This window comes from Paraburkholderia sp. BL25I1N1 (assembly GCF_003002025.1).
GTDB lineage: Bacteria > Pseudomonadota > Gammaproteobacteria > Burkholderiales > Burkholderiaceae > Paraburkholderia.
On sequence record NZ_PVZB01000004.1, the window covers coordinates 1 to 113,191 of the forward strand.

A 113,191-nucleotide genomic window follows, 5' to 3' on the forward strand; every position below is an offset into this window, starting at 1 on the left:
GCGCCTTTTTCTTTCCAGTCCGGGATCAGTTCGGTGATCGCGCGCGGATCCATCACCGCGCCCGACAGGATATGCGCCCCGATCTCCGAGCCTTTTTCCAGTACGCACACGCCAAGCTCGACGCCTTTTTCCGCTGCCAGCTGCTTCAGGCGGATCGCCGCGGACAGGCCGGCCGGGCCTCCACCGACGATCACGACGTCGTATTCCATCGACTCGCGTGGACCGTATTGCTCAATGAGACTTGCGGGGGTCATTGATGCTCCTCTTACCGTTAGAATGCTTTTTTCGGGTTCGTATTGTGGGCGATGCACACCCGCACTGCAACCAGATGAGCAGAGATTAGCACGATCGTTCTATTTCTATGATACGGTATGACCCGTAGTGACGGTCTTACCGCACCCGTCAACCGCAGCCGTAACAACAACCGAACAAGGAACGACAATGGGCCGTTCGATCAATCTGGAAGGCAAGGTCGCGCTGATTACCGGCGCTTCGAGCGGGTTGGGAAAGCGCTTTGCTCAAGTGTTGTCGCAGGCGGGCGCCAAGGTCGTGCTGGCGAGCCGGCGGACCGAGCGTCTGAAGGAGTTGCGCGCCGAGATCGAGGCCTCCGGCGGCGCGGCGCACGTCGTTTCGCTCGACGTGACCGACTACCAGAGCATCAAGTCGGCGGTCGCCCATGCGGAGACCGAGGCAGGCACGATCGACATTCTGGTGAACAATTCGGGCGTGTCGACCACGCAGAAGCTCTCGGAAGTCACCCCCGCCGACTTCGAATATGTGTTCGATACCAACACGCGCGGCGCGTTCTTCGTCGCTCAGGAGGTCGCCAAGCGCATGATCATGCGCGGCAACGGCGCGCAGAAACCGTCGTACCGCATCATCAATATCGCGTCGATGGCGGGTTTGCGCGTGCTGCCGCAGATCGGCCTGTATTCGATCAGCAAGGCGGCTGTCGTGCATATGACGAAAGCCATGGCGCTGGAGTGGGGCAAGCACGGCATCAACGTGAACGCGATCTGCCCGGGCTACATCGACACGGAGATCAATCACCATCACTGGTCGACGGAGCAAGGGCAGAAGCTCGTGTCGATGCTGCCGCGTCACCGCGTCGGCAAACCGGAAGATCTGGACGGGCTCCTGCTGCTGCTGGCGGCGGACGAATCGCAGTTCATCAACGGCTCGGTGATTGCCGCCGACGACGGCTTCGGGCTCTCCTGAACGCAAGACGGCGCGGCCGACGCTCGTGCTTGCAGGTCGCGAGGGCCCGGATTTGCGTCCGTTCGAAGAAACTGTTTTACACCCTCGGGCCTTTGTCGCTTTGAGGGCGCGCGCTATGTTGTTGTCTGTCTCTGCGCCGGTCCGCACGCCGGCTTCAACCTGATTTCAACCCGTTAAAGAAGTACGATGAGCGATTTTCACGCAGTTTTCGAGATGTCGATGCCGATCCGCTGGGGCGACATGGACGCCTTCGGCCATGTGAACAACACGGTCTATTTCCGCTACATGGAGCAGGTGCGGATTTCCTGGTTCGAACAGCTGGGCCTGGCCGGTAACAACGCCGACGGCCAGGGTCCGGTGATCGTCAATGCGTCGATGGAGTTTCTCAAGCAACTGCATTATCCCGGCGACGTGATCGGCCGGATGACGGTGGCCACGCCCGGCCGCAGCAGCTTCGACACGGGTTTCGAGCTCGTGCGCGCGGACGATCCGAATACCGTCTATGCGCGTGGCGCCGCGCGCTGCGTCTGGATCGACTACGCGGCGGGCAAGTCGGTGCCGGTGCCGGACCTGCTGCGCGAAACCATCGAGCGGGCGGCGCTGGTCAAGGCGGCGTAATCGCCGGCCCTCAGCCGACTTTCGTGGCGAACTGGCGGCGTTCGCTAACGTCGCCGTGCATTGCCGCTTGCCTTTGAGGTGGCCTGCCAAAGGCGCGACTCAGCGTCCCGACTCACGCGCCGCTGCTTCAATGTCCGAGCAGGCGCTGCAACAGTTCCGTCGCGTTACCCGTATCGTATTTGCGCATTAGCCGCGCCCGGTAGACATCGACGGTGCGCGGGCTGATATCCAGCACCCGGCCGATCTGCTTGCTGGTCTTTCCCGTCACCAGTTGCGCGGCGATTTCGCGTTCGCGCGGTGTCAGTTCGACCGCCACGCGCCGCGTCGCGCTCAGGTCCTCGAAGGTCCAGACGCCCGCCGCATGCGGGTCGGCGCGTTCCTGCGCGCGGCCCGTCACGTGGCACCAGAACAATTCCCCGTTGGCCCGCTTCATGATGCGGTCGTCCGCGTAGCTGCCGTGCGCCGTCATGATGGGCGGAATCCGCGCGCCGATTCGCTCGAATTCGTCTGTGGACGGATACAGCACCTGAAACGACTGGCCGAGCAGCGACTCTCGCGTGCAGCCGAATATGGACGCGAGCTCGTCATTGCAGTCTTCGATAGTTCGTTCGCGCGACAGGACGAGTCCGATTGGAGCGAGCTGGAACGCGGTTTGATAATCCAGTGCGGGCATGAATTGGCGGCAAGTACTTATGTATTTTTGCGTATTGTGCCGCATGGCGCGCCCAGCGTACTCTTTCGAGCACATGACAACGCGGCGAAGCCGTCCGCGGCGGGCTTTGTACTACGCGCAGCGAAACCGGGGCGCGGCCCGCCGGGGATGACTAGAATGACGTGTCGGGCTCGAGCCCGCGCAACGTCGTATCAGCCGCAACGATCCGAATTCGGGTTTCCATAAAGGAAGGGACATACTGATGAACAAGGTCTATCCAGGCGCCGCCGAGGCGCTGAAAGACATCGTCAAGGACGGGCAGACGTTTGCCGTCGGCGGCTTCGGGCTGTGCGGCATTCCGGAGGCGCTGATCGGCGCACTGCGCGATTCGAAGGTGCAGGGCATCACCTGCATCAGCAACAATGCGGGCGTCGACGGTTTCGGCCTCGGTCTGCTGCTCGAAACGCGCCAGGTCAAGAAGATGATCTCGTCGTATGTCGGCGAGAACAAGGAGTTCGAACGCCAGTATCTGGCCGGCGAACTCGAACTCGAATTCACGCCGCAAGGCACGCTCGCCGAGAAGCTGCGCGCGGGCGGCTCGGGCATCCCGGCGTTTTTCACCAATACCGGCTACGGCACGCTGATCGCCGAAGGCAAGGAAACCCGCCAGTTCGGCGAAAACCACTACGTGCTGGAACACTCGCTGACGGCCGACGTCGCTTTGGTGAAGGCGTGGAAGGCCGACAAGTCGGGCAACCTGATCTACCGCCGCACCGCGCGCAATTTCAACCCGATGTGCGCGATGGCCGGCAAGATCACCGTCGCGGAAGTCGAAGAGATCGTCGAAGTGGGCGAACTCGATCCGGACGCGATCCATACGCCTGGCATTTTCGTGCAGCGCATTGTGCTCAATGCGAATCCGGAAAAACGCATTGAACAACGCATTGTCCGCGCGAAAGGAGACTGATCATGGCATGGACTCGTGACGAAATGGCCGCACGCGCGGCGAAAGAATTGCAGGACGGTTTCTACGTGAACCTCGGCATCGGCTTGCCGACGCTGGTCGCCAATCACGTGCCGGCGGGCGTCGAAGTGTGGCTGCAGTCGGAAAACGGCCTGCTCGGCATTGGCCCATCGCCGACCGAAGAGGAAGTGGACGCCGACCTGATCAACGCCGGCAAGCAGACGGTGACCACGCTGCCGGGTTCGTCGATTTTTTCGTCGGCGGATTCGTTCGCGATGATTCGCGGCGGCCACATCAATCTGGCGATTCTCGGCGCGATGCAGATCAGCAAGAAGGGCGATCTGGCCAACTGGATGATCCCGGGCAAGATGATCAAAGGCATGGGCGGCGCGATGGATCTGGTTGCGGGCGTCAAGCGCGTGGTCGTGCTGATGGAGCACGTCGCGAAGGGCGATCAGCACAAGATCCTCGACGAATGCACGCTGCCGCTCACGGGCGTGGGCGTGGTCGACCAGATCATCACCGACCTTGGCGTGATCGAAGTCACGGACAACGGGCTGAAGGTGACCGAACTGGCGCCGGGCGTGAGCGTCGAGGAAATCAAGGCCAAGACGGGCGCGCCGCTCGATGTGAGCGCGGTTAGCTGAATGGCATGCGGCGAGGCCGTCTGCAGCGGTTTGAGGCGGGTTGAGGCTGGTTGAGGCTTGTTGAGGCCGCTGTGCGGGCGGATACGGCTGGTGTGAGCGGCAGGCGGCCGCGAGGCGGTTCCCAGGCGGGCGAGGCGTGAGTCTCGCCCGTTTTGTTTTGTGCGCCGGACATTCGTTTCGAGCCGTCCTAGCCCATCCGGCCGACTCTTGCCGCTCGGCAAAGCGGTTTACAATCGTTTGAAGATTGAACGCCTATCTGTCCCTGCTGTGCCCAGGCCGAACTCGCAGCGCTTTTGCAAGGAACCCAGATGACCGCAACCACGTTCGCTTCCACCACCGGACGGCTTGCGCCGCGCCAACGCTATGTGCAATGCGCGAGCGCCGGTGGCTTGCACCGCATTGCTTATACCGAGTGGGGCGACCCGGCCAATCCGCGCGTGCTGTTATGCGTGCACGGCTTGACTCGTTCAGGGCGCGATTTCGACCGCCTCGCGGATGAGTTCGCGGGCACTTACCGCGTGGTGTGTCCGGATGTCGCGGGGCGGGGCTTGTCATCGTGGCTTGCCAACCCCAACTTCTATACGGTGCCGCAATACGTCGCCGACATGGTCACACTCATCGCGCGCCTGAATGTGGAGACGGTCGACTGGTTCGGCACGTCGATGGGCGGCCTGATTGGGCTTGGGCTTGCCGGGTTGCCCGAAACGCCGATCCGCAAGATGTTGCTGAACGATGTGGGTCCGCATCTGGAGCCGGCTGCGGTACAACGCATCGGAGAGTATCTCGGCAAGCCCGTGCAGTTTGAAACGCTGCAGCAAGGTATCGACTACGCGGCCTTGCTCGCGCAGACTTTTGGTCCGCTCACACCTGACGACTGGCGCGAAATCAACACCCCGCTTCTGCACGAACAGGACGGCAAGTGGCTGTTCCGTTACGACCCGCGGATCGCGCAGCCCTTTACGGCAACCACCGAGGAAGCTGCCAAGCTCGGCGAAGCCGCGCTGTGGCATTCGCTGGCCTCGTTTCAAGGGCCGGTGCTGGTGGTGCGCGGCGAGTTGTCCGACCTGCTCTCGCGTGAAACCGTTGCGAAGATGGTCGAGACCGGGCGTGCGGTGTCGAGCGCGGAAATCGCCGGTGTCGGACACGCGCCGGCGTTTTTGTCGGCCGATCAGATCGACATCGCGAGGCAGTTCTTTATCGGACCGGCCGCCGACGCGTCATAATATGCAGTTGCGCGCGGCGTCCTCGACGAGGCGCGATGCGCAACGCATCTCCGATCAATTTTCAAACCAACTCAGGATTCGCCATGGCAGTCATTCGTCACCACGTCGGCAAGCGCCTCTCGGAAATCGCCGTGCATAACGGCACCGTGTACCTCGCGGGCCAGATCGCCGAAGACGCGGATCAGGACATCACGGGTCAGACGCGCGAAGTGCTCGGCCACATCGACCGTCTGCTGGGCGAAGTGAATAGCGACAAGTCGCACTTGCTGTCGGTGCAGATCTACATCTCGGACATGGTGCACTTCGCCGGCATGAACGCGGTGTGGGACGAGTGGGTTGCACAAGGCGCCACGCCGCCGCGCGCAACCGTCGAGGCAAAGCTCGCCAATCCGAAGTGCCTGGTCGAAATCTGCGTAGTCGCTGCGCAGCGCGCGTAAGCTGGGCACGTGCAGTTGAAATTCCGTTGAATCGTCTGGCCCGGTGGGCCGTCGCACCATGAATACCGAAACCGTTACGAACGCGCCGAACCCTCTTCCTTCTTTCGATGAAGCGATGGCGTTCGTGCGCGAGCATGCGGGCGAGGTGCGGCTGTCGTCGGGCGAAATGCTGGCGGATCACGCGGCGGGCACGGCGTCGATCATGCGCAAGCTCAATGTCGATCCGCCGGCGGTGCTGGCGGCGGCGCTGTTTGCATTGACGCCGCATCTGCAGGACCCCGAGCGCCTGATCGCCGACAACTTCGGCGAAGAAGTCGCGCAACTGGTCGGCGACGTGCGCAAGTTGCTACGCCTTGGCACGGTGAGCATGCGCGCCGCGCAGAACGCCATGCCAGAAGCCGGGCGCGATGCGCAGGCCGCGCGCCGCGCGCAGGTCGAGGCGCTGCGCAAGATGCTGCTCGCGTTCGCGCAGGATATTCGGGTGGTGCTGATCCGGCTCGCATCGCGCCTGCAATCGCTGCGTTACTACGCGGCGGCGAAAATCACGCCTTCGCCAGACGTGGCGCGCGAGACGCTCGATATCTATGCGCCGCTCGCCAACCGTCTGGGCATCTGGCAATTGAAGTGGGAGCTCGAGGATCTCGCGCTGCGCTTCGAAGAGCCGGTGACTTACAAGCGCATTGCCAAACTGCTCGACGAGAAGCGCGTCGAGCGCGAGAGCTATGTCGCGCAGGCTATCGAACGTCTGCAAAAGGAATTGGCGGCGGCGCATATTCGCGCGGAAGTGAGCGGCAGGCCAAAACACATTTACAGCATCTGGCGCAAGATGCGCGGCAAGGAACTGGATTTCGCCGAGCTGTACGACGTGCGCGCATTTCGTGTGATCGTGCCGGATATCAAGGATTGCTACACGGTGCTCGGCATCGCGCACAACCTGTGGCAACCGGTGCCGAAAGAGTTCGACGACTATATCTCGCGGCCGAAGCCGAACGGCTACAAGTCGCTGCACACGGTGGTGATCGGCGACGACGGCCGCGCGTTCGAAGTGCAGATCCGTACGCACGAAATGCATCAGTTCGCCGAATACGGCGTGGCCGCGCATTGGCGTTACAAGGAAGCCGGCACGCGCGGCTACGGCGGCCAGTTCGCCGCCAACGAGAAGTACGACGAGAAGATCGCGTGGCTGCGTCAGTTGCTCGCATGGAAAGATGAAGTCTCCGAAGGCGAGCACGGTGAGAAGCGCGCGTCGCAGCCGTGGGAACAACTGCGCCAGGCCACGCTCGACGACGACCACATCTATGTGCTGACGCCGCAGGCGCGGGTGATTCCGTTGCCGCACGGCGCCACGCCTGTCGATTTCGCGTACCACTTGCATAGCGAGTTGGGGCACCGTTGCCGCGGCGCGCGCGTCGACGGCGCGATGGTGCCGTTGAACACGCCCTTGCAAAACGGTCAGACGGTGGAGATCGTCGCGGTGAAGGAGGGCGGTCCGTCGCGCGATTGGCTCAACCCGCAACTCGGCTATCTGCAAAGTCCGCGCGCGCGGCAGAAGGTGCGCGCGTGGTTCAATGCGGTCGAAGTGCAGGAACATATCGCGAGCGGCCGCGCGATGGTCGAGAAGACCTTGCAGCGCGAGGGTAAGACGTCGGTCAATCTGGATCAGCTCGCGGCCAAGCTTGGCTTCAAGACTACCGACGACTTGTTCTCCGTGGTGGGCAAGGAAGAATTCAGCTTGCGGCTCGTCGAGCAGGCGCTGCACGATGCGCCGCCGCCGGAACCGGTGGTCGAAGCGCCGGAGCAATTCGAGAAGCGCAGTAGTGGCGCGAGCGTGGCGCGCGGCGCGTCTACCGGTGTGTTGGTGGTCGGTGTCGATGCGTTGCTCACGCAACTCGCGCGCTGCTGCCGGCCCGCGCCGCCTGACGATATCTGCGGCTTCGTTACGCGCGGCAAAGGCATGTCGATTCATCGCAGCGATTGCCCGACGTTCCTGCGCATGGCCGATCGCGCGCCCGAGCGCGTGTTGCAAACGGCGTGGTCGGCGGAGGTGATGAGCGGCCGCGGGCAGTCGGTCTATCCGGTCGATCTTTCGATCGATGCAACGGATCGGCAGGGCTTGCTGCGCGATATTTCCGAAGTGTTCGCGCGCGAGAAGATGAACGTGATCGGCGTGAAAACGCAAACGCGCCGTAATGCTGCGTTCATGCAATTTACCGTCGAGGTCTCGAGCGCGGCGCAGATTCAGCGCGCGTGCACGTTGCTCGGCGAAGTCACGGGCGTGGTGCGCGCTTCACGCAAGAGTTGACGAGTATGCGGCGCATGTGTGGCCAATCGACGTATGCGCTGGTGGCATGCGTGAGGGCGCGAGTAGAAATTTAAAGTCGGTGCATAAAAGTACTTGCCAAGCAGTGTGGCGCTCCATATAATCTCGTTTCTTCAGGCTCGTAGCTCAGCTGGTTAGAGCACCACCTTGACATGGTGGGGGTCGTTGGTTCGAGTCCAATCGAGCCTACCAACGAAAGAGAAATTCCGGCTTTGCCGGGGTTTCACAAGCTGCAGTAAGCGCCTTTGGCGCAAAAGGCGAATACGGTTATGACACCGCGAACGTTGACCGAGACTACTTCGGAGCGACGCTAGTCGAGGACCACTTTCGCCACTGTAGTTAGCAGGAAATGTGAATGCGGCCCCTCGAAAGCGGGGCCGCATTTTTTTTGTTTTTTTGACCTGGTTGTATGTGCCACCGCCGGTCGGCACCTCGGAGAACGCAATGGTTTCGATACGTCTGCCTGACGGTTCTGTTCGACAGTACGAGCATCCGGTGACCGTCGCCGAAGTGGCCGCCTCGATCGGCCCCGGCCTCGCGAAAGCCGCGCTTGGCGGCAAGATCGACGGTGAACTGGTCGATACATCTGCGCTGATCGATCACGATGTGGCGTTGGCCATCGTCACCGAGAAAGACGCGGACGGTCTCGATATCATCCGTCACTCCACCGCGCACTTGCTTGCATACGCGGTGAAGGATCTGTACCCGGAAGCGCAGGTCACGATCGGCCCGGTCATCGACAACGGTTTCTACTACGACTTCGCATACAACCGTCCGTTCACGCCGGAAGATCTCGAGAAGATCGAAAAGCGCATGCAGGAACTCGCGAAGAAAGACGAACCCGTTTCGCGCCGCGTGGTGTCGCGCGACGAAGCGGTGGACTACTTCAAGAGCATCGGCGAAAAGTACAAGGCCGAGATCATCGGATCAATTCCCGCTACCGACGACATCAAGCTGTACTCGCATGGCGGCTTCACCGATCTGTGCCGCGGTCCGCACGTGCCGTCCACCGGCAAGCTGAAAGTATTCAAGCTGATGAAGGTCGCGGGTGCCTACTGGCGCGGCGATTCGAAGAACGAACAATTGCAGCGCATCTACGGTACCGCCTGGACGAAGAAGGAAGACCAGGAAGCGTATCTGCACATGCTCGAAGAGGCGGAGAAGCGCGATCATCGCAAGCTCGGCAAGCAACTCGATCTGTTCCACATGCAGGACGAGTCGCCGGGCATGGTGTTCTGGCATCCGCGCGGCTGGACGCTGTGGCAGCAGGTCGAGCAATACATGCGCCGTCGCGTGAACGACGCGGGTTACCTCGAAATCAAGACGCCGATGATCATGGACCGTTCGCTTTGGGAAGCGTCGGGCCATTGGCAGAACTATCGTGAAAACATGTTCACGACGGAATCGGAAAAGCGCGACTACGCGATCAAGCCGATGAACTGCCCCGGTCACGTGCAGGTGTTCAACCACGGTCTGCGCTCGTACCGCGATTTGCCGTTGCGTTACGCGGAATTTGGTTCGTGCCACCGCAATGAGTCGTCCGGCGCGCTGCACGGTCTGATGCGCGTGCGCGGTTTCGTGCAGGACGACGCGCACATTTTCTGTACCGAAGACCAGTTCATCAGCGAATCGATCGCGTTCAATACGCTGGCGATGAGCGTCTACAAGGATTTTGGCTTCGACAATGTCGAGATCAAGCTGTCGCTGCGCCCGGACGCGCGTGCCGGCACGGATGAGACGTGGGATCGCGCGGAGCAGGGTCTGCGCGAGGCGCTGACGGCCTGCGGCGTGACGTGGGAAGAATTGCCGGGCGAGGGCGCCTTCTACGGCCCGAAGGTCGAATACCACATCAAGGACGCGCTTGGCCGCTCGTGGCAATGCGGTACGCTGCAGCTCGATATGGTGCTGCCGGAGCGTCTGGGCGCGGAGTACGTCGCCGAAGACAACAGCCGCCGCCGCCCGATCATGCTGCACCGGGCAATCGTCGGATCAATGGAGCGGTTCCTCGGCATTCTGATCGAGCACCATGCTGGTGCAATGCCCGCATGGCTCGCGCCGATGCAGGTCGTAGTGATGAATATCGCGGAAAGTCAGGCGGAATATGCGCGTTCTTTAGCCCAATCGTTGCAAAAACAAGGGGTTAGAGTAGAGGCCGATTTGCGCAACGAGAAGATTAGCTATAAAATACGCGAGCACACGCTGGAAAAGGTGCCGTACCTGCTTGTGGTCGGCGACAAAGAGCGTGAAGCCCAAACGGTAGCCGTGCGTGCCCGTGGTGGTGTCGATCTGGGTGTGATGCCCCCCGACGCCTTCATTGAGCGTCTGCGCCAGGATGTGCAGTCGTTCAATTGAGCCACTTGGCAGCCCGGCTCGTTTTTTTAAATTTTAGAGGAAACGTAACATCGCTACTGATAAGTCTGCGCACCGCATCAACGGTGAAATTACGGCACCCGAGGTGCGTCTGGTCGGCGTCGAGAACGAACCGCTCGGCATCGTGAAACTCGCTGATGCGTTCCGCATGTCGGAACAGCAAGACGTGGATCTGGTCGAAATCGCTCCGCAAGCGGTTCCGCCGGTTTGCCGCTTGATGGACTACGGCAAGTTCAAGTACTCGGAAGCGAAGAAGCAACACGAGGCGAAGCTGAAGCAGAAGATCGTCCAGGTCAAGGAAGTCAAATTCCGCCCGGGTACTGATGACGGCGACTACAACGTCAAACTGCGCAACCTCATCCGCTTCCTCGACGACGGCGACAAGACGAAAATCACGTTGCGTTTCCGTGGCCGCGAAATGGCTCACCAGGAAATCGGTATGCGCATGCTCGAGCGCCTGCGCACGGACCTCGACGAAGTCGGTCAGGTCGAGCAGATGCCGAAAATGGAAGGGCGCCAGATGATCATGGTGCTCGCTCCGAAGAAAAAGAAGTAAGCGATCAGCGCTGCAGCGCACCGTGTGGTGCGCGCTCTGGTTGTGAGTAAAGTTTGAAACGATGCGGCGCCGGGTGTCCGGTGCCGCCTCAGCAGGTTTCGGAACGACGCGTGTACAATGCGCGTCGCTTCCCGAAAAGCGGCTGCCGGCAGTTCAGGCGGTCTGCATACCAAGTGGAGTGGGTTTCGAAGGGCGGGTAATGGCCAATGGCCGACCGCACACCCATATCCATCTAATAATGGAGTTGTCATGCCGAAGATGAAGACCAAGAAGAGTGCTGCAAAGCGCTTCGTGGTGCGTCCGGGCGGTACCGTCAAGCGCGGTCAAGCCTTCAAGCGCCACATTCTTACCAAGAAGACCACCAAGAACAAACGCCATTTGCGCGGTTCGACGGCAGTTCATGATGCAGATATGAACTCCGTGCGCGCAATGCTGCCGTTCGCTTAACCCTTAACCGAAACTCATAGGAGCAAGACATGCCTCGAGTAAAACGTGGGGTTACCGCACGGGCCCGTCACAAGAAGATCATCAAGCTGGCCAAGGGTTACCGCGGCCGTCGCAATAACGTCTATCGCATCGCCAAGCAGGCGGTCATGCGCGCAGGCCAATACGCCTACCGCGATCGCCGCAACAAGAAGCGTGTGTTCCGTGCATTGTGGATCACGCGTATCAACGCGGCGGTGCGTCAGCACGACATGACGTACAGCGTGTTCATCAACGGCCTGAAGAAGGCTTCGATCGAACTCGACCGCAAGGTGCTGGCTGACATGGCTGTGTTCGACAAGGCTGCTTTTGCTGCGATCGTTCAGCAGGTGAAAGCCGCCGTTGCAGCCTGATTGCGCTTCTGGCAATTAATACTGCGTGGTTCGTTGCAGCGAAGATCCGGTAGTCTCGGTGACGCTGCAGCAAAAACGGGGCTCCTCACCGAGCCCCGTTTTTGTTGGTAGAACCAGTTTTGCTTCGATTGAACACTGACGTTGAAATGATGGGATCAATGGATCTGGACCAGATTGTCGCCGACGCGCAAAAAGCCTTCGCAGAAGCCTCCGACGTCACCACCCTCGAGAACGAGAAAGCGCGCTTTCTCGGCAAATCGGGTGCGCTGACCGAACTGTTGAAGGGCCTTGGCAAACTCGACCCCGAAACGCGCAAGACCGAAGGCGCACGGATCAACCTCGTCAAGCAACAAGTGGAAGCCGCGTTGACAGCCCGCCGTCAGGCGCTGGCCGACGTGCTGCTGAACCAGCGCCTCGCCGCTGAAGCCATTGACGTCACGCTGCCGGGCCGCGGCACCGGCGCAGGCAGTCTGCACCCGGTGATGCGCACGTGGGAGCGCGTCGAACAGATTTTCCGTACGATCGGATTCGACGTGGCCGACGGCCCCGAAATCGAAACCGACTGGTACAACTTCACCTCGCTGAACAGCCCGGAAAATCATCCGGCGCGTTCCATGCAGGACACCTTCTACGTCGACGGCAAAGATGCCGACGGCCGCCAACTGCTGCTGCGCACGCACACCAGCCCGATGCAGGTTCGCTATGCGCGCACCAACACGCCGCCTATCAAGGTGATCGTTCCGGGCCGCACGTACCGTGTGGATAGCGACGCGACGCATTCGCCGATGTTCAACCAGGTCGAAGGCCTGTGGATCGACGAGAACATCAGCTTCGCTGATCTGAAGGGCGTCTACACCGACTTTCTCAAGAAATTCTTCGAGCGCGACGACATTCTCGTGCGCTTCCGTCCGTCGTATTTTCCGTTCACCGAACCGTCGGCCGAGATCGACATGTTGTTCGAAACGGGCAAGAACGCCGGCAAGTGGCTCGAAATTTCGGGCTCGGGCCAGGTTCATCCCACGGTGATCCGCAACATGGGCCTCGACCCGGAGCGTTACATCGGCTTTGCTTTCGGCAGCGGCCTCGAGCGGCTCACCATGTTGCGTTATGGCGTGCAAGACCTGCGTCTGTTCTTCGAAAACGACCTGCGTTTCCTGCGTCAATTCGCCTGAACCGGCGCGTACGAACGCGACAAGCATAGAGCGCGGCAAGGCACACAGTGCCTGCCGCCTGCAGCGTCCCCGGCAGTGTCCGATGAGTGGCATCGCATGAACATCGCGCCGAGTCAAAACATTGCCGGACGTGGACCTAACCTGATCAGAACGTACACAGAACCATGCAATTCCCGGAATCCTGGCTGAGAACCTTTGTCGATCCGCAACTGACGACCGACGAACTGTCGCACGCGTTGACGATGGCGGGTCTCGAAGTCGAAGACCTGCGGCCGGCCGCGCCGCCGACCTCGAAGATCGTCGTCGGCCAGGTGCTGGAAGTCGTCAAGCACCCGGACGCGGACAAGCTCAACGTGTGTCAGGTCGACGCCGGCACGGGCGCGACGCTGAACATCGTGTGCGGTGCGCCGAACGTGGCGCCCGGCATCAAGGTGCCGGTCGCGCTGGTCGGCGCGCAACTGCCGCCCGCTGAAGAAGGCGGCGCGCCGTTCGCGATCAAGCTCTCGAAGCTACGCGGCGTGGAAAGCCAGGGCATGCTGTGCTCGGCACGCGAACTGAAGCTCTCTGAAGATCATAGCGGCCTGCTGATCCTGCCGGAAGATACGCCGATCGGCCAGGACATCCGCGAAACGCTCAATCTCGACGACACCGTGTTCGAGATCAAGCTGACGCCGAACAAGGCGGATTGCCTGTCGGTGTTCGGCGTGGCGCGCGAGACCTCGGCGATCACCGGCGCGCCGCTGCGCCCGCTCGAGATCAAGCCGGTCGAAGTGAAGCTCAACGAGACGCTGCCCGTCAAAATCTCGGCGCCGGATCTGTGCGGCCGTTTCTCGGGCCGCGTGATTCGCGGCGTGAACGCGCGCGCCAAGTCGCCGCAGTGGATGGTCGAGCGTCTGGAGCGTTCGGGCCAGCGCAGCATCTCCGCGCTGGTCGATATCTCGAACTATGTGATGCTCGAACTGGGTCGTCCGTCGCACGTGTTCGATCTGGACAAGATTCACGGCGGCATGGACGTGCGCTGGGGCCGCAAGGGCGAAACGCTCAAGCTGCTGAACGGCAACACCGTCGAACTCGATGAAACGGTTGGCGTGATCGCCGACGAGCAGCACATCGAAAGTCTCGCGGGCATCATGGGCGGCGACAGCACGGCCGTCACGCTCGACACCACCAACATCTATCTCGAAGCCGCCTTCTGGTGGCCCGACAGCATTCGTGGCCGCTCGCGCAAGTACAACTTCTCGACTGATGCAGGCCATCGCTTCGAACGCGGCGTCGACTATGCGACCACCGTCGATCATATCGAACGCATCACGCAACTGATCCTCGACATTTGCGGCGGCGCAGCCGGCCCGGTCGACGATCAGATCGTCAACGTGCCGAAGCGCGAGCCCGTGAAGATGCGTGTTTCGCGTGCGAACCGCATCATCGGCATCAAGATCGACGCGGACGAAATCGCGCAGATTTTCACGCGCCTCGGTCTGTCGTTCGAGCGCAGTGAAGACACGTTCTCGGTGATCCCGCCGTCGTATCGCTTCGATATCGAAATCGAAGAAGACCTGATCGAAGAAGTCGCGCGCATCTACGGCTTCGAAAAAATTCCGGCGCGTCCGCCGGTCGCGACCAGCGAGATGCGCGCGACCAATGAGACGCAGCGTTCGATCCACGAGCTCCGTCACGCGCTCGCGGCGCGCGACTACGCGGAGACGGTGAACTTCAGTTTCGTCGACGCCGAGTGGGAACAGGACTTCGCCGGCAACGACAAGCCGGTACGTCTGCTGAATCCGATTGCGAGCCACTTGTCGGTGATGCGCACGACTCTGTTCGGCAGCCTGATTCACGTGCTGCGTACGAATCTGAACCGTCGCACGGCGGATCGTGTACGCGTGTTCGAAGCCGGTCGCGTGTTCCTGCACGATCCGTCGATCAAGGCCGGTGAGCTCACGGTCGAAGGCTTCGCGCAGCCGAAGATGATCGGCGTCCTCGCGTACGGTCCCGCGCTCGAAGAGCAGTGGGGCGCGGCGACGCGCACGGTCGACTACTTCGACGTGAAGGGCGACCTGGAAGCCGTGCTGGCGCCGGCCGTCGCGCGCTTCGTCAAAGCGGAGCATCCGGCGTTGCATCCGGGACGCAGCGCGCGTATCGAACTGAATGGCCGCGCAGTCGGCTGGATTGGCGAATTGCATCCGCGCTGGATGCAAAAATATGATTTACCGCATGCACCGATTCTGTTTGAAATCGAAGCGGAAGCATTAATGCAGCGCGTATTGCCGATTCCGTCTGAAGTGTCTAAGTTTCAGCCGGTGCGTCGTGATATTGCGGTGGTCGTCGATCAGAAAATCGAGGTCCAGGCACTGCTGGACGAGCTCCAGAAGGCCCAGTCCGAACCCGCCTGCAAGACGGTTCAGAAGGTTGTGCTTTTCGACGAATTCCGTCCAAAATCAAACACTTCCGGTGGTCTCGGCGCTCACGAGAAAAGCCTTGCGTTCCGTGTGACCTTGCAAGATACTGGCGGAACCCTTCAGGATGAAACGGTCGATCTGGCTATTCATACTCTGGTGGAACGTCTGGCTCGAGTATATGGCGCACGGTTGCGCGGATAACCCGCATTTAACAATTGCACGGCTGTATCCGCATCCATTGTTTCCCGCTTGGCGCGCCATTTGATAGATATGAATGAAATGAACTCGAGTGATTTCGAAGCCCTTCTTACGGCGCAGCGTAGCGCCATGATTCGCGAAATTCCGACATCACCCGCCGTCGTTTCCACTGAAACGCCGACGCTCACCAAGGCGGAACTTGCTGAGTTGCTGTTCGACAATGTCGGGCTCAACAAGCGGGAAGCGAAAGACATGGTCGAAGCGTTTTTCGAGGTGATCCGCGACGCGCTCGAGAGTGGCGACAGCGTGAAGCTGTCGGGGTTCGGCAACTTCCAGTTGCGCGACAAACCCCAGCGTCCCGGCAGAAACCCGAAGACCGGCGAGGCGATTCCAATCGCCGCGCGTCGCGTTGTGACGTTCCATGCAAGTCAAAAGCTGAAAGCACTGGTTGAGAACGGCGCTGACGCGAGCTTCACGCGCTAATCGACTGGCGCGTTCCTGCGCAACCCACCACGACGGCTAACTGACGATGACAGCGACGATCGAAAAAGTCGTCTTGCCTCCGATTCCGGCGAAGCGTTACTTCACGATTGGTGAGGTCAGCGAACTATGCGGCGTGAAACCGCATGTCTTGCGCTACTGGGAGCAGGAGTTCACGCAGTTGAGGCCGGTCAAGCGGCGTGGCAACCGTCGCTACTACCAGCATCACGAGGTGCTGTTGATCCGGCGGATTCGCGAGTTGTTGTACGAACAGGGCTTCACGATCAACGGCGCGCGCAACCGGCTCGATTCACATGGCGGTGGAGCGCACGGTGCGCCGGGCGGTGCGATCGAGGAAGGCGAGGGTGCTGCGGTGCCGGCGGCAACCACAGCCGCCACCACGGTAGACGTCGAGCAGTTGCGTAAGGAATTGCTGCACGTAATCGATTTGTTGGGGCGCTAGTCGCGTTTGTTAGCAGAAGGCGGTTCTAATCGAATGAAGTGTCTGTTATAATTTTTAGCTGTTCGGGGCGTAGCGCAGCCTGGTAGCGTACCTGCATGGGGTGCAGGTGGTCGGAGGTTCAAATCCTCTCGCCCCGACCAAGATTAAAAAGCCGCACGCCCAAAGGCGTCGCGGCTTTTTTGTTTTTGGCCGCCACTGCGGCAGGGCTGCGATCGTTCGTCGCACCGATCACGATCACATCATTTGAGCCGCGTACCACTCCGCCCCGAGCCTCTCGCACGCGGCAACGTGACACTGCTTCACGCGAGGCAGGCTGTACATCAGGGCCTGCACTGACGCGCGACTGACCCTCTTCTCGCGCAACCGCTCGGCGACGACTATCCGCTTGCCGGCCGCAGACCTAAACGCCGTTATGATGACGCGTGGATCATCCGGCATCTCTGCCGCGCTTTCTAACGGAAATTTTTCCGACGCACGTACGTTACGGCGGCTTTGCGTTCTGCTGCAACGCGGCCAGTGAGCCATTCGGCGGACGGGCGCTGAGAGGTCTGGGCTCGGCTCGTTCGATCTTGAGCAAGCCGGTGCGCCAGTCTACGACCAGCGGCTCGATCGCAGCCGCTCGTTTTCGAATAAGCGCTCTACAGATTTGCGCATCACCTGTATCCCACTCCTGATCCGCGCGTCTACCATGCACGTTTGCCCGCCGCGTGCGGCGCGTCTTGATCAACGGGTTTCCGCATGAGTCTGCTACTTCGTTTGTTACTTCTGATATTCACCAGCCGGCGCCGCAGCCGGCTGCATGTGCTCGATACGTGCGTCACGCCGTTTCGCGTCTGGTTGAATGACCTCGACGTGTTGCTTCACATGAACAACGGTCGTTATTTCACGATCCTCGATCTGGCGCGCGTCGATTTGATGATGCGCAGCGGCTTGTGGCGTCAATTGAAGGCACAGCGCTGGTATCCGGTTGTCACGCTGGAAACGATGCGTTTTCACCGTTCGCTCGAACTCGGCAATCGCTATGACGTCCGGACCCGCGTGATCGGCTGGGACGACAAGCATATCTTCATCGAACAAGGGTTCGTGCGTGACAACGCGCAAGTGGCGCTGGCCATCGTGCGGGCACGCTTTCTGAAGCGAGGCGGCGGTGTCGTGACTACTGCCGAGTTAATGCAACTGTCCGGCGTGACGCAGTCATCGCCGGCGTTGCCCGAATGGATCGCGCGTTGGAGCGAGGCCGAAGGAGGGATGGTGTTTCCGTCGGCTTCGTCTATTCCAGGCCAACAGGATGCGAGCATCGTCACGCGTCGGTAAGCACTCTGTCGTGCGGGTCCAGGCGCGCCCGCATCAAACGGCATCCTGAACGAACTACTGATACCACGCAGCCAATCGATCATTAGGAGCGCCAGCCGCGCTTGCACTTCCGTATGCGCCTGCGGCGAAGTGATGTTCTATTCATAGTTACGAAGCTGCGACGGCATGAGATACGCCGACCGGTCGCCATTCAGCACTGAAGCCAGAACATGCATATCGATGCTGCCTCCAGTTAGCACAGCGGCAATGCGCTTACCGGCAAAATAAGGGTGGAGGGCCGCGGCAAGCGCAACCGCGCCCGCGCCTTCGACGACAAGATGATTGTGCTTCGCCAGACAGCGGATAGCTTCGGCCGTGTCCTCGAGCGTTGACACAATGACGCCGTCCACCAACGCATTGAGGTATGGCCAATTCGCCTCGAGCACGGTCGAGACGCCGATGCCCGCGATCATGGGCGTCGAGTCGACAGATACCTCAACGATAGCGCCGGCCGCAAGAGAAGAATAGAACGGTGCCGCCGCTTCGCTTTCGCACGCATACAATTTCGCGCGCGAGTCCCAATGCGCGCACGCCAGCGCAGTACCCATGATCAACCCGCCGCCGCCGAAGGGCACGAGGATCACGTCGACATCCGGCAGGTCTTCCAGGATCTCCTGTCCGATCGACGCGTCGCCGACGATCACATCGCGACACGCACAAGGATGCAGAAATGTGCCGGTTTCGCCGGGCGGTATTTCACCGCACAGTATTGCCCACCATCTTTCGTAGGGCACTTCGATCACCTCGGCGCCCAGCGAGCGAAGCGCCTCGATTTTGCTCCTTGCTGCGGTATCGGTGACATACACCCTGACGTCCGCGCCGCGAACCCTCGTCGCTTCGGTCACGCCAAGCGCGAAGTTGCCGGTGCTCGCCGTGTAGACACCGTTCGCCAGTTGAGCGGCCGTAAGGCTCGATACCGCATTCAGCGCGCAGCGTATCTTGAACGACCCTCGTGGCTGAAGGTTCTCCGGTTTGAGAAACACGCTTCGATCCGTGGCAGCGGCGTAGGGCAACAGCGGTGTGCGGACGACGGTTCCCCGGATCGTCTCCGATGCGCGCTCGATATCGGCTCGGGAAACGTCGCCGAGATAGCCCGAGCCGACATCATTCCCGAAAGACGTGCGCGCACGATGCAGAATGCCAGGAAAGCTCATGATGTCCTCGCTTTCGTATTCGTTGAAGGGATCGACTAACCACGCCGGCGCAATTCGATGCGCAGGTTTCGCGGCACCATCGAAAACGCGAACACTTCCTCCACCTCGGCCGCGTCGTTCACCAGCAGCAGATCGAAGTTGCGGCACAGCATGGCGACAGCCGATCTCACTTCCATCAAGGCGAGGCTGCGTCCCGGACACAGACGCGGTCCCGAGCCGAACGGCATGAACCCCGCCCGATGATGGCTGGCGGCACTCTCGCCGGTGAGCCAGCGGTCGGGATCGAATACGTCGGCCTCCGAATGGCCACCTTGCTGCAAACCCGCCTCGCGCGTCAATAGCGACAGCACCGCGCCCTTCGGGATCGCAATGTCGCCCACTTGCACGTCGTAATTCGGCTCGACTGCGAGAACGGGCGTAACGGATTTGAGGCGCATGGACTCGCTGATGACCGCGTTCAGATAGAGGAGGGCATCGCCCGCGTCAAAATCTTCGAGCATGGCCGCGGATCCGATAACGGCATCGACTTCTTCCTGCATTTTTCGCTGGACGTCTGGTAAAGACGCCATGAAGTACGCCACCCAGGCGATGGTGTTCGCCGTCGTGTCCTGTCCGGCCAGCAGGATGGTGAACACATTGGCCAGCACTTCGTCGTCTGTCAGCGGCGCTTCTCCTTCCTGTTGCGCCATGAGCAACGCCTCGAGCAGATTCGTGGGCATCGCGTCCGTCTCCGAGCGCTGCGCGAGCCGCGCGCGGTTGGCGGCGATCAGGTCCTTCGTGAGCGCCTGAACCGCAATCAACGCGCGATCCAGCGTCTTGTCGGCGGGTAGCTTGACGTAGTGCCAATAGGGGAAGGGCGCATTGATCCGCCGGTTGATCATCGGGAACACGACTTCGAGGTGCCGCTGGATCACGTCGCCCTCGCTCTCGATGGTGTCCATGTCATATCCGAACGCGAGATTGGTGGTGACGTCCACCGTGTATCGCATTAGGTCCTTCTGGATATCAATGGATTGCTGATCGCGATTCGCTTTCTCCCAGCGTTGCAGCAACCGACGTGTCATCTCGCAGAGCAGCGGAAAGAAGGCACGCAGATGCAGAGGATCCAGTGCCTTGGCGACGAGTTGCCGTTGCCGTCGCCAGGCCTCGCCTTCCATGGAGAAAACGCCGTTGATACCCAGTTCGCGCGCAACGGTTTCGATCACGTTCCAGCGGCGATAGGCGCCGGGGCGATCGCGCAAGACTTGACTGATGAGAATCGGATCGGCGATCGCAACGAACGGGCGGCCGATCAATCTGAACGTGTACACAGGGCCGAATTCTCTGGACCACTGTTCGAGGACGAGGTGCAGCTTCTCGGGACGTAGTTGCAACGTATTGCCGAGAAACGGAACGCGCTTTGGGCCAGGAAGCTGGTCAAGCGATCTCACGGGAGATTCGCGGCACGGCATTGTCCCAGCCGGGTCAGCGCGTTGCGCATTCCACGCGCGCACCTCGTTGCGATCGACTTTAACTTCGCCGTCCTCGACGATTGCGTCGAAGCGCTTCAGATTCGAACTGACCGGTCCCTGGTTGCAGCCTGACGAGCAGTCGAACTGCCAACTGTGTGCCCGGCAGGTGAGCACACCGTCTTTGACTGTGCCTTCGGACAGGAGGGTGCCTTGATGCGGGCAGTGTCCCTGAAAAATCGAAATGGCGTGACTGTGGCGAAGAACGATCAGATCGATTCCGTCGACGTTCGCCGCCTTGATGCCGTCGTCTTCAAGTTCTTTCGTGCGCGCTATTACTACCGTGTCCGGGGAACCCGAACGCACTGCCTGAAGACTCGCGTTCATTTTGTCGCTCCTTCGCGCCGGACGGGCATCGTTTCATCGATCGTGTGAACACAAGAGAGGCTCCGGCGTCTTGTCGACGGCGAACGCATTTGCGTTGCAACGTGCAACCAGGTTCTTGCAAGGCGTGAGGAAGCGGGCGCGTTCATGTCACTGCGCACCGCATTTAATTGGCGTCGTGAGCGGGCATCGGGGCGGAATCCTGTGGCTGGTCTGTACGACAGACAAGTCGCGATCCATGCTGTACTCCCCGAGGTCCGAGGAGGGCGCTCACCCAACCATACTAGTCGTTTATTAAAGGGAGCCAAGCACGCTATCTAGTGTCGTGCCGCCTTTTCGGCGCCTCGGTGACCCGGCTGTCGATTGCCGGATTGCGGGCGTTTGCCAGGGTCGGGAATCTTCCTGCGTACTACGAACTCTGCGGCGCATTGCGCGGATCGCATCGGCTGTCGTCGTGGTGGCGAAAAAAACTGCGCTGCCGGTGGCACGGCGCTTGCCATGCGTCGTCTGCACCGACGCCAGCTTGCCGTGAGGCGTTGGTAACGATTCTCATTTTTTGTCCCGCCAGTTCGATGCGCTATGCTGGGGTAATGGCCAAAAATACAAGACGCGAGGCAGGTTCGGTGTTGGTGCAATGCCACTGAAGATTTTGCCCGATCCATCGTCCTTCGCCGGCGCCGGGGGCTTCGCACACGAAACACGGAGGCAATATGCAAGGCGACCCAAAGGTCCTGGAATATCTGAACTCGCAACTGAAGAACGAACTCTCCGCGATCAATCAGTATTTCCTGCATGCGCGCATGTACAAGCATTGGGGGCTCGTCAAGCTCGGCAAGCATGAATATGACGAATCCATCGGCGAGATGAAGCATGCCGATCTGCTGATCGAACGTATCTTCCTGCTGAACGGCCTGCCGAATCTGCAAGACCTCCACAAGCTGCTAATCGGCGAAGAAACCAAAGAGATCATGGAGTGCGACCTGAAGCTGGAACAGATTTCGCAGGCCACCTGCAAGGAGGCCATCGTCTATTGCGAATCGGTTCGCGACTTCATCTCGCGGGAGATCCTGACCCATATTCTCGACGACACCGAGGAACATATCGACTGGCTCGAGACGAATCTTGAGTTGATCGACAAGGTCGGCATTCAGAACTATTTGCAATCGGGCATGGACTCGCCGGAGTGAGTTCGCTTTGGCAAATGTCCGACAGACAACGAACTGAACGCCGGCGGACCGGCCTGAGCGTCAACCGCATCATCGTGAGGCGACTGGCGGGAAATGGCCGCTCAGCGAGCGCTTTATTCGCGGCCTAGCGCCACGAATCGTTCGAGATGATGGTCCTCATCGCCGAGTTGATGATCGATCATCACGAGGCGCTTCGCGTAGTGGGCGAGCGGCAGTTCCCACGTCATGCCGATACCGCCATGCAACTGAATGCATTCTTCCGCGACTAGCGCGCCGATTCGCCCAATGCTGTACTTGGCCGCCGACACCGCGCGCTCCCGCACCTTGCGCTCGGCGCCGAGCGCCGCCGCGGCGTTGATCACGGCCGAGCGGCCCTGCTCGATCTCCAGCAGCAGATCGGCCATGCGATGCTGCAACGCCTGAAAGCTGCCGATCGGCACGCCGAACTGTTTGCGCGTGCGCAGATATTCGAGCGTATAGTCCTTGGCGACATCCATCGCGCCGACGGCTTCGGAACACAACGCGAGCACGCCGCAGCCAATCGCGTATTCGAGTGTCGCGAAGCCCGCGTCCATCGTGCCGAGCAATGCGCCCTCGTTCAGCGTGACGTTGTCGAAGGTCACTTCGGCAGCGCGGCCGCCGTCAATCTTGCGATAGCCGCGCACGCCGACACCGGGCGTATTGCGCGGCACGAGAAAGAGCGTCACGCCTGCTTCGCTATCGTCATCACCGCTGGTGCGTGCCGAGACCAGAAAAAGCGAAGCGTGCTCGCCGTGCTGAACCACGGCCTTGGCTCCGTTCAGTCGCCACGTGGAGCCGCTTCGCTCCGCGCGCGTCGTCACGCGGGATAGTTCATAGTGGCTGTCCGGTTCGCCGTGCGCGAGCGCGACGATCCGCGAGCCGTCGATCAATTCCGCGAGCGCGGCCTTCTGCGCTTTGTTGCCGCTGCGTGCAATGGCGCGGCCGACGATCAGCGTATCGAGAAACGGCTCGACCACGAGACCGCGGCCCAAGCTCTCGAACACTACGGCGATATCGAAACCGCCGCCGCCGAAACCGCCGTCCGCTTCATCGAACAGTGCGCCGATAATGCCGAGCTCGGCAAAGCGGCTCCACAAGTCGCTGCTATAGCCTTGGTCAGACTGAGCGATCCGGTCGCGCGTCGCGAAACCGTACTGCTCGCTGACAAAACGGTTCAGCGTATCCGCCAGCATGCGGCGGTCTTCGGTGTGCTGGAAATTCATGACGTGCGCCCCTTACAGTCCCAAGATCATTTTGGAAATGATGTTCTTCTGGATTTCGTTCGAGCCGCCGAAGATCGACAGCTTGCGATTGTTGAAATACAGCGACGCGGCGCTCGCGGCTTCGTCCGGGCCGACGGGCGTACCGTCGAAGCCGTCATGCAAGGCTTCCTCGATGAACGGCTGCGCGTAAGCGCCCATCGCGCGCCGCGTAAGCGATGAGATTTCCTGACGGATCTCCGTGCCGCGAATCTTCAGCATCGAACTTTCGGCGCCGGGCACGCCGCCGCCCGCCACTGCCGCGATCACGCGCAGATTGGTGGTCTTCATGTTCTCCAGATCGATCTCGACGCGCGCCATGCGCGCCGCGAACGCGGGGTCTTCCGCGAGCGGCCGGCCGTTGCGCCGCTGTTTCGCGGCGATTATGCGCAGGCGATTGAACGCGGCCACCGAGAAGCCGACGCCCGCAATATTGGTGCGCTCATACGTGAGCAGATACTTGGCGTAGGTCCAACCCTTGTTCTCTTCGCCGACGAGGTTCTCGACCGGCACGCGCACGTCGGTGAAAAACACTTCGTTGACTTCGTGCTCGCCGTCGAGCGTGATGATCGGGCGCACTTCGACGCCCGGCGTCTTCATGTCGATCAGCAGGAAGCTGATGCCTTCCTGTTTGCGCACATCGGTCGCGCTGCGCACGAGGCAAAAGATCATGTTCGCGTAGTGGCCGAGCGTGGTCCATGTCTTCTGTCCATTGACGATGTAGTGCTGGCCCTGCGCGTCGATGCCGCGCACAGCGGTGGTTTTGACCGACGCGAGATCGGAGCCGGCGCCCGGTTCCGAATAGCCTTGGCACCACCAGTCCGAGCCGTCGAGAATACGCGGCAGCCAATGGCGCTTTTGCGCTTCGCTGCCGTATTTGATCAGCACCGGGCCGAGCATGTTGACGCCGAACGGCACCACGCGCGGCGCGCCGGCCAGCGCGCATTCGTTTTCGAAGATGAATTTCCGCACCGAGTTCCAACCCGGGCCACCGTACTCTTTAGGCCAGTGATTGGCGAGCCAGCCTTGCGCGTTGAGAATGGCGTGCCACTCGGCCATGTCGTCGCGCGTGAGACGGCGGCCGCCGTGGACCTTGTCGGCGAGACGTTGCGGGAGCTTGTCGCGCAGAAAGGCCTGTACGTCGGCGCGGAAGGCTTCTTCCTCGGGAGTGAAGTTCAGATCCATGGCGGGTGTTCCGAATCGGGTGAGCGACCGGCGCGCACGGGCGCGTCCGGTCAGCCTGATGCAAGTCGATGATGATGCGCCGTTTCAGACGCTCTGGTTCAGGCTCGCGAAATCTGCGCCGCGTTCCACTAGTTCGACCAGCAGCGGCGAGGGCTTCCAGAAGAGCGGGTCTTGCTTGGCGAACTCGCGAATGTCGGCGAGGATCTTCGGCAGGCCGACCATGTCCGCATATTTCATCGGACCGCCGCGATAGCGCGGGAAGCCATAGCCGTACAGGAACGTCACGTCGACGTCCAACGGCCGCAACGCGATACGCTCGTGCACGACGTTGGCGCCTTCGTTGATCATCGCGGCCATGTAGCGGCGGATGATTTCATCGTCGGTGAAGGTGAGCGGCGTGATGCCGGCGCGCACGCGTTCGGCTTCGATGATCGCTTCGACTTCCGGGTCGGGCGCGCCGCTGCGCGATCCTTCGGGGTACAGATAGAAGCCGCGTCCGGTCTTCTGACCGAACCAGCCGCGCTCGCACAGGCGGTCGGCGATCTGCACATAACGCGCTGCGGGATCGCGCGTGGCCGCGCGCCGTTTGCGTGCCGCCCAGCCGATGTCGCCGCCCGCCAGATCGACCACCTGGAACGGTCCCATCGGAAAGCCGAGCGCGCGTACGGCTGCGTCGATCTGATAGGGCGAGGCGCCGTCTTCCATCATGGCGTCCGCGGCGCTGCGATACACAGCGAGCACGCGGTTGCCGATAAAGCCGTCGCACACGCCCGCGCGCACCGGCGTCTTGCGCAACTTTTTCGCCAGCTCGAACGCGGTGGCGACCACGTCGGCGCTGACCTGCTTCGGCACCACCACTTCCAGCAGCTTCATGATGTTGGCAGGCGAGAAGAAGTGCAGGCCGATCACGTCGGCGGGACGCGAAATGCTCGACGCGAGCGCGTCGATGTCGAGATACGAGGTGTTGGTCGCGAGCACCGCACCCGCTTTGCAGACGCGATCGAGTTCGGCGAACACCGCCTGTTTGACGGCGAGGTCTTCGAATACGGCTTCGATCACGAGGTCGGCGTCGGCGAGCGCATCGTATGACGTGCTGCCGCTCCAGCGCGCCATGAGCGCCGCTTTCTTTTCCACGCTCAGGCGGCCTTTGGCGATCAGGCCGTCGTAGACTTTTTCGATGTGCGCGCGGCCGCGTGCGAGCGACGCGTCGTCGCGTTCGATCATCGTCACCGGCAAGCCCGCGTCGAGCACCGCGACGGCGATGCCCGCGCCCATCGTGCCGCCGCCCACCACGCCGATCTTGTTCAGCGCGCGTGGTTTGGCGTCGCGCGTTTCCGGCGCCTTGAGCACTTCGCGCTCGGCAAAGAACGCGTGAATCAGGCCGGCGCGCTGCGGGCTGTCGATACATTCGAGGAACAGCTTGCGTTCGAGCCGCAGACCGTCGTCGAAAGGCTGTTCGATGGCGGCCTCGACGGCGTCGACGATTTTCAGCGGCGAGAACAGGCCACGCGATTTCTTCGCGGTTTCCGCCCGCGCCGTGGCCACGGCGGCGAGACTCGCGGCGCGGTCGCTGAGTGCCGACGCGTCGCGCGTGCGGCGCACCGGCGCGTGGGCGGCCAGCAACTCGTGCGCGTAGGCGAGCCCTTCGGCGAGGATGTCGTCGCTGCTGCCGAAGCGGTCGATCAGACCGAACGCGAGCGCTTCCTTCGCGCCGGCGTGGCGGCCGCTCAGGATCAGATCGAGCGCGGCCTGCGCGCCGATCAAACGCGGCGTGCGCTGCGTGCCGCCCGCGCCCGGCAACAGGCCGAGTTGCACTTCAGGCAAGCCGAGCTTCGCGCCGTCGACGGCAATCCGGTAATGCGCCGCGAGCGCCACTTCCAGACCGCCGCCGAGCGCCGCGCCATGAATCGCAGCGATTACCGGCTTCGTGCACGCCTCGATGCGGTTGCACACGTCCGGCAGCGAGGGTGGCACCGGCGGCTTGCCGAACTCGCGAATGTCCGCGCCGGCGATGAAATTGCGCCCCGCGCCGACGATCAGCACGGCTTCCACGGCCTTGTCGGCACCCGCGGCTTCGACGGCGGCGAGCAGGCCGCGCCGCACGTCGGCGGATAACGCGTTGACGGGCGCGTGGTCGATCGTCACGAGCAGCACCTTGCCGCGCAATTCGCGCGTGACAACATCGGCCGAAGGGTTGGGGGTCATGGCGTCTCCTGATTGTGATGGGCCGCATGGCAGAGCATGCCGGGTCTGGCGAACTGTCCCGATTGTGAGTCGGTCAAGGTTTATTGACAATTACATGGACGGTTGACAGACTGTCAAAGTTTCTTTGACAAAGGCGCCGCCATGGACGTCAATTCGCTGACCCTGCTGGTGGACATTCTGGACGCGGGCAATCTCAGTGAAGCCGCGCGCCGGCTGAAAATGAGCCGCGCGAACGTGAGCTACCACCTGAATCAGCTGGAGCGTTCCATCGGGCTGCAACTGGTGAGGCGCACCACGCGCCGCGTGGAGCCGACCGAGATCGGTCTGCAACTCTACGAACATGGCCGCACGATTCAGAACGCGCTGCTCGCCGCGCGCGAATCCGTCAGCACGCTCGGGCAGAGCCTGCAAGGGCGCGTGCGGCTGAGCGTGCCGAGCGGTTACGGGCAACTCGTCATGTCGGACTGGCTGATCGCGTTCAAACGGCTTTATCCAGGCATCGTGCTGGATGTGATGTTCGAGAACCGCGTTGAAGACCTGATGCGCGATGAAGTCGATATCGCCGTGCGCGTGATGTCCGAGCCGCCGCAAAACCTCGTCGCGCGCGACATGGGGCCGGTGCGGTATGTGGCATGCGCGTCGCCGGACTTTGCGGACAGGCACGGCATGCCGCAGCGGCTCGACGATCTGCGCACGGCGCCGCTGATTACCGCTGCAGTGGTCGGCCGGCAGTTGCGGGTAGCCGCCTATTTGCGCGATGAACGGCATGAAGTGCTGCTGGAGCCGAGCATCATCTCCGAGAATTTTCTGTTCTTGCGCCAGGCGGTGCTCGCCGGACTCGGCGTGGGCCTGGTGCCGGATTATGTGGTGCAGGACGATCTGCACCGCGGCGACGTGCTCACCGCGCTCGATGAATGGCGCTTAAGCATCTTCGGTACGCACATGTACATGCTGTATATGCCGAACCGGCATCACACGCGCGCGGCATCGACGTTCATCGATTTCATTTTGCAGCAGGCGCATGGCACGGGCAGAGGCTTGCCCGCGTAAACGACGAGGTTCATCTTGCATCTCGCGCAGGTATGCTACGCAAAAAGAGCGGAGACAAGAGATGAAATGGATCATCGGACTTCTAGCCGTGCTGGCACTCGCCGTAGTCGTTCTGTTGATCTCCCGCTTGCCGGGCGAGGACGCGATTCGTCTCGCCGGTTACGTGGCGACTGCCGCCTTTGCCGCGCTCATCAGCTTAGTGCTGCGCTGGCGCGCTAGCCGGGCCCAACAGCGCAATAAGCGGGCAGGGTGAGTACACGTCTCGCTATGCGGCCGGTACGCTCTCGCGCAACTCGTCGCCGAGAAAATCAATAAACGTCCTCAGCTTGGCCGACAAACGGTGCCGCTCCAGATAGATGGCGTGAATGTCCGCGTTCGGCAGCGCCCAGTCGGAGAGAAGCGGCACCAGTTCGCCGCGCCTTAAATGCCCCGCGATTTCCCACGCCGAGCGCACGGCCACGCCGCGGCCGTCGAGCGCCCACTTCAGCACGGCGCTGCCGTCGTTGCTGCTCAACGGACCGTCCACCTTCACCGTCTCCGATTTCTTGCCGCGCGAAAAATGCCACGTGCCGTACGCCGATTCGTTTTCGCGTAAAACGAGGCAGGCATGGCGCGTGAGATCGTGCGGCATTTGCGGTGCGCCGTGCCGCTTCACATAAGCCGGCGACGCGCATACGACGCGGCGGTTCTTCAGCAGCAAGCGCGCGTTGATGCGCGCATCCGGCACTTCGCCGAAACGAATCCCGAGATCGAAGCCTTCTTCCTGCAAGCTGACCGGCCGGTCCGTCAGATGCAACTGAATCTTCATCGACGGGAACCGCTCGCTGAAACGCGAAATCGCCGGGGCGATGTGCGCGCGGCCGAAACCGAACGACGCATTCACGCGCAACAGACCGGTCGGCTCGGCGCGACTCTGCGTGACCAGCTGTTCGAGTTCGGCGAGGTCGTCGAGGATGCGCGAGCCATTCGCCAGATAAATCTCGCCCTCCGCTGTCAGGCTCACTCGCCGCGTGGTGCGGTTCACGAGGCGCACGCCGAGACGCTGTTCGAGTTGCGCGAGCCGCTTGCTGATGGACGGCGGCGTGACGCCGAGTTCGCGCGCGGCCGCGGCGAGATTGCGATGGCGCGCCACCAGCGCGAACAGATTCAGGTCGGAAAAGCCGTCCATCGATTCGTTCCTAAAAGTTAATTCCGGATTGCGCTGAGAGAAACCATATCGCTACAGGCATCAATTAGACTTCATTCAAACATGGGAGGCAATGATGTTTGCAGGTTTCACAGACGCGTCGGCCGAGGTCGACGGCATTCGCATCAACGCGATTCGCGGCGGCAACGGGCCGGCTTTGTTGCTGCTGCATGGGCATCCCCAGACTCACGCGATCTGGCACAAGGTGGCACCGACGTTGGCGCGGCACTTCACGCTGATCGCCGCGGATTTGCGCGGCTACGGCGACAGCGGCAAACCGCAGGGCGCACACGACCACGCCAACTATTCGAAACGGCGCATGGCCGCCGATCAGGTCGCGCTGATGCGTGCGCAAGGTTTCGACCGCTTCGCCGTGATCGGCCACGATCGCGGCGGACGGGTGGCCGCCCGCATGGCGCTCGATCATCCGCAAACCGTGACCCGGCTCGTGACGCTAGACGTCGCGCCGACCCTTGCGATGTACGAACAGACCTCGTTCGATTTCGCGCGCGCTTACTGGCACTGGTTCTTTCTCGTGCGTCCCGCGCCGTTTCCCGAGACGTTGATTCGCGCGGATCCCGACCTCTATCTGAAGCAGACCATCGGCGCGCGCAGCGCCGGCCTCGCGCCGTTCACCGACGCGGCCTACGCCGAATATCTGCGCTGCCTGAGCGACCCCGGCACCGCGCACGGCATCTGCGAGGACTACCGTGCGAGCATCACGATCGACCTCGAACACGACCGCGCGTCGCTCGCTGAAGGGCGGAAGATCGAATGCGATTTCCTGGCGCTGTGGGGCGCGCAAGGCGTCATCGAACAATGCTTCGAGCCCCTCGCCGAATGGCGGAAGTGGTCGGCCAATGTGAGCGGCGAAGCGCTGCCGTGCGGCCACTACATTCCCGAGGAAGCGCCCGGGTTATTGCTCGAACGCGTCCTTCCGTTTCTGCAGATCTAGTCGCGCGGGCCTTCATCATGTCAACACGAACCCTTTACCAGAAGCTGGTCGATTCGCATGTCGTGGCGCGTGTCGATGAACAGAACGTGCTGCTGTACGTCGATCTGCATCTGATGAACGAATACACCAGCCCGCAAGCGTTCAGCGCGCTGGCCGCGAAAACGCGGCGCGTGCGCAGGCCGAAGCAGCAGCTCGCGGTGGTCAGTCACATCATTCCGACGCACGCGGAATCGCCGCGTGTGATTCGCGATGCCGCGTCGTTGCTGCTCGCGAACAACCTGGCGCGCAATTGCGCGGAGGCCGGCATCGCGTTGCATGCGGCGAACGATCCGCTGCAAGGCATCGAACATATCGTCGCGCCCGAGCGTGGGCTGGTTCGGCCGGGCATGGTCGTATTGTGCGGCGACAGCCACACCACCACGTATGGTGCGCTCGGCGCGTTGGGTTTCGGCATCGGCACGTCCGAGGTCGAGCATGTGCTCGCCACGCAGACGCTGGTCTATCGCGTCGCGCAGACCATGCGCATCACGATCGAGGGCGCGATGCCGTATGGCACGTCGTCGAAGGATCTGATTCTGTGGATCATCAGCCGCATCGGCGCGCAGGGCGCGCGCGGCTATGCGGTGGAATTCGCTGGATCGACCATCGCGTCGCTGTCGGCGGAAGCACGCATGACCTTGTGCAACATGACCGTAGAAGCGGGTGCGCGCGCCGCGCTGATCGCACCCGATGCCACCACGTTCGACTACATTCGCGCACACGCAACGTCGCTCGATGAGACCGCGTGGCACGCCGCGATGAGCGACTGGCGCGAACTGAAATCGGACCCGGGCGCGCGCTTCGATAGCGAGCATCGTTTCAATGCGCGCGATATCGCGCCGTTTGTCACGTGGGGCACGAGTCCCGACCAGGCCATCGCCGTCGACGAACTGATTCCCGCCGCGGCCACGCAAAAGACACCGGAAGCCGCCGCCGCGTTGCGCCGCGCGCTCGACTATATCGGCCTCGAAGCGGATCAGCCGATTGCGGGCACACCGATCGATCGCGTGTTCATCGGCTCCTGCACCAATGGACGCATTGAAGACCTGCGCATCGTCGCGTCGATCGTCGCGGGGCGCCACGTAGCGCAGGGCGTGCGCGCGATGGTCGTGCCCGGCTCGGGCAGCGTGCGACGCCAGGCGGAAGCGGAAGGCATCGCGGCGACATTGCGCGAGGCCGGCTTCGAATGGCGCGAGCCGGGCTGCTCGATGTGTCTCGCGATGAACGACGATTTTCTGACGCTCGACGAACGGTGTGCCTCGACCACCAACCGCAACTTCGAAGGACGCCAGGGCCGTGGCGGCCGTACTCACCTGATGAGCCCCGCGATGGCCGCGGCGGCCGCATTGACCGGACGCATCACCGACGTCCGCACGCTGGAGACGCAGTCATGAGACTTACCGAAATCCACGGCACCGCGGCGCCTTTGCCAATCGAAAACCTCGATACCGATCAGATCATGCCGAAGCAGTTTCTGCGCATTATCGACAAGGCGGGGCTCAAGGATGGCTTGCTTTACGACCTGCGTTTCGATGCGCAAGGCGAGCCGCGTAGCGACTGCGTGCTGAATCAGCCTGAGTATCGCGACGCGCGCATTCTGATCGGCGGCTCGAACTTCGGCTGCGGGTCGAGCCGCGAGCACGCGGTGTGGGGACTTCAGCAAGCCGGTTTCGAGGCGGTCATCGCGTCGAGCTTCGCGGAGATTTTCTATTCGAACGCGATGAACAACCGTCTGCTGCTCGTGCAACTTGAACGCGACGAAATCGACGTCCTGTTGCGTGACGCGGCAACGCAACCCGCGGCGCCGCTGCATATCGACATCCAACGGCAAACGGTGACGTCAGCCACGGGACGCGTGTTTGCGTTTCCACTAGGCGCTCGTCATAAACAGATGGTGGTCGAAGGCATGGACACCATCGATCTGACGCTCGCTTCATTGCACGACATCGAAGCATTCGAGCGAGACCATTTCGCGCGGCATAGCTGGGCCGCCGTGTTGTAACACCTTGGCGACATCCAGGTCGCCACTCAACGCTAACCGCGCGTGACCCATTCCCCGACAGAAGGGAAGGGACACGCTTTGCCTGTCAAAACGGAGGAGACATGAAACGCAAACCGCTCTACAAAGTGCTGTATGTGCAGGTGATCGTGGCGATCATCATCGGCGTGGCGTTGGGGCATTTTCTGCCCACGGACGCCGTGGCGATGAAACCGCTCGGCGATGCCTTCATCAAACTCGTGCGCATGATCATCAGCCCGGTGATTTTCTGCACGGTCGTGACCGGTATTGCCAGCATGCACGACATGCGCAAAGTCGGGCGCGTCGGCGGCAAGGCCTTGCTGTATTTCGAGGTGGTGTCGACGCTCGCACTGGCGATCGGCCTGCTCGCCGCGCATGTGCTGAAACCGGGCATCGGCTTCAACGTCGATCCCGCCACGCTCGATGCCGGCGCGATCGCGAGTTATGCCGCGCAAGCCGCACACGGCGAAGGGCTCGCTGGCTTCTTCATGCACATCATTCCCGATACGTTCGCCGGCGCTTTCACGCAGGGCGATATTCTGCCGGTGCTGCTGATCGCAATGTTGTTCGGCACCGCGCTCGCGGTGCTGGGCGAACCCGCCAAACCGCTGATCGGTCTGATCGACCTGCTGTCTAAAACGTTCTTCCGCATCGTGCGGATGATCACCAGCCTCGCGCCGATCGGCGCGTTCGGTGCGATCGCGTTCACGATCGGCAAATACGGCATCGTCTCCTTGCTGCCGATGGTGAAACTGATCGGCACGTTCTATCTGACCGCGTTTCTGTTCGTCTCGTGCGGCCTTGGTCTGATTGCGCGAGCATGCGGATTCAGTTTGTGGCGCTTCGTCGTCTATATCAAGGATGAGTTGCTGATCGTGCTCGGCACTTCCACGTCGGAAGCCGCGCTGCCGCAACTGATGGAGAAGCTGGAGCGGCTCGGCTGCTCGCGCGGCATTGTCGGTCTCGTGGTGCCGACTGGCTACTCGTTCAATCTCGACGGCACCAATATCTACATGACGCTCGCGGTGCTGTTTCTCGCGCAGGCCACCAACACGCATTTGACGATCGCTCAGGAAATCACGCTGCTGGCGGTGACGATGCTGACGTCCAAGGGTTCGACGGGCGTCACGGGGGCAGGGTTCATCACGCTGGCTGCGAGTCTTTCCGTGGTGCCGACTGTGCCGGTGACGGCGATGGTGCTGATTCTCGGCATCGACAGGTTTATGTCCGAGTGCCGGGCGCTGACCAATACGATGGGCAACGGCGTGGCGTCGATTGTGATTGCGGCGTGGGAGAAGGAACTGGATCGGGACAAGCTGAGGGCGGCGTTGGCGCGGCCACGTTCGCGGCCGGTTGACGATCTGGCCGGCGCGCTCGATGAACGCACGACGGTGGGTGCCGCGCGGGAAGTCGAGTGGACTGGAGTTGAGCATGGCTCAAAAATTAATGAAATACCAAGCACGAAATAAGGGAAATAAAATTGAGGGTGACAACAACGCGCGAACAAAACTTGAGCTAAACTCAGAAAACATCGAAAGCGCAGTTCGTGAAGGAGACACCCGAATGCCCGCAGCTTCGTCGAGTACCTCGCCGCCATCCCGCGGCTATCGTTCAGTTTTCCGCGAAGGTCTTTTCTCCGGCAAGGTGGTGATCGTCACCGGCGCGGGCAGCGGACTTGGCCGATGCACCGCTCACGAACTGGCGTCCTTGGGGGCGACCCTGGCGCTGGTCGGCCGAAGCGAAGACAAGTTGAAAGCGGTGCAGGCCGAACTGGCCACGGATCATCCGTCCTCCGGCAACGGCCACAAGATTTACTCCTGCGACATCCGCAACGAGCAGCAGGTTCGTGAGACGATCACTTCGATCATCACGGATCTGGGCCACGTGGACGGCCTCTTCAACTGTGCAGGCGGCCAATTCCCCGCGAGGCTCGAAAAGATCTCCCTGAACGGTTGGGACGCGGTCGTGCGCAACAATCTGCACGGCACGTTTCTGATGTCCCGCGAGTGCTATACCCAATGGATGCAGCATCACGGCGGCGCGATCGTGAACATGCTGGCGGACATCTGGGGCGGCATGCCTGGCATGGGGCACTCGGGCGCGGCGCGTGCGGGCGTATGGAACTTCACCGAAACGGCCGCCTGCGAATGGGGCCACGCCGGCGTTAGAGTCAATGCGGTCGCGCCCGGCTGGATTGCGTCGGCGGGCATGGACAGCTACAACGAAGAGTACCAGGCGCTGCTGCGCACGCTGAAGCACAAGGTGCCGTTGCAGCGTTTCGGCACGGAATCGGAACTCGCCAGCGCGGCGGTCTTTCTGTTGTCGGAGGCGTCGGCGTTTATCAACGGTACGGTGATCCGTGTCGACGGCGGCGTGCCGAACGCGCGCCATTCATGGCCGCTCACTGAAGCGCAGCGTACGATCGAATATAACGGCTTCCCGCGCTATCAACCGCCGACGGGCTTGCAGGAGCAGACAGGATGAATCTCGACGGCCAGACCTACGAGTCGCTCGCGGCAAACTTCGCCTGGGACATCCCGGCGCGCTACAACATCGGTGTCGATGTATGCGACAAATGGGCCGACGGTTCGGGCCGCCTCGCGCTGATCTACGAGGACGCCGAGGGCAACGCCACCCGCTATACGTTCGACCAGTTGAAGGCGCTGTCCGATCGCTTTGCCAATGCGCTGCTCGCGGCGGGCGCGCAACGCGGCGACCGCATCGGCATCTTCCTGTCGCAATCGATCGAAACGGCGCTCGCGCATCTCGCCGCCTACAAGGCCGGCATGGTGGCCGTGCCGCTCTTCGCGCTGTTCGGCGTCGACGCGATCGAACACCGGCTCGGCGACAGTGGTGCGGTGGCATTGATCACCGATCACGCCGGCGTGCGGAAGGTCGACGAAATCCGCGCGGCATTGCCGGCATTGCGCCATGTCTTCAGCGTGGATATCGATCAGGACAACGGCGATCCGCAAGCGCCCGTGCATTCATTCTGGCAGGCGCTGAACAGCGCGTCCGCCAGCTTCACGCCCGCCGACACCGGCGCCGACGATCCCGCGGTGATCATCTATACCTCGGGCACGACCGGCAAGCCGAAGGGCGCGCTGCATGGGCATCGCGTGTTGCTGGGTCATCTGCCGGGTGTCGAGATGTCGCAGCAGGGCTTTCCGGCGCACGCCACGCTCATGTGGACGCCCGCGGACTGGGCGTGGATCGGCGGCCTGTTCGACGTGCTGCTGCCGTCGTGGCATCACGGCGTCGCGGTGCTGGCGCGCCGCTTTGCGAAATTCGACGGCGAGGCCGCGTTCGATCTGATGGCGCGTCACGCGGTCTCGCATACGTTCTTGCCGCCGACCGCTCTGAAGATGATGCGCGGCGTCGAGCATCCCGAACGCTGGAGCCTCGCATTGCGCTCGGTGGCAAGCGGCGGCGAATCGCTCGGCGAGGAATTGATCGGCTGGGGCCGCAAGGCGCTGCGCGTGACGATCAACGAGTTCTACGGGCAGACGGAATGCAACGTGGTGGTGTCCTCGTGCGCGGCGCTGTTCGAGCCGCGCTTCGGCGCGATCGGCCGCGCGGTGCCCGGGCATCATGTCGCGATCGTCGACATGGACGGCAACGAACTGCCTCAAGGCGCAATCGGCGCAATCGGCGATATCGCGGTGGCCGCGCCCGATCCGGTCATGTTCCTCGGCTACTGGGGCAACGAGGCGGCCACGCGCGAAAAATTCCGCGGCAAGTTTCTGCTGACTGGCGACCTCGGCACGCGCGACGCGGACGGTTTCATTCGCTTCGTCGGCCGTGGCGACGATGTGATCACGAGCGCCGGTTATCGAATCGGACCGGCTTCGATCGAAGATTCTTTGCTGCGTCATCCGGCAGTTTCGATGGCGGCCGTGATCGGCGCGCCGGATCCCGAGCGCACCGAGATCGTGATGGCGTTCGTGGTGCTCAAGGCCGGTTTTGTCGGCGACGAGGCGCTCGTGCGCGAGATCCAGCATCACGTCAAAACGCGCCTTGCCGCGCACGAATATCCGCGCGAGATCCGCTTTGTCGACAGCCTGCCGTTGACGCCGACCGGCAAGGTGATCCGCAAAGCCTTGCGCGAGGGACTCGCACAAGAAGGTAACGATTCCGCCGCAAAACCATGAGCACGGATCCGCGCTCACCTTCCACGCGCAGCGGCAGGGCGCTCCGGACGCCGGGCACTCAACCGGGCCCGGCCTCGCTCGACGATACCGACCGCAAGCTGCTCGCACTGCTCGCCGAAGACGCCACGCGCACTTACGCGGAACTCGGCAAGCTGCTGTTCCTGTCGGCGCCCGCGGTCCACGAACGCACCCGGCGTTTGAAGAAGGAAGGCGTAATCAAGGCCACGGTCGCCGCGCTCGACGGCGCGAGGCTGAATCGCCCGTTGCTTGCGTTCGTGCATGTCGATACGACGAGCTGGGCGGTGACGCGGCAACTGCTGGCGCTGCAGGAACTGCCCGATGTCGAGGAGATTCATACCGTGACGGGCGAGAGCGCAATGTTGCTCAAGGTCCGCACGCGCGATACGCAATCACTCGAACAACTGCTCGCGCGTATTCACGCGATCGAAGGCTTTACCGGCACGCGCAGCTATATCGCGCTGACCACCTATCTGGAGCGCGGCCCGAGTCCTGAACTCTGAGCGCGCTAGCAGCGCGGCGTGTCACGCATGCAGTGAGAGACCTTTCACGGCTTTATCGACCGCCTTCTTCGGCCCGCGCACGGCAATGCCGACGAGGTCGGGCGCGTCGGCGGGTTCGGCGCGGAATACTTCGCGGTTCGCCTGATCGTGGCCCGTTGCGAACATCGCGCGCACATACACGGCGCGCGTCAATTCGCGTTCAATGCCCTGGCGAAACGCGCGCAGCAAACCCGCGTTGTCCGCCTGATACACCATCATCGGCTGGCCGAGCAGCGGCGCGTGCCGGCGGCCCGCCGCGTCCTCGTACGGCTCGCCCATCGCTTCCGGTGCGGCGCCGGCGATCCCCGTCGCGAGAAACGCGGTCACATTGAGTTTTTGCCAGACAGCGAGATCGTCCAGCACGATGATCGCGACTTTCGTATCGAATTCCATAACGCACTACGCTCCACGGCATTTAGAAAGACATCAGAACCCGATCTTATGGAAACTCGACGCACGTGTGTATGACCGTGAGGCAAAAACGAATGCGCTTCACCGGATGTGCGTGGGCGCTACGTCGACGTCGGGTTTTGCCTAATGTCATTCGGCACATGCTCGCATGAGCAGGCCGGCGTGCTGCAATGCAACCTGAGTGCGCGCCACGTCCATCAATGTTCGCGCCGTCGACGCGCGAGCGAAGTCCCTGCAAGCGACGCTGCTGCAACATAGGGCAAGTCCCTGGCGCGATTTAGCCGTGCATTACCACTCGCGTGTGCGTCCTCCTAAACTTCATCCAAACAGGAGGGGACACCGATGGCCAAACTCATCCACACGATGATCCGTGTGCAGGATCTGCCGCGCTCGCTCGCGTTCTATCAAAAGGCTTTCAATTTCGACGTATCGCACCGGCTCGATTTTCCGGACTTCACGCTCGCTTATTTGCGCAACGCCGAAGCCGACGCCGAAATAGAACTGACCTGGAACAAAGGCCGCGAGGAACCGTATTCGCACGGCGACGGCTACGGCCATGTCGCTTTCGTGGTCGACGATGCGAAACACGAACGGCAGCGTCTACTCGATCTCGGCATGATGCCCAACGATCTGCGCGAGTTTCACAACGACGACGGCGAGTTGCTGGCGCGTTATTTTTTCATTCAGGACCCTGACGGCTACAAGATCGAAGTGTTGGAACGCCACGGCCACTATCAATAGCCAAAGTAATCCGGCGGCCGCCGCGCGTAGTTGCAATACCCCACAAGCAACCATCTTGGATGGGACCGGAATAAGGCGCTGAAGCGCCAACTCTGGTCGACAGGAGACAACCATGAAGACAACGGTCATACCGATCGTCGCGTCCGATCACGCGCGGCATGTGCATCCTCACGAACACACGCACGAATACACGCACGAACACACGCATGAGCACAAGCATGAGCACGGCGGCGAGCATCGCGCGGCGAAGGCTGCCGCGGCGGCGTTGCGGCTCCCGCTCACGCGTCGCGAGCTTTTGAGAGGCACGGGTGTGCTGATGGGCACGCTGGCGTTCTCGTCGGTACTGTCGACGCTCGCGCCGAGCCGCGCGTGGGCCCTCGAACTGCAAGGTCTCGACACGCACCAGGGTGAAGTGATTCTGGCCTTCACGCGGCAGATCTATCCACATCCCACGCTCGACAACGCGGTCTACGCGCTGGTGGTGAAGGACCTCGACGCGAAAGCGAAAGCCGATCCGGCGGTGCGTCAGCAACTTGCGGACGGCGTCAGACAACTCGACGCGCAAGCGGGTTCCGACTGGCTCAAGCGTGCGCCCGCGGAGCAGGCGAAGGACGTCGCCGCGCTCGCGGGCACGCCGTTCTTCAACACGATACGCAGCACCGCGGTGGTTTCGCTGTACGCCAACACCATGGCGTATGCGCACTTCGGCTACGGCGCTTCCGCAGGCGACGGCGGCTACCTGACGAAAGGGTTCAACAGCCTTTCGTGGCTGCCTAATCCGCCGGCAGCCGCCAGCGGACCGATCCCTACGGATAGCTAATCGCGACGACGGCGTTGCATGGGATCAGAGTAAGCGCTAAAGCGCCAACTCTGATCGACAGCTTTGCATGGGACGGGAGTAAGCGCTAAAGCGCTAACTCCCGTCGACAGGAGGTAAGACATGGATCAAGACAACAACAAGGTGCGTTTTTCGCACAACGACGACAAGGTCGTCGTGATCATCGGCTCGGGTGCGGGCGGCGGCACGCTCGCCAACGAACTCGCGCAGAAGGGTATCAACGTAGTCGTGCTGGAAGCGGGCAAGCTGCATACGCAGGCCGATTTCACGACGGACGAATGGGGCGCGTTCCAGATGCTGTCATGGCTCGACAAACGCACCACGTCGGGCAGCTGGCGCATCGCCAAAGACTTTCCGAACCTGCCCGCGTGGATCTGCAAGACGGTCGGCGGCACGACCACGCACTGGGCCGGCGCGAGTCTGCGCATCCAGCCGTACGAGTTCAAGGCGAAGACGACCTACGGCGATATCAAGGACGCCAATCTGCTCGATTGGCCGCTCACGCGTGAAGAGCTCGATCCGTATTACGACCGCGCGTCGCAGAAAATGGGCGTGACGCGCACCAACGGTCTGCCGGGCCTGCCGGGCAACAACAACTTCAAGGTGATGTCGGCCGGCGCGATGAAAGTCGGCTACAAGGAATGCAATACCGGCCACATGGCGATCAATAGCGTGGTGCGCGACGACCGCGCGCATTGCTTCCAGCGCGGCTTCTGTTTTCAGGGTTGCCGCACGGGCGCCAAGTGGTCGACGCTCTACACCGAATTGCCGCGCGCTCAGGCAACCGGCCATATGGAGTTGCGCACGCAGGCCCACGTGGTGCGCATTGAAACCGATGCGCGCGGCAAAGCGAAGGAGGTGGTCTATTACGACGGCAACGGCAAATTGCAGCGGCAGAAGGCGCGCGTCGTCGCGGTGGCCGGCAACTCGATCGAGACGCCGCGGCTGTTGCTGAACTCGCATTCGAGCAGATTCCCGCAGGGACTCGCGAACGGCTCGGGCCAGGTGGGCCGCAACTATATGCGTCACACCACGGGCTCCGTGTATGCGGTGTTCAACGACAAGGTGGAGATGTTCAAGGGCACCACGATGGCCGGCATCATCGAGGACGAAGCGGTGTTCAATCCGCAACGCGGCTTCGCGGGCGGCTATCACATGGAGACCGTGTCGCTCGGCCTGCCGTTTTACGCGGCTTTTCTCGATCCGGGCGCATGGGGGCCGACCTTCAGCCAGGCGATGGATCAATACGCGTACACGGCGGGCATGTGGATCGTCGGTGAGGATATGCCGCGCGAGAGCAATCGTGTGACCTTGAATACGGACGTGAAGGATCAATACGGCCAGCCGGTCGCCAACGTGCATTTCGACGATCACCCGAACGACGAAGCGATGCGTGAGCACGCGTTCAGGCAGGGCACGGCGGTGTACGAAGCGGCGGGCGCGAAGACGGTGTATCGCGTGCCGCCGTATCCGTCCACGCACAACCTCGGCACCGCCCGCATGAGTGGGCGAGCCGAAGACGGCGTGTGCAACCGCTTCGGCCAGACGCATGAAGTGTCGAACCTGTTCATTTCGGATGGCAGCCAGTTCACCACCGGCGCGGCGGAAAATCCGACCTTGACGATCGTCACACTGGCGATCCGTCAGGCGGATCACATCGCCGGGCAGATGAATAAACGCGCGGTGTAACGCGGCTGGACAGGGCAGGCGCGGCGTTCGGGTTCGATGCGATTGTCGGGCGGCGAATGCCGGCGTATGTTGACGAAGGCGGGCGGCGTGCCGTGGCTGCATGAAAAGCGCCACGGCGCGCGTGCTTGTAATCAAGGAGCAAACGTTATGTGTGGGATATACATCAACGCCGATCCGATCCTGTACGAGTCGCGCACGCGCTCGTTGCGCATTCACGGCGTGATCACCACGGTTCGGCTGGAGAATCTGTTCTGGGACGTGCTGCACGAAATCGCGGCGCGCGAGAGCATGACGACCAGCCAGTTCGCCGTGAAGCTCTACGACGAACTGATCGCGCTGCGCGGCGAGATGCCGACCAACTTCGCCTCGTTTTTGCGGGTGTGCTGTTTGCGCTATCTGTCGATGCGCACGGAAAAGGGCGACAGTGCGCCCGATGCGGTGGCCGAACTGGCGGCAGCGGTGAACGAAGCGAAGCCGCGAATTCTGAAGACGGTTTGATGCGGGAGGGCCGACACGCAGCCGCTGCCGCGGTTGCGCGTGGCCACGAGGGAGACATGCCGCGACGCAACAGGCGCGCGCTGGTCCGCGTGCTAGGATAGCCGGCTCATCACGCATAAAGCTGGAGACCTGGATGAGTCCGGAGAGTGCCGCCCGTTTCGATGAAGAGTTCGCGCCTCGCATTGCCGAGGCGATTGCCGCCTGTTTCGCGACAACCGTGCAGACCAAAGTGCTGCCGTACGGCGGCCATGGGCATCCCACTCGCGTGCGGATTCACGCAGCGCCCATCGAAGACGTGGGGCACTACGCCTATCCGCTGAATCTGTATCTGACCTGGGACAGCGACGAAATCGAGAGACTGATGGGCGCGGACGGGCCCTCGCGTTTCGCCGGCTATCTGGCCGCGCTGCCGCGCAAACTCGCAGCCTGGAATCATGCGCGCGAACTGGATTTTCTCTCGCATACGCAGGCCGATCCTCTGGTGTTGATCGGCGGACTCGATTTCGAATCGTAAGCGGCGCATTGCGCGCCGCTTCGCGCTTGCATAACAGCCGGCGCCATGAGGCGCCAAGCCTTAAGCTGTGGCTCCCAGCCGGAAGAAACTCACGCTTTGCACGAGCCCCGATGCCTTGCTTTGCACCGCATCGGCTGCGGCGGCCGCCTGCTCGACGAGCGCCGCGTTGCTTTGCGTCACCTGATCCATCTGCGTGACGGCATCGTTCACTTCCGCGATACCCGCTGCCTGATCGACGCTTGCCGTCGCGATCGATTCGACGATGCGCGTCACGCTGCCCGCGCTCGCCACCACGCCGTCCATCGTATTGCTCGCGTGATTGATCAGCTGCGTGCCGGCGTCGATCGTGGCGACCGACTCGCGAATCAGCGTCTTGATCTCCTGCGCGGCATCGGCGGAACGTTGCGCGAGACTGCGCACTTCGCTCGCGACCACCGCGAAGCCGCGCCCTTGCGTGCCGGCGCGGGCCGCTTCCACCGCGGCGTTGAGCGCGAGGATATTGGTCTGCGCCGCGATGGCTTCCACCACCGCGATGATATCGACGATGCGCCTGGACGCCGCTTCGATCTGGCCCATCGTGCGCACCGCGTCGCTCATCACGGCGCCGCCATCGCGCGCAGCCTGCGCCGCGGTTTGCGCGAGCGTGGTGGCCTCGCGCGCATTGGCGGCGTTGCGCTGAACCGAGTCGGTGAAATGCTGCATCGACGCGGCGGTTTCCTCAAGCGAGGCCGCTTGCTGTTCAGTGCGTGCGGACAGGTCGAGGTTGCCTGCGGCGATCTCCTGCGTGGCCGACGAAATCGTCGTCGCGCCTTCACGAATCTCGCTGACGATCTGCCGCAAGCGCCGGTTCATGTCGTTGAGCGCGATGAGCAGCAGGCCGGTCTCGTCGCGGCTCACCACGGCCACGTCCGCGCGCAGATCGCCTGCCGCCACCGCTTGCGCGACGCCCACGGCCTGCCTGACCGGCAGTGTGATGCTGCGGCTGAGAAACCACACCGCAATTGCGCCGATGCCGAGCGAGCCGATCACGACCGACAGCAACAGCACCGTGGCGATCGTATAGGCGCGTTCCGCCGCTTCGCTCGTGCGCACGCTGGAATCCTGCGCCTGTTGCATGACGGAAGCGACGATGTCGTCGATCGCGGCGGTCGGCGCGCGGTCGATGCCCTTCACGAGCGCGTCGACCACGTGCGCGGTGTTCGGATCGGCGGCGTCGTAGCGCTTGAGCGCAGCGAGGTAAGTGTCCTGCAACGAAGCGTGCGTGGCGAGGGCCTTGTCGACGCCGTCCACGTTCGCGCCCAATGCGCTCAACTGATCCTTCAGACGCAGCAGGGCGGCGTGCGTCGTGCCGCTTTCCTTGCTGAAGGCATCACGGTATTTGGCGAACGCGGCCGGATCGGCGCCGCGCAACAACAGGTCCTTCCATTCCTGCACCTGCTTCTTGAACTCGACCTGTGCGACGCGCGCCGTGTCGGCGGCTCGCGCATAGTGAGCGAGCGATTGCGCCGACTCGATTTGCAGCGCGTGCGTTTTCGCCAGCGCATGCCAGCCTTCCAGGCCCACGATCATCGTCGCGGCCAGCAACACCGCGCCGAGCAAGGCCAATTTAACGGCGATCTTCAGATTTCTATAGAACGTCACTGCAATGTCCCAGGTAAGGCGTTTAATCGAGTTTGAATTGCGTCACCGCGCCTGCCAGGCTGACGGCCTGGTTTTGCAGTGCCGCGGCGGCCGCGGTGGATTGCTCGACCAGCGCGGCGTTCTGTTGAACCATCTCGTCGAGTTGGCTGACCGCGCGGTTCACTTCCTGAATGCCCCGCGTCTGCTCGCTGGCGGCCTGGGTGATTTCGGAAATGATGGTCGTCACGTTGGCGACGTTGCTGACGATCTCCGTCATCGTCTCGCCGGCCTGGCGCACCTGTCCCGAACCCGACGTCACGCTCGCCACTGTCGATTCGATCAGCGCCTTGATTTCCTTCGCGGCCTGCGCGCTGCGCTGCGCGAGGCTGCGCACTTCGCCGGCCACCACCGCGAAACCGCGGCCCTGTTCGCCCGCGCGCGCGGCTTCCACCGCGGCGTTCAACGCGAGGATGTTGGTCTGAAACGCGATGCCGTCGATCACGCCGATGATGTCGGAGATCTTCACCGACGCATGCTGGATCTCGCCCATCGTCGCAATCACTTCGGAGATCACGACGCCGCCGCGCGAAGCGACCTGCGAGGCGGACACGGCGGTATCGTCGGCCTGCTTCGCCGCGCTTGCCGACTGCGTGACGGTCGAGGTGATTTCTTCCATCGACGCGGCGGTTTGCTGCAAGCTCGCCGCGGCGGACTCCGTGCGGCCCGACAGATCGACGTTGCCCGCGGCGATTTCATTCGCGGCCACGCGCACCGATTCGCTGGCGTCGCGAATCTGGCGCATCACGTGGCTGAGTTTGTCGATGAAGGTGTTGAACGAACGCGCGATCTGCGCGACTTCGTCGTTGCCGACGGCGGGCAGGCGTTGCGTGAGGTCGCCTTCACCGGAGCCGATGGCATCCATCGCGTCGCGCACTTTCGACAGACGCTGGAACGACACGGCGGTGACCGCCGCCACGACCGCGGCGGCGATGCCCGCGATCACGATCAACGCGATCACCGAAGCGGTCAGCAGCGAACGCATGCCGGCGGTCGCTTCGGCTTTGTCGAGCGCGACGACCGCGTACCAGTCCGTGCCGGGAATCGCCTGGGCGCGCAGCAGCTTCGTGCTGCCGTTCACGTCCATTTCAAGCGGACGCCCCGCGCTGAAGAGAGCAGCGAGCTTGTCGCCGGTCAACCCCGGCGCCACATCGGAGACCGGCTTCAAGGTCAGTTTCGCATCGGGATACGCGACGATATGGCCGCTCGCATCGATCAACATGCCGAAGCTCGCCGGCGTCGGATGAATCGCTTTGACGTTGGCGATCACGCTGTCCATCGTGACGTCGCCGGACACCACGCCTTTCACCGCGCCGTCGCGCACCACCGGCGCGGCGAACGCCACCACCAGCTTGCCCGTGCCCACGTCCACGTAAGGCGGCGTGACCACCGGCTTGCCCGCTTCCGCGGCCTGCCTGTACCAGGGACGGCCGGTCGGATCGTAGTCGGGCGGAATGCCGGTCGGATCGGAGAACTTCGCCGTCTTGTCCGCATAGCCGACGTACACGTTGGTGAACTTGCCGGCCGCGGCGATCTGCTTCAGCGCGGCGGACGGATCCGCTTGCAGCACCGCGTCCTGCAGCGAGTTGATCATCTGGCTGTTGGTGGCGACCCAGTCGCCGATGCCGTCCGCGTGACCGCTTTCGACCGCGGTCAGACTGCTGTCGATGGCATCGGCGTTATACGAGTTGGCGACGACATAGTTGAGAACCGCGTTGGCGGCGAGCGCGACCACAACGATAGCGACGCACAGGGCGACGATGCGCGCGCGAATGGAGGTGAACATGTCGGGAGTCTTTCGGAGTGAGCGGTGAACCGGAGTCGGAGTCGGTGAGGCGGGGGCCTCACACGGTGTATACGGCTCCAATTAGTGGGACTTGAGCGGGGAATGCTTTCAATTGCTCACCAATGGCGGGTGAGCGGTGCGGGGCGGCGTGTCGAGTTCGCGCGAAATTTTTCTTGCGCGTTGGCTTTTTCAATGCGCACGGAAACAGCGCGTCGTTGCGCGCTTATCGATCGCTAGCGACGCGCTGTATTCGTATGATGATAACGCCGGCTAGAGGCGTCCAAGGATCGCTTCACATCACCGGAGAGTGCAGATGATGCGGATGATCGAGTGTCTCCGCAACGATGCGCAGCGCCTCTTCGCATTCCTCGCGCGTTTTCGATCCGCCGAGGCAGACGCGCATGGCGTTGGGCGGATTGCCATCGGTCGAAAACGCGGCGCCCGCCACGGCGGCGATGCCCTGATTGCGCAACTGCAACGCGAGTTCGGACGCGCTCCAGCCGCTTTCCACCGGCACCGGCAACCACAAATGAAAGCCATCCTGATGCGCTTCGAAAGGCCATGCTTCGAGCATGCGCGAAGCAATGGCCTGGCGGGCGCGCGACTCGTTGCGGATCGCGTTGAGCATGTCAGCCGCGGTGCCGTCCACGATCCACTGCGTCGCGAGCATGACCGTGAACGGGCTCGCCATCACGGTGGTGGCGCGCAATGCGCCGGCTAGCCGCTGCGTTTGCCGCGGCGTCGGCGCATGCAGATGCGCGACGCGCAAACCCGCGCCGAAGCTCTTCGACAAACCGGTGACGTAATAGGTCAGTTCGGGCGCGAAACTCGCGAGCGCGTCGGGCGCGTTCTGCGGCAGCATCGCGTAGGCGTCGTCTTCGATGATCGGCACGCTGTAGCGCAGCGCCACGTCGGCGAGCGCTTCGCGCCGTTTGTGCGTGAGCGTGAGCGTGCTCGGATTCTGCAGCGTCGGATTGCAATAGAACGCGCTCGGCTTGTCGGTCTTGCAGAGCGCCTCGAAGGCGTGCGCGAGCGGTCCTTCGTCATCGCGCGGCAACGCCTGTAGACGCACGCCGAGTTGCGCGGCGATCGCCTTGATGCCGGGGTAGGCGAGTGCATCGAGGCAAATGGTGCCGCCCGGGCGCGCCAACTGCGAGACGAGCGCCACCAGCGCGCTATGGATGCCCGGGCACACCAGCACGTTTTGCGCGTCGCAATGCGGCACGCGGCGTCTCAACCATTCGGCGCCCGCGTCCTTGTCGGCCGCCGAGCCGCCGAAGTCCTGATAGCGCAGCAATTGATAGGGATCGCTATCGGCCATCTGCCGGGCGGCGGATTCGCGCAGGCGTATCGCAAAGTCGGGTGGCTCGGGGGGCGTGTTCATCGACATCTCGATGCTGCTGCCGCCCGCGAGCGGCAATGTAGCTGTACGACCGCGCACGAACGTGCCGCTGCCCGCGCGCGAATCGAGCAGGCCACGTTTGCGCGCTTCGGCGTAAGCGCGCGCCACCGTCGTGTAGTTCAGCGCGAGTTCCAGAGCGAGATCGCGCAGCCCCGGCAAGCGGTCGCGTGGACGCAGCCGCCCAGTGGCGAGATCTTCTTCGATCAGATCGGGAATCGCCAGATAGGCGGGTTTGCGAATGTCGGCGAGACGTTTGATCCAGTGATGTGTCGGGCTGCTCATTGGTTTCGGATCTCTATTCACGTTGAGAGAACTTGATCGCATCCGCATGCGATCAATGATCGGATTGATCGACTGTGGTGAATGACTGCACCACGCCGACACGTCGGTATGCGCGAATCGCACATGGCTGGTGCGGTAATGCGTTACCGACAGCGTTTGCACGACATGCGTCGGCTATATGCAACCTTCGCGCCAAAATTTTTTCGAGTCGCACTTCGAATCGAGACGGAATTGATTGCTGATTGATCGCATTCGCGTGCCCGATCAATGGCACGGCCGTTGCATTGGAAGAAGCGCGCACAGCTTGAACGCGCGTCCTCTTTTACTTAGCAAACCTGATCGGAGAGTGTCATGCCAGCCGTCAACAAACCGCTGCATCAGAAAGGCGATTACCTTGTCGACTACGAGGAGAAAGTCTTCGAAGACGTGAAAGCCGAGCCGGGCGAGAAGGCGCTCGTCACGTTTCATACGGTCGCGTTCGAAGGTTCGATCGGTTTCGTCAATATGCTGCAGGCCACGCGCCTGCAACGTAAGGGCTTCGAAACATCGGTGTTGCTGTATGGGCCGGGCGTGACGCTCGGCTTGCAACGCGGCTTTCCAACGCTCGGCGACGAAGCGTTTCCCGGCCATCTGAACTTCAACAAACAACTGACGAAGTTCATGGAAGAGGGCGGCAAGGTCTACGCATGCCGCTTCGCGCTGCAAGCACTGTATGGCCATGGCGAAGCTTCGCTGATCGAAGGCATCCGGCCGATCAGCCCGCTCGACGTGCTCGACATCCAGTTGCTTCACCGCAAGGACAATGCGTTGGTCATCCACACATGGACGGTCTGACGGCAGTTTGACGAGAGGCAAGTGACCACCATGTCCGACAAACGTATCGTGCGCGCCGCAGCGGTTCAGATCGCACCCGACTTCGAGCGCAGCGGCGGCACGCTCGAGAAGGTTTGCGAGGCCATCGGGAAAGCCGCGCGCGAGGGCGTGCAGCTGATCGTGTTCCCCGAAACTTTCGTGCCGTATTACCCGTACTTTTCTTTCGTGCGGCCGCCGGTCGTGTCCGGCGCCGATCACATGAAACTCTACGAAGAGGCCGTGATCGTGCCGGGCCCGGTGACGCAAGCGGTGGCCGAGCAGGCGCGTTTGCACCGGATGGTGGTGGTGCTCGGCGTCAACGAACGCGATCACGGCAGCCTCTACAACACGCAGTTGATCTTCGACGTGGATGGCCGGATCGTCCTCAAGCGCCGCAAGATCACCCCGACGTTTCATGAACGGATGATCTGGGGGCAGGGCGACGCCGCGGGTTTGACGGTGGCGAATACGGCGGTGGGGCGTGTCGGCGCGCTGGCCTGTTGGGAGCATTACAACCCGCTCGCGCGTTATGCGTTGATGACGCAGCACGAAGAGATTCATTGCAGCCAGTTTCCCGGTTCGCTCGTGGGGCCGATTTTCGCCGAGCAGATTGAGGTGACGATCCGGCATCACGCGCTGGAGTCGGGCTGTTTCGTCGTCAATGCAACGGGATGGCTTACCGAAGCGCAGATCGCTTCCGTGACGCCGGACACGAATTTGCAGAAGGCGCTGCGCGGCGGCTGCAATACCGCGATCGTTTCGCCGGAAGGACAGCATCTCGCCGAACCGCTGCGCGAGGGCGAAGGCATGGTGATCGCCGATCTCGACATGGCCTTGATCACCAAGCGCAAACGCATGATGGATTCGGTCGGCCATTACGCGCGCCCCGAACTGCTGAGCCTCGCGATCAACCGGCGGCCCGCGGAAACCGTCGCGCCGATGCCGGCGTGGCCGGCCACATCGAGCGTGGATTTCAATTCAACCGAAGGAGGATGCGATGAACGCCAGCGAGTCGCTGTCGGCGCAGAGCCGGCAATTGATGACTGAATTGCAGTCGACCGGTTTGCGGCTCGTGTCGCCGGATGCGGGCGCAGCGAGCCGGCGCGGCGGCGCGGGTCCGTCGGATCACAAGGCGGTGACGGTGGATGGCGTGACGATCATGGTGCCCGTGCACACGAGCACCGCGTGGCATTCGCCCTTCGTCGCGCAGACGCCGGATGCGAGCGGTTCGAGCGCGCTATTGCGCGGCACGATCCCAATCGCCAACATCAGCTTTCCGAAAGCGCCGCGTTTTTACGGCATGCAGACACTCGACGGCGTGCCGTACTCGCATATCGCCGCGTTGCATAGCGCCGACGTGCTCGCGACCACCGTCTTGCAAACCTGCATTCGCTACGAGAGCCGGCGCAAGAGTTGCAAGTTCTGCGCGATCGGGCAGTCGCTCGCGGCGGGCCGCACGATTGCGCGCAAGACACCGGAGCAACTCGCGGAAGTGGCGCGCGCGGCGGTGTTGCTCGACGGCGTGAAGCATATGGTGCTGACCACCGGCACACCGCCCACGCCGGATCGCGGCGCGCAGGTTCTGTGCGAGAGCGCGTTCGCGATCAAGGCCGCAGTCGATCTGCCGATCCAGGCGCAATGCGAGCCACCCGACGACGACCGCTGGTTCGCGCGCATGAAAGCGAGCGGCATCGACACGCTCGGCATGCATCTCGAAGTGGTGACGCCCGCTTTGCGCGAACGCATCATGCCGGGCAAGGCGAGCGTGCCGCTGTCGCGCTACATGGAAGCGTTCAAGTCCGCCGTGGCCGTATTCGGGCGCGGCCAGGTCAGTACCTACATTCTCGCGGGGCTCGGCGACAGCGCGGCGGCGATTCTGGCGATGTCGCGCGAATTGATCGAGCTGGGCGTCTATCCGTTCGTGGTGCCGTTCGTGCCGATTAGCGGCACGCCGCTCGAAGATCATCCGGCGCCCACGCCTGAATTCATGAAGTCGGTGTTGCAACCGCTCGGCGGCATGCTCAATGCCGCGGCCATGCGTTCGAGCGATATCAAGGCGGGCTGTGGGAAATGCGGCGCGTGTTCGTCGTTGTCGTCGTACGAGGAGTGATCATGTTCGGTGAAGCGATTGCAGGCGAGACGCTGGACGGTGACATCGATTCCGCACCGTATGCGCCGAGTGAATTCCGCATTAAGTGGACCACGTTGAATTGGGAAGCTGAAGAGGCATTCAAATTGCGGCGCGCGGTGTTCTGCATCGAGCAAGGCATTTTCATCGCGGATGATCGCGACGACATTGATCGGCACGCGCAGCAACTGGTGGCCGTCAGTTGTCTCGGCGGCATGCCGGAGCAGGTGGTCGGCACCGTGCGGATTCACCGCGATCACGACAACGTTTGGTTCGGCTCGCGCCTCGCCGTGCACGCGGCGTTTCGTCGGCATGGAAAGATCGGCGCGACGTTGATTCGTCTCGCGGTGAGCAGCGTGCATGCGTTGGGTTGTGAGACCTTCCTCGCGCATGTGCAGAGCCAGAATGTGCCGCTCTTTCGCGCGATGCATTGGGACGTCCTAGCCGAGGAAACGCTGCTCGGCAGGCCGCATCATCTGATGCAGGCGCAATTGGACCGCTATCCGCCGTGCGTCACGCCCTTTGGCGGTTTCGTCACGCGTACGCAAGCGCAAGTGTATTCGCGCCGTGTCGAGCCCGCGCGGAGTGCGGCATGAGCGTCGCCGATCTCGTCGCCAGCTTGCGCGAAAGTCGTGGGTTCCGCCACAAGACCGATATCGTCGACGTGGTCGGCGCGCTGGCGAAGCGTTTGCCTCACGGCACGCGCGATCTTGCGCAAGCCGTGGCGCTCGGCGACGACTGCGCCGCGCTCGCCGATGGCGACGGCTATCTGCTTTTTGCGATCGAAGGCATGGTCAGCGATTTTGTCAGCGCCATGCCGTGGTTTGCCGGCTACAGCAGCGTGATGGTCAACGTCAGCGATATCTATGCGATGGGCGGCCGGCCGCTGGCGGTGGTGGACGCGCTGTGGAGTCCGGGCATCGGCGCGGCCGACGAGGTGCTGGCGGGCATGGCGGCGGCGTCGGTCGCGTACGGCGTGCCGATTGTCGGCGGCCACACGAATACGCGCAGCGACGCGGCGCAACTGGCGGTATCGATTATCGGCCGCGCCAAGGCGTTGCTATCGAGCTTCAACGCGAAACCAGGCGACAGCCTGATGATGGCGGTCGATCTGCGTGGCCGTTTTGAAGAGCCGTATCCGTTCTGGAATGCGTCGGTGGATGCGCCGGCCGAGCGTCTGCGCGGCGATCTCGAACTGCTGCCGCAATTGACGGAAAGCGGCCTGTGCGACGCCGCGAAAGATATCAGCATGGCGGGCACGCTCGGCACGGCGTTGATGTTGCTCGAATGCTCGCGAGTAGGAGCGCGGATCGACCTCGCTCGCATTCCCAAACCCGAAGGCGTGGCGCTGGCACGCTGGGTGACGGCGTTTCCGAGTTTCGGCTATCTGCTATCCGTGCGACCCGCGCATGTCGATGCCGTGCAGGCGCTATTCGATGCACGTGCTCTCTCGTGTGCAGTGATCGGATCCGTCGGTGCGGCGAGTCAGGTTGTCGTGCATCACAGAGATGACGCTGCAACGCTATGGGATTTTCAGCGCGAGCCTTTCATTGTCGGGAAGGATGAGGTGACATGAACGCGTTATGCACAGTCAACCCGCGTGACGGCGTTCTGCACACGCTCGAACTGACGACGCGTTTGACGACACATGGGCACGACGCGACCGTGCTCGTGCCCACTCATTGATTCGAGGATCAGCAATGCCTGTCATGCACTTTCGCATTCAATGGCCCGACGGCGACGAAGCGAACTGTTACTCGCCGTCGCACGTGATCGGCGATTTTTTCACCGCGGGCGAGGCTTACGCGCTGGAGGATTTCGTGGCGCGCTCGCGGCAGGCGCTGGGCATCGCGTCCGAGCGGGTGCGCGAGAAATATGGCTTTGCCTGCTCGGCGGCGATGGACCAGCTTGCGCAGATCGAGCGCGACGCGGCGCGCTTTCGCGATCGGCCGGACGCGACCGTCAAGGTTATCGAATTCAGCTAGGCGCTTATTCTTTCAGAGGACGCATCATGTCGAATCCAGCACATCACGCGCGTGCCGAGGGCCATTACAGCGTGCTCGTCGTCGGCGGCGGGCAGGCGGGCCTGTCGGTCAGCTATTACCTCAAAGAGGCCGGCATCGACCATCTGGTCGTGGAAAAGAACACCGTGACGCACACGTGGCGCGAGCAGCGCTGGGACGCTTTCTGTCTGGTCACGCCGAACTGGCAATGCGCGCTGCCCGGTTATCCGTATCGCGGCGACGATCCGCACGGCTTCATGAAGAAGGACGAGATCGTAGCTTACCTCGACGGTTTCATTGAACATGTCGATGCGCCGTTGATGGAGCGCACGGAGGTCAAACGCGTCAAACGGCGCGACGACGGCGTCTACGCGATCACGACGACGCGGGGCGATTTCAGCGCGGATCAGGTGGTGGTGGCCTCGGGCGGCTACCACACGCCGATCGTGCCGCGCCTGGCAGAGCGCTTGCCCGCGCGAATCGTGCAACTGCAGTCGTCGGCGTATCGCAACCCGCAGGCGTTGCCTGACGGCGCGGTGATGGTGGTCGGCACAGGGCAGTCCGGCGCGCAGATCGCGGAAGACCTGCATCTGGCCGGCCGCAAGGTGGTGCTGGCGGTCGGCGAGGCGCCGCGTTGCGCGCGCTTCTATCGTGGCCGCGACGTGGTGGATTGGCTGGCCGACATGCAGTACTACGACATGCCGGTGGAAAAACATCCGTTGCGCGAAGGCGTGCGCGACAACACCAATCATTACGTGACGGGCCGCGACGGCGGCCGCGATATCGATCTGCGCAAGTTCGCTGCCGAAGGCATGGAGTTGTACGGCCGCCTCGACGATCTGCGCGACGGCCGGTTTCATTTCTCGCCCACGCTCGCGGCCAATCTCGATGCGGCGGACGATACGTATAACCGGATCAACGTGAGCATCGACAACTTCATCGAGAAGCGCGGTATCGACGCGCCGAAGGGCGGTGTGTACGAACCTGTCTGGCGTCCGTCACAGGAACGCACCACGCTTGATCTGGAAGCAAGCGGGATTGCCGCGATCATCTGGTGCATCGGTTTTACGCCGGACTTCAGCTGGCTCGACGCGCCCGTGTTCAACGGTCGCGGTTATCCGGCGCATGCGCGCGGCATTACGCCGATCGACGGTTTGTATTTCGTCGGCTTGCCGTGGCTGCATACGTGGGGTTCGGGGCGTTTCTCCGGCGTCGCGCGCGATGCGGAGTTCATCGTGCAGGCGATTCGGGAGAAGGCAAGTGAGCGCGCGTCGTTATCGTCCGCTGTCGCCGCGTGACGTTGCTCGACGTAGTGGCCAGGCATGGTGCATGAAAAAAAGGCCGCTGCGTTTTTCATCGCAGCGGCCGCTGTATTTCACCGATACGTTCGGCTAAGGCTTAGCTACCCAGCGCCGGATCGCTCATGCTGCTCTTGCCGGTTTCCACGTGTCCGGCAAATCGCCGCGCGAACAGCGGATCCGTATTGACCGTAATCGCCAGATCGTACCAGCCGTGCGCGTTGCGCAGATCGAGGTAGATCTGGTCGGTATCGCCGCCGCGCACCGTATGCCGGATCACGTTGTTCGGGTCGTACGCGTTGACGATCTTGAACTGGGCAGGCGCGCTGCCCACGTTTTCCAGCCGCAGTTGCAGATTGCCGTTCGCGACGTCATAACCTTCCTCGACTTCAGGCCGCGCGATGTCGGAGCCGTTCCACCAGCTGCGCGCGACCGGCTTGCCCGCGAAGCGGCGCAGAAAGCCATTCGGGCCGTACACGGTGAAGTCGTAGCTGCCGTCTGCATTCAGCGGCAATACGTCCTGCAGGCGCTTGCCGGCTTCGACCGTATAGGTGCGCGGCGCGTCGAGACTATGAGCGGCGTAGACGAGAAACACTGCGCCGGTACGGCCCGTGTTGACGAAGCGCATCGTGAGCTGGTTGGCCGAACCTTCGCCATGCACTCGCACGAACAACTCGTACGGCAACGCGCGCGCGGGGCGCATGCCGGGTTCCTGCTTCGGCACGGCCTGCAACGCGGGCGGCAGCGGCACGTAATCCGGATGGCGGTTCTGATCCGGCGGCACGTAGCCGCTCGTGCCCGGCAGCGTCGGGAAAGCGTCGTTCGGATTGCTGAAGTTGAACGCCGACATCAGATCGCCGCACACCGCGCGGCGCCACGGCGTGATGTTCGACTCGCCGAGATTGTGCTCGTGGCCGAAACGCTTTTCGATGAAACGGATCACCGACGTGTGGTCGAACAGCTCCGAGCACACGTAGCCGCCTTTGGACCACGGCGACACCACCAGCATCGGCACACGCGGTCCGAGGCCGTACGGGGCGGCGGGAATCTTCGCGTCGCCCGGATAGATTTCGTTGCTGGTGTCGACGGTGGACAGACCGTTCGCGCTCGACGACGGTGCGAACGGCGGCACCATGTGATCGAAGAAGCCGTCGTTCTCGTCGTAGTTGATCAGCAGCACCGTCTTGCTCCACACCTCGGGATTCGACGTGAGAATCTGCAAGACCTGGTCGATGTACCACGCGCCATAGTTCGTCGGCCAGTTCGGATGTTCGGAGTAGGCTTCGGGCGCGACGATCCACGACACTTGCGGCAATGCGTTGCTCTGCACGTCGCGCTTGAGGATGTCGAAGTAGCCGTCGCCCTTCGCCGCGTTCGTGCCGGTGCGCGCGTTGTCGTAAAGCGGGTTGCCGGGCTGCGCGTTGCGGTACTGGTTGAAATAGAGCAGCGAGTTGTCGCCGTAGTTGCCGATGTACGGGTTCTGCGTCCAGCCCCACGAGCCGTTCGCATCGAGACCGGCGCCGATGTCCTGATAGATCTTCCACGAAATGCCCGCGTTTTGCAGCACTTCGGGGTACGTGGACCAGCCATAGCCGAGTTCGGAGTTGTCGATCACCGGACCGCCGCCGCTGCCGTCGTTGCCGACCCAGCCGCTCCACATGTAATAGCGGTTCGGGTCCGTCGGTCCCATCAGCGAGCAGTGGTACGCGTCGCAGATGGTGAAGGCGTCGGCGAGTTGATAGTGAAACGGAATGTCCTCGCGCGTGAAATAGGCCATCGTCGTGGCACTTTTGGCGGGCACCCATTGATCGTAGCGGCCGCCGTTCCATGCCGCGTGCGTGCTGGTCCAGTCGTGCGCGAGATCCTGCAGGAATTGCAGACCCAGATTCGGCGCGCTCGGGCGGAACGGCAGCACGTAACCGGCGTCCGCCGCGAGCGGCTGATACCACACGGGCTTGCCGTTGGGCAGATTGATCGCGCGCGTGTCGCCAAAACCGCGCACGCCCTTGAGCGTGCCGAAGTAGTGGTCGAACGAACGGTTTTCCTGCATCAGCACGACGATGTGCTCGACGTCGCGAATGGTGCCGGTCTTGTTGTTGGCGGGAATGGCGAGTGCATTGCGAATGCCCAGCGGCAGCATGCTCAGCGCGGTGGCGGAACCGGCAGCATGCGCGGCGGAGCGCAGAAAATCACGGCGATTTTTTGAGGTCATGGTATTGGCTTTCGATCTTCGGTGGAGGAACGATGCACGCAACGCACGAGACTCGCCCGCGCGCCGCGTGACGCGCGAAACTCAGTCGACGGTATGGATCACGGGTGTGGCGAGCGGCGTCGACGCGGCGGCGGACAATGCCGGGTCGGCGCTTGATGCGGGTAGTGCGGGGGTTTGAATCGTAACGGCAGCGGGCGCGGGTGAAGCGAAGGCCGGATTCGCCGACAGCACGGCGCCGGCGTTACTGTCGCCGGCCGGACTCCCGGTAGAAGTCACCGCGTGCGTGTCCGGGGTTTTGTCGTCGTCGTTGCCGCATGCGCCGAGCAGCATGCACAGCGACACGGCGGCCAGTGCGGCCGCCAAACGTTTGCAATGCAAGGCAATCGACGGGTTCGACACAACAGACATGGCAATGTCTCCGGCACGGGGAAGATGAGCCAGGGCGTCCATGTGCCCAGGTCAGCGATGCGCAAGAATAGTCGCTTACCTGTGTAACTTTTGTGAAGATGTGGAAATTTGGGTATTTGTTGAGAATTGCGCGACCGTCAATCCTGGATGGCCACGATGGCCTCGATCTCGACGGTAATATTGCCCGGCAGCGAGCCCGCGCCGACCGCGGAGCGCGAGATTGGCCCCGCGTGCGCAGTGCGTGAAGTTAATCTGAGGCGTTTGCCGGCAATAGCGTTATGACGCGGCACGTCGTCGGGAAGATGCGCCGCGCTCATGACCTCAATGGTCCAAATGCGTCGCGCTCGAAACGAATGCCGCAATGGCTTCGTTCAGCGGCCCCGGCGCGTCGCGATGCGGCGAGTGTCCGCAAGCGTCGAGCTTGACCAATTGCGCATGCGGCACGTGTGCGGCGATCGTCTCGATCTGCGCCATCGTGCCGTAGTTGTCGTCGTGGCCTTGCACGGCGAGCAACGGTTTGCGGATCGACGCCAATTCTTTTGCAATCGACCACTGCCTGAAAGCCGGATTCAGCCAGATGTCGTTCCAGCCATAAAACGCGGAATCGACGTCCGCGTGATAGCGGCCGAGCTTGCCGCGCAGATCCGTTGTTTCGTAGAGTTGTCTGGTCTGCGCGATACTCTCCACCGAAATATCTTCGACGAAGACATGCGGCGCAATCGCCACCGCACCGGCCAATTCTTCAGGATGGAGCGCTGCATACAGCAGCGTGATCGAGCCGCCGTCGCTATGGCCGATCACCCACATGCGCCGGCGTTCGCGCATATCGATATCGAGCGCGTCGAGCAACGCGGGCAGAATGTCGCGCGCCTGAGCCGTCATGAAATCGACGGGCCATTTCACCTCATGCGGACGCGGCGTGGAAAGTCCGTAGCCAGGCCGCGAATAAACCAGCCCACGCATGCCGAGCCGCTCGCATAACGATTGCGGCCAGTCGCGCCACATCGCGATCGAACCGAGGCCTTCATGCAGGAAGACGGCGATCGGTGCGTCGCCGGCCGCTTCATTCAGCCAACGATACTCGATGCGCAACGGCCCATGCGACGCGCAAGCGGGCAGGTCAGCGAATTCGCTGGCGCTCGTCGCTGCAACGTTGCCAATGGCGGGGTTCTGCATAGATCACCTTATGACTGCTCGCGCAGTTTGAAGCGTTGAATTTTTCCGGTGGCAGTCTTCGGCAAATCGTCGACGAACACGATATCGCGCGGATATTTATGCGGCGCGAGCCGGTCCTTGACGAAAGCCTTTAACTCATCCGCGAGTATCTCAGAGGCCGCGAATTCACGCTTCAACACCACGAATGCACGAGTCTTGACGAGGCCGCCGTGATCGACGCCGACCACCGCCGCTTCGAGCACCGCGCCGTGCTGGACCAGCACCATTTCCACTTCGACCGGGGAGACATACTGGCCGCTGACTTTGAGCATGTCGTCGCTGCGGCCCGCGTAGACATAGCAGCCGTTCGCCAGCCGGCAGTACTTGTCGCCGCTGCGGATCCATTCGCCGAGAAACGTGGCGCGGGTTTTCTCGCGGTTGTTCCAGTACATCACGGCGGCGCTTGGCCCTTTGATATACAGATCGCCGACTTCGCCATCGGCCACGGCATGACCGGCATCGTCGCGCAACTCGACTTCGTATCCCGGCACCGGGCGGCCCGTCGTCCCGTACTCGACCGCGCCCGCGCGATTGGACAGGAAGATATGCAGCATTTCAGTCGATCCGATACCGTCGAGAATCTCGCAGCCGAAATGGGCGGTGAAACGCTCGCCGATTTCACGCGGCAACGCTTCGCCCGCCGACGTGCAGATGCGCATCGCGACATCGGCGCGTGCGGGCAAGTTGGGCGAGACCAGCATGTTGGCGTAGAGCGTGGGCACGCCGTAGAACACAGTCGGGCGATGTTTGACGAGACGCGTGAAGATCGCGTCGGCGGTGGGACGCTCCGCCATCAGGATCGCCGTGGCGCCGACCGACAGCGGAAACGTCAAGCCGTTGCCGAGACCGTACGCAAAGAACAGCTTGGCCGCGGAGAACACCACGTCGCTTTCAGCGATGCCGAGGATCGGCTTGGCATAAAGCTCGGCGGTCCAGTACAGATTCGCATGCGTGTGGACGGTGCCTTTCGGTTTGCCGGTCGAGCCTGACGAATACAGCCAGAAGGCGATGTCGTCGCAGCCGGTTGCGGCGGCTTTGGCGGCGGGCGGGGCGGCGTCGATCAATTCTTCGAGCAGCGGCGCGATGAGCGGTTCTAGATGCGGCTCGCCCTCACACGGCTGGGAGACGATCAACTGACAACCATCGTGTTCGACGGACTCCAGCGCCTGCGTCACGTTCTGCACCAGCGCATCCGAGGCGATCACCGCGCGCGCGTGGCTGTGCGTGAGCATGTACACATAGTCGGCGGGCGTGAGCAGCGTGTTTGCGACGACCGGCACAACGCCCGCGTAGAGCGCGCCGAGAAAGGCAACCGGCAGGGCGATGGTATCGAGCATCACGAGCAACACGCGCTCTTCGGGATGCACGCCGAGTGTGCGCAGCGCGCTCGCAAAGCGCCGCGCGCGCTCTTCGAGTTCACCGTACGTGGCGCTGCCGGTGTCGTCGATATAGGCGGTCTTGGCGGCGCGGGCTTCGTTCAGTCGAAACAGGTAGGCCGCGAAGTTGAATAGCGCGGGCGGCGCTTCGACTGTCGCGGCGGGCTGATTCGCTGCCTTTTCCAACAAGGCTTCCATGTGTCTCCTCCATCGGGTGGGCGCGGTCCGGCTGTTCTGTGCTCATGATCCGCTCGATGCTGTCAGGCTAATGTGCTCGCCCGGTCCACGAGCGCAACGCCCGTCACCGGATCGGTGAGTGTGACGCCCGCGCCGTCGCCGGCGATCCGCTCGCCGGCGACATGGTTCTTCACGCGTCCGGTCATGGCGGTGCTCAGGCGGGAGTGAATTCGATGGCGCCTTGCGGCAGGAGATACAGCACCAGCGCCTCGCCGTTCGCCACCGTCGGACGATGCGCGGAGCCTGGCCCGTACACGCACCAGCCGGCCGGGTGGGCGTCGAAGGTGGCGCCTTCGTTGAGCGGCATGATCAGGTCGATCTCGCCGTTCGGGTGAACATGATGCGGTCCCGCAATATCCTTCATATCGACGACGTCGACGGAAAAGCCGTGGGTCTCGGGCAGCGCCTTGAAGATGCGACCGTAGCGAATGCCGCCGCCATCGCGGTTGCACAGCCAGCCTTCGGCGACGCCGCTTTTGCACGCCTCTGCAAGCTCGCGGAACGCGTCGCCGCCGGCCGGGTAGGTCTCGTTCAGCCAGTCCGCCAGCTTGCCGTCGAGCGGCCGGCCGGCGAGTTGCTCAGTGACGCCCGCGATCAGGCGCTGGAATTCATGTGGGGACATGCGAGCCTCCAGATCGGCGCCTCCGACCGGCACACGCACGTTAATGCATGCGAGTCGTCGCGCCATCTCCGTGACGCCGCCGAAAATCTCGACAGCGTTTGTTCTTGGATCAATATTTGGCGAAAATTAACCGTTCACTCGGGGTCTGTCAAGCACTATAGTACATGTATCGCAGTTATGAGGCAGCAAAACATGAACCAAAATTACTCTCCGGCACCCCTTGACGACTCAGCCGATGAGGACGCGCCCCGTGCCGAACGGCTGCCGGAGCGCGGCGCCGAGCGTGATCCGTTTCTCACGGCGATGGGCGACCGCGTACGCCTGCTGCGCGCGCGCCGCGGCATGACGCGCAAGACGCTGGCCACGGAAACCGGTCTGTCGGAGCGGCATCTGGCGAATCTGGAATCGGGCGTGGGCAATGCGTCGGTGCTGGTGCTACGGCAGATCGCGGCCACCTTGAACTGCGCGCTGGCCGAGGTGATCGGCGACGAAACCACGGCTTCCGCCGAGTGGCTGCTGATCCGCGAATTGCTCCAGGGACGCGATCAGGCGGCCTTGCAGCGCGCCCGCGTGGCGCTCGCCGAGATGTTCGCGCAGGCGCCGCGCGACCCGCATCGCAAGGACCGGATTGCGTTGATCGGCCTGCGCGGCGCCGGCAAATCGACGCTTGGGCGAATGCTCGCGCAGGAGCGCAAAGTGCCGTTTGTCGAGCTCACACGCGTGATCGAGCAACTGGCCGGCTGTCCGCCTTCGGAGATTCATTCGCTTTACGGCGCGGCCGCTTACCGGCGTTATGAACACCGCGCGCTGGAGGCCGTGATCCAGGAACACCAGCGCGCGGTGATCGCGTCGCCGGGCGGACTCGTGTCGGAGTCGGGCACCTTCAATACGCTGCTGTCGCATTGCTACACGGTGTGGCTGCAGGCCGCGCCGGAAGAGCACATGCGCCGCGTGGTCGCGCAGGGCGACCTGCGGCCGATGTCGGGCAACAAGGAGGCGATGGACGACCTGAAGCGCATTCTGGCGGGGCGCTCCGAGCTGTACGGCCGCGCCGACATGACCTTCGACACCAGCGAAAAAACCTTGGCCGACGCCTACCTGCAACTACGTGACCGTCTCGCCGCAAGACTCGCTGCGGAATCACCCGACGAAGCGCGTGCGAGCTAACTGCGCTGCCGCGTGAGGGTTTACTAGCGAACATGCATTAAAGTGCTTTACATGGGTATGATGATGCACTATTGTTCAAAAACAACAAATTTGCATCGTCCAGTCAGGAGACGCCCCATGTCCACAGCAGAAACCGCCGTCGCGCCGGTCGACTACCGCACCGATCCCTCGCAGTACAAGCACTGGAAGCTGAGCTTCAACGGTCCCGTCGCGACGCTCGGCATCGACATCGCCGAGGACGGCGGCATTCGTGACGGCTACAAGCTGAAGCTGAATTCGTACGACCTCGGCGTCGATATCGAATTGCACGACGCAATACAGCGCATCCGATTCGAGCATCCCGAAGTGAAAACGGTGGTGCTGACCAGCCTGAAAGACCGCGTGTTCTGCTCGGGCGCCAACATTTTCATGTTGGGTCTCTCGACGCATGCGTGGAAGGTCAACTTCTGCAAGTTCACCAACGAGACGCGCAACGGCCTGGAAGATTCGTCGCGCTATTCGGGTCTGAAGTTTCTGGCTGCCGTGAACGGCGCGTGCGCCGGCGGCGGCTATGAACTCGCTCTGGCCTGCGACGAAATCTATCTGGTGGACGACCGCTCGTCGTCGGTGTCACTGCCGGAAGTGCCGTTGCTCGGCGTGTTGCCGGGCACCGGCGGCCTGACGCGCGTCACCGACAAACGCAAGGTGCGGCACGACCGCGCCGACATTTTCTGCACGGTGGTCGAAGGCGTACGCGGCGAGCGAGCGAAAGCATGGCGTCTCGTGGATGAAGTCGTGAAGCCGAACCAGTTCGAGCAGGCGATCCAGGCACGCGCGCTCGAACTCGCCGGGCAAAGCGATCGTCCCGCGGACGCACAAGGCGTTGTGCTCACGCGTATCGAACGCACGGACCGCGAAGACGGCCTCACTTATAAGACGCTCGACGTCACGATCGATCGTGCAAAACGTATCGCGACGTTCACCGCCAAGGCGCCGGCGGGCGAACCGCCCGCGAATATCGATGAGATCGTCGCAGCGGGCGTGAACTGGTGGCCGTTGCAATTCGCCCGCGAACTCGACGACGCGATCCTGTGCATGCGCACCAACGAACTGGCGGTCGGCACGTGGGTCTTCAGAACCGAAGGCGATGCCCGCAATCTGCTCGCCGCGGATGCCTCGCTCATGCAGCACAAGGACCACTGGTTCGTGCGCGAGACCATCGGCCTGTTGCGCCGCACGCTTGCACGTATCGACGTTTCGTCGCGCTCGTTGTTCGCGCTGATCGAGCCGGGTTCGTGCTTTGCCGGCACGTTCGCGGAACTCGCGTTCGCCGCTGACCGCACGTATATGGCGGCGCTGCCGGGCAATGAAGAGGAAGAGCCGGCCATCACCCTTTCGGAAGTCAACTTCGGCCTCTACCCGATGGTTACGCATCAGTCGCGTCTCGGCCGGCGTTTCTACGAAGAAGCCGAGCCGCTCGACGCGGTGCGTTCCCTGATCGGTCAGCCGATCAAGCCGGTCGAAGCCGAGCGTCTCGGCCTCGTGACCGCATCGCCCGACGACATCGACTGGGCCGACGAAATCCGCATCGCGCTCGAAGAGCGCGCCGCGATGTCGCCGGATGCATTGACCGGACTCGAGGCGAATCTGCGCTTCAATGGTCCGGAAACGATGGAGACGCGCATTTTCGGGCGTCTCACCGCGTGGCAGAACTGGATTTTCAACCGGCCGAACGCAGTGGGCGAGAAGGGCGCGCTCAAGGTGTACGGCAAGGGTAGCAAGGCGCAATTCGACGTCTCGCGTGTTTGATACGCATTGGGCACGCATTTGATGCGCGCGTGATGGGCGTCTGAAGACCATCGACGCCAATTGCCCGATACCAGCCTCTCATCGTCACTGCAGTTTCCGAATCAGGAACCGACCATGTCAACGATCAACTACAGCGAAAAGATTCCGAACAACGTCAACCTCGCCGACGACCGGGCACTGCAGCGCGCGCTCGAACAATGGCAGCCGAATTTCCTGGCGTGGTGGGGTGACATGGGCCCGGAAGGCTCGCACGGCTACGACGTATATCTGCGTACCGCGGTCAGCGTCGACGCGGGCGGCTGGGCACATTTCGATCACGTGAAGATGCCGGACTACCGCTGGGGCATTTTTCTCACGCCCGGCGAGCAGGACCGCAAGATTCATTTCGGCGAACACAAGGGCGAAGCGGCCTGGCAGGACGTGCCCGGCGAACATCGCGCGAATCTGCGCCGTATCATCGTGACCCAGGGCGACACCGAACCGGCGTCGGTCGAGCAGCAGCGCCACCTTGGTTTGACGGCGCCCTCCATGTACGACTTGCGCAACCTGTTCCAGGTGAACGTGGAAGAAGGCCGCCACCTGTGGGCGATGGTGTATCTGCTGCATCGCTACTTCGGCCGGGACGGCCGTGAGGAAGCCGAAGCATTGCTCGGCCGCCGTTCTGGCGACGACGACAATCCCCGCATTCTTGGCGCATTCAATGAAAAAACGCCGGACTGGCTCGCGTTTTTCATGTTCACGTACTTTACCGATCGCGACGGCAAGTTTCAGTTGTCGGCGCTTGCCGAGTCTGGCTTCGATCCGCTCGCGCGCACCACCAGGTTCATGCTGACCGAAGAAGCGCATCACATGTTCGTGGGCGAATCGGGTGTATCTCGCGTGATCCAGCGCACTGCCCAGGTCATGAACGAACTGGGCACGGACGATGTCGCGAAGCTTCGCGCGGCCGGCGTGATCGATCTGCCGACCATTCAGCGTTATCTGAACTTCCATTACTCGGTCACGATCGACCTGTTCGGCGCCGATCATTCGTCCAACGCGGCCACGTTCTATAGCTCGGGCCTCAAAGGTCGTTACGAAGAAAACAAGCGCGACGACGATCATCAGTTGAACGGCCAGAGCTACAAATTGCTCGACGTGCAGGACGGAAAACTGGTCGAGCGCGAAGTGCCAATGCTTAACGCGATGAACGAAGTGCTGCGCGACGACTACATCAAGGACTCGGTGGCGGGCGTCGGGCGCTGGAACAAGGTGCTCGAAAAAGCCGGCATCGATTTCCGCATGACGGTGCCGCATAAAGCGTTCAATCGGCAGATCGGCACATTCGCGGGCACGCGCGTGTCGCCCGACGGCCGCGTGGTCAGCGAAACCGAATGGGCCGCCAACGAGACGAAATGGCTCGCCACGCCGGAAGACCGCGCTTACGTCGCGTCGTTGATGGGACGCGTCACGCAAGCCGGCAAGTTCGCCAATTGGATCGCGCCGCCCGCGATGGGCGTGAACCGTCAGCCGGTCGATTTCGAATACGTGCGCTTCAACTGAGCGCGCGAGCGGCGCTTGACGCGCGTGGCGCCAGTGCGCCGCATCTCAAGGTGGAGGAAGTCATGAACGGCCCAGTATCGATCGAAGTTCTCAGGCAGCATCTGATCGATCCGGAAATCTGCATTCGCTGCAATACGTGCGAAGAGACTTGCCCGGTCGATGCGATCACGCACGACGACAACAACTACGTGGTCAAGGCGGATATCTGCAACGGCTGCATGGCGTGTGTGCCGCCGTGTCCGACTGGCGCGATCGACAACTGGCGCACGGTGCTGAAGGCCGACGCATATCCGATCGAAGAACAGTTCACCTGGGACGTCCTGCCGGAACAGAACACGATGGCCGTGCCCGCCGCGGACAAGTCGCCGGGCGCGGGCGGGTCGGGTGATACGCCCGCGGAGGCAGGCGGCATTGAAGTGGATACCGTGCGCGGTTCGGTCGTGCCGCCATGGTCCGCGGCGAAACCGTACGTGAACCTCTACACGCACAAGGAGCCCACTAGCGCGACGGTGGTCGGCAACTACCGGCTCACGGACGGCTCGACCGATAGCGACATTCATCATATTGTGCTGGATTTCGGATCGATGCCGTTTCCAGTGCTGGAAGGCCAGTCAATCGGTATTCTTCCACCCGGCGCGACCGCGGACGGCCGCACGCATCACGCGCGCCAGTATTCGATTGCGAGCCCGCGCGATGGCGAGCGGCCCGGTTACAACAACGTCTCGTTGACAGTCAAACGTGTTTCGCAGCAACACGGCGACTCGTTGGACGGTGTGTGTTCGAACTACCTGTGCGATCTGAAGAAGGGGGACGTGGTCAAGGTGATCGGCCCGTTCGGCGGCACCTTCCTGATGCCGAACCATCCGAACTCGCATCTGCTGATGATCTGCACCGGCACGGGCTCAGCGCCGATGCGTGCGATGACCGAGTATCGCCGCCGGCGTCGGCTGAAGGGCGCTACGGGCAAGTTGATGCTGTTCTTCGGCGCGCGGACCAAGGAAGAGTTGCCGTACTTCGGGCCGCTCACGAATCTGCCGAAGGATTTCATCGATACGAACCTGGCGTTCTCGCGCACGCCGGGTCAACCGAAGCGCTATGTTCAGGACGCCATGCGCGAGCGCGCGGTCGATGTGGCGCAGATGCTCAAGGACGACAACACGCATATCTATGTGTGCGGGTTGAGGGGCATGGAGGATGGTGTGCTGCAGGCGCTCAAGGAGATTGGTGAGCAGCATCAGCTGGATTGGGAAGCGCTGTGGGTGAAGTTGAAGAAGGAGGGGAGGTTGCATCTGGAGACGTATTGACCGGCTGGTGGCCGGTCGAGAATCGGCATGGGCACTGTGTGCCCGTGCCATAAGTCACCAGATGGTTTTAACGTGCGGATAGGCGCGGATCTTTTCGTCTTTCGTGATCAGCGGGACGGCAAACTTGCGCGCCGTCGCGACGATCATGCGGTCGGCGGGATCTTTGTGGAACTCGCCTGGAAGGTCGACCGACTTCGTCGCGATTTCAACATCGACCGGCACAAAGCGTACGGATTCGATCTCGGAAACTTTGGCAAGCCAACTGCTGACATCCATCGACAGCGCGAGCCTTTCTCGTTCCACGAGCATGGCGATCTCCCACGCGGAGATGGCCGAAACGGCGATCTCGCCGTCGGTCAATTCGTGCGCAATAGCCGTTTTTGCTTTCCTGCTCAAAGTCGGATCGCCCGTGGCCCACCAGACCAGCGTGTGGGTGTCCAGAACGATCACTCGGCGGCCTCCCAGTCGTCTTCTCCCACCGGCTTGGTCGGATCGTCGTAATGCAAAACCGTGCCGCGCAACACCTCGAGCGGGCTGCGTTCGACGCCGCGGTAAGGGCGCACTTCTACCGCTGGTTTGCCATGGTCCGTAACAATCATGCTTTCCCCCGTAGATTCCACTTGCCTGAAGTATTCAAGCGCCTTGGCTTTGAACTCCGATTTCGATACCAGATTTCCCGGCATAATTGTACCTATAGTCAGATGTCTATAGTCATAATTATAAGATGGAAATAGAAATATTTATAGCGGTCGATATCGACACATCTATTTATTCGTTGACTCCGCCGAATCCACCTTCCCCGGCGACACCGCCCCACAAGCCCGAAGCACCAACTGCACCACCTCCTCCGTGGTCGCATCGAACGCCTTTTGCGTCAACGCGCGCTTGCCTTTTAGCGCGCGAATCTGCGCATCGAAGTCGGCATAGTGCTGTGTAGTAGCCCAGATCATATACATCAGCGTCTGCGCATTCACCGGCGCGAGCAGCCCGCGCGCGATCCAATCGTCGATCACCTTCACGCGGCTGTCGAGCCACGGCTTCACGCGCCCCGTGAGAATGTCCTCCATATGCTCCGCGCCGTGAATGATCTCGCTCGCCCACACCTTCGAACCAAGCGGGCGGCGCCGCGACAGTTCCATTTTCGCGCGCACGTACCCGCCGATCGCTTCGACCGGGTCGTCGCTGCATTCGAACGTATCCGCCGCGCGATGCCAGTCTTCGAACAGGTCTTCCAGCACGCGTCGATAGAGCGCGAGCTTTGTCGGGAAGTAGTAATGCACGTTGGCTTTTGGTAAGCCCGCGCGCTCCGCGATCATCGCGGTGCTCGTACCGTCGAGTCCGCGCTCGGCGAAAACCGCCTCGGCGCACGCCAGAAGATGCGCTTCGTTCGACTCGCGAATGTGCGCCTTGCGCCGCCGCAAAGGTGCGCGTGTTTCCTCGCTTTCCGTGATGTCTGCCGCCACGTCGTCGTCTCTCATGTTCGCCTTCGGCGGCATGGGTGCCGCGTCGCGCTTCATTCTAGTCGTTTGGCGCGCTGCCCACACGCGCATTCATCGCGCGCGCCGCAGGCATGCTGCGATGCAATGGCACGCTTCTCGCTATGTTTCTCACCGCACGAAAGGTGTTGATTTGGCGAGTTTAATCAGTTACAACCTGTCCAACTGGACAGGATTGGAAGAGCGGCCGATACCCCAGGGTTTGCCCGCTGTATGAGAAGCGAGCGACGGCATCGAATCTGCACCGCCCCCGTGCGGGCACGCCCCAAAACCCGCCGCCGATGCACCAGTTTCATGTCGGTTCACCGAAAGGAGCGAGACGAATGAACGCGGTATCCGAAGCGCTGAAGCACGCTGAACCCACCACGTCGATCAAGGTCGACGGCAAGCGGCTGTGGGACAGCCTGATGACAATGGCAAAGATCGGCGCAACGCCCAAAGGCGGCGTCTGCCGCCTGGCGCTCACCGACCTCGATAAGGAAGGACGCGATCTGATCGTCAGTTGGGCGAAGGAAGCCGGCTGCACGGTCAGTGTGGACCAGATGGGCAATGTGTTCATGCGCCGCGCCGGCCGCAATCCCGCTGCGCTGCCGGTCATGACCGGTTCGCACGCCGACTCGCAGCCGACCGGCGGCCGCTTCGACGGCATCTACGGCGTGCTGGGCGGTCTCGAAGTGATTCGGAGTCTGAACGATCACGGTATCGAGACGGAACATCCGGTGGAAGTGGTGATCTGGACCAACGAGGAAGGCTCGCGTTTCGCGCCCGCGATGGTGGCATCGGGCGTGTTCGCCGGCGTGTTCACGCTCGACTACGGTCTGTCGCGCAAGGATGTGGACGGCAAGACCATCGGCGACGAACTCAAGCGCATTGGTTATGCGGGCGATATTCCATGCGGCGGACGGCCGCTTCACGCGGCGTTCGAACTGCATATCGAACAGGGGCCTATTCTCGAAGCCGAACAGAAAACCATTGGCGTCGTGACCGACGCGCAAGGTCAACGCTGGTACGAAATCACGCTGACGGGACAGGAGGCGCACGCCGGTCCGACGCCGATGCCGCGCCGTCGCGACGCGTTGCTCGGCGCCGCGCGCGTAGTCGATCTGGTCAATCGTATCGGACTCGACAACGCGCCGTTCGGCTGTGCGACGGTCGGCATGATGCAGGTCTATCCGAACTCGCGCAACGTGATTCCGGGGCGTGTGTTCTTCACTGTCGATTTCCGTCATCCGGACGATGCCGTGCTCGCGAAAATGGACGCCGCCTTGCGCAAGGGCGTGGCTGACATCGCGAACGGTATCGGCCTCGAAACCGAACTCGAGCAGATCTTTTACTACGCGCCGGTCGCCTTCGACGAAGCTTGCGTGAAGTCCGTGCGCGCCGCTGCGGAACGCTTCGGTTATCCGCATCGCAACATGGTGTCCGGTGCGGGCCATGATGCCTGCTATCTGTCGCAGGTCGCGCCGACTTCGATGGTGTTCGTGCCGTGCGTGGACGGGATCAGTCACAACGAGATTGAGGACGCCACCTTCGAATGGATCGAGGCCGGCGCCAACGTGTTGCTGCACGCCATGCTGGAACGTGCGTGCGAGCCGGTTTCATGACGCTTTAGCGGTTGCGGTCCTCATTACCCGTTTGACCCGCTTCACCGTAGTGCCCATAAAACATGCCGTCCCGGCTCCGCAGCGTGGCCGGCAGGAGCGGCTACGTCCTCACATCGAAGAAGGAACGAGTATGGCCATCAAGCAAACCGGCGACATTGCCGCTCAGCGGCTCTCGCCCGAGCAGCTCTCATGCGAGTTTTCCGACATCGCGCCCTTGCTCGACGCAAGCGCTGCCGCCGCGGCGGCGAGCCGCTGCCACTACTGTTACGACGCGCCGTGCGTGAACGCCTGCCCGACGCAGATCGACATTCCCAGCTTCATTCGCAAGATCAGCAACGGCAATCTGAAGGGCGCGGCCGTGGATATTCTGTCGGCCAACCCGCTGGGCGGCATGTGCTCGCGCGTCTGCCCGACGGAAATTCTGTGCGAAGGCGCCTGCGTGCGTAACCATCAGGATGCGAAGCCGGTGGCGATCGGCGCGCTGCAACGCCACGCCACGGATTGGGCGATGGCGCGCGGCGAAGTGCTTTTCAAGCGCGCGGCGGAAACCGGACGGCACGTCGCGGTGGTCGGCGCGGGTCCGGCGGGACTTGCTTGTGCGCATCGGCTCGCATTGGCGGGCCATAACGTGACGATCTACGACGCGCACGCAAAAGCCGGCGGCCTGAACGAATATGGCATCGCCGCCTATAAAACCGTCGATGACTTTGCACAGCGTGAAGTGGAGTGGCTGTGCTCGGTGGGCGGCATCGAGATCAAACACGGCGTCGCGCTCGGACGCGATGTCGACCTCGACACGCTGCGCAAGCAGCACGACGCCGTGTTTCTCGCGATCGGCCTGACCGGCGTGCGCGCGCTCGCGATGGACGGCGAAGACCTCGGCGGCGTGATGGATGCGGTGGACTTCATCGAGCAGGTACGCAGCGCGAGCGATCTCGGCACGGTGCCGGTTGGGCGCCGCGTGGTCGTGATCGGCGGCGGCAATACGGCGGTGGACGCTGCCGTGCAAAGCCGCAAGCTCGGCGCGACCTCGGTGACGATGGTGTACCGGCGCGGTGTCGAAGCGATGAGCGCGACCTGGGCCGAACGCGACTTTGCGCAGACCAGCGGCGTCACGCTCATCACGCATGCCACGCCGATGCGTTTGATCGGCGACGGCGGCGTGGTGACCGGTGTCGAATTCGCGCGTACGTCGAAAGATGGTGGCGAGGAGCGCTTCGTGGTCGAAGCCGACATGGTGCTCAAGGCGATCGGTCAAGCGCTGGTGCCGGTCGGCATCGAGCGTGAGTTGCTGACGCTGGACGGCAGCCGTATCGCGGTCGATGCGAATGGCCAGACCTCGCTCGCGAACGTGTGGGCCGGCGGCGATTGCGCGGCCACCGGCGGCATCGACCTCACGGTGCAGGCGGTGCAGGACGGCAAGATCGCCGCTGCCGCGATCGATGCACAGTTCGCTCGTACAGCGGTGAAAGCCGCCTGAAGCGAATCGAGCCAAGCCAAACGAAGCGTCATACCAGACAAAAAACAGCAGTCCCCAAGGAGCCGAACATGGCCGATCTGCGCTGTACGATTGCCGGCATTACTTCGCCGAATCCTTTCTGGCTCGCCTCCGCGCCGCCGACCGACAAAGCCTATAACGTGAACCGCGCTTTCGAAGCGGGCTGGGGCGGCGTGGTGTGGAAGACGCTCGGTCTCGACCCGCATGTGGTGAACGTCAGCTCGCGCTATGGCGCGGTGCAATGGAACGGCCAGCGCATGGCGGGCCTGAACAACATCGAACTGATTACCGACCGTCCGCTCGACGTCAATCTGAAGGAAATCGCGCAAGTCAAACGCGACTGGCCGGACCGCGCGATGATCGTCTCGCTGATGGTGCCGTGCAACGAGCGCGACTGGAAGTGGATTCTGCCGCTCGTCGAAGACACGGGCGCGGACGCGGTCGAACTGAATTTCGGCTGCCCGCACGGCATGAGCGAGCGCGGCATGGGCGCGGCGGTCGGCCAGGTGCCCGAGTATGTCGAGATGGTCACGCGCTGGGTCAAGGAAGGCACCAGGCTGCCGTGCCTCGTCAAGCTCACGCCGAACATCAGCGACATTCGAACGGGTTCGCGCGCGGCCTACAAGGGCGGCGCGGATGGCGTGTCGCTGATCAACACGATCAACTCCATCGTCGCGGTCGATCTGGACGCGATGTCGCCGTTGCCGATGGTTGATGGCAAGGGCACGCACGGCGGCTACTGCGGCCCGGCCGTGAAGCCGATCGCGTTGAACATGGTCGCCGAAATCGCGCGCGATGTGGAAACGCCGAATCTGCCGATCTCCGGCATCGGCGGGATTTCGACATGGCGCGACGCCGCGGAATTCATGGTGCTCGGCGCGGGCAGCGTGCAGGTCTGCACGGCGGCCATGCACTATGGATTCCGTATCGTTTCCGACCTGACCGACGGCCTCTCCAACTGGATGGACGAAAAAGGCTACGCGACACTCGACGATATTCGCGGCCGCGCCGTCCAGAACGTCACCGACTGGAAGTACCTGAACCTCAAATACGATATCAAGGCGCGCATCGACCAGGACAAGTGCATCCAGTGCGGCTTGTGTCATATCGCCTGCGAAGACACGGCTCACCAGGCGATCATGAAAGAAAAAGATGGCGTCCGGCATTTTGAAGTGATGGACTCCGAATGTGTGGGCTGCAATCTGTGCATGCATGTGTGTCCGGTCGAACAGTGCATCTCGATGGAACGCGTGGACAACGGCGAGTATGCGAACTGGACCACGCATTCGAACAATCCGGCGCGCGTGGACGCTGGGCTGAGCGCATCGGCGGACGCGGCTGAAACCGGCGAACCGGCGCACGCGGCAAAAGCCGCCTGAAAACAGAGCGTGGTTGAAGGGAACTGAAACAAACGCAGCGCTAGTACTGAACCTGTCATTCCCCAAAAGGCTCGACGCGCCGATAGAAGCCGCGCGGGTCTCAACGATCGAATGGAGAGCTCTAGATGAAGCAGACAGCGCAACCCGCCGACCCGCAGTTCGCGGCCGGCGTGCAGGGCAGCAGTCTTTACAACGACGACCTTGCGCCGACCGGCGTCGCGCAGCGCACGTGGAAGTGGTATCACTTCGCCGCGCTGTGGGTGGGCATGGTGATGAACATCGCGTCGTACATGCTCGCCGCCGGTTTGACGGAAGAGGGCATGTCGCCGTGGCAAGCGGTGGCGACCGTGCTGCTCGGCAACCTGATCGTGCTGGTGCCGATGCTCTTGATCGGCCACGCCGGCGCGAAGCACGGCATTCCGTACGCGGTGCTGGTGCGCTCCTCGTTCGGCACGCAGGGCGCCAAGCTGCCGGCAATGCTGCGCGCCATTGTGGCATGCGGCTGGTACGGGATTCAGACGTGGCTCGGCGGCAGCGCGATTTATACGCTGCTGAACATTCTCACCGGCAACGCGCTGCACGGCGCGGCGTTACCGTTTCTCGACATCTCGCTCGCGCAACTGGCGTGCTTCCTGGTGTTCTGGGCGCTGCAGATCTACTTCATCGTGCACGGCACGGATTCGATCCGCTGGCTCGAAAGCTGGTCCGCGCCGATCAAGATCGTGATGTGCATTGCACTGGTGTGGTGGGCGACATCGAAAGCGGGCGGTCTCGGCTCGATGCTGTCGGCGCCGTCGCAATTCGTGCCGGGCGGCAAGAAAGAAGGCCTGTTCTGGGCCACGTTCTGGCCCGGCCTCACGGCCATGGTCGGCTTCTGGGCCACGCTCGCGCTCAATATCCCCGACTTCACGCGCTTTGCCAGAACGCAGCGCGATCAGATCATCGGCCAGTCGGTCGGCTTGCCGGTGCCGATGGCCTTGCTCTCGGTGATCTCGGTGGTTGTTACGTCGGCGACGGTGGTGATCTACGGCAAGGCGATCTGGGATCCGATCGATCTGACGAGCCGCATGACCGGCATCGGCGTGGGTGTCGCGCTGATCATCCTGACGCTCGACACTATGTGCTGCAATCTCGCCGCGAATCTTGTCGGCCCGGCTTATGATTTTTCGAGCCTGTGGCCCAAGGGCATTTCGTATCGCGTGGGCGGCATGATCACCGCGACCATCGCGATCGTCATGATGCCTTGGAAGATTCTCGCCACCACGCAGGGTTATATTTTTACGTGGCTGGTCGGCTACTCCGCGTTGCTCGGTCCCGTAGCGGGCATTCTGATGGTCGACTATTTCCTGATCCGCGGTACACGGCTCGACACGCGTGAACTGTTCGACGAACACGGCGAATACAGCTACACCGGCGGCTGGAATATCGGCGCGGTGGTCGCGCTCGTGATCGGCGTGCTGCCGAATCTGCCGGGCTTCTTGCATACCGCGTTTCCGGCCTCGTTCCCGAACGTGCCGGCGATCTTCAATACGCTCTATACGTACGCGTGGTTTGTCGGACTCGCGTTGGCGTCGATCGTATATAGCGCGTGGATGAAGCTGAGCAAAGGACCGAGTGCGCGCGTGGCGAGCGCATAAAGCGGACCCACGAGTACAGCGAATGACGTAGCACCGAAACCAGCAGTTCATAAGGAGGCGGCAACATGACGACCCTGATTCGCGGCGGCACGATTATCGACGCGGAGAACACGTATCGTGCGGACGTGTTGTGTGCGGACCCGCAGGACGGCGGCACGATCCTGCAGATCGGAGCGGACCTGGAGGCGCCCGCCGGCGCCGCGATCGTCGATGCGGGCGGTCAATACGTGATGCCCGGCGGTATCGATCCGCACACGCATATGGAATTGCCGTTCATGGGCACCACGGCGAGCGACGACTTCTACACGGGCACGGCGGCGGGTTTATCGGGCGGCACCACGAGCATCATCGACTTCGTGATTCCAAGCCCCAAGCAGCCGCTGATGGACGCGTTCAAGGAGTGGCGCGGCTGGGCCGAGAAGGCGTCGGCGGACTACGGCTTTCACGTCGCGGTGACATGGTGGGACGATTCGGTCTATCGCGACATGGGTACGCTGGTGCATGAACACGGCGTGTCGAGTTTCAAGCACTTCATGGCCTACAAAAACGCCATCATGGCCGACGACGAAGTGCTGGTGAACAGCTTCTCGCGCTCGCTCGAACTCGGCGCGCTGCCGACTGTGCATGCGGAAAACGGCGAGCTGGTGTTTCAATTGCAGCGTCAGTTGCTGGCGAAAGGCTTTACCGGTCCGGAGGCGCATCCGCTGTCGCGGCCGCCCGAAGTGGAGGGCGAGGCCGCCAATCGCGCGATCCGGATCGCGCAGGTGCTGGGCGTGCCGGTGTATATCGTGCACGTGTCCTCGAAAGACGCGGTCGATGCGATCGCCCGCGCCCGCAGCGAAGGTCTGCGCGTGTTCGGCGAGGTATTGCCGGGCCATCTGGTGATCGACGAAGCGGTGTATCGCGATCCCGACTGGACCCGCGCGGCGGCCCACGTGATGAGCCCGCCGTTCCGCTCGGCCGAGCATCGCGAGGCATTGTGGCGGGGTTTGCAAGCCGGCCAGCTGCACACCACGGCAACCGATCACTGCGTGTTCTGCGCGTCGCAGAAAGCCATGGGCCGCGACGACTTCACGAAGATCCCGAATGGCTGCGGCGGTGTGGAAGACCGCATGGCGGTGCTCTGGCATCACGGCGTGAACTCGGGGCGTCTCACGCCGAACGAGTTCGTGCGCATTACGTCGACCAATGCCGCGCAGATCTTCAACCTGTATCCGCGCAAAGGCGCGGTGCGGGTCGGTGCGGATGCCGACCTCGTGGTGTGGGACCCGAACGCGAGCAAAACGATTTCGGTGAAAACGCATCATCAGAAGGTCGACTTCAACGTGTTCGAAGGCATGACGGTGCAAGGCGTGGCGATGCACACGCTCACTCGCGGCGCGCTCGCCTGGACCAACGGCGAGTTGCGGGCGGAGCGCGGCGCCGGCCGCTATCTGAAACGTCCGCCGAACGGTGCCTACTTCGACGCGATCCGCGTCGCCAACAAGCGCAAGGAACCGCATCCGGTGGAGCGGTAAGCTATTCGCAATCCGCCAATGGGCGGCGCCGCATTCAAACGCGGCGCCGCTCTTTTTTATGCCGCGCATTCGCCGCGGCAGCACCGCTCTCGCGTTTTCCCCGATGGCGCGCGACATAGGTTCCGTGTTGCGATGCAACCCGCGTCTGTCCTATCTGCTGTAGAGTTGGAATCCGCGTCATACCAGAGGCCTTGGCTGTTCGCTTAGCACGCAAGCGCATATCGATCGAAAACCTGATCCTTTGTAAAAACGCAGGCCGTTTGCTACAGTCCGCCCACTCTGCAAGGCGCACGCGCCGGCGGGGACTGTCCAACACAAGACTCAGCCACCCACGTGGCACATTTGACGGAGCCGCCTGATGAAATCGATTCGTTCCATTCTGCTGATCGCGTTGTTCCAGGCCGTGGCCGTGAATTCCGCATTCGCCGCCGACGAACTCGCGCAGATCAAATCCGCCGGCGTGTTCAAGATCGGCACCGAAGGCACCTATGCGCCGTTCACGTACCACGACGAATCGGGCAAGCTGACCGGTTTCGACGTCGAGATCGGCACCGAGATCGCGAAGCGTCTCGGCGTCAAGCCGCAATTCGTCGAAGGCAAATGGGACGGTCTGATTGCCGGCCTCGATGTGAACCGTTACGACGCGGTGATCAACGAAGTGGCCGTGACCGATGCGCGCAAGGCCAAATACGATTTCTCCGATCCGTACATCACGTCGCACGCGGCGCTGATCGTGGCGTCGAACAACACCACGATCAAGAACTTCGACGACCTGAAGGGTAAGAAGTCGGCCAATACGCTGACCAGCAACTTCGGCAAGATCGCGGCCGCGCACGGCGCGGAAGTGATCCCCGTGCAGGGCTTCAATGAGTCGATCGATCTGCTGACCTCGGGCCGCGTCGATGCCACCGTCAACGACTCGCTGTCGTTCCTCGACTTCAAGAAGCACAAGCCGGATGCGAAAGTGAAGATCGCCGCGCTCGATACCTCGCCCGACAGCAGCGACAAGTCCGCAGTGCTGATTCGCAAAGGCAGCCCGGAATTGCAGGCGGCGATCAACAAGGCGCTCGCCGACATGAAGAAAGACGGCACCTACGCGAAGATCTCGCAGAAGTATTTCGGCAAAGACGTCTCCCAGTAAACGCCTTCCGCGAGTCTGAATCATGCCGGCATGGTTGCATCTGATGGCGCAGTCGCTGTGGCCCCTGCTGTATGCGGGGCTCGTGTTTACCGTGCCGCTCACGCTGATCTCGTTCGCGATCGGGCTCGCGCTGGCGTTTCTCGTCGCGCTGGTCCGCTTGTTCGGACCGAAGTGGGCGGTGGCGGTCGTGCGCTTCTATGTATGGTTGTTTCGCGGCTCGCCGTTGCTCGTGCAACTGTTCGTGATCTTCTACGGCTTGCCGAACGTAGGCATCGTGCTCGATCCGTTGACGGCGGCGATCATCGGCTTTTCGCTGAATGTCGGCGCGTACAACTCCGAAGTGATACGCGGCGTGATCGAGTCGATCCCTAAAGGGCAATGGGAAGCGGCGTATTCGATGGGGATGACGCGCGAGCAGGCCTTGCGTCGCGCGATCCTGCCGCAAGCTGCGCGCGTTGCGTTGCCGCCATTGTCCAATTCGTTTATCGCGCTGGTGAAGGACACTTCGCTCGCAGCGGTGCTGACCGTGCCCGAGGTGTTTCAGGCGGCGCAACGTATCGCATCGGTGACTTATGAGCCGTTGATTCTGTACACGGAAGCCGCGCTGGTTTATCTGGTGTTCAGTTCCGTGTTGTCGTCGGCGCAAGTCAGGCTCGAGCGCAAGTTCGGGCGCCACGCACTTTTCCAGGCAGGCAACTGATGATCCGGCTGGAAAAAATCGACAAGTATTTCGGCGGCCTGCGGGTGCTCAACTCGGTCGATCTTCAACTCGCCTCGGGTAATGTCACCGCGTTGATCGGTCCATCGGGCAGCGGCAAGAGCACGCTGTTGCGTTGCGTGAATCTGCTCGAGATTCCAGAGTCCGGGGCTCTCGAACTCGGCGACCAGCGGCTGGAATTCAGCCGCGACCAGCGGCCTTCTCGCGAAGCGGTGCTGACGATTCGCCGCCGCACCGGCATGGTGTTCCAGAACTTTCAGCTGTTTCCGCATCTGACGGTGCGGCAGAACGTGATGGAAGGCTTGGTGACCGTGCTGAAGTGGGACAAGGACAAAGCACGCGCTCGCGCGGACGAGTTGCTGGAAAAGGTCGGCATCGCGCAGAAGGCGGACGCATGGCCTTCCACGCTGTCGGGCGGTCAGCAGCAGCGGGTGGCGATTGCGCGGGCGTTGGCGCCGTCGCCGGAAGTGCTGTTATGCGACGAGCCGACCTCGGCGCTCGATCCTGGGCTCGCCGCGGAAGTGGTGGAAGTGCTCAAGCAGCTCGCCGTTGAAGGCATGACCATGCTGATGGCCACGCACGACTTGCGGCTCGCCGCGACGATCGCGCGGGACGTGGTGTTTCTGAATAACGGCGTGGTGGTGGAGGCCGGGCCGTCGCGCGAGATTTTCATGCAGCCGCGCGCGCCGGAAACGGAGCGTTTCGTCTCGACGTTGACGCATAGTTTGCCGGATGAATGGACTGAACCGGGCGGAGCCGGACGGCGGTAATGCGGCAGGGTAGGCATGCGGCAGGCCGCAAGCCGCAGCGGCATGACTGCGATGCGCCAGCACGGCGACGCACCAAGACAGCAGCCAAACAACAGGGGGCGTCGGAACGCCCCCTTCTAACAACACCGCTACGCAGTCGCAGCCACGCTCATCGAACCTTAAACGCCCACGCTTTCCGCGGCATTGTTCATCGCGGCGTCAAAGAAACTTTCCCGCGCCTGCGCATTGACGCGAGCGTAAGCGCGATTGACCCCGCTGATCACCGCGCGAATCGACGCCGTCACCAGATTGGCGTCGATGCCGACGCCGAACGCGCTGCCGGTCACATCGGCGCCGGCCATTTCGGCCACCGCTACCGCGCGGGCATCCGCGCCTTGCGTCAACGCGCGTTCTTCATAGTGCTGAATTCGCACCGGCACGCCGATCGCGTGCATCAGCGCGTCGAGCGGGCCGTTGCCTTCGCCGGTCAGCACGCGCCGCGTGCCGTGGATATCGACCGTCAGTTTGATGCGCTCGCGCCCATCGCGCTCGGCGAGGCTGTGGCCCACGTAATGAATCGGCGCGGTGTTCTGCACATATTCCTGCTGGAACAATTCCCAGATCTGCGCGGACGTGACTTCCTGGCCGCTGTCGTCGGTGAAGCGCTGCACGGCCGAGCTGAAGTCCACCTGCAGGCGGCGCGGCAACACGACGCCGTAGCCCTGTTCGAGCAGATACGCGATGCCGCCCTTGCCGGACTGACTGTTCACGCGAATTACCGAATCGTAGGTGCGGCCGAGATCGGCCGGATCGATCGGCATGTAGGGCACTTCCCAGACCGCGTCCGGCTTCTGCACCGAGAAACCCTTCTTGATCGCGTCCTGATGCGAGCCCGAGAAGGCCGTGAACACCAGATCGCCGACATACGGATGACGCGGATGGATCGGCAACTGCGTGCATTCTTCCGCGGTACGCGCGACTTCGTTGATGTTCGAGAAGTCGAGGCCCGGATCGACGCCCTGCGTGTACAGGTTCAATGCGAGCGTGACGAGGTCCACATTGCCGGTGCGCTCGCCGTTGCCGAACAAGCAGCCTTCGATACGATCCGCGCCGGCCATCACGGCGAGTTCAGCGGCGGCCACGGCGGTGCCGCGATCGTTATGGGGATGCACCGAGATGATCAGCGAATCGCGGCGCGCGAGATTGCGGTGCATCCACTCGATCTGGTCCGCGTAGATGTTCGGCGTGGACATTTCGACGGTGGCCGGCAAGTTGACGATGGCCTTGTGTTCCGGCGTCGGTTGCCAGACATCGAACACGGCGTCGCAGACTTCCTTGGCGAATTCGATTTCCGTGCCGCTGAACACTTCCGGGCTGTACTGGAACGTGAACTGCGTTTCCGGCATGGTGGCGGCGATGCGCTTCATCGTGCGCGCAGCGTTTTGCGCCAGTTCCTTCACGCCGCTCTTTTCCAGATTGAAGACGATCTTGCGGAATTCCGGCGCGGTCGCGTTGTACAGGTGGACGATGGCGCGCGGCACGCCACGCAAGGATTCGAAGGTGCGCTCGATCAGGTCGTCGCGCGCTTGCGTCAAGACTTCGATGGTGACGTCGTCGGGGATATGGCCGCCTTCGATCAGCTCACGCACGAAATTGAAGTCGGTCTGCGAAGCGGACGGAAACGCGACTTCGATTTCCTTGAAGCCGATCTGCACCAGCGTCTTGAACATGCGCATCTTGCGTTGCGCGTCCATCGGCTCGAACAGCGACTGATTGCCGTCGCGCAGGTCGGTGCTCATCCAGATCGGCGGGTGCGTGATGGTGCGCGACGGCCACTGGCGATCCGTCAAGGTGACGGGCTTGAACGAGCGGTATTTGGTAGCGGGGTTCTTCAACATTTTCATCATCCGTGGGTGAGACCAGGTAGCTGGGAGTCGACCGGACGACGAAAAGACATGACGAGGCGCCGGTCGAAAACCGGGGCTGGGTCAGTTACTGGGGAATTTTGCGGTGCTTCGGGTGTTTCAGATGGAAGCGCGCAGCAGCAGACCTAGCCCGGTAGAGGGGGCTAGTAGTAGCGATAGGATGGTCTGGGCGCGGTACATAGTGCGCAATAGGACCATATTATCGGGACGGCGTCAAGCGCCGTTCCCTTGTGGCTTGAGACTGGCGGAGGTCAATGCGCCGGTTTCACGAAGCGCAAAGTCATGCGATCCGATTCGCCGATCGCCGCATATTTCGCCCGGTCGACGTCGCCACCTTCGAAGGTCGGCGGCAGCGACCAGACGCCGTTCGGGTAGTTTTTCGTGTCGCGCGGGTTGGCGTTCACTTCGCTCTTTCCGGCCAGTTCGAAGCCGGCCGCGCGTGCGTGTTCGATCACGTAGTCTTCCGTCACATAGCCGGTGTCGATGGTCTGTTGCAGCGAGGTCCCCGGCGCCGCGCGATGTTCCTCGACACCGAGCACACCACCCGGCTTGAGCGCCGCGTAGAACGCGCGCAGGTTGGCGTCGATCTGGCCGTCCTTGATCCAGTTATGGATGTTGCGGAAGGTCAGGACCTCGTCGACGCTGGCATCGGCCGGAAAACCGCTGAACTGGCCGGCGTGCAGCGTGCCGACCACGACATGGCCGTACACGGCGGGCGTGGCCGCCAGCTTGCGCGCGAACGCGGCCCGATTGGCCTGTGTTTCCGCCGATGGCGCACTCTGCGGGCCGTCGTACTGCGCTTCGTAGAGCTTGCCGTGCTCGCGCAGATACGGCGCGAGGATATCCGTGTACCAGCCGCCGCCCGGCTCGATCTCCAGCACGCTTTGCGACGGCGCGAGTTCAAAGAATTGCAGCGTTTCCTTCGGATGGCGGTAGACGTCGCGGGCGCGGGCCTTGTCGCCGCGTTGCGGTCCGGAAATCGCGGCATCGAGCAGCGCCGGACTGGACGATGCGGAAGTTGACGCGGAATTCGAGGCCGACGGGCCGGCGCAGGCCGCCAGCAGCAGCGTTGCGGTGAGCGTCGCAAGCGTGGCGCGCAGCATGCGAGCCTGAAGATTGGGTTGTGGGTTCATGACGTCCATTATCGGGCGCGACCGCGCGGGAACAAAATCGGTAATAGGCGTAAGGATAGGCGTTCGCCGGGTTTCGCGTGGCGCTCGCCGCAACCGGAATAAAAGACCGTGCCCGCCGGTTTCCCTGTTGACCGCGGCGCGTCCTGACGGTCGCCGAATCCGAAGCGCGGCGTGGCGCGTATAACTGGTGTGGTGAGTTGGCCGTCGCGTGCGGGCCTGTTGTATGCCGGGGCGCGACTTGATCCCCTTCATTTCATTTTGCCGGAGGCAGGTATGAAACGAACATCGACGATGTCGCAGGTAGGGCGGGTTTTACTGTGCGCGGCCGCGTGCGCGATCGCCGCACAGGTGGGCGCGCAGGGTTTGAGCCCGCAGGACGACATGAACGCGCCGCAAAACAGCACGCGTTTGATGCCGAACGCGGCGCGAGGCAGCGAATATCCGACGCACGGCAACCAGCAGGCAGGGGAAATGAACCTGAATCCGACCGACCCGCGCGCGCAACTGGTCAACGGCCTGCCGAATCACACCAATTCCGGCGGTTATGGTTCGCCGCTCGCCGGCGTGCGCACCTACGTGCAACCGGCAATGCCCTCGAATTGAGCGGCCGCACGGACAACAGTCGTGTTGCATCGCGCGTTGGATAGCAGCGCATCCTCGCACGGACTGTTTTGTTCAATTGAGCTTTTTCGGGCGATGGGCCGCGTGTGGCCTGAATACGGGTACGGGTCGGAGTTCGAACACGATTGGCAGCGTACCGCTCTGCGCGATCACCGCGACGCCGATGGCCACCAGGATCAGCAGTAGCAGCGCGCTGCCATCGCACCGGATCGGCGTGCCTCGCCGGTGCCCGACGCCGCTGCCGTTGAAGCAGGCCGTAAGCTACAATTGCCGACGGCTTGAAAAACGGAACATCAATGAAGATTCGGATTCTCTCTCTCGTCTGCGTCACGACCGCCGCTGCGCTGCTGGCGGGCTGCACGGCCGTCTACAAGAACACGGACGCATGCGAACAGTTGATGCGAAGCAAGCTGGCGGAAACGTCGCCCGATACGCTCAAGATCACCCATGCCGCCACCGGTATCCACGGCTCGCGCGTGGTGGTCGAAGGATCGATCGAACGGGCGGCGGTCCCGGCGTCAGCGCCCGGGGCGGCGAGTGCGCCGCTCGCAGCTTCGGCTGTGGCTGTAGGTGCGGCAGGCGCATCGGATGCGTCGGCAACCGGAGGGTTCTGGTTCAAATCCGCCAGGACGCGGAAGACCGTCACGCCGGCGGCCGCGGAGTGCACGTTCAACGGCCCGACGCTGAGCGCATTCAACTGGCTCGCGCCGGCCAATCTGGCGACACCGGCCACCAGCGCGACCGAGTAGCACAGCGCGCGGCGCCGAAACTCAAGCCGTCGCCTCGTCTCGCTTGCGTGGCTTTGCCCGCATCCGTTCCAGCACGCATTCACCGAACGCCTGCGGACGTCCTTCAAAGCACCGTTCCACCGCCCGCATATCGATCAGGCGCTTCCGCAGGGCCGTGCGCTCATCGTGGGCGTCGATCATTCGCACGGCGGCGGCGATGTAATCCTCGACGCTCTCCGCAGTGGTCCACGACGGCATGCCCACGCGCTCGAACAGCGCGCCGTCGATGCGCTCGAACACCTCCGGCCCGCGCTTGCAGATGCCGGGCAAACCCAGCGTGAGCGCGTCGACGATACCGTTGGTATTGCCGAACGGAAACGGACTGAGAAACAGGTCCGAGCGATTGACGCGCGCCAGATAGCCCGCGTATTCATGAAAGCTGTGCACGACGGCGTGCGGCAGCGTCTGGCGAATCACGTCGCGCATGCGGTCGAGCGGCAAACCGAACGGCACGCCGCTCATGAAGTGAAATTGGACCGGCGTCGCCCCGCGTTCGCCGATTTCACGGCACGCTTCGAGAAAGCCGGGATTGAGCTTCATTGCGCTGGCCGTGATGACGATCTCCAGCGTCTCGCGTGACGGCGGAATCTCGGCGACGATCTCCGGCAGCGCCACCGACGGCCGGTACGGTTGGCCGTCTTTCGGCAGTTTCATCAGACGCTCGCTGAAACAGTCGGGGTCGCCGACGTAGTCTTCCTCCACGCTGACGTAATCGATCTTGTCGGAGTGCGTGGTGGCCGGGTGCCCAAGGCCGGCGATCTGCAGCGGCGCAATGCGCAGGTTCGACATGAACACCGTGAGCGCGAACATGCCGACGCTGGGCATATAGAGCACGTCGGGCTGTTCCGCCTCGGCAAAATCGCGAATTGTTCTCAGACATTCGCCGATATATTCCGGCTCTTCCAGTTCGATGAAACGGTCGAACACCGCGCGGCCAATCTCGTCCACGGCATAGCCGAAACCGAAAGCTACCACTTCGAAATGTTCGCGCGCGGCTTCGAGCGTAAGCGAGTGCGTGCGGTAGATCGAATGCGCGCCGCTGAACCACTCGAGCACGACCACCATGAGCGGTTTCTTGCCACGTTGCTTGCGGCTTTTCGTGCGCGCCAGTTGTGCCGCGGGAATGTCGGCCAGTCCTAATTGGTCCAGCTTGCGGCGCACCAGCGCGTTGATGTCCCGCTTGATCTCGTGCCGCCGCGGCGTGTCCGCGTAGCTGCAGAACATATAGGCGTTGTGCAGCACGGCGGTTGGCAGGTCGTCGAGGTCGTCGATCTGCTGCAGTTTGCCGGGCAGCCATTCCATTAGCGCTTCGCGTTTGATATGCGCGTTCGCCGAGCCCTTGAAGACCGGCGCCAGCAGAGCGAGTGCAAGACAGGCGGCAAGCGATTTATCATTGGCCCACAGCGCGGCGAAGTCGAGTTCCAGTTCGGACTCGGTCGAATAGAGCACGCAGAGTTTTTCGATGAAGCGGTCGCCGGGTAGAAACTGGGCGTTATCCGGACCACGCGGATTCAGGTGACGGCTTACGTGGTCCGCATTACCGAATGGCGTGCAGGCAAACACCAATCCGACCCATTCGTGCAATGTCAGAAGCAATCTGAAGCATTCGGTCGGCAACTGGAATGCCGGGTCCGCGAACAGGGTCGACGCCGCGCTCGCGAGACGTGTGCAGAAGCGCATGTGCTGCTCGGCGGGCGGCAGACCGGCCATGCCCGAGGCGCGAAAGCTGCCGTCCAGTTCGCCGCGCTTCTGCTGCAGGAGCGCCAGCGCGGCGATGAACTGGATCGCGGCTTTCAGATGCTGCCGCGTGTAGACGAGCTGCTCGAAATGATCGAGCGAAAAAGTGGGTTCTTCCATCTGCCGAGACGTCCAGAATTTGCATGACTAACTAATCGGAACCAGGTTAGCCGGAGCACGGAATTATCTCAGCCGATGGATCCCAAAACGGTTCGCCCGAAGAGTTTGCGAAATTTCAGCGTCGAAAGAAGCCATCGGTTCAGAACGCGTAGTACGGCCCCGGGCCCGCCGATGTCTCGCGCGAGGCGATGGCGGTATAGACACGTCGTCCGAAGAAGAACGGCAAGCCCCAGCCGAAGCCGCTGCTGGCCACGCCGGCCAGATTGTTGAAGGCATTGTTCGACGAGGCGAACAGCGCGCTCGAATTGGCGACAGCGAACGACACCATGTTCGACGCGCCATCTGTACCGGTGATCGCGGCGCTCGCGGCCTGTATCGAAGCCGGGCAGTACCAGAAGCCGCACTGCGGGAACTGGCTCGTGCGGAAGAACAGCCCATTCGAACCGCTGTCGACATAGCTCTGCGAATAGGTCTGCCCGCCGCTCGTGGTGACGACGTAGCCCGTCACCGGATTCGCCTTGAGGACGCTGGCGCCGTTCAGCGCGTTGTTGGCCTGGGTGCCGATGCCGAAGATCATCGAACCCGATACGCTGGCCGCGCCGGCGTCGGCGATGGCCGGCAGGTCGATGACCATGCCGTTGTTGTCGAGCGCAAAGCGGCTGACCGGATTGGTGACCTGCTGCGCGAGGGCTTGCGTGCTGGCGAGACAGGCGCCGCCGGCGTCGCAACTGTAGTACCAGCGCGGCAGCGCGGCGCTGACGCAGCCGCTGCCGCAGTCGGCCGCGAACAGGCCCACGCCGAGAATACCGTTCGAGCGCAGGCCGGCCACCGTCTGCATGGCGCGGCCGGATCCCTCGCAGTCGGCAGGCACGTCGGGGAGCGCCGGATCGGCGATGGTCTGGATCGGAATCGAGGCTGCCAACTGGCCGGCCATGCGGACGTCCGCGCTGCGCACCGCGCCCCAGGTGTAGCCGCCGCCGAACACCGCGCATTCGCCCGCAATCCCGCTGCCCGACGCGATTGCCGCGAGCGGCAGGTCGGCCGGCAATGCGGACGCCAGAATCCTGAGTCCGTGCGAACCGGTGTCGACCTGGACATTGTCGACCGTCACGCAATTGCTGGTGCCGGGCTGGCAGACGGTAACGCTCGTCGTCAGCATGTTGCGCGTCAGACCGGGCGCGGCGGAGACGGCGATCGGCTGGACGTTCGGCGTGTTCGACTGCGGCACGGAGCCGCCTGGGCTCGCGCCCGAGGCGGCGGGCGGCGCGGCGGCTACCGGCGCGCTGGCGGCGCCCGGGCTGTTGCCCGGTGCGGCCGGCCCGGTCGGGGACGTGGCGGCCGGCGTGCCGCCGCCACCGCCGCCGCCGCATCCCGCGAGGGCGGCGCAGATCAGCAGCGGGGCATAAGAGGACAGGTCGGATTTCATGGTGTGGCGCGTGTTCGTCGAGGTGGAGTGCGGATGCCGTGTGCGTGGTCGGGGGCGCATCACTGGAAATCGTCGGCTGTCACGCCGGGCGGCAGCGCCGTCGGCAGCCATGCGCGGCCTGCGTACCCGCGCATCGGGCCGCCGGATTCCACGATCACGTCCGGCCGCGCCACGCGCGAGACGTGCAGATTGCCGTCCGCTGCCGCCGCGGCGGCGCCGGCGCGATACGAGTCCGCGTACTTGCCGAGCAGCGCGCGCAAGTCCGGCATGGTCGGGCCTTGCCACGCATAGCCGATGATCTGGCCGGTGTTCGCCGCGTACTCGGTGATAGTCGTGTTGCCGGCGTCGGTAAATGTGCGCACGCGCAGCGCCCCGTTCAACATGGCGCGCGGCGCGCTGGCGCTCGCATCCGCCCTCGACGGCATGGCGCCGCCGAGTTCGGCGCACGCGCCGCGGCTCGCGAACAAGGCGGCGAAAGCGATCGCCGAGGCTGCGAAAGCCGGCGTAAAAGTAGGCAATGGCATGGCGGTCGGTCCCGTGGCTGAAGCGCTCAAAGGCTTCTGGTGATGTCCATTTCAAGATATCACTCGGGTTTTTGAACCGTTACTGGAAGCGGCATCCAGTTAATTTAGATATATCGAAATTGACCGCGACAGGACTTCGGAAAGTGCTGTCGAATCAATGATCTGACGATGACGTAGGGTGTATCTGACAGTGCGTTGGGAAATGTGGGTAATTGTTAAATTTGCCGTGCGCGAGGCCGTTTCAGGCGCGAAAACGACATCCTTGCGCCTGACGGAAAGGTCGACAGAGTTTGGACGCTTCGGAGTCCTTCTCGCGGATTGATTCCGCGTCGTTTGCGCGCGCCTCGCGCTGCTCAATTCGCGGGCAAACCCGGGTTTTTGCACATGACTCGCCGGGATCGGTAAAATGTTGGGTTGATCCACGGAAACTTGCCGTGGCGTAGCGGAAGGATTCCCCGAACATGACTGATCTTCGTCTTACCAAGCGGTTTGCAGTAATGCTGATGGCAGGCGGTCTGGTCGCCGGCTGCGGCACGTCGTCGCCGACCAAAGTCGACTACAAGAGCGACTCGAAATCGAAGCAGGTATCACTTGCCGTACCGCCGAACATGGTCGATGAGACGGCCGATCAGCGTTCGTTGCCCCCGCAGGGCGGCGAAACCTCGTTGTCCACGCTCAAGCAGGTTCAGGCGCAAGCGCCGTCGGCCAATTCCGTGGTGGTGGCGCCGGCGGTCAGCGGCATGCATATCCAGCGCGACGGCACGGAAAGCTGGCTCGTCATCGACAACAAGGCGCCTGAGCAGGCATGGCCGCAGATTCGCCGCTTTTGGCAGGAACAGGGCTTTCTGCTGGTGGTCGACCAGCGCGACAAGGGCGTGATGGAAACCGACTGGAACGAAACGCACGCGCAGATCAACGACGGCCTGATCCGCGGCACGCTGTCCAAAGCCATGGGCAACAGCTATGTGACCTCGGAGCGCAACAAGTACCGCACGCGTCTCGAAGCGGCGCCGAACGGCGGCACCTACGTGTTCGTCAGCCAGAAGGGCATGCGCGAGGCGCTGACCGGCACGAACAACGATTCGAGCACGTGGGTGGCGAAGCCGAACGATCCGGGCCTCGAACAGGAATATCTGAAGCGGCTGATGGCGGCGCTGGCGCTGGCCGATTCGCGCTCGAAACCGGCTGACGCGCAAAACGCCGACCTGTCGGCCGGCGCGCAAACGGCGCCGAACGCGGCCACGGCGGGCGCCAAGTCGGCGGCTGCGGCCACGGCGGCGCAAAACGTTTCGCTGTCCGCCCAGCAACCGTCGCCGAACGCGGACGCGAACGGCAACGAAGCGCAGCTTTCGTCGACGGAACTCACGCTCGGCGAGCCGTACGACCGCGCCTGGTTGCGCGTGGGCCTCGCGCTCGACCGCAGCAACTTCACCGTCGACGACCGCGACCTGACCCGCGGCCTGTACTTCGTGCGCTACGTCGACCCGAAGGACATGACATCGGCCGAACAGGGCTTCTGGAGCCAGGTTTTCCACGGCAAGAAGGAAAAAGTTGCCAAGCAGTATCTGGTGAACGTGCGCGCCGTGACGCCTAACCAGACGCGTGTCGCCGTGGTCGACGACAAGGGCACAGTCGACCAGAGCCCGCAGGCCCAGCAGATCATGAGTCTGATGGCCGACCAGTTGCACTGAGCAAGGCCGCCGCAGGCGGCAACGCTGTCTGAAACCCGTCCGGGAATGACTCCGGGCGGGTTTTTTTATGCCCCGAGAGTCCGGCAAAGCATGGCCGACAAGCGATCCTCGAACGCCTGCGGACGTCTTTTGCTTGGTTCGCTCAACACCGGTCCAAACCGGCCGTTCAACGGGAGATGGCCATGTTCGACGTGATTCCTTACTGGATGTGGGCGGCGAGCTTGCTCGTTCTGGCGTTGGTATGCGTCGCAGCCTTGAACCCGCGTGAATCGCGGCGGCCCACCGGCCTGCAGCTTCGGCATGGCGCGGCTCAGCGTACGAAATGGCGAACGCTCTAACTTGACCCACCGCTGCGGCCGCCTCGTGCGGCTGCACGTAACGTGACGTTACCCCGGTGACGTAACTATCCAAGCCTTCCTGAGTAACTCTCTCCGCAACCTTCCTCCGCAGAAAAACTCAAGAAAAATCAAGCGGTTGTCGTTGGTTTCGAACGATTTAACATAGCTGGCACACAAGCTGCTTTTATACACTCATGGGGCCGGATTGCATGACCCGGCGTGAGTTGGCGACGAGTCTCGATCGACGATCCGAAACCATTCCGGACCATTCCAGCATCGGCCGACGAACCGATGCTTCGCCCGATGACGGCCTGCGCGCTGCGCGGCCTCGGTGGCCCCGTCGCCTATCCTCGTAGGGCGACGGTTTCGCCCGCACTCCGACGTGGAGTGCGGGCTATTTTTTGTGCGGCCGGAATTCGGCGCGGCCAGGCGTGGCGGCGCGAAAGATGAAAGTTATGAGAGTCGGCGACGCCGTGAAAGCGTCGCGCGAAACAAAGCGGATTTCAGGTGTCGGCGCGGCGCGTGCCGATCCACGGCAGACGCTTGACCACGCCGGTGGCGAGCGCGGTGCCGACCAGAATCACGCCGCAGCCTTCAATCATGCCCGGCGAGACGCTTTCGCCGAGAAACAGCGCGCCCCACAGAATGCCGAAGATCGGGATGACGAAGGTCACCGTAATCGCGCGCGCCGGTCCGGCCACCGCGATCAGATGGAAGAACAGCATATACGCGACGCCGGTACAGGCGACGCCGAGCGCGATCACCGCGCCCCACGCGTGCAGCGAGATCGGCGCCGCCGGCCAGTAGATCAGAGCGAGCGGCAGCAGCACGATGGTGGCGCCGGTCATCGTGCCGGTGGCGACGGTCAGAGCGTCGACGCCGGTCAGATGGCGCTTGGTGTAGTTGGCGGCGATGCCGTAGAGCAACGTGGCGCCGAGCGCGGCGCCGGCCGCTAGCGCGGTGGTGAGCGGCGTGGCCGCCGTGCCGTCGGGTGCGGCAATCTGATCCCACACCAGCATCAGCACGCCGAGAAAGCCGATCACCAGCCCGAGCGTGCGCAGCGCGCTCAATCTGTCGCGCAGCCACAGAAAGCCGACCAGCGCGCCCCACAGCGGCGTGCTCGCATTGATCACAGACGTGACGCCGGCCGACAGCGTCAACTCGGCATAGGCGAACAGGCAGAAGGGCGCCGCCGAATTCAGAATGCCGACCACTAGCAGCGGGAAAGCGCGCGTGCGCAGGATCGTCGCGGACTGGCGCAGCGGACGCCGCGCGATCAGCACGATCGCGAGAAAGGCCGCGCCGATGCCGACGCGCAGTGCCATCAACGGCGCGACGCCGAAGTCGGTGACGCCAACCCGGATAAACAGGAACGAGGCGCCCCACAGGGCGGCGAGGATCAGCAACTGGAGCAGGTTTTTAGCATTCATCGAGGTGGCGCCGCGCGCGGTTGAGTCGAGACACCTGTGCATCGTAGCAGTGCAGTCGGGCGAAACGTTTCAGGCTGCAATGAAACGGCAAGTTCCGGGAGACGGAGGCGTTGGATAATCGTCGATCGTAAGCGCAGTGGCGGTCCGCGCATAACGAGCAATTCTCACGCTGATGTGAGAAATATTGCGATCAGGACGTTGGAGTGGGGCTGAAATGACAAGCTGGAAGAAAAGGCCTGCGCGCGCAACGTGAATTATTTTGCGGCAGCGCGGCAGAGCGGCGGCGGAGCGCCGGCGAAGTCGCTCCAGCCTGTTCCGGCTAAAGCGACGCACGCCCGCGTCCACGCGGCCGCTGCCCGCCACTCGGAGTGCATCGCGCGTATCGAGCCAACGGGTTGCGCAGGCGTAATAGCCCGCACAACCCGACCCGCCTCAATGCGGAATCATCCACTGCAGGACATTCTGCTGCAGCCACACCAGCACGCCGAGCAGTACCGTCAACAGAATCGAGTGTTTGAAGGTTTTGGCGAAGACCACGCCTTCCTTGCCTTTGAGTTCGGTGGTCGCCACCCCGGTCGAAATGTTCTGCGGCGAAATCATCTTGCCCATCACGCCGCCGGACGAGTTCGTAGCCGCCATCAGAATCGGGTTGAGATTCAGCTGATTGGCCGCCACCACCTGCAGGTTGCCGAACAGCGCGTTGCCCGACGTGTCGCTGCCCGACAGGAACACCGCGACCCAGCCGAGGAATGCCGACACCAGCGGAAAGAACGGTCCGACCGACGACGCGCCGAGGCCGAGCGTGTACGTCAGCCCCGAGTAGTTCATCAGATACGCGAGCCCGACGATGGTCGCCACCGTGAGGATGGCGATGCGCGTCTGCACCCACGTGTCGGCGATCGCCGCGCCGAATTCGCGCGGGCTCAGTTTGACCACGGCCGCCGTAATGAGCGCGGCGACCAGAATCGCCGTGCCGGTGGCGAGCGGCTGGAAGTCCCACACCGCGCTGTACGGCGTGTTGTACAGCGTGATGAAGACGGCCTTGTCGAGTCCCGGCCATGGCACCTTGACGTCGCCGATCAGGAAAATCTTCGCCACGGTCCAGATGATCACCACCACCGAGACGATGATCCACGGATACCAGCCCTGGCCGCCGCCGATCTTGCCCCGCACTTCGCCCACGCGGTCGATGTTGACCGCGAACTTCGGATCCGCCGCGGGCTTCCAGACGCGCAGAAAGGCGATCGTGACGATAAGCGAGACCATCGACGACAACACGTCGGTCAAGCTGTAGTTCACATAGTTCGACGCGACGAACTGCGTGAGCGCGAAGCTCGCGCCCGACACCAGCAGCACGGGCCACACCCGCAGCATGTTGCGAAAGCCGGCATAGACGCCGATCACATAGAAGGGCAGCAGGAAGGCGAAGAACGGCAACTGGCGGCCGACCATCTTGGCGAGCGTGTCGGCCGGCAAATGCGTGACCGCGCCGAGCACGGTGATCGGCACGCCGAGCGCGCCGAACGCGACTGGCGCGGTATTGAAGATCAGCGTGAAGGTGAGCGCTTCGAGCGTGGGGAAGCCGAGCAGAATCAGCAGCGAACTGGTGATGGCGACCGGCGTGCCGAAGCCCGAAATCCCTTCGAGCAGCGCGCCGAACGAAAACCCGATCACGACCAGCACCACGCGCCGGTCGTTCGGCAGGTTGTCGATCATCCACATGCGAAAGGCGGCGAAGCGGCCCGAGCGTTGCGAGATGTTGTAAAGCAGGATCGCCGCGAACACGATCCACATGACCGGCCAGCAGGCGAACACCGCGCCGGCGACGACCGAATCGACCGCGAGTCCCACGGGAAACTGCCAGACCAGGATCGCCACGATCAGGCCGACGATCAACCCCGCGAGCGACGCCTGCCAAGCCGGCCGGCGAGCCCAGCCAAGCAGGAGCAGCACGACGATAATCGGCAGCGCCGCGACGAGGAACGATGGCAATAGCGAATTGCCGACAGGAGTGAGTAGTTGGTGAAACATCACGTCTCCTTCATTGTTGTTAGGACTCGACGCGGCACCACGCACTCCGGAGCGCGTCGCTATGGCATGACGGATGGGCGTCGCCGACTCGCGGGCGCGGCCGGGATCGCTTTTTTAAACGGCTACTGCATGTGGCTTACCAAGCATAGAACCCAGTCCGGCCGCGTCAAGAAGGGAAACTACGGGCGCAGCGAATGGGCGCTGGGAGCGCGGCTTGCGCGGACTGGTCGACGCGGCGCATGGCGCGCGACGTTGTGCGGGCGCGTCGGTACGACCGATCGGGTTCAATCGTGCCGGCTGGTGTTAATGCCAATGACCGTGACCGCCCCATCCGCCACCACCGTGACCGCCCCAGTAACCACCAAAGCCGACGCCGATCGACACCGACGGCCCATACCAGCCCGGATAGCCGTAGTAAGCCGGGTAGACCGGCGGCGGATAGTAAACGGGAGCGGGGGCGACATACACAGGCGGGGCGGCGACCGCGTATGTCGGCGGCGGGGCTGGTTGGCCTGTCTGCGCTTGTTGCAACTGCTGCGGTTGTTGCTGCTGCTGATCTGCCGAATAGGCGTCTTGCCCGACCGGGACCGCCTGTTGCGTTCCCGCCGCGGGGACCGTCGCGTAATACGGCGAATAGCCCGCCGGATAGTAACCGTACGGGTAATAACAGCCAGACAGCGTCATTAAACAGACCGCGCCACCCAGCGCGATGCCTGTTTGCGAAAGGCGTGGGAAAGACGGGGAAAAGCGCAGCGGCCACCGCTGGCCGATCGCGCACGCCGTGTTGATGAGGCGGGACTTCATGACGCGCTCCTGGTTGAATCGGACGCCGCCATCAGGGGCGTGACGTCATGAGCTTACGCCGCCTGGGCACCAACAGGATTGCAAAACCGTAACGGCTTATTTCACCTCGTTGCGGCGCGTCGAACGGAACGGTTGACTGCGTATTCGCGCTGGCTGTTGAGACGCGGAGCCGCTTGCATGTCGGCGTGGGCGAAGCATTGTTCGGCCCACGCTCGCATGACATCCCGACGCATGTCGTGCGCATGATTCTCCGTTACTTACCAACCTCATGCCCGATCACGCCGCCCGCCGCCGCGCCGCCGAGCGTCGACAGCGCATTGCCCCCGATCGCTGCGCCCGCCGCGCCACCCAGACCCGCGCCAATGGCGGTGTCGCGCCCCTGACGGCTCATGCCGTCGCATGCGGAAAGGCTCACCAGGACGGCCGCGATGGCCGCAAACGTACCGATTTGACGTATCGATTTCATGATGTTGACTCCAGTGGTTACGGTCGGCAGTAGACACCGCCCATGCGTTTGATGGTATCGCCGCATCCTGTATCCGGATGTGTGCGCTTGTCAGCGAAACGACGGTTTCGTAATCAAGTGTTTCCCTCCATTTAGCATGCGGCGTGCCCGGTCGGCGCAAACGCAAAAGCCCGCCAGTGGCGGGCTTCGTTACTGCAATGCAGAGGTTTGGCGGGTCGGGTGGCGTAATAACGATGCCCGCTCCGCGAACCCAACCTTACTGCCGCTGATAAATCTCAGCGCCTTTCTTCATGAACTCGATCGACTTCACTTCCATGCCTTTCTTCAGCGCTTCGTCGTCGGTGACGCCTTGTTGGGCGGCGAACTCGCGTACGTCCTGCGTGATCTTCATCGAGCAGAAGTGCGGGCCGCACATCGAGCAAAAATGCGCGACTTTCGCCGAATCCTTCGGCAGTGTTTCGTCGTGGAATTCGCGCGCCTTGTCCGGATCGAGACCGAGGTTGAACTGGTCTTCCCAGCGGAACTCGAAGCGCGCTTTCGAGAGCGCGTTGTCACGCACCTGCGCGCCCGGATGGCCCTTCGCCAGATCGGCGGCGTGCGCGGCGAGCTTGTAGGTGATGATGCCGGTCTTGACGTCGTCCTTGTTCGGCAGCCCGAGGTGTTCCTTCGGCGTGACGTAGCAGAGCATCGCCGTGCCGAACCAGCCGATCATCGCGGCGCCGATGCCCGATGTGATGTGGTCGTAGCCCGGCGCAATGTCGGTCGTCAACGGTCCCAGCGTGTAGAACGGCGCTTCGTCGCACCATTCGAGTTGCAGGTCCATGTTTTCCTTGATGAGCTGCATCGGCACGTGGCCGGGGCCTTCGATCATGGTCTGCACGTCGTGCTTCCACGCGATCTGCGTGAGTTCGCCGAGCGTCTTCAGTTCGCCGAGCTGCGCTTCGTCGTTGGCGTCGTAGATCGAGCCGGGACGTAGACCGTCGCCGAGCGAGAAGGCCACGTCATACGCCTTCATGATTTCGCAGATGTCTTCGAAATGCTCGTACAGAAAGCTTTCCTTGTGATGCGCGAGACACCACTTCGCCATGATCGAACCGCCGCGCGAGACGATGCCGGTCATGCGCTTGGCCGTCAGCGGCACGTATTGCAGACGCACGCCCGCGTGGATCGTGAAGTAGTCGACGCCTTGCTCGGCCTGTTCGATCAGCGTGTCGCGGAAGATTTCCCACGTCAGGTCTTCGGCCTTGCCGTTGACCTTTTCGAGCGCCTGATAGATCGGCACGGTGCCGATCGGCACCGGCGAATTGCGGATGATCCACTCGCGCGTTTCGTGGATATGCTTGCCGGTGGAGAGATCCATCACCGTGTCGCCGCCCCAGCGGATCGCCCACGTCATCTTGTCGACTTCCTCGCCGATGGAGGACGTCACCGCCGAGTTGCCGATGTTCGCATTCACCTTCACGAGGAAGTTGCGGCCGATGATCATCGGCTCGCTTTCCGGGTGATTGATGTTATTCGGGATGATCGCGCGGCCGCGCGCCACTTCTTCGCGCACGAACTCGGGCGTGATCGCCGTGAGGCCGTTCGGGCCGAACGCGCTGGCGCCGAACGCCTGGCCCGGGTGCTGACGGCCCATCATCGCCGCGAGCTTTTCGCCGTTCGGCCCGCTTGTCTTGAGGCTCTCCAGATACTCGGCGCGGCGCTGGTTCTCGCGAATCGCAATGTATTCCATTTCCGGCGTGATGATGCCTTTGCGCGCGTAATGCATCTGCGAGACGTTTTTGCCGGCGATCGCGCGGCGCGGCGTGCGATGCAGGCCCTTGAAGCGCAGATCGGCGGTGGCCGTGTCGGCGGCGCGCTCGCGGCTGAAGTCGCTCGACAGACCCGTCAGCGCTTCGGTGTCGCCGCGTTCTTCGATCCAGGCCTGGCGCAGTGCGGGCAAACCTGCGCGGATGTCGATCCTGGCTTCCGGATCGGAGTAAGGGCCCGACGTGTCGTAGACATAGACCGGCGGATTCTTTTCGCCACCGAAGCTGTCGGGCGTGTCGGCCTGCGAGATTTCGCGCATCGGCACGCGGATGTCGGCACGCGAGCCGGTCACGTAGACCTTGCGGGAATTCGGCAGCGGCGCGACAGCGGCTTCGTCGACGTGAGCGTCGGCGGAAAGGAACTTCGGATTGGCGTTCATCTGTATCTCCAGTGCAAAGCTATGTGGGGCGGCTAAGCAGGAGACGAGACGGAAGTAGTCGGAATTCGCGAGAGATGAGGCAATAAAGCTTGGCTGCGAAATCCGTACGCTTCCCTGCGCTGGCATTATCCAGATCAGGTTCAAAGGGTATTTCTCACCCACGTGGCACGGACCTCCAACCTCCGTGCGACGCAGGACCCCCGCGTTAGCAGCGCACACGATACACCGGCCGCCCGCTGCTTGGCAACCCATCTTGAAAAGTCGGATGATGGAAATAACAGCGGGCCGCGACGCGCTGCTTGCGGATCGACGGGGCGGCCGAAGATGCGGCGGCAAAAGTTTTGCGCGGCGCGCGGGGCGTTGCTTACAGCGTGAAATCGTCGGCGGCTTCGGGCTGAAACAGGATCTTTTCCAGCTTCAGCACTTTCTCAGTGCCGCTCGGCGGCGTGAAGCGGATGCGCTCGCCGCGTTTGGCGCCGAGCAAGGCAATGCCGGCGGGCGAGAACACGTTCAGGCGGCCGTGCGCGAAGTCCGCATTGGGCGGATAGACCACGGTCCAGGTCATTTGCTCGCCGCTGGTTTCGTCGACCAGCGTGGCTTGTGAGTTCATCGTGACGACGTTGGCGGGTATCTCGCGCGAATCGACAATCACCGCGCGTTCCAGCACGTCGTCGAGCATGTCTTGCAAACGCGCGTCCGCACCCGGCCTGGCGGCGTGTTTCTCGAGACGGGCGACGTCGAGTTCGGTGAGGTAACAGGTTTTCGTCTTTTTCACGACGGGTACTCCAATTCGATCTGCATTTGAGGGAACAGCGTGCGGATGAGATCGGCCCGGAGCCCGACAACGCGGCTCAGGCAATGGAGCGGGCAGCGTTAGATCGGGCGCCGGGCGGCGTGGAGCGGGAGCGTTCGGGACGGCTCGCCGGCGTGGCGCGGCATGAGTTCCGCGCGCGCGCAGCCGGTTGCGCGGCGGGGGCGCAAGCGGAAGAAGGCACGGGAAGTCGGAAAGCGCATCGAGGTAGCCGGCAGGCAGAGAAAGAGAGTGAAGAGGGCGCCGCCATTCATCTGACTGAATGTGCGCGATCGAAAGGGCAATGTTAGCACGCGAGTCGTGCATCGCCGGCCGTGTTCGCGCTTCAGGAAAAAAGCTGGGAAAAATTGCAAATGCGCTGTCATAACCCGCCGTGTGGTCCGACAAACGTGCAGATCCTGATTGGAGCATGTCATGCAAACCGCCGGACTCCGCCGAGACCATCGGCGTTTCACTCGAAGCATCGCGCTCGCTGTCGCGCTGACTACGCTGCTGGCCAGCGGCTTCGCGGACGCGGCCAGCGCCGTCTGCAGCGCGCATAGCCCGGCGCATCGTGTGGCGCTGGTCGAGCTATACAGCAGCGAAGGCTGCAATAGCTGCCCGCCCGCCGACAACTGGCTGAGCCAATGGAAAAACAGCGGCGCGACGCAAAGCATCGTGCCGTTGGCGCTGCACGTGGACTATTGGAATAGTCTCGGCTGGACTGACCGCTTCTCGCAACATCGTTTCACTGAACGTCAGCAGGCACTCACCAATCTCGGCGGCGGTCACACCATCTACACGCCGGAGATTTTCGTCTCGGGACGCGAACTGCGTAGCTGGTCGCGACGCGACAGTTTCGAGAGCAGCATCGGCAAGGTCGTCGGCGAGCCGGCGCAAGCGAACGTCGCGCTCGAACTCAAGCAACAGCAGACGCCGGGTGCGTTTAACGTCACGGCGCAATTCACCAGCAAGTCGGCAGACACAGCGGGCCAACTGGACGCCTACCTCGCTGTCTACGAAAACTCGCTGAGCTCGCAAGTCGGCGCCGGCGAAAACAGCGGCGTCACCTTGCATCACGAACGCGTTGTGCGGCAATGGATCGGCCCGGTGCCGCTCGTCGCGGGCAACGCACAGATTCGCCGCGATATCCGCATCCAGGACGCCGCCGCGGATGCCAACGTCAACGCGCCCGCCGACCGCTTCGGCGTGGTCGCCTTCGTCGAAAACGAGGCGACCGGCGATGTTCTGCAAGTGGCCGAACTGGCCGCGTGCCATTGATCGCCGCGTCCGCGCCCACAGGAGAGTTTCATGGCAACCCATCATGCACTTCGCGACACTGTGCCGTCCACCGAGCCGCAAAAGAGCGGTGCGATCCATCCGCTGTGGGTGCGTCTCACGCATTGGCTCAATGCGCTCGCCGCCATCGTGATGATGTTGTCGGGCTGGCGCATCTACGACGCCTCGCCGATCTTCCCGGCGTTCCATTTTCCGCCCGCCATCACGCTCGGCGGCTGGCTCGGCGGCGCGCTGCAATGGCATTTCGCGGCGATGTGGCTGCTGGTTTTCAACGGCCTGCTGTATCTCGCCTTGAACCTCGCGAGCGGGCGCTTCGTGCGCAAGTTCCTGCCGGTGTCGCCGCGCGCCGTGCTGCACGACTTCGTCGCCGCGCTGACCGGCAAGCTCTCGCACGCCGACTTGCGCGTCTATAACGCGGTGCAGAAATTCGCCTACCTGTTCGTGGTCTGCGATCTGATCGTGCTGGTGCTCTCGGGCCTCGCGATCTGGAAGTCGGTGCAGTTTCCACTGCTGCGTGAACTGATGGGTGGCTACGACAACGCGCGCATCGTCCACTTCTGCGCGATGTCGCTGATGGCCGCGTTCATCGCCGTGCATCTGGTGATGGTGGCGCTCGTGCCGCGCTCGCTGCTCGCCATGTTGCGCGGACGCTGAGCCGTTCATCCGCTGAAGCGAACGTTACGGATACCGAATCATGAACACACCCGCTCGAAACTCCACTCGTTCTGCCGGCCAGAAGCTCGATCGCGAATCGATTCTGATCGACGCCCGCCGCGAACTCGCGATGCCGTCGCGGCGTCTATTCGGCAAACGCCTTCTAACGCTCGGCGGCCTGTCGATGCTGACCGGCTGCTCGCTCACCGACGACGACTCGGTCAACAAATTTCTCACCGCCGTCTCGCGCCTGAACGACCGGGCGCAAGCCGCGCTGTTCGATCCGAAGCAACTCGCGCCGACCTACACCGAAGCGCAGATCACGCGGCCGTTTCCGTTCAACGCGTTCTACGGCATCGACGACGTGCCCGAGGTGAACGGCGCCGATTACAAGCTGCAAATCAGCGGGCTCGTCACCGGTCAGCGCGTCTGGTCCTTGCCCGAACTGTACGCGCTGCCGCATGCCGAGCAGATCACGCGGCACATCTGCGTGGAAGGGTGGAGCGCGATCGGCCGCTGGGGCGGCACGCCGTTCAGCGACTTTCTGCGGCGCATCGGCGCGGACACGAGCGCGAAGTACGTCGGCTTCAGATGCGCGGACGACTACTACGAGAGCATCGACATGCCGACCGCGCTGCATCCGCAAACGCTGCTCACGTTCTCGTACGACGGCGAGCGCTTGCCCGCGAAATACGGCTTCCCGATGAAACTGCGCATGCCGACCAAGCTCGGCTACAAGAACCCGAAGCACATCGTCGAGATGTTCGTCACCAACACGTATCCCGGCGGCTATTGGGTCGACCAGGGCTACAACTGGTTCGGAGGCTCCTGACGCGCGCGGGTCGGCGCCGCTGAGGCGGCGGCGCGACCCCGGACGGCAGAAGCTTCGGAAATACGCCGGCTAGTGCTCTGGCCGGTCTTGATTTATCCATAACCAAGGAGTCATCCCATGAAAAAGTTCGCACTCGCAGCACTGGCCGTCGCTCTCCTCACCAGCGGCGGCGCCGCGTTCGCCCAGGCAAGCGGCGCCATGTCCAACGACGCGATGTCGAAGGACACCATGTCCAAAGATGCGATGTCCAAGGACAGCATGTCGAAGGACGGCATGAAGAAGGACACGATGAAACATGACAAGATGAAAAAGGGCGGCGCGATGAAGCACGAAGCGTCGGGCGCCATGGCCAACTGAGCCGTCCTGACTATGCGGCTCGCATAGCGCGAACGCGCCGGCGGCCCGCACGACAGAAAGCCGGGGCATGTCCCCGGCTTTCTGTTGCAAGTACGCCAACAAGTTACGATTCTTTCAAGCGACGCGGTGGGCGCTTACTGCATAATGCGATGCGCGCCAAACGTTTGGCGCGTGTTCGCCGTGGCTCGATCTCTCCCGATCGTCGCGGCGTTGTGGCCCCATTGGCCATCTATCGTCCTTCCGTTCCACCGACATGTCCGCCAGCCTCGCCCGTCAGACCGCATCGCCGATGCGGTGTCCGCCATCCCGCCTCCGGGTCTTTAGCGGGGGCGCAGCACCTCGAGCGGCATGGGCGGGTTGAACGCATGTCGCTGCAATTCCTGAATCGTTTTCCGCGTGGGTTTCCGATCCGTTTGCCGCAATCGCGCAACGGGCAGATCGCGCTCGCGCTCGCCGTCGTCTATCTCGTGTGGGGTTCGACGTATCTCGCCGTGCACGTCGCGCTGGGCTCGTTTCCGCCGCTGCTGCTGTCCGGACTGCGCAACCTGTTCGCCGGGGTAGGGCTGTTCATATTCGCCGCGCGTCGCAATCCGGTCTGGCCGGGCGCCGCCGAAATCCGCAATGCCGGGCTCGTCGGCACCATGCTGGTCGGTCTGTCGAGCGGCATGCTCGCCTATGGGATGCGCACCGTCGGCACCGGTACCGCAGCCGTCATGGTCGCGACCGTGCCGCTGTTCGCGACGGTGATCGCGGCGGTGGCGGGGCGCAAGATCGGCCGCGGCGAGTGGTTCGCGGTGGGCCTCGGTCTGGTCGGCATTGCGATTCTTAGTCACGGCGACAGCGCGCCAGGCTCGGCGGGCGGCAGCCTGGCGATTCTCTGCGGCGCGCTTTTCTGGGCGGGCGGCGCGCATCTGGCCGGGCGTTTGAAGCTGCCCTCGGACCTGTTTCTCTCGACGTCGCTGCAAATCGGCCTGGGCGGCGCGATGTCGACGCTGGTCGCGTGGGTCTCGGGCGAGCGGATGCTCGAGGTGCATGTTCTGCCGGTGCTGGCGTTTATCTACCTGATGCTGATCGGAACGATGGCCGCTTACGTCGCCTACGGTTTTCTGATCCGGCACACCAGTCCGATCATCGCCAGCAGTTGCATGTATGTGAATCCGGTGGTGGCGGTCGCGCTCGGCGCGCTGCTGCTCGGCGAGCCGGTCACTCATTCCACGGTGGTCGCGACTATCGTGATTCTGGCGAGCGTCGGGCTGTCGTTCTGGTTCGACTACCGGAAGAAGGGACTCGCCTGAGTCCAGCCTGAAGCGGGCGACGACCCGCTTGTTTCACAACGCCGCCGCCACTTCCGCGCCTTCGCGAATCGCGCGTTTCGCGTCCAGTTCGGTTGCCACCTTCGCACCGCCGATCACGTGGTAGCGCGGGCCGTTGGCGCTGTCCGCCTTTGCGTCCGCCGCCGTCTGCGGAAGCAGATCGCGCAGCGACTCCTGCCCCGCGCACACGACGATCGTGTCCACCTCCAGCCACTCCTCGACGCCCTCACGCGCGATCTTCAAACCGCGCGCGCTGATTTCCCGATACGACACACCGTCGAGCATCTTCACGCCGTTTCTCGCCAACGTCGCGCGATGCACCCAGCCGGAAGTCTTGCCGAGTCCCATGCCGAGCTTGCCGGCCTTGCGCTGCAACAGCCAGATCTGCCGCGGCGGCTCTGCCGGCGCGGGCGGTTTCAGGCCGCCGCGTTCCCGCACGGCCAGATCGACACCCCATTCGTCGAGCCACGCATCGCGCGGCACGGGCAGCGGCTCACCCGCGCGATGCAGCAGAAACTCGCTGACGTCGAAGCCGATGCCGCCCGCGCCGATCACGGCGACGCGCTGACCGACCGGCGCACCGCGCAGCACATCGACATAAGACAGCACGTTCGGCCCGTCGATGCCGGCAATCGCCGGCCGCCGCGGCACGATGCCGGTGGCGACGATCACATCGTCGTAAGCGCCGGCGGCGAGCAGCGCGGGATCGACGCGCGTGTCGAGCCGCACGTCGACGCGGTGGCGCTGCAACTGGCTCTGAAAATAGCGGATCGTCTCGCTGAACTCTTCCTTGCCTGGCACGCGCATGGCCAGATTGAACTGGCCGCCGATCGTTGCGCTGGCATCGAACAGCGTCACGCGATGCCCACGCGCGGCGGCCACGGTCGCCGCCGACAAGCCCGCCGGACCCGCGCCGACCACTGCGATCGAACGCGCGGCCCGCGCTCCGGCGACCGGCCGGTAGACCAGTTCGGTCTCGCGTCCCGCGCGCGGATTGACGAGGCAGGTGGCGCGCTGGTTCTTGAACGTGTGATCGAGACAGGCCTGATTGCAGGCGATACAGGTGTTGATTTCCTGCGCGCGTCCCTCGGCGGTCTTCACGACGAATTCGGGGTCGGCCAACAGCGGCCGCGCCATGGAAACCAGATCGCCGGCGCCTTGGGCGAGCAGGGCCTCGGCGACCTCGGGCGTATTGATGCGGTTCGACACGATCACCGGCACCTTGACGGCCGCCTTCAATCGCGCGCTGAGCGCAGCGAAAGCCGCGCGCGGCACTGAGGTCACGATGGTCGGCACGCGCGCTTCGTGCCAGCCGATGCCGGTATTGAACATCGTCACGCCGGCCGTTTCGAGCGCCTGGGCGACCTGCACGGTTTCGTCCCACGTGTTGCCGCCTTCCACCAGATCGATCAGCGAAATCCGGTACACGACGATAAAGCGTTCGCCGCACACCGCGCGCACCCGCTCGACGATCTCGCGCGCGAGCCGCATGCGGTTCTCGATGCTGCCGCCGTAGGCGTCGGTGCGGTGATTGGTGCGCGGGCACAGGAACTGGTTGAGCAGATAGCCCTCGCTGCCCATGATCTCGATGCCGTCATAGCCGGCGCGTTGGGCGAGGCGCGCGCAGCGCGCGTAGTCGCGCACGGTCTTCGCAATGTCGGCGATGCTCAGCGCGCGCGGCTTGAACTTCGAGATCGGCGATTTGATTGCCGACGCGGAGACCACGAACGGTTGATAGCCATAGCGGCCCGCATGCAGGATCTGCAGCGCGATCTTGCCGCCTTCGGCATGCACGGCCTCAGTCAACTTCCGATGGTTGCGCAGATCGAGCACGGAATTCAGCGTGCCGCCGAATGGCAGGAGCCAACCCTGGCGATTCGGCGAGATTCCGCCCGTGACGATCAGGCCGACGCCGCCCTTCGCGCGCTCGCGGAAATACGCCGCGAGCTTCGGATAATTCCAGAAGCGGTCCTCCATGCCGGTGTGCATCGAACCCATCACCACGCGGTTACGCAGGCGGGTGAAGCCGAGGTCGAGTTCGGCGAGTAAGTGTTGGTAAGACATGCGGAGGACCGTGTAAGTATTGGGCGCGCACGAACAATACACCCGCGGCGTGCCATCCCTCCGAGGAAACTTTCTAATCCTCGTAACTCGTTGCTCCGTAAGACATTCTTCAGTCGCCGGCAGACAGATCAGAGGCCGCGGCACGCGCATTGCTCGAAGCGGGCGTCCGTCGACACGAGCCGTGCGATGGCAGAAGGGATAGGAGGGGCATTCCGTTTCGCAGAGCTGCCTGACCGTTCGTATGACCAACGAACCAGCATCAGACGGCGTGTTGTGCGAAGCGGAAGTCCACAAAATCAATGGGTCGTGAGCCCGACAAATCGATACAGGTGAACATAATGAAACTAATCCGAACCATGGTGGCGATGGCTGCCGTTGCATCCGTTCTGAGCGCGTGCGGTGGCGGCTCCGACGACGTGGGCAAGGAACTCGGGCTGACCAATCCGGAGATCCATTTCATCCATGCCATTCCCAGCGGCCCGGCGGTCGACTTTCTCGTCAACGGCACCGCGCCCTCGGGACAGACCAACATCAGCTATAAGGGTGTGACGAACTTCACCAATATCAACACGGGCGCGACCACGGTCGCTTACTCCGCGACCGGCACGACGACCGCGCTCGCGAGCGGCAGCTTTCCGGATGTCGCAAAGGGCCACCAATACACCGTGCTCGCCTTGCCGGGTCTGGCCGCGCCGGCCATCGGCCTGATCGACGATCCGTTCGACAAGGGCCTGCTGTCGAATAGCGCGCGTTTGCGCGGCTTCAACGCGTCGGCGAACGCGACGAACCTCGACCTGTACCTGGTCCAGTCCACCTCGACCGACATCACCAACGTCTCGCCGACGATGGCCGGTGTCGCCTTCAAGAACGCCGTGCCGGCGAGCGGTCAGGATTCGATCTATGTGTCGGGCGGCACCTACGTGCTGATCGCGACCACGGCCGGCAGCAAGACCCCGATCTTCCAGTCGCCTGCCTTCACGCTGTCGAACAATGCCGACTGGCTGGTCACGTCGGTGCCGATCGCCGGTGCGCTGAGCCAGCTCGTGCCGGGCCAGATCCATCTGCTGGTTGCGCAGAACGGCAACACGCAGACACCGAGCGTCGAGTTGACGAACACGCTCAATGGCCAATAAGCGCTGATGAAAGCGCCGGCTGAGCGCATGCAATAAGTGGTAAGTCCTAGGGAGGACGGAGCGGCGATCCACGTGAGTGGATCGCCGTTTTGTTTGCGGCCTTGCCCCGGCGATGGCCGACACCCGCAACACCTGCGGCTTCTACAAGGCTTGGCAACACTCGCGGCCTCGACCACGGCCCGCGAAGACGAACAAAAACGACCGCACGAAAAAAACCCGCCACGGTGTCCCGCGGCGGGCTATCCCTGTCCTTCATGCCAGACGCTATCAAGCGCCCGGCGTCTGCTTCGTTATGCGCTGCTTATTTGGCCTTTTCGGCCGAGTTCGTGATGGCGTTGCCACCCTTCGAAATATCCTGCCCGGCCCCCGCCATCGTGTTGCAACCGGCGAGCGCAGCTGTCCCTGCAATGAGAAGCAAAGCGATCAGTCGATTCATGAAAGTTCTCCTTGTCGAGAATGCATTGGTTGACGTGCCCATCTTTACGGCACGCGCCAGCCGAGCTAGCTGCCGTCCGACCGGGGCTTACGCCAGTCGATCCGGTCTGATTGCATGGTAAAAAAAGGGCGGGGGCGGCGCTGTCGGCTGCGCTGCGATTTTGGTGTAGGCGTGCTCCGGTGTTTGCGTCGGCGCACTCCTACACGTCCGCCGCGGCGCGGCGCTTGCCCTTGCTAGACGGAAGTTCGCGAAGGTGTCGCCGGCGGCAGATCGACCGATGGCGTCGCGGTGCTGACGCTCGGCATCTCCACATGGATGTCGGTGCCGTTCGGCACGCCGCGGCGGATATCGAAGCGGCCGCCATGCGCGGCGACGCGCTGGCGCATGCCCAGCAGCCCGTGGGTGTGCGTGCGCTTCAGATCGGCCGGCATGATGCCGACGCCGTTATCGGCGATATGCAGCGCCACCTGGCCGTCGCCGACCTGCAAGGCGATCGATACCTTCGAAGCTCGCGCGTACTTGGCCGCGTTGGTAAGCGACTCCTGCGCGACGCGGAACAGCGCGATCTCGGTTTGCTCGTCGAGCTTGATGTCGTCGGCGGGCAGGTGCAGGTCGAGCGTCCAGTTGTTGCGCTGCGCGGCTTCGTCGGCGAGCGTGCGCAAGGCGGTGACGAGCCCGAAGTTCGCCAGCACCGTAGGCCGCATATCTTCGATGATGCGGCGTTTCAGCGCGATGCCCTGGTCGAGATTGGCGAGCGCCCGCTTGAGTTTCTCGGCGATGTCCGGCTCGCTGTCCTTCAGCTTGCGGTTGGCCCACGCCACGTCCATTTTGCTGGCCGTCAGAATCGCGCCGAGTTCGTCGTGCAATTCGCGCGCGAGCTGGGTCTTCTCGTTTTCACTGACCGCCTGCAAGTGCCAGCCGAGCGCCTCGAGTTGCCGGGTGCGTTCGTTGACGAGTTGATCGAGACTCTCCTGTTGTGTGATCAATTGACGCTGCACGCGTGCCTGGCGATCGATCTGAATGCCGAGATTGCGAAACAGCAGAATGAACAGCACGATGTTCAGCGCCGAGAGACCCGCTGCGCACAGCGTGGAAATGCGCTGATCGCCGCGGCTCGCGATAAGCGCGTGTTGGGCGCGGCGTTCCTCGTTGTCGCGCAGCAGCGAGAGCGTGCTGTCCACCAGCGACGCGTCGGCCGGGTTGGCCTCGCTCGCACCGCCGCAAGCGGACAGATCGAGCGGATGGGGCGCCGCGCGTTGCAGCGCGGACGCGCCCGCGCCGATCCGCGCTTCGATCAGCGCAAGAATCTGCGTGAAACTGGCAAGCTCGGCGCTGTCCGCTTTGCCGCCACGGTAGAAGCGGTTCAACGGCTGTTCGCTCTGGCGGATGCGCGCCGCGGTCGCGCAGAACTCGTGCGCGGCGGCGTCCTGCTTCGTCAGAAGAAAATCGCTTTGCAGGGCGCTCAGGCGCGACAACTGGCTCGCCAGCGTGCTCAATTGCACGGTGACGTCGCGCGCTTCGAGTGCGGTTTCGTATTCGGCGGCAATGCGCTGGCGCGCGGTCTCGAGTATCACGAGGCCGCCCACGGTAATGACGATCGCCACCGTCATGGCGATCGCCCAACTGCGGTTGTGCATCCAGTGGCTCAGCCGGGCTGCGGCCCCAGGCGCTGTGGAACCGGCTTTATCCGCGTCCGGCACGTTCTGCACATTTGGCACATTGGGCTCCTCTGATGGGGCATCAGTTTAACGCCCGCCGCGTTCGGCGACGGTGCCGTGATCGCGCGGCCGTTGCGGCGCTGCAAGCCGGACCGGCGAGGCGGACATGCCCGCCGTAACGCCGCCGTAATCCAATGTAAGCGGATTCTCACACGAAAACCGGCGTGCGTCGGAATGCGCCGCGCGTGGCCGATGGATAGGATGGACCTGATCGTTCAATCAATGTTTCGGGAGGAAGCCATCATGCTGAAATGGGCGTTGTTCTTCGCCGTCATCGCGGTGATCGCCGGTGTTCTGGGCTTTACCGGTGTCGCGGCAGGCGCGGCGGCAATCGCGAAGTTCCTGTTCATCGTGTTTGTGATTCTGTGCGTGGTGTTCCTCGTGCTGGGCTTCGTGGTGACGAAAAAGATCGTCGATTAGTGCTGCTCGCAGGTAAGTCGCGAGCCGTTTCTGAAGACGGGAGACCGGTCCGACGGTCAATATTGTGCGCCCATGCCGCGCAGTTACAGCAAGAAGGAGAGTCGTCATGCTTCACTATGCCATCGTCTTTTTCGTGATTGCGATCATCGCCGCCGTGTTCGGTTTTACCGGCATTGCAGCGGGTGCGGCCGAAATCGCCAAGATTCTGTTCTACATTTTCCTCGTCGTATTCGTGGTCACGCTGCTGCTCGGCGTGTTCCGAACATAGACGGGTGGCCCGTCGTGGCCATCGTTCCTTGTGACGGCGCATCAGGCGCGTTTCGTGCGTGATGCGCAGTTCCCACTCATACCGGATAAAGGAGAAATTCAATGTCGAAGTCATCTACCGCTCAGGGCGCGCCGACTCAATCCAGCGATCCGTTCGTGATGGACCTTCAAAAAATCCGCGAAGACGCACGCAAGCACATGTCGGATGGCCCGGTCACGCAATCGTATGGCGCGGACCGCGAGACGGTGCTGAAGCTGTGTAACGACGCGCTGGCCACCGAAATCGTCTGCGTGCTGCGCTACAAGCGCCATCATTTCATGGCCAAGGGCATCAATTCGGAAGCCGTCGCCGCAGAGTTCGCTGAGCACGCGGCCGAGGAACAGCAACACGCCGACAGCATCGCCGAACGGATCGTGCAACTGGGCGGCGAGCCGGATTTCGCGCCGGACGGTCTGAAGACGCGCTCGCATTCGGAATACAAGGAAGGCGAGAACCTCACGGACATGATCAAGGAGAACCTGATCGCCGAGCGCATTGCGATCGACACGTACCGCGAGATCATTCGTTATCTGGGCGATAAGGACGTGACGACGCGTCGTATGTTCGAAGAGATTCTCGCTGTCGAAGAGGAGCATGCCGACGACATGGCGGACTTGCTCGAAGGCCGCGAGTAATCGGGAGCGCGCGGCTGTGCGCGGCGGCGCGCAAAACGTGGAACGTAGACGCGAATAGCGCATTAGGGAAACGTAGCACGGCGGCGAGCGGCAGCGCTGTACATCGCGACCCGCTGCAGGCGGCGTGGCGGACAGCGCTAATGGCGCGGGTGGACCGCAAGGTTGCGCTCGCCGGCATGCGCCGCCTGGTTTTCCCAATCCGGCGGAAGCCATGCCGGAGATCATTACAATGTCTGCTTTGAAGCGATTTCATTGCACGGACACCCAAACCGATGATTCGAGTGCTGATAGCTGACGACCATGCGATCGTCCGAGGTGGCTTCAAACAGTTCGTCGCCGACGAGCCGGATATGTGCGTCGCGGCCGAAGCGGCCACCGGCGACCAGACCATCAGCCTCGTGCGCGAACAGGCCTTCGACGTGGTGCTGCTCGACATTGCGATGCCGGACAAGAATGGCATCGATACCTTACGCGTCATCAAGCAGGTGCGCCCTGAACAAGGTGTGCTGATTCTGTCGGGCTACCCGGAGAGCCAGTACGCAATCAATCTGCTGCGCGCGGGCGCGAACGGTTATCTGAACAAAGACTGCGAGCCGGAGGAAATCGTGCGGGCGATTCGCGCGGTGGCGCGCGGGCATCGTTATCTCTCCGAGGCGGTCGCCGACACGCTCGCCGACAATCTCGACAAACCAGCGGCAGGGCGGCCGCACGAAGCACTCTCCGAGCGCGAATTCCAGATTTTCTGCAAGCTCGCGGCGGGGCAGATTCCCACCGACATCGCGGAGGAATTGCATCTGTCCGTAAAGACCGTGAGCACTTACCGGGCTCGCGTGCTGGAGAAAATGCGGTTGGCGAACAATGCCGATCTGACTTATTACGCGATCAAGAACGGCTTGATCGAATAATGCGCGATCGAGATATTCCGATGAACAGCGAATCGAACCCTGTTGTCGACCCAGCCCGCCACGCGCCATTGCGTGTGCTGCTGATCGAGGATTCGCCGCTGATTCGCAGAAGCCTCGTGGAAACGATCGACGCGTCCGGATTGCTCAAGGTCGCCGCGTACGCGGATTCCGCGGATCAGGCCATTGCTCTCCTGGGCGACGAGTCCTTCGACGCGGTGATCGTCGACCTGCAGTTGAAGCAGGGCTCGGGCGTGCCCGTGCTCGCCTATTTGCAGCGTGAGGGATTGATCGACAGAGTGTTCGCCGCGGTGCTGACCAATCACGCATTGCCCGCTTACCGGGAGCGCTGCGAGCAATATGGCGTGCGGCACTTTTACGACAAGTCGTTCGAATTCGATCGCGTGATCGACGCGCTGCATGAATATGCGTATGCGCGAAGCAGCAAGTAAGCGCTCCGCGCCGCGCAGATAGCGGACTAGCTCGCCGCGCGTGCGGGAAGCGCCAGATGATTCCACGCCGCCAGCCCCGCGAACACGATGCCGGCCACGCTCACACCGATCCACCCGAACGCCGGCCAGACCACTGCGCCGACGCCGGAGCCGAGTGCTCCGCCGATGAAATACGCCACCATGTACACCGTATTCACGCGGCTGCGCGCGTCCGGCTTGAGCGCGTAGATGCGCGACTGATTGGAAATCTGCGCGGCCTGCACGCCGATATCGAGAATGATCACGCCGACTACCAATCCCGCGATGCTCTTCGCCGATACGCCGAATACGACGAACGAAATCGCCACCAGCACGATAGACAGGGTGATGATCGCGCGCGGTCCACGTCGATCGGAAAACTTGCCGGCGAGCGGCGCGGCCATCGCGCCTGCCGCGCCGACGATACCGAATAGCCCGGCCGCCTGCGGCCCGAGATGAAACGGCGCGCCGGCCAGCAGCAAGGCCAGCACCGACCAGAAGATACTGAATGCCGCGAACAGGGCCGCGCCGGTGAGCGACGCTTCACGCAATTCGCGATGCTCGACGATCAGATGCCACATCGACACCAGCAGCTTGCCGTAGGGCAGCGTCGAAGTCGGCTGGCTCTTCGGCAGACGCATCATGATGACTACCGCCAGCACCAGCAGCGCGACCACGGACGCGCCGAACACCGCGCGCCAGCCGAAATATTCGGCGATTACGCCCGACGCCGTTCGCGCCAGCAGAATCCCCAGCAGCAAACCGCTCATCACCGTGCCGACCGCGTGGCCGCGTTCGGACGGCGGCGCGATTTCCGCCGCGAACGGCACCGCTTGCTGCGCGATGGTGGCGAGCACGCCGATCGCCAGACTCGCGACGATCAGCACGGTCAGCGTCGGCGCCGCGGCGGCCACGACCAGCGCGACGCAAATGGCGGCGATCTGCAACAGGATCAGACGGCGCCGGTCGAAACGGTCGCCGAGCGGCGCGAGCAGCAGCATGCCGGCCGCGTAGCCGAGTTGCGTGACGGCCGGCACCGCGCCGACCCACGACGCGCTGTGCGGAAACGACTGGCGGAAGTCGTCGAGCAGCGGCTGGTTGTAATAGATGTTCGCAACCGAGACGCCGGCGATGGTGGCGAGCAGAAACAGCAGGCCGCGCAACGACCGGTCGGCGGAAGCGGGAGTAGACGCGTTCGAAGTGGACATGAGAGGGCACAGTCGACGGACCGGCCCATGCACGGTCCTCAAGCGTGCCGATCATACCGGAGCATGGCGGATCGTGCTGACGGCGGCGAGACAGAGCGGCCCGCTCGCGCAGCGGCCTCACAACGCCTTGCCGACAAAATGAGATGGAGTTTCGGCTTACGTTCGTAAAATCGGCGCGCCTTATCCGACCGACGCTTTACAAGAACGACTCCATGACCTCGATCACGAAACACGAACCTCGACACATCGGCGGCTCGCTGCTCGTCGCCTTGATTTGCCTGGCGGCGTGGGCGCTCTACACCGCGATCGCAATGCGCGATCCGCTCAAGCTGATGCTCGAATGGGAAGTGCTGGCCGTGTTCGCGCGGCCCGAAACACACGGCTGGTATCGCACCGTGATCGCGATGGTGGGCTGCGATGTGCTCACGGGCGCGTTCATCGTCGTGGGGACGGGCTGGCTGGGGCTGCTCGCATGGCGCAAGTCGCCGCGTTTTACCACGCACGTTCAGGCGTGGCTGCTGGCCATCGTCGTGCTGCGCACCGTCGCGTATCTACTCGGCGATAACATGACGCACGCGATCGGTATCGACATCGCCATTCCGTACGACGGCTTCATTCAGGCTGTCGTGGCGGCCGCGCTCGGGATTCCGTATTTCAGGCTGTCCCGGCGCGTTCGTGAGACTTTCGTCGACGCCTGACCCGCACGCGTCAATCGATCAGATCGCCTTCGGGCTCATAGAACGGATACGGGCCGTCGGCTTTTTCCACATACGCGTGATGCGTGATAATGCCGGTCGCCGGATCATAGTGATGCAGCGCATACGCGGGCGGTTCCATCATGAACGCGGACGGCGCATCCTCGCGCAGATCGAGCGCAACCTGATGCGCGGGCGCCGGCACCGCGGAGGCGATCGTGCCGCCGAATCGCACGAACATGGGCCGGTGCACATGCCCGCAGATCACCCGCTCCACGTTCGGATAACGCGCGATCAGCGCAGCGAGTTTGCCTGCCGCAGCGGGATCGAGCCGCAGTTCGTCCATATGCCCGATGCCGCACACAAACGGCGGATGATGCAACGCGACCACCGTCGGCTTGCCCTGGGCCGCATCGAGTTGCGTGGCGAGCCACGCGAGCCGCGCATCGCATAGATGGCCGGCGCTTTGTCCCGGCACCATCGAATCGAGTGCGATGATCCGCAATGGACCGACATCGACGGCGTACTGCACGAATTCACCACCGCTCGCCAATTCCTTGCGATCGGGAAACGCGGCGCGCAAGGCAGCACGTTCGTCGTGATTGCCGACCAGCATGAAGTAGGGAATCTCAAGCGGCGCGAGCAGCGTCTTCAGGTGTTCGTACTGTTCCGGATCACCCTGATCGACGAGGTCGCCGGTCATGATCACCGCGTCGGGACGCGGCTCGAGCGCATTGAGGGCGGCGACGCAGCGTGCGAGATAGGCGCCGGTGTCGACGCGCCGATAAGCGAGCGCGCTGGGCCGTTTGATATGCAGGTCGCTAATTTGAGCCAGCAGCATGGGGGATGTCCTTTTTATAGCGCGCTATAGAAACAGCGAAAACAGCGCGGCTTCATTACGATAGCGCAATCAGCGCGTCCTGCGTGATGGAAATGCCGACCGGGGTGCCGCGCGCCAATTCCACGCGGCCGGCTACGTCGATCAGCAACGCGTCCGGCGCGGCGCCGCCGATCGTCAGGCGCGTACGCTCGCCGAGAAACGCGGTGCTTTCAATATGTCCACGCAATTGCGCGTGAGCCGGATCGGCCAGATAAGCGTCTTCCGGGCGGAAGAAAATCTCGTGCGCCGAGTTCGCATGCACGGAGCCCGCGGGCAGCGGCACGGCGCCGCCGGTGGTACTCAGCATGCCGTCGCGCCGCTCGCCCGCAAGCCGGTTGATCGTGCCGACGAACTGCGCGACCGTCCGGTTGGCGGGACGGTAGTAGATCTCGCGCGGCGAGCCGATCTGTTCGATGCGTCCCGCGCTCATCACGACGATGCGATCGCCCAGTTCCATCGCTTCGGCCTGATCGTGCGTGACGTAGACGGTCGTGATGCCCAGCTCGCGCAACAACGTGTTCATCTCGCTGCGCAAGGTGTCGCGCAAACGGGCGTCGAGGGCGGTCAACGGTTCGTCGAGCAGCAGCACGCGCGGCTGCACGGCGAGCGCGCGCGCGAGCGCCACCCGCTGACGCTGGCCGCCGGAAAGCTGATCGATAGGCTTATCGGCGTGAGCCGTGAGACGCATCATGCCGAGCAATTCGTCGACGCGTTGCCGTGCCGTCTCAGCGGGCACGCGCTTGATCTTCAAACCGTAGCTGATGTTGCCGCGCACCGTCAGATTCGGAAACAGCGCGTAGCTCTGGAACACCATGCCGACCTGGCGCTTTTCGATCGGCAGCGCGGTGACGTCGTCGTCGCCGAACGCGATGCGGCCGCCGGCGTCCGGTGTCTCCAGACCCGCGATCATGCGCAGCGTCGTGGTTTTGCCGCAGCCGGACGGGCCGAGCAGCACGAGCGTTTCGCCGGCGTCGATATGCAGGTCGAGCGGTTCGAGCACACGTGTGCCGCGAAACGTTTTCGCGCATTGCGTCAGCGTGATGGGAACGGAAGCGAGTTTCATGGCTTGATGGACTTCGAAGGAGGTGCCGCGATGCGTTTTTTCGCCGCGCTGCGCTGGCCGGTCGCATCGACGCCGAGCCATTGCATCGCGACGAGCAGAGGCATCGTCATGATGAAAAAGAGAATCGTGTAGGCGCTGCCGATCTCGATGCGCAACGACGCGTAAGTGTCGGCGAGACCCACCGGCAGCGTCTTGGTATCGGGCGTGTGCAGCATCCAGGTGAGGTTGAATTCGCCGATCGACAGCGTCAGCACCGCCAGCGCGCCGGCCACGATGCCGGGCCGCGCGTTCGGCAGCACGATCGTCACGAAGCGTCGAAAGAAGCTCGCGCCGAGACTCGCCGCGCCTTCCTCGAGCGTGCGCAGATCGCTGCTCGCGCAGACCGCCGCGACCGCGCGCACCATGAAGGGCAGCGTGAACACCACGTGCCCGACCACGATGAACGCCACGCTCATGCGGAACATCGTGAAGCCGCCGTAGACCACCAGCAGCGCGAGCGCGGACGCGAGACCGGGCAGCGCGATCGGCAGCACCAGGAACTCTTCGATGATGCGCGAGAGCCGCGTCTTGCTGCGCGCGAGCACATAGCCCGCGGGCACGCCGGTCAGCAGCGTGATGAGCAAGGTGGCCGCCGCCACTTCGAGCGAGAGAAACACCGAGCTGTGATACTGCGTCCACACTTCGCCGAACCAGCGCAGCGTGAGTCCGCTCGACACGCCCTTGAAGTAGTTGACCGTCAGGCCCGCCAGGATCGACATGACGACCGGCACGATCAGGAACGCGCACAGCAGCAGCGTGACAAGCCATTGGCCGCTTGCCAGCCACGTTCTTGCGTCCGGCCAGCGCACGCGTGAACGCGGTTTGGCGGGTGGTTGTAGAGAGGTAGTGATTGAACTCATTGAAGTACGATTCTCCGCTTTGGAAGCGCCCGGTTCGGAAACGCCGTTCATGCGCTTGCCGCCACGGCCGAGCCGCTCACGCTGCGCGCCAGCGCCAGCACGGCCCACGTCACGATGCCGAGCACGATCGAAAGCCCCGCGGCCGTCACCATGTTCGCGTTGAGGGTGAACTCGGTGTAGATGGTCATCGGCAGCACGTCGATGTCGGTGGCGAGCGTGAACGCGGTGCCGAATGCGCCCATCGCGGTGGCGAAGCACACGGCGCCCGCCGCGATCAGGCCGGGCGAGAGCGCGGGCAACACGATGTCGCGCGTGATGCGCCACGGCGACGCACCGAGCGAACGCGCGGCTTCTTCAAGCGATGCATCGAGCTTGGTCGCCGAAGCCATGACGGTGACGATCACGCGCGGAATCGAGAAGTACAGGTAGCCGAGAAAGAGGCCGCTCATCGAATAGGCGAACACCCAGCGCTCGCCCGTGAGTTTGAGCGAGAGCGCGCCGATCAGCCCCTGGCGTCCCGCCAGCATGATGACCATGAAGCCGACCACCACGCCGGGAAACGCCAGCGGAAACGTGAGTAACGCAAGCAGCGTGCGTTTCAAAGGAAACTCGCGCCGCGCCAGCAGCAGACCCGCGATCACCGAGAGCACCAGCGTCGCCGCCGTGACCGCCGCGGACAACAGCACGGTCGCGCCGAGGCTCGACATGTAGCGCGGATTCGTCAGCATCGCGCGATAGGTGGCGAACGCGTGGCCGTCGCCGCTCAACTGCGCGAGCGCGCCCATCGGCAGCAGCCAGAAGGCGATGAACACTGCCAGCGCCGGCGCGAGCAACGCGATGCGCCAGCGCAGCGGAAACGTGATGTCGTTCAATGCATCACCTGCAGATAACGCTCGCCGAAGCTCGACTGCTTTTCGGCCATCTTGCCGAAGTCGACCGGCTTGGCGCGCGCATAGTCGCTGGCCGGCAGGAATTTCGCGGCGGTTTCGGGGCTCATCGCATTCGGGCGCACCGGACGCAGGTAGGCGTCGGCCCACAGCTTCTGGCCTTCGTCGGAGAGTACGAAGTCGAGCACCTTCTTGCCGTTTGCTTCGTGCGGCGCGCCTTTGACGAGGCTCATCACGTACGGCACCGAGATCGTGCCTTCCTTCGGAATCACGAATTCGACGTTCGCGTGATCCTTGTATTTCGCGCGATAGGCGTCGAAATCGTAGTCGAGCAGGATCGGAATTTCACCGGACATCACGCGCGCGTAGGCGGTCTGCTTCGGCACGATCGGCGCGTTGGCCTTCAGCTTGCGAAACCAGTCGAGGCCCGGTTCGAAGTTATCGAGCGTGCCGCCCAGCGCCTGATTCACCGCGACCGCGCCCGCATAGCCGACGAATGCGCTCGACGGATCGAGATAGCCGATCATGCCTTTGTACTCAGGCTTGAGCAGATCCGCCCACGAGCGCG

Annotated in this window: 108 protein-coding genes, 2 tRNA genes and 1 riboswitch (1 of these 111 cut by a window edge); of the genes, 68 read left to right on the plus strand and 42 right to left on the minus strand. The window is 62.9% G+C overall.

All coding sequences use genetic code 11. The features are described 5' to 3' along the window. The coding region (locus B0G73_RS06765) for an NAD(P)/FAD-dependent oxidoreductase (RefSeq protein WP_146144156.1) at positions 1–254 on the minus strand (254 nt) is incomplete at its 3' end. Between the two features lie 187 nt (positions 255–441). On the opposite strand from B0G73_RS06765, the gene B0G73_RS06770 reads away from it, so the two are divergent. Then, positions 442–1,218, plus strand: a complete 777-nt coding sequence (locus tag B0G73_RS06770; RefSeq protein WP_012433748.1) for an SDR family oxidoreductase — start codon at positions 442–444, stop codon at positions 1,216–1,218. 186 nt (positions 1,219–1,404) lie between these two features. Next, the gene (locus tag B0G73_RS06775; protein WP_106279193.1) at positions 1,405–1,836 is read left to right on the plus strand and encodes a thioesterase family protein; all 432 of its coding nucleotides are present in this window, start codon (positions 1,405–1,407) and stop codon (positions 1,834–1,836) included. A gap of 127 nt (positions 1,837–1,963) precedes the next feature. Here B0G73_RS06775 and B0G73_RS06780 read toward each other — a convergent pair whose 3' ends face one another. Then, positions 1,964–2,509: a LuxR C-terminal-related transcriptional regulator gene (locus tag B0G73_RS06780; protein ID WP_106279195.1), complete on the minus strand. Its 546-nt coding sequence runs from the start codon at positions 2,507–2,509 to the stop codon at positions 1,964–1,966. Between the two features lie 241 nt (positions 2,510–2,750). On the opposite strand from B0G73_RS06780, the gene B0G73_RS06785 reads away from it, so the two are divergent. The 16 genes from B0G73_RS06785 (at position 2,751) to B0G73_RS06870 (ending at position 17,867) form a co-directional block, all read left to right on the plus strand. Further along, entirely contained in the window at positions 2,751–3,455 is a 705-nt protein-coding gene (locus tag B0G73_RS06785; protein ID WP_106279196.1) for a CoA transferase subunit A, read from the plus strand. Positions 3,456–3,457: 2 nt separating this feature from the next. Continuing rightward, entirely contained in the window at positions 3,458–4,099 is a 642-nt protein-coding gene (locus tag B0G73_RS06790) for a CoA transferase subunit B (protein WP_106279198.1), read from the plus strand. A gap of 308 nt (positions 4,100–4,407) precedes the next feature. Next, on the plus strand, positions 4,408–5,322 hold the full coding sequence (locus tag B0G73_RS06795; RefSeq protein ID WP_106279200.1) for an alpha/beta fold hydrolase: 915 nt from the start codon (positions 4,408–4,410) through the stop codon (positions 5,320–5,322). Positions 5,323–5,405: 83 nt separating this feature from the next. Next, positions 5,406–5,759 (plus strand): RidA family protein, encoded by a 354-nt coding sequence (locus tag B0G73_RS06800; RefSeq protein ID WP_106279733.1) that lies wholly within the window; start codon positions 5,406–5,408, stop codon positions 5,757–5,759. A 58-nt stretch (positions 5,760–5,817) separates the two neighbouring features. Then, positions 5,818–8,061 (plus strand): bifunctional (p)ppGpp synthetase/guanosine-3',5'-bis(diphosphate) 3'-pyrophosphohydrolase, encoded by a 2,244-nt coding sequence (locus B0G73_RS06805; RefSeq protein ID WP_106279202.1) that lies wholly within the window; start codon positions 5,818–5,820, stop codon positions 8,059–8,061. A 133-nt stretch (positions 8,062–8,194) separates the two neighbouring features. Continuing rightward, positions 8,195–8,271: transfer RNA gene (locus tag B0G73_RS06810), tRNA-Val, on the plus strand. A 252-nt stretch (positions 8,272–8,523) separates the two neighbouring features. Continuing rightward, entirely contained in the window at positions 8,524–10,431 is a 1,908-nt protein-coding gene (gene thrS, locus B0G73_RS06820; RefSeq protein ID WP_106279204.1) for a threonine--tRNA ligase, read from the plus strand. Between the two features lie 49 nt (positions 10,432–10,480). Further along, positions 10,481–11,005 (plus strand): translation initiation factor IF-3, encoded by a 525-nt coding sequence (infC, locus tag B0G73_RS06825; RefSeq protein WP_074263967.1) that lies wholly within the window; start codon positions 10,481–10,483, stop codon positions 11,003–11,005. 249 nt (positions 11,006–11,254) lie between these two features. Then, positions 11,255–11,452 carry a 50S ribosomal protein L35 gene (gene rpmI, locus B0G73_RS06830; protein WP_012433738.1) on the plus strand — a complete coding sequence of 66 codons (198 nt, stop codon included), beginning with the start codon at positions 11,255–11,257 and terminating at the stop codon, positions 11,450–11,452. A 29-nt stretch (positions 11,453–11,481) separates the two neighbouring features. After that, a complete protein-coding gene (gene rplT / locus B0G73_RS06835; RefSeq protein WP_006052502.1) occupies positions 11,482–11,841 on the plus strand; it encodes a 50S ribosomal protein L20 in 360 nt (119 codons plus the stop codon). 158 nt (positions 11,842–11,999) lie between these two features. Next, positions 12,000–13,013, plus strand: a complete 1,014-nt coding sequence (pheS, locus tag B0G73_RS06840; RefSeq protein ID WP_181196504.1) for a phenylalanine--tRNA ligase subunit alpha — start codon at positions 12,000–12,002, stop codon at positions 13,011–13,013. Between the two features lie 164 nt (positions 13,014–13,177). Beyond that, the gene (gene pheT, locus B0G73_RS06845; protein WP_106279206.1) at positions 13,178–15,613 is read left to right on the plus strand and encodes a phenylalanine--tRNA ligase subunit beta; all 2,436 of its coding nucleotides are present in this window, start codon (positions 13,178–13,180) and stop codon (positions 15,611–15,613) included. Positions 15,614–15,682: 69 nt separating this feature from the next. Beyond that, the gene (locus B0G73_RS06850) at positions 15,683–16,093 is read left to right on the plus strand and encodes an integration host factor subunit alpha (RefSeq protein ID WP_106279208.1); all 411 of its coding nucleotides are present in this window, start codon (positions 15,683–15,685) and stop codon (positions 16,091–16,093) included. A 46-nt stretch (positions 16,094–16,139) separates the two neighbouring features. Next, the gene (locus B0G73_RS06855) at positions 16,140–16,553 is read left to right on the plus strand and encodes a MerR family transcriptional regulator (RefSeq protein ID WP_106279210.1); all 414 of its coding nucleotides are present in this window, start codon (positions 16,140–16,142) and stop codon (positions 16,551–16,553) included. Between the two features lie 63 nt (positions 16,554–16,616). After that, positions 16,617–16,693: transfer RNA gene (locus B0G73_RS06860), tRNA-Pro, on the plus strand. Between the two features lie 598 nt (positions 16,694–17,291). Continuing rightward, entirely contained in the window at positions 17,292–17,867 is a 576-nt protein-coding gene (locus B0G73_RS06870; RefSeq protein ID WP_106279214.1) for a thioesterase family protein, read from the plus strand. A 137-nt stretch (positions 17,868–18,004) separates the two neighbouring features. Here the strand turns inward: B0G73_RS06870 and B0G73_RS41120 are convergent, their stop codons facing one another. Continuing rightward, complete coding sequence (locus B0G73_RS41120) at positions 18,005–19,060, minus strand: threonine/serine dehydratase (protein ID WP_106279216.1); 1,056 nt, start codon at positions 19,058–19,060, stop codon at positions 18,005–18,007. Between the two features lie 35 nt (positions 19,061–19,095). Further along, complete coding sequence (locus B0G73_RS06880; protein WP_106279218.1) at positions 19,096–20,895, minus strand: cytochrome P450; 1,800 nt, start codon at positions 20,893–20,895, stop codon at positions 19,096–19,098. Between the two features lie 707 nt (positions 20,896–21,602). Here B0G73_RS06880 and bfr point away from each other — a divergent pair. Beyond that, on the plus strand, positions 21,603–22,079 hold the full coding sequence (bfr, locus tag B0G73_RS06885; protein ID WP_106279220.1) for a bacterioferritin: 477 nt from the start codon (positions 21,603–21,605) through the stop codon (positions 22,077–22,079). A 113-nt stretch (positions 22,080–22,192) separates the two neighbouring features. Here bfr and B0G73_RS06890 read toward each other — a convergent pair whose 3' ends face one another. From B0G73_RS06890 to B0G73_RS06900, 3 genes are all read right to left on the minus strand, one after another. After that, complete coding sequence (locus tag B0G73_RS06890; protein ID WP_106279222.1) at positions 22,193–23,323, minus strand: acyl-CoA dehydrogenase family protein; 1,131 nt, start codon at positions 23,321–23,323, stop codon at positions 22,193–22,195. A 12-nt stretch (positions 23,324–23,335) separates the two neighbouring features. Beyond that, complete coding sequence (locus tag B0G73_RS06895) at positions 23,336–24,544, minus strand: acyl-CoA dehydrogenase family protein (protein WP_106279224.1); 1,209 nt, start codon at positions 24,542–24,544, stop codon at positions 23,336–23,338. Between the two features lie 84 nt (positions 24,545–24,628). Continuing rightward, a complete protein-coding gene (locus B0G73_RS06900) occupies positions 24,629–26,749 on the minus strand; it encodes a 3-hydroxyacyl-CoA dehydrogenase NAD-binding domain-containing protein (protein ID WP_106279226.1) in 2,121 nt (706 codons plus the stop codon). A 141-nt stretch (positions 26,750–26,890) separates the two neighbouring features. Here B0G73_RS06900 and B0G73_RS06905 point away from each other — a divergent pair, with 141 nt between their 5' ends. Next, entirely contained in the window at positions 26,891–27,799 is a 909-nt protein-coding gene (locus B0G73_RS06905; protein ID WP_106279228.1) for a LysR family transcriptional regulator, read from the plus strand. 61 nt (positions 27,800–27,860) lie between these two features. Next, positions 27,861–28,052, plus strand: a complete 192-nt coding sequence (locus tag B0G73_RS06910; RefSeq protein ID WP_106279230.1) for a hypothetical protein — start codon at positions 27,861–27,863, stop codon at positions 28,050–28,052. A gap of 12 nt (positions 28,053–28,064) precedes the next feature. Here B0G73_RS06910 and B0G73_RS06915 read toward each other — a convergent pair whose 3' ends face one another. Next, positions 28,065–28,967, minus strand: a complete 903-nt coding sequence (locus B0G73_RS06915) for a LysR family transcriptional regulator (RefSeq protein ID WP_106279232.1) — start codon at positions 28,965–28,967, stop codon at positions 28,065–28,067. Positions 28,968–29,061: 94 nt separating this feature from the next. On the opposite strand from B0G73_RS06915, the gene B0G73_RS06920 reads away from it, so the two are divergent. The 7 genes from B0G73_RS06920 (at position 29,062) to B0G73_RS06950 (ending at position 36,671) form a co-directional block, all read left to right on the plus strand. Further along, positions 29,062–29,940: an alpha/beta fold hydrolase gene (locus tag B0G73_RS06920; RefSeq protein WP_106279737.1), complete on the plus strand. Its 879-nt coding sequence runs from the start codon at positions 29,062–29,064 to the stop codon at positions 29,938–29,940. Between the two features lie 17 nt (positions 29,941–29,957). Next, on the plus strand, positions 29,958–31,373 hold the full coding sequence (gene leuC, locus B0G73_RS06925; protein WP_106279234.1) for a 3-isopropylmalate dehydratase large subunit: 1,416 nt from the start codon (positions 29,958–29,960) through the stop codon (positions 31,371–31,373). Continuing rightward, on the plus strand, positions 31,370–31,981 hold the full coding sequence (gene leuD / locus B0G73_RS06930) for a 3-isopropylmalate dehydratase small subunit (protein WP_106279236.1): 612 nt from the start codon (positions 31,370–31,372) through the stop codon (positions 31,979–31,981). The genes leuC and leuD overlap by 4 nt, the downstream gene beginning before the upstream one ends. Positions 31,982–32,082: 101 nt before the next feature. Beyond that, positions 32,083–33,468: a dicarboxylate/amino acid:cation symporter gene (locus B0G73_RS06935; RefSeq protein WP_106279238.1), complete on the plus strand. Its 1,386-nt coding sequence runs from the start codon at positions 32,083–32,085 to the stop codon at positions 33,466–33,468. Between the two features lie 94 nt (positions 33,469–33,562). After that, on the plus strand, positions 33,563–34,483 hold the full coding sequence (locus B0G73_RS06940) for an SDR family oxidoreductase (RefSeq protein WP_106279240.1): 921 nt from the start codon (positions 33,563–33,565) through the stop codon (positions 34,481–34,483). Next, positions 34,480–36,150 (plus strand): acyl-CoA synthetase, encoded by a 1,671-nt coding sequence (locus B0G73_RS06945; RefSeq protein WP_106279242.1) that lies wholly within the window; start codon positions 34,480–34,482, stop codon positions 36,148–36,150. The genes B0G73_RS06940 and B0G73_RS06945 overlap by 4 nt, the downstream gene beginning before the upstream one ends. Then, positions 36,147–36,671 carry an Lrp/AsnC family transcriptional regulator gene (locus B0G73_RS06950; protein ID WP_106279244.1) on the plus strand — a complete coding sequence of 175 codons (525 nt, stop codon included), beginning with the start codon at positions 36,147–36,149 and terminating at the stop codon, positions 36,669–36,671. The genes B0G73_RS06945 and B0G73_RS06950 overlap by 4 nt, the downstream gene beginning before the upstream one ends. A 21-nt stretch (positions 36,672–36,692) precedes the next feature. Here the strand turns inward: B0G73_RS06950 and B0G73_RS06955 are convergent, their stop codons facing one another. Next, positions 36,693–37,103 (minus strand): DUF2000 domain-containing protein, encoded by a 411-nt coding sequence (locus B0G73_RS06955; protein ID WP_106279245.1) that lies wholly within the window; start codon positions 37,101–37,103, stop codon positions 36,693–36,695. 360 nt (positions 37,104–37,463) lie between these two features. On the opposite strand from B0G73_RS06955, the gene B0G73_RS06960 reads away from it, so the two are divergent. From B0G73_RS06960 to B0G73_RS06980, 5 genes are all read left to right on the plus strand, one after another. Then, positions 37,464–37,862, plus strand: a complete 399-nt coding sequence (locus B0G73_RS06960; RefSeq protein WP_106279247.1) for a VOC family protein — start codon at positions 37,464–37,466, stop codon at positions 37,860–37,862. Between the two features lie 112 nt (positions 37,863–37,974). Further along, on the plus strand, positions 37,975–38,682 hold the full coding sequence (locus tag B0G73_RS06965; protein WP_106279248.1) for a tat (twin-arginine translocation) pathway signal sequence: 708 nt from the start codon (positions 37,975–37,977) through the stop codon (positions 38,680–38,682). A gap of 120 nt (positions 38,683–38,802) precedes the next feature. Continuing rightward, positions 38,803–40,389, plus strand: coding sequence for a GMC family oxidoreductase (locus tag B0G73_RS06970; protein WP_106279250.1), 1,587 nt, complete (start codon positions 38,803–38,805; stop codon positions 40,387–40,389). 147 nt (positions 40,390–40,536) lie between these two features. Next, the gene (locus B0G73_RS06975; protein ID WP_106279738.1) at positions 40,537–40,887 is read left to right on the plus strand and encodes a ribbon-helix-helix domain-containing protein; all 351 of its coding nucleotides are present in this window, start codon (positions 40,537–40,539) and stop codon (positions 40,885–40,887) included. A 133-nt stretch (positions 40,888–41,020) separates the two neighbouring features. Beyond that, positions 41,021–41,401, plus strand: coding sequence for a DUF5594 family protein (locus B0G73_RS06980; RefSeq protein WP_106279251.1), 381 nt, complete (start codon positions 41,021–41,023; stop codon positions 41,399–41,401). Between the two features lie 60 nt (positions 41,402–41,461). On the opposite strand, the gene B0G73_RS06985 is transcribed toward B0G73_RS06980, so the two are convergent. The 3 genes from B0G73_RS06985 to B0G73_RS06995 form a co-directional block, all read right to left on the minus strand. Continuing rightward, positions 41,462–43,042, minus strand: a complete 1,581-nt coding sequence (locus B0G73_RS06985) for a methyl-accepting chemotaxis protein (RefSeq protein ID WP_106279253.1) — start codon at positions 43,040–43,042, stop codon at positions 41,462–41,464. Positions 43,043–43,064: 22 nt separating this feature from the next. After that, positions 43,065–44,864, minus strand: coding sequence for a methyl-accepting chemotaxis protein (locus tag B0G73_RS06990; RefSeq protein WP_106279255.1), 1,800 nt, complete (start codon positions 44,862–44,864; stop codon positions 43,065–43,067). Between the two features lie 292 nt (positions 44,865–45,156). Further along, complete coding sequence (locus B0G73_RS06995) at positions 45,157–46,548, minus strand: PLP-dependent aminotransferase family protein (protein ID WP_106279257.1); 1,392 nt, start codon at positions 46,546–46,548, stop codon at positions 45,157–45,159. Positions 46,549–46,899: 351 nt separating this feature from the next. On the opposite strand from B0G73_RS06995, the gene B0G73_RS07000 reads away from it, so the two are divergent. The 7 genes from B0G73_RS07000 to B0G73_RS07030 all read left to right on the plus strand — a co-directional run bounded on the left by B0G73_RS07000 (position 46,900) and on the right by B0G73_RS07030 (position 52,829). Beyond that, the gene (locus B0G73_RS07000; protein ID WP_012433701.1) at positions 46,900–47,382 is read left to right on the plus strand and encodes an MSMEG_0572/Sll0783 family nitrogen starvation response protein; all 483 of its coding nucleotides are present in this window, start codon (positions 46,900–46,902) and stop codon (positions 47,380–47,382) included. Positions 47,383–47,412: 30 nt separating this feature from the next. Beyond that, positions 47,413–48,447, plus strand: coding sequence for a Nit6803 family nitrilase (locus tag B0G73_RS07005; RefSeq protein WP_106279259.1), 1,035 nt, complete (start codon positions 47,413–47,415; stop codon positions 48,445–48,447). After that, the gene (locus B0G73_RS07010) at positions 48,440–49,510 is read left to right on the plus strand and encodes an MSMEG_0568 family radical SAM protein (RefSeq protein WP_106279740.1); all 1,071 of its coding nucleotides are present in this window, start codon (positions 48,440–48,442) and stop codon (positions 49,508–49,510) included. Before B0G73_RS07005 ends, B0G73_RS07010 begins: the two co-directional genes overlap by 8 nt. A 2-nt stretch (positions 49,511–49,512) precedes the next feature. Beyond that, entirely contained in the window at positions 49,513–50,124 is a 612-nt protein-coding gene (locus B0G73_RS07015) for an MSMEG_0567/Sll0786 family nitrogen starvation N-acetyltransferase (RefSeq protein WP_106279260.1), read from the plus strand. Next, positions 50,121–51,104, plus strand: coding sequence for a sll0787 family AIR synthase-like protein (locus B0G73_RS07020; protein WP_106279262.1), 984 nt, complete (start codon positions 50,121–50,123; stop codon positions 51,102–51,104). The genes B0G73_RS07015 and B0G73_RS07020 overlap by 4 nt, the downstream gene beginning before the upstream one ends. A gap of 124 nt (positions 51,105–51,228) precedes the next feature. Further along, positions 51,229–51,513 carry an MSMEG_0570 family nitrogen starvation response protein gene (locus B0G73_RS07025; RefSeq protein ID WP_106279264.1) on the plus strand — a complete coding sequence of 95 codons (285 nt, stop codon included), beginning with the start codon at positions 51,229–51,231 and terminating at the stop codon, positions 51,511–51,513. A gap of 26 nt (positions 51,514–51,539) precedes the next feature. Next, positions 51,540–52,829: an MSMEG_0569 family flavin-dependent oxidoreductase gene (locus B0G73_RS07030; RefSeq protein ID WP_106279266.1), complete on the plus strand. Its 1,290-nt coding sequence runs from the start codon at positions 51,540–51,542 to the stop codon at positions 52,827–52,829. A gap of 100 nt (positions 52,830–52,929) precedes the next feature. Here the strand turns inward: B0G73_RS07030 and B0G73_RS07035 are convergent, their stop codons facing one another. The 7 genes from B0G73_RS07035 to B0G73_RS07060 form a co-directional block, all read right to left on the minus strand. Beyond that, positions 52,930–55,041 (minus strand): phosphocholine-specific phospholipase C, encoded by a 2,112-nt coding sequence (locus B0G73_RS07035; protein ID WP_106279267.1) that lies wholly within the window; start codon positions 55,039–55,041, stop codon positions 52,930–52,932. Positions 55,042–55,122: 81 nt separating this feature from the next. Further along, a complete protein-coding gene (locus B0G73_RS07040) occupies positions 55,123–55,449 on the minus strand; it encodes a hypothetical protein (RefSeq protein WP_106279269.1) in 327 nt (108 codons plus the stop codon). A 137-nt stretch (positions 55,450–55,586) separates the two neighbouring features. Next, on the minus strand, positions 55,587–55,766 hold the full coding sequence (locus tag B0G73_RS41125; RefSeq protein ID WP_106279271.1) for a hypothetical protein: 180 nt from the start codon (positions 55,764–55,766) through the stop codon (positions 55,587–55,589). 4 nt (positions 55,767–55,770) lie between these two features. Beyond that, on the minus strand, positions 55,771–56,625 hold the full coding sequence (locus tag B0G73_RS07050; protein ID WP_106279272.1) for an alpha/beta fold hydrolase: 855 nt from the start codon (positions 56,623–56,625) through the stop codon (positions 55,771–55,773). Between the two features lie 8 nt (positions 56,626–56,633). After that, entirely contained in the window at positions 56,634–58,238 is a 1,605-nt protein-coding gene (locus B0G73_RS07055; protein WP_106279274.1) for a benzoate-CoA ligase family protein, read from the minus strand. A gap of 62 nt (positions 58,239–58,300) precedes the next feature. Next, positions 58,301–58,423 carry a hypothetical protein gene (locus B0G73_RS41130; RefSeq protein ID WP_258193237.1) on the minus strand — a complete coding sequence of 41 codons (123 nt, stop codon included), beginning with the start codon at positions 58,421–58,423 and terminating at the stop codon, positions 58,301–58,303. Between the two features lie 8 nt (positions 58,424–58,431). Then, positions 58,432–58,899 (minus strand): DUF4863 family protein, encoded by a 468-nt coding sequence (locus B0G73_RS07060; RefSeq protein WP_106279742.1) that lies wholly within the window; start codon positions 58,897–58,899, stop codon positions 58,432–58,434. Between the two features lie 192 nt (positions 58,900–59,091). Between B0G73_RS07060 and B0G73_RS07065 the strand changes: the two genes are divergently transcribed. The 4 genes from B0G73_RS07065 to boxA all read left to right on the plus strand — a co-directional run bounded on the left by B0G73_RS07065 (position 59,092) and on the right by boxA (position 64,700). Continuing rightward, on the plus strand, positions 59,092–60,066 hold the full coding sequence (locus B0G73_RS07065; RefSeq protein ID WP_106279276.1) for a helix-turn-helix transcriptional regulator: 975 nt from the start codon (positions 59,092–59,094) through the stop codon (positions 60,064–60,066). Positions 60,067–60,183: 117 nt separating this feature from the next. Further along, positions 60,184–61,854, plus strand: a complete 1,671-nt coding sequence (gene boxC, locus B0G73_RS07070) for a 2,3-epoxybenzoyl-CoA dihydrolase (RefSeq protein ID WP_106279278.1) — start codon at positions 60,184–60,186, stop codon at positions 61,852–61,854. 114 nt (positions 61,855–61,968) lie between these two features. Continuing rightward, positions 61,969–63,396 carry a benzoyl-CoA 2,3-epoxidase subunit BoxB gene (gene boxB / locus B0G73_RS07075; protein ID WP_106279280.1) on the plus strand — a complete coding sequence of 476 codons (1,428 nt, stop codon included), beginning with the start codon at positions 61,969–61,971 and terminating at the stop codon, positions 63,394–63,396. 62 nt (positions 63,397–63,458) lie between these two features. After that, positions 63,459–64,700, plus strand: coding sequence for a benzoyl-CoA 2,3-epoxidase subunit BoxA (gene boxA, locus B0G73_RS07080; protein WP_106279282.1), 1,242 nt, complete (start codon positions 63,459–63,461; stop codon positions 64,698–64,700). A 54-nt stretch (positions 64,701–64,754) separates the two neighbouring features. Here boxA and B0G73_RS07085 read toward each other — a convergent pair whose 3' ends face one another. From B0G73_RS07085 to B0G73_RS07095, 3 genes are all read right to left on the minus strand, one after another. After that, positions 64,755–65,150: a type II toxin-antitoxin system VapC family toxin gene (locus B0G73_RS07085; RefSeq protein ID WP_106279284.1), complete on the minus strand. Its 396-nt coding sequence runs from the start codon at positions 65,148–65,150 to the stop codon at positions 64,755–64,757. Further along, positions 65,147–65,383, minus strand: coding sequence for a type II toxin-antitoxin system Phd/YefM family antitoxin (locus B0G73_RS07090; protein WP_106279286.1), 237 nt, complete (start codon positions 65,381–65,383; stop codon positions 65,147–65,149). The genes B0G73_RS07085 and B0G73_RS07090 overlap by 4 nt, the downstream gene beginning before the upstream one ends. Before the next feature lie 81 nt (positions 65,384–65,464). After that, the gene (locus tag B0G73_RS07095) at positions 65,465–66,217 is read right to left on the minus strand and encodes a TetR/AcrR family transcriptional regulator (RefSeq protein WP_181196505.1); all 753 of its coding nucleotides are present in this window, start codon (positions 66,215–66,217) and stop codon (positions 65,465–65,467) included. Between the two features lie 302 nt (positions 66,218–66,519). On the opposite strand from B0G73_RS07095, the gene B0G73_RS07100 reads away from it, so the two are divergent. The 8 genes from B0G73_RS07100 (at position 66,520) to B0G73_RS07135 (ending at position 76,460) form a co-directional block, all read left to right on the plus strand. After that, positions 66,520–67,800, plus strand: a complete 1,281-nt coding sequence (locus B0G73_RS07100) for a Zn-dependent hydrolase (protein ID WP_106279288.1) — start codon at positions 66,520–66,522, stop codon at positions 67,798–67,800. A gap of 130 nt (positions 67,801–67,930) precedes the next feature. After that, complete coding sequence (locus tag B0G73_RS07105; protein WP_106279290.1) at positions 67,931–69,280, plus strand: NAD(P)-dependent oxidoreductase; 1,350 nt, start codon at positions 67,931–67,933, stop codon at positions 69,278–69,280. Between the two features lie 68 nt (positions 69,281–69,348). Then, the gene (gene preA / locus B0G73_RS07110) at positions 69,349–70,677 is read left to right on the plus strand and encodes an NAD-dependent dihydropyrimidine dehydrogenase subunit PreA (RefSeq protein WP_106279292.1); all 1,329 of its coding nucleotides are present in this window, start codon (positions 69,349–69,351) and stop codon (positions 70,675–70,677) included. 125 nt (positions 70,678–70,802) lie between these two features. Further along, positions 70,803–72,314, plus strand: coding sequence for an NCS1 family nucleobase:cation symporter-1 (locus B0G73_RS07115; RefSeq protein ID WP_106279294.1), 1,512 nt, complete (start codon positions 70,803–70,805; stop codon positions 72,312–72,314). Positions 72,315–72,379: 65 nt separating this feature from the next. Next, complete coding sequence (gene hydA, locus B0G73_RS07120; protein ID WP_106279295.1) at positions 72,380–73,831, plus strand: dihydropyrimidinase; 1,452 nt, start codon at positions 72,380–72,382, stop codon at positions 73,829–73,831. A 358-nt stretch (positions 73,832–74,189) separates the two neighbouring features. Next, a complete protein-coding gene (locus tag B0G73_RS07125) occupies positions 74,190–74,972 on the plus strand; it encodes an amino acid ABC transporter substrate-binding protein (RefSeq protein ID WP_106279297.1) in 783 nt (260 codons plus the stop codon). Positions 74,973–74,994: 22 nt separating this feature from the next. Beyond that, entirely contained in the window at positions 74,995–75,672 is a 678-nt protein-coding gene (locus B0G73_RS07130) for an amino acid ABC transporter permease (RefSeq protein ID WP_106279299.1), read from the plus strand. Beyond that, complete coding sequence (locus tag B0G73_RS07135; RefSeq protein ID WP_106279301.1) at positions 75,672–76,460, plus strand: amino acid ABC transporter ATP-binding protein; 789 nt, start codon at positions 75,672–75,674, stop codon at positions 76,458–76,460. The genes B0G73_RS07130 and B0G73_RS07135 overlap by 1 nt, the downstream gene beginning before the upstream one ends. A gap of 158 nt (positions 76,461–76,618) precedes the next feature. Here B0G73_RS07135 and leuA read toward each other — a convergent pair whose 3' ends face one another. Continuing rightward, positions 76,619–78,337 carry a 2-isopropylmalate synthase gene (gene leuA / locus B0G73_RS07140; protein ID WP_106279303.1) on the minus strand — a complete coding sequence of 573 codons (1,719 nt, stop codon included), beginning with the start codon at positions 78,335–78,337 and terminating at the stop codon, positions 76,619–76,621. A 278-nt stretch (positions 78,338–78,615) separates the two neighbouring features. Beyond that, on the minus strand, positions 78,616–79,506 hold the full coding sequence (locus tag B0G73_RS07145) for a class I SAM-dependent methyltransferase (protein ID WP_106279305.1): 891 nt from the start codon (positions 79,504–79,506) through the stop codon (positions 78,616–78,618). A gap of 264 nt (positions 79,507–79,770) precedes the next feature. Here B0G73_RS07145 and B0G73_RS07150 point away from each other — a divergent pair, with 264 nt between their 5' ends. Together B0G73_RS07150 and B0G73_RS07155 are read left to right on the plus strand one after the other, a co-directional pair. Then, on the plus strand, positions 79,771–80,100 hold the full coding sequence (locus B0G73_RS07150) for a hypothetical protein (RefSeq protein WP_106279307.1): 330 nt from the start codon (positions 79,771–79,773) through the stop codon (positions 80,098–80,100). A 314-nt stretch (positions 80,101–80,414) separates the two neighbouring features. Next, positions 80,415–80,867, plus strand: a complete 453-nt coding sequence (locus B0G73_RS07155; protein WP_106279309.1) for a hypothetical protein — start codon at positions 80,415–80,417, stop codon at positions 80,865–80,867. Between the two features lie 21 nt (positions 80,868–80,888). On the opposite strand, the gene B0G73_RS07160 is transcribed toward B0G73_RS07155, so the two are convergent. The 3 genes from B0G73_RS07160 to B0G73_RS07170 form a co-directional block, all read right to left on the minus strand. Continuing rightward, positions 80,889–82,763: a glycosyl transferase family 1 gene (locus B0G73_RS07160; RefSeq protein WP_106279311.1), complete on the minus strand. Its 1,875-nt coding sequence runs from the start codon at positions 82,761–82,763 to the stop codon at positions 80,889–80,891. Between the two features lie 139 nt (positions 82,764–82,902). After that, the gene (locus B0G73_RS07165) at positions 82,903–84,189 is read right to left on the minus strand and encodes a DUF3443 domain-containing protein (protein ID WP_106279313.1); all 1,287 of its coding nucleotides are present in this window, start codon (positions 84,187–84,189) and stop codon (positions 82,903–82,905) included. 59 nt (positions 84,190–84,248) lie between these two features. After that, on the minus strand, positions 84,249–84,713 hold the full coding sequence (locus B0G73_RS07170) for a DUF2844 domain-containing protein (protein ID WP_106279315.1): 465 nt from the start codon (positions 84,711–84,713) through the stop codon (positions 84,249–84,251). Positions 84,714–85,174: 461 nt separating this feature from the next. Between B0G73_RS07170 and bamC the strand changes: the two genes are divergently transcribed. Then, complete coding sequence (gene bamC, locus B0G73_RS07175) at positions 85,175–86,404, plus strand: outer membrane protein assembly factor BamC (RefSeq protein ID WP_106279317.1); 1,230 nt, start codon at positions 85,175–85,177, stop codon at positions 86,402–86,404. Positions 86,405–86,586: 182 nt separating this feature from the next. Further along, positions 86,587–86,742: a hypothetical protein gene (locus B0G73_RS40415; protein ID WP_181196506.1), complete on the plus strand. Its 156-nt coding sequence runs from the start codon at positions 86,587–86,589 to the stop codon at positions 86,740–86,742. Positions 86,743–87,245: 503 nt separating this feature from the next. Here B0G73_RS40415 and B0G73_RS07180 read toward each other — a convergent pair. The 6 genes from B0G73_RS07180 to B0G73_RS07205 form a co-directional block, all read right to left on the minus strand. Continuing rightward, positions 87,246–88,172 carry a DMT family transporter gene (locus B0G73_RS07180; RefSeq protein WP_106279746.1) on the minus strand — a complete coding sequence of 309 codons (927 nt, stop codon included), beginning with the start codon at positions 88,170–88,172 and terminating at the stop codon, positions 87,246–87,248. 432 nt (positions 88,173–88,604) lie between these two features. Next, complete coding sequence (locus tag B0G73_RS07185) at positions 88,605–90,203, minus strand: L-lactate permease (RefSeq protein ID WP_106279318.1); 1,599 nt, start codon at positions 90,201–90,203, stop codon at positions 88,605–88,607. A 303-nt stretch (positions 90,204–90,506) separates the two neighbouring features. After that, on the minus strand, positions 90,507–91,007 hold the full coding sequence (locus B0G73_RS07190) for a hypothetical protein (protein ID WP_106279320.1): 501 nt from the start codon (positions 91,005–91,007) through the stop codon (positions 90,507–90,509). 253 nt (positions 91,008–91,260) lie between these two features. Continuing rightward, on the minus strand, positions 91,261–91,473 hold the full coding sequence (locus tag B0G73_RS07195) for a glycine zipper 2TM domain-containing protein (RefSeq protein WP_106279322.1): 213 nt from the start codon (positions 91,471–91,473) through the stop codon (positions 91,261–91,263). Between the two features lie 256 nt (positions 91,474–91,729). Further along, positions 91,730–93,661 carry a phosphomethylpyrimidine synthase ThiC gene (thiC, locus tag B0G73_RS07200; RefSeq protein WP_106279324.1) on the minus strand — a complete coding sequence of 644 codons (1,932 nt, stop codon included), beginning with the start codon at positions 93,659–93,661 and terminating at the stop codon, positions 91,730–91,732. Positions 93,662–93,754: 93 nt separating this feature from the next. Beyond that, a riboswitch (TPP riboswitch) is annotated at positions 93,755–93,873 on the minus strand. Positions 93,874–94,025: 152 nt separating this feature from the next. Then, positions 94,026–94,436 carry a GreA/GreB family elongation factor gene (locus B0G73_RS07205; protein ID WP_106279326.1) on the minus strand — a complete coding sequence of 137 codons (411 nt, stop codon included), beginning with the start codon at positions 94,434–94,436 and terminating at the stop codon, positions 94,026–94,028. A 450-nt stretch (positions 94,437–94,886) separates the two neighbouring features. On the opposite strand from B0G73_RS07205, the gene B0G73_RS07210 reads away from it, so the two are divergent. The 5 genes from B0G73_RS07210 to B0G73_RS07230 all read left to right on the plus strand — a co-directional run bounded on the left by B0G73_RS07210 (position 94,887) and on the right by B0G73_RS07230 (position 98,888). Continuing rightward, positions 94,887–95,732, plus strand: coding sequence for a thioredoxin family protein (locus tag B0G73_RS07210; RefSeq protein WP_106279327.1), 846 nt, complete (start codon positions 94,887–94,889; stop codon positions 95,730–95,732). Between the two features lie 30 nt (positions 95,733–95,762). Beyond that, positions 95,763–96,404, plus strand: a complete 642-nt coding sequence (locus B0G73_RS07215; protein ID WP_106279329.1) for a cytochrome b/b6 domain-containing protein — start codon at positions 95,763–95,765, stop codon at positions 96,402–96,404. A gap of 40 nt (positions 96,405–96,444) precedes the next feature. Continuing rightward, a complete protein-coding gene (locus B0G73_RS07220) occupies positions 96,445–97,236 on the plus strand; it encodes a molybdopterin-dependent oxidoreductase (protein ID WP_106279330.1) in 792 nt (263 codons plus the stop codon). A gap of 117 nt (positions 97,237–97,353) precedes the next feature. Continuing rightward, positions 97,354–97,593: a pentapeptide MXKDX repeat protein gene (locus B0G73_RS07225; protein WP_106279332.1), complete on the plus strand. Its 240-nt coding sequence runs from the start codon at positions 97,354–97,356 to the stop codon at positions 97,591–97,593. Between the two features lie 365 nt (positions 97,594–97,958). Then, positions 97,959–98,888 (plus strand): EamA family transporter, encoded by a 930-nt coding sequence (locus B0G73_RS07230; RefSeq protein WP_106279334.1) that lies wholly within the window; start codon positions 97,959–97,961, stop codon positions 98,886–98,888. Between the two features lie 33 nt (positions 98,889–98,921). On the opposite strand, the gene B0G73_RS07235 is transcribed toward B0G73_RS07230, so the two are convergent. Further along, positions 98,922–100,970, minus strand: a complete 2,049-nt coding sequence (locus B0G73_RS07235) for an NADPH-dependent 2,4-dienoyl-CoA reductase (protein WP_106279748.1) — start codon at positions 100,968–100,970, stop codon at positions 98,922–98,924. 338 nt (positions 100,971–101,308) lie between these two features. Between B0G73_RS07235 and B0G73_RS07240 the strand changes: the two genes are divergently transcribed. Further along, entirely contained in the window at positions 101,309–102,103 is a 795-nt protein-coding gene (locus B0G73_RS07240; protein WP_106279336.1) for a DUF4397 domain-containing protein, read from the plus strand. Between the two features lie 301 nt (positions 102,104–102,404). On the opposite strand, the gene B0G73_RS07245 is transcribed toward B0G73_RS07240, so the two are convergent. Further along, positions 102,405–102,539 (minus strand): entericidin A/B family lipoprotein, encoded by a 135-nt coding sequence (locus B0G73_RS07245; RefSeq protein WP_106279338.1) that lies wholly within the window; start codon positions 102,537–102,539, stop codon positions 102,405–102,407. Positions 102,540–102,772: 233 nt separating this feature from the next. Continuing rightward, entirely contained in the window at positions 102,773–104,257 is a 1,485-nt protein-coding gene (locus tag B0G73_RS07250) for a sensor histidine kinase (RefSeq protein ID WP_106279340.1), read from the minus strand. A 243-nt stretch (positions 104,258–104,500) separates the two neighbouring features. Here B0G73_RS07250 and B0G73_RS07255 point away from each other — a divergent pair, with 243 nt between their 5' ends. The 5 genes from B0G73_RS07255 to B0G73_RS07275 all read left to right on the plus strand — a co-directional run bounded on the left by B0G73_RS07255 (position 104,501) and on the right by B0G73_RS07275 (position 106,973). After that, positions 104,501–104,677: a DUF1328 domain-containing protein gene (locus tag B0G73_RS07255; RefSeq protein WP_106279750.1), complete on the plus strand. Its 177-nt coding sequence runs from the start codon at positions 104,501–104,503 to the stop codon at positions 104,675–104,677. A 106-nt stretch (positions 104,678–104,783) separates the two neighbouring features. Further along, complete coding sequence (locus B0G73_RS07260) at positions 104,784–104,945, plus strand: DUF1328 domain-containing protein (RefSeq protein WP_006052455.1); 162 nt, start codon at positions 104,784–104,786, stop codon at positions 104,943–104,945. 101 nt (positions 104,946–105,046) lie between these two features. Next, positions 105,047–105,619, plus strand: a complete 573-nt coding sequence (locus B0G73_RS07265; RefSeq protein WP_106279342.1) for a bacterioferritin — start codon at positions 105,047–105,049, stop codon at positions 105,617–105,619. A 272-nt stretch (positions 105,620–105,891) separates the two neighbouring features. Next, positions 105,892–106,524 carry a response regulator transcription factor gene (locus tag B0G73_RS07270; protein ID WP_012433643.1) on the plus strand — a complete coding sequence of 211 codons (633 nt, stop codon included), beginning with the start codon at positions 105,892–105,894 and terminating at the stop codon, positions 106,522–106,524. A 20-nt stretch (positions 106,525–106,544) separates the two neighbouring features. Then, a complete protein-coding gene (locus B0G73_RS07275) occupies positions 106,545–106,973 on the plus strand; it encodes a response regulator (RefSeq protein WP_106279752.1) in 429 nt (142 codons plus the stop codon). A gap of 26 nt (positions 106,974–106,999) precedes the next feature. Here the strand turns inward: B0G73_RS07275 and B0G73_RS07280 are convergent, their stop codons facing one another. Further along, entirely contained in the window at positions 107,000–108,199 is a 1,200-nt protein-coding gene (locus B0G73_RS07280; protein ID WP_106279344.1) for an MFS transporter, read from the minus strand. 212 nt (positions 108,200–108,411) lie between these two features. Between B0G73_RS07280 and B0G73_RS07285 the strand changes: the two genes are divergently transcribed. Continuing rightward, complete coding sequence (locus B0G73_RS07285; RefSeq protein ID WP_106279753.1) at positions 108,412–108,897, plus strand: DUF2569 domain-containing protein; 486 nt, start codon at positions 108,412–108,414, stop codon at positions 108,895–108,897. A 10-nt stretch (positions 108,898–108,907) separates the two neighbouring features. On the opposite strand, the gene B0G73_RS07290 is transcribed toward B0G73_RS07285, so the two are convergent. The 5 genes in view from B0G73_RS07290 to B0G73_RS07310 are tightly spaced (at most 55 nt apart) and all read right to left on the minus strand, a layout consistent with a single transcriptional unit that may run on beyond the window. Further along, on the minus strand, positions 108,908–109,735 hold the full coding sequence (locus B0G73_RS07290) for a phosphodiesterase (RefSeq protein ID WP_106279346.1): 828 nt from the start codon (positions 109,733–109,735) through the stop codon (positions 108,908–108,910). A gap of 55 nt (positions 109,736–109,790) precedes the next feature. Continuing rightward, complete coding sequence (locus B0G73_RS07295; RefSeq protein ID WP_106279348.1) at positions 109,791–110,837, minus strand: ABC transporter ATP-binding protein; 1,047 nt, start codon at positions 110,835–110,837, stop codon at positions 109,791–109,793. Next, entirely contained in the window at positions 110,834–111,736 is a 903-nt protein-coding gene (locus B0G73_RS07300) for an ABC transporter permease (protein WP_106279755.1), read from the minus strand. Before B0G73_RS07300 ends, B0G73_RS07295 begins: the two co-directional genes overlap by 4 nt. Positions 111,737–111,783: 47 nt before the next feature. Next, positions 111,784–112,608 (minus strand): ABC transporter permease, encoded by an 825-nt coding sequence (locus B0G73_RS07305; RefSeq protein WP_106279350.1) that lies wholly within the window; start codon positions 112,606–112,608, stop codon positions 111,784–111,786. Then, positions 112,605–113,191, minus strand: partial view of an ABC transporter substrate-binding protein gene (locus tag B0G73_RS07310; protein ID WP_106279352.1) — the 3' portion only. 502 nt of this gene lie beyond the right edge of the window; 587 of the gene's 1,089 nt are visible here — the last part of the coding sequence; its start codon lies beyond the right edge, outside the window; its stop codon occupies positions 112,605–112,607. The genes B0G73_RS07305 and B0G73_RS07310 overlap by 4 nt, the downstream gene beginning before the upstream one ends.

Bases quoted from the DNA above. Each gene is read 5' to 3' on its own strand.
- B0G73_RS06770 (WP_012433748.1), top strand. From the start codon at position 442: ATGGGCCGTTCGATCAATCTGGAAGGCAAGGTCGCGCTGATTACCGGC.
- B0G73_RS06775 (WP_106279193.1), top strand. From the start codon at position 1,405: ATGAGCGATTTTCACGCAGTTTTCGAGATGTCGATGCCGATCCGCTGG.
- B0G73_RS06780 (WP_106279195.1), bottom strand. From the start codon at position 2,509: ATGCCCGCACTGGATTATCAAACCGCGTTCCAGCTCGCTCCAATCGGA.
- B0G73_RS06785 (WP_106279196.1), top strand. From the start codon at position 2,751: ATGAACAAGGTCTATCCAGGCGCCGCCGAGGCGCTGAAAGACATCGTC.
- B0G73_RS06790 (WP_106279198.1), top strand. From the start codon at position 3,458: ATGGCATGGACTCGTGACGAAATGGCCGCACGCGCGGCGAAAGAATTG.
- B0G73_RS06795 (WP_106279200.1), top strand. From the start codon at position 4,408: ATGACCGCAACCACGTTCGCTTCCACCACCGGACGGCTTGCGCCGCGC.
- B0G73_RS06800 (WP_106279733.1), top strand. From the start codon at position 5,406: ATGGCAGTCATTCGTCACCACGTCGGCAAGCGCCTCTCGGAAATCGCC.
- B0G73_RS06805 (WP_106279202.1), top strand. From the start codon at position 5,818: ATGAATACCGAAACCGTTACGAACGCGCCGAACCCTCTTCCTTCTTTC.
- thrS (WP_106279204.1), top strand. From the start codon at position 8,524: ATGGTTTCGATACGTCTGCCTGACGGTTCTGTTCGACAGTACGAGCAT.
- rpmI (WP_012433738.1), top strand. From the start codon at position 11,255: ATGCCGAAGATGAAGACCAAGAAGAGTGCTGCAAAGCGCTTCGTGGTG.
- rplT (WP_006052502.1), top strand. From the start codon at position 11,482: ATGCCTCGAGTAAAACGTGGGGTTACCGCACGGGCCCGTCACAAGAAG.
- pheS (WP_181196504.1), top strand. From the start codon at position 12,000: ATGGATCTGGACCAGATTGTCGCCGACGCGCAAAAAGCCTTCGCAGAA.
- pheT (WP_106279206.1), top strand. From the start codon at position 13,178: ATGCAATTCCCGGAATCCTGGCTGAGAACCTTTGTCGATCCGCAACTG.
- B0G73_RS06850 (WP_106279208.1), top strand. From the start codon at position 15,683: ATGAATGAAATGAACTCGAGTGATTTCGAAGCCCTTCTTACGGCGCAG.
- B0G73_RS06855 (WP_106279210.1), top strand. From the start codon at position 16,140: ATGACAGCGACGATCGAAAAAGTCGTCTTGCCTCCGATTCCGGCGAAG.
- B0G73_RS06870 (WP_106279214.1), top strand. From the start codon at position 17,292: ATGAGTCTGCTACTTCGTTTGTTACTTCTGATATTCACCAGCCGGCGC.
- B0G73_RS41120 (WP_106279216.1), bottom strand. From the start codon at position 19,060: ATGAGCTTTCCTGGCATTCTGCATCGTGCGCGCACGTCTTTCGGGAAT.
- B0G73_RS06880 (WP_106279218.1), bottom strand. From the start codon at position 20,895: ATGAACGCGAGTCTTCAGGCAGTGCGTTCGGGTTCCCCGGACACGGTA.
- bfr (WP_106279220.1), top strand. From the start codon at position 21,603: ATGCAAGGCGACCCAAAGGTCCTGGAATATCTGAACTCGCAACTGAAG.
- B0G73_RS06890 (WP_106279222.1), bottom strand. From the start codon at position 23,323: ATGAATTTCCAGCACACCGAAGACCGCCGCATGCTGGCGGATACGCTG.
- B0G73_RS06895 (WP_106279224.1), bottom strand. From the start codon at position 24,544: ATGGATCTGAACTTCACTCCCGAGGAAGAAGCCTTCCGCGCCGACGTA.
- B0G73_RS06900 (WP_106279226.1), bottom strand. From the start codon at position 26,749: ATGACCCCCAACCCTTCGGCCGATGTTGTCACGCGCGAATTGCGCGGC.
- B0G73_RS06905 (WP_106279228.1), top strand. From the start codon at position 26,891: ATGGACGTCAATTCGCTGACCCTGCTGGTGGACATTCTGGACGCGGGC.
- B0G73_RS06910 (WP_106279230.1), top strand. From the start codon at position 27,861: ATGAAATGGATCATCGGACTTCTAGCCGTGCTGGCACTCGCCGTAGTC.
- B0G73_RS06915 (WP_106279232.1), bottom strand. From the start codon at position 28,967: ATGGACGGCTTTTCCGACCTGAATCTGTTCGCGCTGGTGGCGCGCCAT.
- B0G73_RS06920 (WP_106279737.1), top strand. From the start codon at position 29,062: ATGTTTGCAGGTTTCACAGACGCGTCGGCCGAGGTCGACGGCATTCGC.
- leuC (WP_106279234.1), top strand. From the start codon at position 29,958: ATGTCAACACGAACCCTTTACCAGAAGCTGGTCGATTCGCATGTCGTG.
- leuD (WP_106279236.1), top strand. From the start codon at position 31,370: ATGAGACTTACCGAAATCCACGGCACCGCGGCGCCTTTGCCAATCGAA.
- B0G73_RS06935 (WP_106279238.1), top strand. From the start codon at position 32,083: ATGAAACGCAAACCGCTCTACAAAGTGCTGTATGTGCAGGTGATCGTG.
- B0G73_RS06940 (WP_106279240.1), top strand. From the start codon at position 33,563: ATGCCCGCAGCTTCGTCGAGTACCTCGCCGCCATCCCGCGGCTATCGT.
- B0G73_RS06945 (WP_106279242.1), top strand. From the start codon at position 34,480: ATGAATCTCGACGGCCAGACCTACGAGTCGCTCGCGGCAAACTTCGCC.
- B0G73_RS06950 (WP_106279244.1), top strand. From the start codon at position 36,147: ATGAGCACGGATCCGCGCTCACCTTCCACGCGCAGCGGCAGGGCGCTC.
- B0G73_RS06955 (WP_106279245.1), bottom strand. From the start codon at position 37,103: ATGGAATTCGATACGAAAGTCGCGATCATCGTGCTGGACGATCTCGCT.
- B0G73_RS06960 (WP_106279247.1), top strand. From the start codon at position 37,464: ATGGCCAAACTCATCCACACGATGATCCGTGTGCAGGATCTGCCGCGC.
- B0G73_RS06965 (WP_106279248.1), top strand. From the start codon at position 37,975: ATGAAGACAACGGTCATACCGATCGTCGCGTCCGATCACGCGCGGCAT.
- B0G73_RS06970 (WP_106279250.1), top strand. From the start codon at position 38,803: ATGGATCAAGACAACAACAAGGTGCGTTTTTCGCACAACGACGACAAG.
- B0G73_RS06975 (WP_106279738.1), top strand. From the start codon at position 40,537: ATGTGTGGGATATACATCAACGCCGATCCGATCCTGTACGAGTCGCGC.
- B0G73_RS06980 (WP_106279251.1), top strand. From the start codon at position 41,021: ATGAGTCCGGAGAGTGCCGCCCGTTTCGATGAAGAGTTCGCGCCTCGC.
- B0G73_RS06990 (WP_106279255.1), bottom strand. From the start codon at position 44,864: ATGTTCACCTCCATTCGCGCGCGCATCGTCGCCCTGTGCGTCGCTATC.
- B0G73_RS06995 (WP_106279257.1), bottom strand. From the start codon at position 46,548: ATGAGCAGCCCGACACATCACTGGATCAAACGTCTCGCCGACATTCGC.
- B0G73_RS07000 (WP_012433701.1), top strand. From the start codon at position 46,900: ATGCCAGCCGTCAACAAACCGCTGCATCAGAAAGGCGATTACCTTGTC.
- B0G73_RS07005 (WP_106279259.1), top strand. From the start codon at position 47,413: ATGTCCGACAAACGTATCGTGCGCGCCGCAGCGGTTCAGATCGCACCC.
- B0G73_RS07010 (WP_106279740.1), top strand. From the start codon at position 48,440: ATGACTGAATTGCAGTCGACCGGTTTGCGGCTCGTGTCGCCGGATGCG.
- B0G73_RS07015 (WP_106279260.1), top strand. From the start codon at position 49,513: ATGTTCGGTGAAGCGATTGCAGGCGAGACGCTGGACGGTGACATCGAT.
- B0G73_RS07020 (WP_106279262.1), top strand. From the start codon at position 50,121: ATGAGCGTCGCCGATCTCGTCGCCAGCTTGCGCGAAAGTCGTGGGTTC.
- B0G73_RS07025 (WP_106279264.1), top strand. From the start codon at position 51,229: ATGCCTGTCATGCACTTTCGCATTCAATGGCCCGACGGCGACGAAGCG.
- B0G73_RS07030 (WP_106279266.1), top strand. From the start codon at position 51,540: ATGTCGAATCCAGCACATCACGCGCGTGCCGAGGGCCATTACAGCGTG.
- B0G73_RS07035 (WP_106279267.1), bottom strand. From the start codon at position 55,041: ATGACCTCAAAAAATCGCCGTGATTTTCTGCGCTCCGCCGCGCATGCT.
- B0G73_RS07040 (WP_106279269.1), bottom strand. From the start codon at position 55,449: ATGTCTGTTGTGTCGAACCCGTCGATTGCCTTGCATTGCAAACGTTTG.
- B0G73_RS41125 (WP_106279271.1), bottom strand. From the start codon at position 55,766: ATGAGCGCGGCGCATCTTCCCGACGACGTGCCGCGTCATAACGCTATT.
- B0G73_RS07050 (WP_106279272.1), bottom strand. From the start codon at position 56,625: ATGCAGAACCCCGCCATTGGCAACGTTGCAGCGACGAGCGCCAGCGAA.
- B0G73_RS07055 (WP_106279274.1), bottom strand. From the start codon at position 58,238: ATGGAAGCCTTGTTGGAAAAGGCAGCGAATCAGCCCGCCGCGACAGTC.
- B0G73_RS41130 (WP_258193237.1), bottom strand. From the start codon at position 58,423: ATGACCGGACGCGTGAAGAACCATGTCGCCGGCGAGCGGATCGCCGGC.
- B0G73_RS07060 (WP_106279742.1), bottom strand. From the start codon at position 58,899: ATGTCCCCACATGAATTCCAGCGCCTGATCGCGGGCGTCACTGAGCAA.
- B0G73_RS07065 (WP_106279276.1), top strand. From the start codon at position 59,092: ATGAACCAAAATTACTCTCCGGCACCCCTTGACGACTCAGCCGATGAG.
- boxC (WP_106279278.1), top strand. From the start codon at position 60,184: ATGTCCACAGCAGAAACCGCCGTCGCGCCGGTCGACTACCGCACCGAT.
- boxB (WP_106279280.1), top strand. From the start codon at position 61,969: ATGTCAACGATCAACTACAGCGAAAAGATTCCGAACAACGTCAACCTC.
- boxA (WP_106279282.1), top strand. From the start codon at position 63,459: ATGAACGGCCCAGTATCGATCGAAGTTCTCAGGCAGCATCTGATCGAT.
- B0G73_RS07090 (WP_106279286.1), bottom strand. From the start codon at position 65,383: ATGCCGGGAAATCTGGTATCGAAATCGGAGTTCAAAGCCAAGGCGCTT.
- B0G73_RS07095 (WP_181196505.1), bottom strand. From the start codon at position 66,217: ATGAAGCGCGACGCGGCACCCATGCCGCCGAAGGCGAACATGAGAGAC.
- B0G73_RS07100 (WP_106279288.1), top strand. From the start codon at position 66,520: ATGAACGCGGTATCCGAAGCGCTGAAGCACGCTGAACCCACCACGTCG.
- B0G73_RS07105 (WP_106279290.1), top strand. From the start codon at position 67,931: ATGGCCATCAAGCAAACCGGCGACATTGCCGCTCAGCGGCTCTCGCCC.
- preA (WP_106279292.1), top strand. From the start codon at position 69,349: ATGGCCGATCTGCGCTGTACGATTGCCGGCATTACTTCGCCGAATCCT.
- B0G73_RS07115 (WP_106279294.1), top strand. From the start codon at position 70,803: ATGAAGCAGACAGCGCAACCCGCCGACCCGCAGTTCGCGGCCGGCGTG.
- hydA (WP_106279295.1), top strand. From the start codon at position 72,380: ATGACGACCCTGATTCGCGGCGGCACGATTATCGACGCGGAGAACACG.
- B0G73_RS07125 (WP_106279297.1), top strand. From the start codon at position 74,190: ATGAAATCGATTCGTTCCATTCTGCTGATCGCGTTGTTCCAGGCCGTG.
- B0G73_RS07130 (WP_106279299.1), top strand. From the start codon at position 74,995: ATGCCGGCATGGTTGCATCTGATGGCGCAGTCGCTGTGGCCCCTGCTG.
- B0G73_RS07135 (WP_106279301.1), top strand. From the start codon at position 75,672: ATGATCCGGCTGGAAAAAATCGACAAGTATTTCGGCGGCCTGCGGGTG.
- leuA (WP_106279303.1), bottom strand. From the start codon at position 78,337: ATGTTGAAGAACCCCGCTACCAAATACCGCTCGTTCAAGCCCGTCACC.
- B0G73_RS07145 (WP_106279305.1), bottom strand. From the start codon at position 79,506: ATGGACGTCATGAACCCACAACCCAATCTTCAGGCTCGCATGCTGCGC.
- B0G73_RS07150 (WP_106279307.1), top strand. From the start codon at position 79,771: ATGAAACGAACATCGACGATGTCGCAGGTAGGGCGGGTTTTACTGTGC.
- B0G73_RS07155 (WP_106279309.1), top strand. From the start codon at position 80,415: ATGAAGATTCGGATTCTCTCTCTCGTCTGCGTCACGACCGCCGCTGCG.
- B0G73_RS07160 (WP_106279311.1), bottom strand. From the start codon at position 82,763: ATGGAAGAACCCACTTTTTCGCTCGATCATTTCGAGCAGCTCGTCTAC.
- B0G73_RS07165 (WP_106279313.1), bottom strand. From the start codon at position 84,189: ATGAAATCCGACCTGTCCTCTTATGCCCCGCTGCTGATCTGCGCCGCC.
- B0G73_RS07170 (WP_106279315.1), bottom strand. From the start codon at position 84,713: ATGCCATTGCCTACTTTTACGCCGGCTTTCGCAGCCTCGGCGATCGCT.
- bamC (WP_106279317.1), top strand. From the start codon at position 85,175: ATGACTGATCTTCGTCTTACCAAGCGGTTTGCAGTAATGCTGATGGCA.
- B0G73_RS40415 (WP_181196506.1), top strand. From the start codon at position 86,587: ATGTTCGACGTGATTCCTTACTGGATGTGGGCGGCGAGCTTGCTCGTT.
- B0G73_RS07180 (WP_106279746.1), bottom strand. From the start codon at position 88,172: ATGAATGCTAAAAACCTGCTCCAGTTGCTGATCCTCGCCGCCCTGTGG.
- B0G73_RS07185 (WP_106279318.1), bottom strand. From the start codon at position 90,203: ATGTTTCACCAACTACTCACTCCTGTCGGCAATTCGCTATTGCCATCG.
- B0G73_RS07190 (WP_106279320.1), bottom strand. From the start codon at position 91,007: ATGAAGTCCCGCCTCATCAACACGGCGTGCGCGATCGGCCAGCGGTGG.
- B0G73_RS07195 (WP_106279322.1), bottom strand. From the start codon at position 91,473: ATGAAATCGATACGTCAAATCGGTACGTTTGCGGCCATCGCGGCCGTC.
- thiC (WP_106279324.1), bottom strand. From the start codon at position 93,661: ATGAACGCCAATCCGAAGTTCCTTTCCGCCGACGCTCACGTCGACGAA.
- B0G73_RS07210 (WP_106279327.1), top strand. From the start codon at position 94,887: ATGCAAACCGCCGGACTCCGCCGAGACCATCGGCGTTTCACTCGAAGC.
- B0G73_RS07215 (WP_106279329.1), top strand. From the start codon at position 95,763: ATGGCAACCCATCATGCACTTCGCGACACTGTGCCGTCCACCGAGCCG.
- B0G73_RS07220 (WP_106279330.1), top strand. From the start codon at position 96,445: ATGAACACACCCGCTCGAAACTCCACTCGTTCTGCCGGCCAGAAGCTC.
- B0G73_RS07225 (WP_106279332.1), top strand. From the start codon at position 97,354: ATGAAAAAGTTCGCACTCGCAGCACTGGCCGTCGCTCTCCTCACCAGC.
- B0G73_RS07230 (WP_106279334.1), top strand. From the start codon at position 97,959: ATGTCGCTGCAATTCCTGAATCGTTTTCCGCGTGGGTTTCCGATCCGT.
- B0G73_RS07235 (WP_106279748.1), bottom strand. From the start codon at position 100,970: ATGTCTTACCAACACTTACTCGCCGAACTCGACCTCGGCTTCACCCGC.
- B0G73_RS07240 (WP_106279336.1), top strand. From the start codon at position 101,309: ATGAAACTAATCCGAACCATGGTGGCGATGGCTGCCGTTGCATCCGTT.
- B0G73_RS07245 (WP_106279338.1), bottom strand. From the start codon at position 102,539: ATGAATCGACTGATCGCTTTGCTTCTCATTGCAGGGACAGCTGCGCTC.
- B0G73_RS07255 (WP_106279750.1), top strand. From the start codon at position 104,501: ATGCTGAAATGGGCGTTGTTCTTCGCCGTCATCGCGGTGATCGCCGGT.
- B0G73_RS07260 (WP_006052455.1), top strand. From the start codon at position 104,784: ATGCTTCACTATGCCATCGTCTTTTTCGTGATTGCGATCATCGCCGCC.
- B0G73_RS07265 (WP_106279342.1), top strand. From the start codon at position 105,047: ATGTCGAAGTCATCTACCGCTCAGGGCGCGCCGACTCAATCCAGCGAT.
- B0G73_RS07270 (WP_012433643.1), top strand. From the start codon at position 105,892: ATGATTCGAGTGCTGATAGCTGACGACCATGCGATCGTCCGAGGTGGC.
- B0G73_RS07275 (WP_106279752.1), top strand. From the start codon at position 106,545: ATGAACAGCGAATCGAACCCTGTTGTCGACCCAGCCCGCCACGCGCCA.
- B0G73_RS07280 (WP_106279344.1), bottom strand. From the start codon at position 108,199: ATGTCCACTTCGAACGCGTCTACTCCCGCTTCCGCCGACCGGTCGTTG.
- B0G73_RS07285 (WP_106279753.1), top strand. From the start codon at position 108,412: ATGACCTCGATCACGAAACACGAACCTCGACACATCGGCGGCTCGCTG.
- B0G73_RS07290 (WP_106279346.1), bottom strand. From the start codon at position 109,735: ATGCTGCTGGCTCAAATTAGCGACCTGCATATCAAACGGCCCAGCGCG.
- B0G73_RS07295 (WP_106279348.1), bottom strand. From the start codon at position 110,837: ATGAAACTCGCTTCCGTTCCCATCACGCTGACGCAATGCGCGAAAACG.
- B0G73_RS07300 (WP_106279755.1), bottom strand. From the start codon at position 111,736: ATGAGTTCAATCACTACCTCTCTACAACCACCCGCCAAACCGCGTTCA.